The 109,846-nt window shown below is 64.0% G+C and carries 112 protein-coding genes and 1 pseudogene (2 of these 113 only partly in view); 62 read left to right on the top strand and 51 right to left on the bottom strand.

Features of this window, described 5'->3' with window-relative positions; all coding sequences use genetic code 11:
- The 5 genes from KLP42_RS20055 to KLP42_RS20035 all read right to left on the bottom strand — a co-directional run.
- Positions 1-1,163 carry the 5' portion of an RsmB/NOP family class I SAM-dependent RNA methyltransferase gene (locus KLP42_RS20055; protein WP_215568723.1) on the bottom strand. The gene continues 115 nt to the left of window position 1, outside the view, so only the first 1,163 of its 1,278 coding nucleotides appear in the window; it begins with the start codon at positions 1,161-1,163; its stop codon lies beyond the left edge, outside the window.
- Between the two features lie 96 nt (positions 1,164-1,259).
- Positions 1,260-1,583: a septal ring lytic transglycosylase RlpA family protein gene (locus KLP42_RS20050; RefSeq protein WP_502941328.1), complete on the bottom strand. Its 324-nt coding sequence runs from the start codon at positions 1,581-1,583 to the stop codon at positions 1,260-1,262.
- Between the two features lie 435 nt (positions 1,584-2,018).
- A complete protein-coding gene (locus KLP42_RS20045) occupies positions 2,019-2,891 on the bottom strand; it encodes an SDR family oxidoreductase (protein ID WP_215568721.1) in 873 nt (290 codons plus the stop codon).
- Entirely contained in the window at positions 2,882-4,075 is a 1,194-nt protein-coding gene (gene queG / locus KLP42_RS20040) for a tRNA epoxyqueuosine(34) reductase QueG (protein WP_215568720.1), read from the bottom strand. The genes KLP42_RS20045 and queG overlap by 10 nt, the downstream gene beginning before the upstream one ends.
- Complete coding sequence (locus KLP42_RS20035; RefSeq protein WP_215568749.1) at positions 4,056-4,748, bottom strand: glutathione S-transferase family protein; 693 nt, start codon at positions 4,746-4,748, stop codon at positions 4,056-4,058. The genes queG and KLP42_RS20035 overlap by 20 nt, the downstream gene beginning before the upstream one ends.
- Before the next feature lie 155 nt (positions 4,749-4,903).
- On the opposite strand from KLP42_RS20035, the gene KLP42_RS20030 reads away from it, so the two are divergent.
- On the top strand, positions 4,904-5,710 hold the full coding sequence (locus tag KLP42_RS20030) for an undecaprenyl-diphosphate phosphatase (protein WP_215568719.1): 807 nt from the start codon (positions 4,904-4,906) through the stop codon (positions 5,708-5,710).
- 90 nt (positions 5,711-5,800) lie between these two features.
- Here KLP42_RS20030 and KLP42_RS20025 read toward each other — a convergent pair whose 3' ends face one another.
- The 7 genes from KLP42_RS20025 to dnaN form a co-directional block, all read right to left on the bottom strand.
- A complete protein-coding gene (locus KLP42_RS20025) occupies positions 5,801-5,956 on the bottom strand; it encodes a hypothetical protein (protein ID WP_215568718.1) in 156 nt (51 codons plus the stop codon).
- A 233-nt stretch (positions 5,957-6,189) separates the two neighbouring features.
- Positions 6,190-7,170 carry a complex I NDUFA9 subunit family protein gene (locus KLP42_RS20020; protein WP_215568717.1) on the bottom strand — a complete coding sequence of 327 codons (981 nt, stop codon included), beginning with the start codon at positions 7,168-7,170 and terminating at the stop codon, positions 6,190-6,192.
- 139 nt (positions 7,171-7,309) lie between these two features.
- Positions 7,310-7,597, bottom strand: a complete 288-nt coding sequence (locus KLP42_RS20015; protein ID WP_215568716.1) for a DUF1330 domain-containing protein — start codon at positions 7,595-7,597, stop codon at positions 7,310-7,312.
- Between the two features lie 40 nt (positions 7,598-7,637).
- Complete coding sequence (gene pyrF, locus KLP42_RS20010) at positions 7,638-8,330, bottom strand: orotidine-5'-phosphate decarboxylase (protein WP_215568748.1); 693 nt, start codon at positions 8,328-8,330, stop codon at positions 7,638-7,640.
- Between the two features lie 11 nt (positions 8,331-8,341).
- Complete coding sequence (locus KLP42_RS20005; protein ID WP_215568715.1) at positions 8,342-8,941, bottom strand: histidine phosphatase family protein; 600 nt, start codon at positions 8,939-8,941, stop codon at positions 8,342-8,344.
- Between the two features lie 27 nt (positions 8,942-8,968).
- Positions 8,969-9,562, bottom strand: a complete 594-nt coding sequence (pmtA, locus tag KLP42_RS20000; RefSeq protein ID WP_215568747.1) for a phospholipid N-methyltransferase PmtA — start codon at positions 9,560-9,562, stop codon at positions 8,969-8,971.
- Between the two features lie 123 nt (positions 9,563-9,685).
- Positions 9,686-10,804: a DNA polymerase III subunit beta gene (gene dnaN / locus KLP42_RS19995; RefSeq protein WP_215568714.1), complete on the bottom strand. Its 1,119-nt coding sequence runs from the start codon at positions 10,802-10,804 to the stop codon at positions 9,686-9,688.
- A 205-nt stretch (positions 10,805-11,009) separates the two neighbouring features.
- Here dnaN and rsmI point away from each other — a divergent pair, with 205 nt between their 5' ends.
- The 9 genes from rsmI (at position 11,010) to KLP42_RS19950 (ending at position 20,371) form a co-directional block, all read left to right on the top strand.
- Positions 11,010-11,969, top strand: coding sequence for a 16S rRNA (cytidine(1402)-2'-O)-methyltransferase (rsmI, locus tag KLP42_RS19990; protein ID WP_502941327.1), 960 nt, complete (start codon positions 11,010-11,012; stop codon positions 11,967-11,969).
- Complete coding sequence (locus tag KLP42_RS19985) at positions 11,959-12,327, top strand: YraN family protein (RefSeq protein WP_215568712.1); 369 nt, start codon at positions 11,959-11,961, stop codon at positions 12,325-12,327. The genes rsmI and KLP42_RS19985 overlap by 11 nt, the downstream gene beginning before the upstream one ends.
- 122 nt (positions 12,328-12,449) lie before the next feature.
- Positions 12,450-13,766 carry a sn-glycerol-3-phosphate ABC transporter substrate-binding protein UgpB gene (gene ugpB, locus KLP42_RS19980; protein WP_215568711.1) on the top strand — a complete coding sequence of 439 codons (1,317 nt, stop codon included), beginning with the start codon at positions 12,450-12,452 and terminating at the stop codon, positions 13,764-13,766.
- A 76-nt stretch (positions 13,767-13,842) separates the two neighbouring features.
- The gene (gene ugpA / locus KLP42_RS19975; protein ID WP_215568710.1) at positions 13,843-14,727 is read left to right on the top strand and encodes a sn-glycerol-3-phosphate ABC transporter permease UgpA; all 885 of its coding nucleotides are present in this window, start codon (positions 13,843-13,845) and stop codon (positions 14,725-14,727) included.
- Between the two features lie 10 nt (positions 14,728-14,737).
- Positions 14,738-15,586: a sn-glycerol-3-phosphate ABC transporter permease UgpE gene (gene ugpE / locus KLP42_RS19970; RefSeq protein ID WP_215568709.1), complete on the top strand. Its 849-nt coding sequence runs from the start codon at positions 14,738-14,740 to the stop codon at positions 15,584-15,586.
- A gap of 1 nt (position 15,587) precedes the next feature.
- Entirely contained in the window at positions 15,588-16,688 is a 1,101-nt protein-coding gene (locus KLP42_RS19965) for a sn-glycerol-3-phosphate import ATP-binding protein UgpC (protein ID WP_215568708.1), read from the top strand.
- A gap of 73 nt (positions 16,689-16,761) precedes the next feature.
- Positions 16,762-17,709, top strand: a complete 948-nt coding sequence (gene gshB, locus KLP42_RS19960; RefSeq protein ID WP_215568707.1) for a glutathione synthase — start codon at positions 16,762-16,764, stop codon at positions 17,707-17,709.
- A 215-nt stretch (positions 17,710-17,924) separates the two neighbouring features.
- Positions 17,925-19,457 (top strand): YifB family Mg chelatase-like AAA ATPase, encoded by a 1,533-nt coding sequence (locus tag KLP42_RS19955; RefSeq protein WP_215568706.1) that lies wholly within the window; start codon positions 17,925-17,927, stop codon positions 19,455-19,457.
- Between the two features lie 38 nt (positions 19,458-19,495).
- Positions 19,496-20,371: a GNAT family N-acetyltransferase gene (locus KLP42_RS19950; protein ID WP_215568705.1), complete on the top strand. Its 876-nt coding sequence runs from the start codon at positions 19,496-19,498 to the stop codon at positions 20,369-20,371.
- 183 nt (positions 20,372-20,554) lie between these two features.
- Here the strand turns inward: KLP42_RS19950 and cysK are convergent, their stop codons facing one another.
- A complete protein-coding gene (gene cysK / locus KLP42_RS19945) occupies positions 20,555-21,523 on the bottom strand; it encodes a cysteine synthase A (RefSeq protein WP_215568704.1) in 969 nt (322 codons plus the stop codon).
- A 202-nt stretch (positions 21,524-21,725) separates the two neighbouring features.
- Positions 21,726-22,337, bottom strand: coding sequence for a LysE family translocator (locus KLP42_RS19940; protein ID WP_215568703.1), 612 nt, complete (start codon positions 22,335-22,337; stop codon positions 21,726-21,728).
- Positions 22,338-22,566: 229 nt separating this feature from the next.
- On the opposite strand from KLP42_RS19940, the gene KLP42_RS19935 reads away from it, so the two are divergent.
- Positions 22,567-23,472 (top strand): DUF3313 domain-containing protein, encoded by a 906-nt coding sequence (locus KLP42_RS19935; protein WP_502941326.1) that lies wholly within the window; start codon positions 22,567-22,569, stop codon positions 23,470-23,472.
- A 37-nt stretch (positions 23,473-23,509) separates the two neighbouring features.
- Here KLP42_RS19935 and dut read toward each other — a convergent pair whose 3' ends face one another.
- Positions 23,510-23,968: a dUTP diphosphatase gene (gene dut / locus KLP42_RS19930; protein WP_215568702.1), complete on the bottom strand. Its 459-nt coding sequence runs from the start codon at positions 23,966-23,968 to the stop codon at positions 23,510-23,512.
- Between the two features lie 88 nt (positions 23,969-24,056).
- On the opposite strand from dut, the gene KLP42_RS19925 reads away from it, so the two are divergent.
- A complete protein-coding gene (locus KLP42_RS19925; RefSeq protein WP_215568701.1) occupies positions 24,057-25,640 on the top strand; it encodes a peptide chain release factor 3 in 1,584 nt (527 codons plus the stop codon).
- A gap of 201 nt (positions 25,641-25,841) precedes the next feature.
- On the opposite strand, the gene betC is transcribed toward KLP42_RS19925, so the two are convergent.
- The gene (betC, locus tag KLP42_RS19920) at positions 25,842-27,356 is read right to left on the bottom strand and encodes a choline-sulfatase (RefSeq protein WP_215568700.1); all 1,515 of its coding nucleotides are present in this window, start codon (positions 27,354-27,356) and stop codon (positions 25,842-25,844) included.
- A gap of 7 nt (positions 27,357-27,363) precedes the next feature.
- Positions 27,364-28,314, bottom strand: coding sequence for a choline ABC transporter substrate-binding protein (locus KLP42_RS19915; RefSeq protein ID WP_215568699.1), 951 nt, complete (start codon positions 28,312-28,314; stop codon positions 27,364-27,366).
- A gap of 94 nt (positions 28,315-28,408) precedes the next feature.
- Here KLP42_RS19915 and KLP42_RS19910 point away from each other — a divergent pair, with 94 nt between their 5' ends.
- A complete protein-coding gene (locus tag KLP42_RS19910) occupies positions 28,409-29,311 on the top strand; it encodes a choline sulfate utilization transcriptional regulator (RefSeq protein ID WP_215568698.1) in 903 nt (300 codons plus the stop codon).
- Here KLP42_RS19910 and otsA read toward each other — a convergent pair.
- Together otsA and otsB are read right to left on the bottom strand one after the other, a co-directional pair.
- Entirely contained in the window at positions 29,269-30,693 is a 1,425-nt protein-coding gene (otsA, locus tag KLP42_RS19905) for an alpha,alpha-trehalose-phosphate synthase (UDP-forming) (protein ID WP_215568697.1), read from the bottom strand. The two genes, KLP42_RS19910 and otsA, sit on opposite strands and share 43 nt — an antisense overlap.
- 31 nt (positions 30,694-30,724) lie before the next feature.
- Positions 30,725-31,522, bottom strand: a complete 798-nt coding sequence (gene otsB / locus KLP42_RS19900) for a trehalose-phosphatase (RefSeq protein WP_215568696.1) — start codon at positions 31,520-31,522, stop codon at positions 30,725-30,727.
- 201 nt (positions 31,523-31,723) lie between these two features.
- Here otsB and KLP42_RS19895 point away from each other — a divergent pair, with 201 nt between their 5' ends.
- On the top strand, positions 31,724-32,512 hold the full coding sequence (locus KLP42_RS19895; protein WP_215568695.1) for a class II glutamine amidotransferase: 789 nt from the start codon (positions 31,724-31,726) through the stop codon (positions 32,510-32,512).
- A gap of 4 nt (positions 32,513-32,516) precedes the next feature.
- On the opposite strand, the gene KLP42_RS19890 is transcribed toward KLP42_RS19895, so the two are convergent.
- Entirely contained in the window at positions 32,517-33,452 is a 936-nt protein-coding gene (locus tag KLP42_RS19890) for a LysR family transcriptional regulator (RefSeq protein WP_215568694.1), read from the bottom strand.
- Positions 33,453-33,551: 99 nt separating this feature from the next.
- Here KLP42_RS19890 and KLP42_RS19885 point away from each other — a divergent pair, with 99 nt between their 5' ends.
- Positions 33,552-34,121 (top strand): chromate transporter, encoded by a 570-nt coding sequence (locus KLP42_RS19885; protein WP_215568693.1) that lies wholly within the window; start codon positions 33,552-33,554, stop codon positions 34,119-34,121.
- A complete protein-coding gene (locus KLP42_RS19880; protein ID WP_215568692.1) occupies positions 34,118-34,645 on the top strand; it encodes a chromate transporter in 528 nt (175 codons plus the stop codon). The genes KLP42_RS19885 and KLP42_RS19880 overlap by 4 nt, the downstream gene beginning before the upstream one ends.
- Positions 34,646-34,648: 3 nt before the next feature.
- On the opposite strand, the gene coaBC is transcribed toward KLP42_RS19880, so the two are convergent.
- The 4 genes from coaBC to KLP42_RS19860 form a co-directional block, all read right to left on the bottom strand.
- A complete protein-coding gene (gene coaBC, locus KLP42_RS19875) occupies positions 34,649-35,863 on the bottom strand; it encodes a bifunctional phosphopantothenoylcysteine decarboxylase/phosphopantothenate--cysteine ligase CoaBC (protein ID WP_215568691.1) in 1,215 nt (404 codons plus the stop codon).
- Positions 35,864-36,110: 247 nt separating this feature from the next.
- Positions 36,111-37,394: a TRAP transporter large permease gene (locus tag KLP42_RS19870; RefSeq protein ID WP_215568690.1), complete on the bottom strand. Its 1,284-nt coding sequence runs from the start codon at positions 37,392-37,394 to the stop codon at positions 36,111-36,113.
- Positions 37,395-37,409: 15 nt separating this feature from the next.
- Entirely contained in the window at positions 37,410-37,865 is a 456-nt protein-coding gene (locus KLP42_RS19865) for a TRAP transporter small permease (RefSeq protein ID WP_215568689.1), read from the bottom strand.
- Between the two features lie 50 nt (positions 37,866-37,915).
- On the bottom strand, positions 37,916-38,947 hold the full coding sequence (locus KLP42_RS19860) for a TRAP transporter substrate-binding protein (RefSeq protein WP_215568688.1): 1,032 nt from the start codon (positions 38,945-38,947) through the stop codon (positions 37,916-37,918).
- A 348-nt stretch (positions 38,948-39,295) separates the two neighbouring features.
- Here KLP42_RS19860 and KLP42_RS19855 point away from each other — a divergent pair, with 348 nt between their 5' ends.
- Positions 39,296-39,844, top strand: coding sequence for a glyoxalase superfamily protein (locus tag KLP42_RS19855; RefSeq protein WP_215568687.1), 549 nt, complete (start codon positions 39,296-39,298; stop codon positions 39,842-39,844).
- Positions 39,845-39,847: 3 nt separating this feature from the next.
- Here the strand turns inward: KLP42_RS19855 and KLP42_RS19850 are convergent, their stop codons facing one another.
- The gene (locus tag KLP42_RS19850) at positions 39,848-40,648 is read right to left on the bottom strand and encodes a COG3904 family protein (RefSeq protein ID WP_215568686.1); all 801 of its coding nucleotides are present in this window, start codon (positions 40,646-40,648) and stop codon (positions 39,848-39,850) included.
- Positions 40,645-41,982 (bottom strand): hypothetical protein, encoded by a 1,338-nt coding sequence (locus KLP42_RS19845; RefSeq protein ID WP_215568685.1) that lies wholly within the window; start codon positions 41,980-41,982, stop codon positions 40,645-40,647. Before KLP42_RS19845 ends, KLP42_RS19850 begins: the two co-directional genes overlap by 4 nt.
- Before the next feature lie 127 nt (positions 41,983-42,109).
- On the opposite strand from KLP42_RS19845, the gene KLP42_RS19840 reads away from it, so the two are divergent.
- Positions 42,110-42,634: a P-loop NTPase family protein gene (locus tag KLP42_RS19840; protein ID WP_252193112.1), complete on the top strand. Its 525-nt coding sequence runs from the start codon at positions 42,110-42,112 to the stop codon at positions 42,632-42,634.
- Here KLP42_RS19840 and ubiB read toward each other — a convergent pair.
- Positions 42,622-44,196, bottom strand: coding sequence for a 2-polyprenylphenol 6-hydroxylase (gene ubiB / locus KLP42_RS19835; protein ID WP_215568684.1), 1,575 nt, complete (start codon positions 44,194-44,196; stop codon positions 42,622-42,624). The genes KLP42_RS19840 and ubiB overlap by 13 nt on opposite strands.
- A gap of 68 nt (positions 44,197-44,264) precedes the next feature.
- Positions 44,265-45,041: a bifunctional demethylmenaquinone methyltransferase/2-methoxy-6-polyprenyl-1,4-benzoquinol methylase UbiE gene (ubiE, locus tag KLP42_RS19830; RefSeq protein WP_215568683.1), complete on the bottom strand. Its 777-nt coding sequence runs from the start codon at positions 45,039-45,041 to the stop codon at positions 44,265-44,267.
- A gap of 145 nt (positions 45,042-45,186) precedes the next feature.
- Between ubiE and mutM the strand changes: the two genes are divergently transcribed.
- The 4 genes from mutM (at position 45,187) to KLP42_RS19810 (ending at position 49,601) form a co-directional block, all read left to right on the top strand.
- Positions 45,187-46,077 carry a bifunctional DNA-formamidopyrimidine glycosylase/DNA-(apurinic or apyrimidinic site) lyase gene (mutM, locus tag KLP42_RS19825; protein ID WP_215568682.1) on the top strand — a complete coding sequence of 297 codons (891 nt, stop codon included), beginning with the start codon at positions 45,187-45,189 and terminating at the stop codon, positions 46,075-46,077.
- A gap of 210 nt (positions 46,078-46,287) precedes the next feature.
- Positions 46,288-46,554: a 30S ribosomal protein S20 gene (gene rpsT, locus KLP42_RS19820; RefSeq protein WP_143125823.1), complete on the top strand. Its 267-nt coding sequence runs from the start codon at positions 46,288-46,290 to the stop codon at positions 46,552-46,554.
- Between the two features lie 840 nt (positions 46,555-47,394).
- On the top strand, positions 47,395-48,975 hold the full coding sequence (dnaA, locus tag KLP42_RS19815; protein ID WP_215568681.1) for a chromosomal replication initiator protein DnaA: 1,581 nt from the start codon (positions 47,395-47,397) through the stop codon (positions 48,973-48,975).
- 32 nt (positions 48,976-49,007) lie between these two features.
- Entirely contained in the window at positions 49,008-49,601 is a 594-nt protein-coding gene (locus tag KLP42_RS19810; protein ID WP_215568680.1) for a class I SAM-dependent methyltransferase, read from the top strand.
- A 61-nt stretch (positions 49,602-49,662) separates the two neighbouring features.
- On the opposite strand, the gene gcvA is transcribed toward KLP42_RS19810, so the two are convergent.
- Positions 49,663-50,553: a transcriptional regulator GcvA gene (gene gcvA, locus KLP42_RS19805; RefSeq protein ID WP_215568679.1), complete on the bottom strand. Its 891-nt coding sequence runs from the start codon at positions 50,551-50,553 to the stop codon at positions 49,663-49,665.
- 214 nt (positions 50,554-50,767) lie between these two features.
- Between gcvA and KLP42_RS19800 the strand changes: the two genes are divergently transcribed.
- A complete protein-coding gene (locus KLP42_RS19800) occupies positions 50,768-51,691 on the top strand; it encodes a DMT family transporter (protein ID WP_215568678.1) in 924 nt (307 codons plus the stop codon).
- A 5-nt stretch (positions 51,692-51,696) separates the two neighbouring features.
- Here the strand turns inward: KLP42_RS19800 and KLP42_RS19795 are convergent, their stop codons facing one another.
- The 5 genes from KLP42_RS19795 to rph are packed head-to-tail and all read right to left on the bottom strand — an operon-like array spanning position 51,697 to position 55,465.
- Positions 51,697-52,434 (bottom strand): class I SAM-dependent methyltransferase, encoded by a 738-nt coding sequence (locus KLP42_RS19795; protein WP_215568677.1) that lies wholly within the window; start codon positions 52,432-52,434, stop codon positions 51,697-51,699.
- Between the two features lie 34 nt (positions 52,435-52,468).
- Entirely contained in the window at positions 52,469-53,647 is a 1,179-nt protein-coding gene (gene hemW, locus KLP42_RS19790) for a radical SAM family heme chaperone HemW (protein WP_502941323.1), read from the bottom strand.
- A gap of 3 nt (positions 53,648-53,650) precedes the next feature.
- Positions 53,651-54,295: an RdgB/HAM1 family non-canonical purine NTP pyrophosphatase gene (gene rdgB, locus KLP42_RS19785; RefSeq protein ID WP_215568676.1), complete on the bottom strand. Its 645-nt coding sequence runs from the start codon at positions 54,293-54,295 to the stop codon at positions 53,651-53,653.
- A 37-nt stretch (positions 54,296-54,332) separates the two neighbouring features.
- Positions 54,333-54,737 carry a VOC family protein gene (locus tag KLP42_RS19780; protein WP_215568675.1) on the bottom strand — a complete coding sequence of 135 codons (405 nt, stop codon included), beginning with the start codon at positions 54,735-54,737 and terminating at the stop codon, positions 54,333-54,335.
- Between the two features lie 11 nt (positions 54,738-54,748).
- Complete coding sequence (gene rph / locus KLP42_RS19775; RefSeq protein WP_215568674.1) at positions 54,749-55,465, bottom strand: ribonuclease PH; 717 nt, start codon at positions 55,463-55,465, stop codon at positions 54,749-54,751.
- Positions 55,466-55,639: 174 nt separating this feature from the next.
- Here rph and hrcA point away from each other — a divergent pair, with 174 nt between their 5' ends.
- Both hrcA and grpE read left to right on the top strand, forming a co-directional pair.
- Positions 55,640-56,728 carry a heat-inducible transcriptional repressor HrcA gene (gene hrcA / locus KLP42_RS19770; protein ID WP_215568673.1) on the top strand — a complete coding sequence of 363 codons (1,089 nt, stop codon included), beginning with the start codon at positions 55,640-55,642 and terminating at the stop codon, positions 56,726-56,728.
- A 113-nt stretch (positions 56,729-56,841) separates the two neighbouring features.
- Positions 56,842-57,486 (top strand): nucleotide exchange factor GrpE, encoded by a 645-nt coding sequence (gene grpE / locus KLP42_RS19765; protein WP_215568672.1) that lies wholly within the window; start codon positions 56,842-56,844, stop codon positions 57,484-57,486.
- A gap of 88 nt (positions 57,487-57,574) precedes the next feature.
- Here the strand turns inward: grpE and ptsN are convergent, their stop codons facing one another.
- From ptsN to lptC, 6 genes are all read right to left on the bottom strand, one after another.
- Positions 57,575-58,039: a PTS IIA-like nitrogen regulatory protein PtsN gene (gene ptsN / locus KLP42_RS19760; RefSeq protein ID WP_215568671.1), complete on the bottom strand. Its 465-nt coding sequence runs from the start codon at positions 58,037-58,039 to the stop codon at positions 57,575-57,577.
- Positions 58,040-58,105: 66 nt separating this feature from the next.
- A complete protein-coding gene (gene hpf / locus KLP42_RS19755) occupies positions 58,106-58,678 on the bottom strand; it encodes a ribosome hibernation-promoting factor, HPF/YfiA family (protein WP_215568670.1) in 573 nt (190 codons plus the stop codon).
- A gap of 299 nt (positions 58,679-58,977) precedes the next feature.
- The gene (gene rpoN, locus KLP42_RS19750) at positions 58,978-60,528 is read right to left on the bottom strand and encodes an RNA polymerase factor sigma-54 (protein ID WP_215568669.1); all 1,551 of its coding nucleotides are present in this window, start codon (positions 60,526-60,528) and stop codon (positions 58,978-58,980) included.
- A 154-nt stretch (positions 60,529-60,682) separates the two neighbouring features.
- Positions 60,683-61,477 (bottom strand): LPS export ABC transporter ATP-binding protein, encoded by a 795-nt coding sequence (lptB, locus tag KLP42_RS19745; RefSeq protein WP_215568668.1) that lies wholly within the window; start codon positions 61,475-61,477, stop codon positions 60,683-60,685.
- Between the two features lie 20 nt (positions 61,478-61,497).
- Positions 61,498-62,064, bottom strand: a complete 567-nt coding sequence (locus KLP42_RS19740; RefSeq protein ID WP_215568667.1) for an LptA/OstA family protein — start codon at positions 62,062-62,064, stop codon at positions 61,498-61,500.
- Positions 62,061-62,741 carry an LPS export ABC transporter periplasmic protein LptC gene (gene lptC, locus KLP42_RS19735; RefSeq protein ID WP_215568666.1) on the bottom strand — a complete coding sequence of 227 codons (681 nt, stop codon included), beginning with the start codon at positions 62,739-62,741 and terminating at the stop codon, positions 62,061-62,063. Before lptC ends, KLP42_RS19740 begins: the two co-directional genes overlap by 4 nt.
- 202 nt (positions 62,742-62,943) lie before the next feature.
- Here lptC and sppA point away from each other — a divergent pair, with 202 nt between their 5' ends.
- The 3 genes from sppA to KLP42_RS19720 all read left to right on the top strand — a co-directional run bounded on the left by sppA (position 62,944) and on the right by KLP42_RS19720 (position 64,710).
- Positions 62,944-63,894: a signal peptide peptidase SppA gene (gene sppA / locus KLP42_RS19730; RefSeq protein WP_215568665.1), complete on the top strand. Its 951-nt coding sequence runs from the start codon at positions 62,944-62,946 to the stop codon at positions 63,892-63,894.
- Between the two features lie 26 nt (positions 63,895-63,920).
- Positions 63,921-64,235 carry an integration host factor subunit beta gene (locus KLP42_RS19725; RefSeq protein WP_143127919.1) on the top strand — a complete coding sequence of 105 codons (315 nt, stop codon included), beginning with the start codon at positions 63,921-63,923 and terminating at the stop codon, positions 64,233-64,235.
- 130 nt (positions 64,236-64,365) lie between these two features.
- A complete protein-coding gene (locus KLP42_RS19720; protein WP_215568664.1) occupies positions 64,366-64,710 on the top strand; it encodes a LapA family protein in 345 nt (114 codons plus the stop codon).
- 15 nt (positions 64,711-64,725) lie between these two features.
- Here the strand turns inward: KLP42_RS19720 and KLP42_RS19715 are convergent, their stop codons facing one another.
- Positions 64,726-65,193, bottom strand: coding sequence for an SRPBCC family protein (locus KLP42_RS19715; protein WP_215568743.1), 468 nt, complete (start codon positions 65,191-65,193; stop codon positions 64,726-64,728).
- Positions 65,194-65,322: 129 nt separating this feature from the next.
- Here KLP42_RS19715 and KLP42_RS19710 point away from each other — a divergent pair, with 129 nt between their 5' ends.
- The 5 genes from KLP42_RS19710 to olsB all read left to right on the top strand — a co-directional run bounded on the left by KLP42_RS19710 (position 65,323) and on the right by olsB (position 70,965).
- Positions 65,323-66,426 carry a class I SAM-dependent methyltransferase gene (locus KLP42_RS19710; RefSeq protein ID WP_215568663.1) on the top strand — a complete coding sequence of 368 codons (1,104 nt, stop codon included), beginning with the start codon at positions 65,323-65,325 and terminating at the stop codon, positions 66,424-66,426.
- A complete protein-coding gene (locus KLP42_RS19705; RefSeq protein ID WP_215568662.1) occupies positions 66,423-67,289 on the top strand; it encodes a TrmH family RNA methyltransferase in 867 nt (288 codons plus the stop codon). Before KLP42_RS19710 ends, KLP42_RS19705 begins: the two co-directional genes overlap by 4 nt.
- Positions 67,289-67,792 carry a signal peptidase II gene (lspA, locus tag KLP42_RS19700; protein WP_215568661.1) on the top strand — a complete coding sequence of 168 codons (504 nt, stop codon included), beginning with the start codon at positions 67,289-67,291 and terminating at the stop codon, positions 67,790-67,792. The genes KLP42_RS19705 and lspA overlap by 1 nt, the downstream gene beginning before the upstream one ends.
- 219 nt (positions 67,793-68,011) lie before the next feature.
- Entirely contained in the window at positions 68,012-69,973 is a 1,962-nt protein-coding gene (locus tag KLP42_RS19695) for a hybrid sensor histidine kinase/response regulator (protein WP_215568660.1), read from the top strand.
- A gap of 119 nt (positions 69,974-70,092) precedes the next feature.
- Complete coding sequence (gene olsB, locus KLP42_RS19690; protein WP_215568659.1) at positions 70,093-70,965, top strand: l-ornithine N(alpha)-acyltransferase; 873 nt, start codon at positions 70,093-70,095, stop codon at positions 70,963-70,965.
- Between the two features lie 48 nt (positions 70,966-71,013).
- On the opposite strand, the pseudogene KLP42_RS26970 reads toward olsB, so the two are convergent.
- The 3 genes and pseudogenes from KLP42_RS26970 to KLP42_RS19675 form a co-directional block, all read right to left on the bottom strand.
- Positions 71,014-71,364: pseudogene (locus tag KLP42_RS26970) on the bottom strand (type II toxin-antitoxin system VapC family toxin); the annotation flags it as partial.
- Positions 71,361-71,606, bottom strand: a complete 246-nt coding sequence (locus KLP42_RS19680; RefSeq protein ID WP_215568658.1) for a type II toxin-antitoxin system Phd/YefM family antitoxin — start codon at positions 71,604-71,606, stop codon at positions 71,361-71,363. The gene KLP42_RS19680 and the pseudogene KLP42_RS26970, both read right to left, overlap by 4 nt.
- A gap of 62 nt (positions 71,607-71,668) precedes the next feature.
- Positions 71,669-73,966, bottom strand: a complete 2,298-nt coding sequence (locus tag KLP42_RS19675) for an NADP-dependent malic enzyme (protein WP_215568657.1) — start codon at positions 73,964-73,966, stop codon at positions 71,669-71,671.
- 104 nt (positions 73,967-74,070) lie between these two features.
- On the opposite strand from KLP42_RS19675, the gene mutS reads away from it, so the two are divergent.
- The 5 genes from mutS to murJ all read left to right on the top strand — a co-directional run bounded on the left by mutS (position 74,071) and on the right by murJ (position 82,895).
- Entirely contained in the window at positions 74,071-76,803 is a 2,733-nt protein-coding gene (gene mutS / locus KLP42_RS19670) for a DNA mismatch repair protein MutS (RefSeq protein ID WP_215568656.1), read from the top strand.
- A 5-nt stretch (positions 76,804-76,808) separates the two neighbouring features.
- Positions 76,809-77,210 carry an HIT family protein gene (locus KLP42_RS19665; protein WP_215568655.1) on the top strand — a complete coding sequence of 134 codons (402 nt, stop codon included), beginning with the start codon at positions 76,809-76,811 and terminating at the stop codon, positions 77,208-77,210.
- 85 nt (positions 77,211-77,295) lie between these two features.
- Entirely contained in the window at positions 77,296-78,291 is a 996-nt protein-coding gene (locus KLP42_RS19660; protein ID WP_215568654.1) for a helix-turn-helix domain-containing protein, read from the top strand.
- Between the two features lie 195 nt (positions 78,292-78,486).
- A complete protein-coding gene (locus tag KLP42_RS19655; protein ID WP_215568653.1) occupies positions 78,487-81,324 on the top strand; it encodes a [protein-PII] uridylyltransferase in 2,838 nt (945 codons plus the stop codon).
- A complete protein-coding gene (gene murJ / locus KLP42_RS19650; protein ID WP_215568652.1) occupies positions 81,321-82,895 on the top strand; it encodes a murein biosynthesis integral membrane protein MurJ in 1,575 nt (524 codons plus the stop codon). Before KLP42_RS19655 ends, murJ begins: the two co-directional genes overlap by 4 nt.
- A gap of 7 nt (positions 82,896-82,902) precedes the next feature.
- Here murJ and KLP42_RS19645 read toward each other — a convergent pair whose 3' ends face one another.
- The gene (locus KLP42_RS19645; protein WP_215568651.1) at positions 82,903-83,325 is read right to left on the bottom strand and encodes a YcbK family protein; all 423 of its coding nucleotides are present in this window, start codon (positions 83,323-83,325) and stop codon (positions 82,903-82,905) included.
- Between the two features lie 366 nt (positions 83,326-83,691).
- On the opposite strand from KLP42_RS19645, the gene KLP42_RS19640 reads away from it, so the two are divergent.
- The 19 genes from KLP42_RS19640 (at position 83,692) to trmB (ending at position 102,984) form a co-directional block, all read left to right on the top strand.
- Positions 83,692-85,290 (top strand): peptide ABC transporter substrate-binding protein, encoded by a 1,599-nt coding sequence (locus tag KLP42_RS19640; protein ID WP_215568650.1) that lies wholly within the window; start codon positions 83,692-83,694, stop codon positions 85,288-85,290.
- Between the two features lie 61 nt (positions 85,291-85,351).
- Positions 85,352-86,275, top strand: a complete 924-nt coding sequence (gene oppB, locus KLP42_RS19635; protein WP_215568649.1) for an oligopeptide ABC transporter permease OppB — start codon at positions 85,352-85,354, stop codon at positions 86,273-86,275.
- A complete protein-coding gene (locus KLP42_RS19630) occupies positions 86,268-87,389 on the top strand; it encodes an ABC transporter permease (protein ID WP_215568648.1) in 1,122 nt (373 codons plus the stop codon). The genes oppB and KLP42_RS19630 overlap by 8 nt, the downstream gene beginning before the upstream one ends.
- A gap of 11 nt (positions 87,390-87,400) precedes the next feature.
- Positions 87,401-89,002, top strand: a complete 1,602-nt coding sequence (locus KLP42_RS19625) for an ABC transporter ATP-binding protein (RefSeq protein WP_215568742.1) — start codon at positions 87,401-87,403, stop codon at positions 89,000-89,002.
- A 454-nt stretch (positions 89,003-89,456) separates the two neighbouring features.
- A complete protein-coding gene (gene trpS, locus KLP42_RS19620) occupies positions 89,457-90,521 on the top strand; it encodes a tryptophan--tRNA ligase (RefSeq protein ID WP_215568647.1) in 1,065 nt (354 codons plus the stop codon).
- A 111-nt stretch (positions 90,522-90,632) separates the two neighbouring features.
- Positions 90,633-91,124, top strand: coding sequence for a universal stress protein (locus KLP42_RS19615; protein ID WP_215568646.1), 492 nt, complete (start codon positions 90,633-90,635; stop codon positions 91,122-91,124).
- A 113-nt stretch (positions 91,125-91,237) separates the two neighbouring features.
- On the top strand, positions 91,238-91,804 hold the full coding sequence (locus KLP42_RS19610; RefSeq protein ID WP_215568645.1) for a NifU family protein: 567 nt from the start codon (positions 91,238-91,240) through the stop codon (positions 91,802-91,804).
- 7 nt (positions 91,805-91,811) lie between these two features.
- A complete protein-coding gene (tsaB, locus tag KLP42_RS19605) occupies positions 91,812-92,471 on the top strand; it encodes a tRNA (adenosine(37)-N6)-threonylcarbamoyltransferase complex dimerization subunit type 1 TsaB (protein ID WP_215568644.1) in 660 nt (219 codons plus the stop codon).
- 9 nt (positions 92,472-92,480) lie between these two features.
- Positions 92,481-92,975 carry a GNAT family N-acetyltransferase gene (locus KLP42_RS19600; RefSeq protein WP_215568643.1) on the top strand — a complete coding sequence of 165 codons (495 nt, stop codon included), beginning with the start codon at positions 92,481-92,483 and terminating at the stop codon, positions 92,973-92,975.
- Between the two features lie 40 nt (positions 92,976-93,015).
- Entirely contained in the window at positions 93,016-93,444 is a 429-nt protein-coding gene (locus tag KLP42_RS19595) for a Fur family transcriptional regulator (RefSeq protein WP_215568642.1), read from the top strand.
- Positions 93,441-94,235 (top strand): lyso-ornithine lipid O-acyltransferase, encoded by a 795-nt coding sequence (gene olsA / locus KLP42_RS19590; protein ID WP_215568641.1) that lies wholly within the window; start codon positions 93,441-93,443, stop codon positions 94,233-94,235. The genes KLP42_RS19595 and olsA overlap by 4 nt, the downstream gene beginning before the upstream one ends.
- Positions 94,236-94,279: 44 nt before the next feature.
- Positions 94,280-95,695, top strand: coding sequence for a tRNA (N6-isopentenyl adenosine(37)-C2)-methylthiotransferase MiaB (gene miaB / locus KLP42_RS19585; protein WP_215568640.1), 1,416 nt, complete (start codon positions 94,280-94,282; stop codon positions 95,693-95,695).
- A gap of 33 nt (positions 95,696-95,728) precedes the next feature.
- Complete coding sequence (locus KLP42_RS19580; RefSeq protein WP_215568639.1) at positions 95,729-96,784, top strand: PhoH family protein; 1,056 nt, start codon at positions 95,729-95,731, stop codon at positions 96,782-96,784.
- Positions 96,785-96,799: 15 nt separating this feature from the next.
- On the top strand, positions 96,800-97,309 hold the full coding sequence (gene ybeY, locus KLP42_RS19575) for an rRNA maturation RNase YbeY (protein WP_215568638.1): 510 nt from the start codon (positions 96,800-96,802) through the stop codon (positions 97,307-97,309).
- 10 nt (positions 97,310-97,319) lie between these two features.
- On the top strand, positions 97,320-98,492 hold the full coding sequence (locus KLP42_RS19570; protein ID WP_215568637.1) for a hemolysin family protein: 1,173 nt from the start codon (positions 97,320-97,322) through the stop codon (positions 98,490-98,492).
- A gap of 186 nt (positions 98,493-98,678) precedes the next feature.
- Positions 98,679-100,277 (top strand): apolipoprotein N-acyltransferase, encoded by a 1,599-nt coding sequence (lnt, locus tag KLP42_RS19565; RefSeq protein ID WP_215568636.1) that lies wholly within the window; start codon positions 98,679-98,681, stop codon positions 100,275-100,277.
- A gap of 148 nt (positions 100,278-100,425) precedes the next feature.
- Entirely contained in the window at positions 100,426-100,845 is a 420-nt protein-coding gene (locus KLP42_RS19560; protein WP_215568635.1) for a helix-turn-helix domain-containing protein, read from the top strand.
- Between the two features lie 188 nt (positions 100,846-101,033).
- Complete coding sequence (gene metK, locus KLP42_RS19555) at positions 101,034-102,272, top strand: methionine adenosyltransferase (RefSeq protein ID WP_215568634.1); 1,239 nt, start codon at positions 101,034-101,036, stop codon at positions 102,270-102,272.
- Positions 102,273-102,285: 13 nt separating this feature from the next.
- Positions 102,286-102,984: a tRNA (guanosine(46)-N7)-methyltransferase TrmB gene (gene trmB, locus KLP42_RS19550; RefSeq protein WP_215568633.1), complete on the top strand. Its 699-nt coding sequence runs from the start codon at positions 102,286-102,288 to the stop codon at positions 102,982-102,984.
- Positions 102,985-103,023: 39 nt separating this feature from the next.
- On the opposite strand, the gene KLP42_RS19545 is transcribed toward trmB, so the two are convergent.
- The 4 genes from KLP42_RS19545 to KLP42_RS19530 form a co-directional block, all read right to left on the bottom strand.
- Positions 103,024-103,281 (bottom strand): BQ00720 family protein, encoded by a 258-nt coding sequence (locus KLP42_RS19545; RefSeq protein WP_142880789.1) that lies wholly within the window; start codon positions 103,279-103,281, stop codon positions 103,024-103,026.
- 43 nt (positions 103,282-103,324) lie between these two features.
- Positions 103,325-103,753 (bottom strand): Hsp20 family protein, encoded by a 429-nt coding sequence (locus KLP42_RS19540; protein WP_215568632.1) that lies wholly within the window; start codon positions 103,751-103,753, stop codon positions 103,325-103,327.
- 146 nt (positions 103,754-103,899) lie between these two features.
- Positions 103,900-104,799 carry a ribokinase gene (locus KLP42_RS19535; RefSeq protein WP_215568631.1) on the bottom strand — a complete coding sequence of 300 codons (900 nt, stop codon included), beginning with the start codon at positions 104,797-104,799 and terminating at the stop codon, positions 103,900-103,902.
- 57 nt (positions 104,800-104,856) lie between these two features.
- Positions 104,857-106,050 (bottom strand): DNA recombination protein RmuC, encoded by a 1,194-nt coding sequence (locus tag KLP42_RS19530; RefSeq protein WP_215568630.1) that lies wholly within the window; start codon positions 106,048-106,050, stop codon positions 104,857-104,859.
- Positions 106,051-106,173: 123 nt separating this feature from the next.
- Here KLP42_RS19530 and def point away from each other — a divergent pair, with 123 nt between their 5' ends.
- From def to truA, 5 genes are read left to right on the top strand one after another with little or no spacing between them, the layout of a single operon-like run.
- Positions 106,174-106,695, top strand: coding sequence for a peptide deformylase (gene def / locus KLP42_RS19525; RefSeq protein WP_215568629.1), 522 nt, complete (start codon positions 106,174-106,176; stop codon positions 106,693-106,695).
- A 59-nt stretch (positions 106,696-106,754) separates the two neighbouring features.
- The gene (locus tag KLP42_RS19520) at positions 106,755-107,045 is read left to right on the top strand and encodes a FitA-like ribbon-helix-helix domain-containing protein (protein WP_215568628.1); all 291 of its coding nucleotides are present in this window, start codon (positions 106,755-106,757) and stop codon (positions 107,043-107,045) included.
- Complete coding sequence (locus tag KLP42_RS19515; RefSeq protein ID WP_215568627.1) at positions 107,042-107,461, top strand: PIN domain-containing protein; 420 nt, start codon at positions 107,042-107,044, stop codon at positions 107,459-107,461. Before KLP42_RS19520 ends, KLP42_RS19515 begins: the two co-directional genes overlap by 4 nt.
- A gap of 19 nt (positions 107,462-107,480) precedes the next feature.
- Complete coding sequence (gene fmt / locus KLP42_RS19510; RefSeq protein WP_215568626.1) at positions 107,481-108,416, top strand: methionyl-tRNA formyltransferase; 936 nt, start codon at positions 107,481-107,483, stop codon at positions 108,414-108,416.
- A complete protein-coding gene (gene truA, locus KLP42_RS19505; protein WP_215568625.1) occupies positions 108,416-109,225 on the top strand; it encodes a tRNA pseudouridine(38-40) synthase TruA in 810 nt (269 codons plus the stop codon). Before fmt ends, truA begins: the two co-directional genes overlap by 1 nt.
- Here the strand turns inward: truA and KLP42_RS19500 are convergent.
- Both KLP42_RS19500 and KLP42_RS19495 read right to left on the bottom strand, forming a co-directional pair.
- On the bottom strand, positions 109,172-109,768 hold the full coding sequence (locus KLP42_RS19500; RefSeq protein ID WP_215568624.1) for a hypothetical protein: 597 nt from the start codon (positions 109,766-109,768) through the stop codon (positions 109,172-109,174). The genes truA and KLP42_RS19500 overlap by 54 nt on opposite strands.
- Before the next feature lie 29 nt (positions 109,769-109,797).
- On the bottom strand, positions 109,798-109,846 hold the 3' end of the coding sequence (locus KLP42_RS19495; protein ID WP_215568623.1) for a hypothetical protein. The gene runs 569 nt beyond the window's last position; 49 of the gene's 618 nt are visible here — the last part of the coding sequence; its start codon lies off the right edge, out of view — the gene reads right to left on this strand; it ends in the stop codon at positions 109,798-109,800.

Raw genomic sequence — 109,846 nt, 5'->3', positions numbered from 1 at the left:
TTGTCCCAGGCCGGCAGCGAGGCAATGGCGGAAAATTCCGGGTGCTCCGCGGTGAAACGGGCGATCTGCCGGTCGTTTTCCTCCGGCAGCACGGAACAGGTCACATAGACCAGCGTACCGCCCGGGCGCACATAGGCCGCGGCGGAGGTCAGCGCGTCGCGCTGCTGCTCCAGCCGTTCCTCTATATTGCGCGGGGTAAGCTTCCACTTGGTGTCGGGCCGGCGCCGCCAGGTGCCGGTGCCGGTGCAGGGGGCATCCACCAGCACCGTGTCCAGCCGGCCCTCCAGCGCCTTCAGGTCGCGCACGTCGTCATGCACCTGCACATTGCGGGTGCCGGCGCGGCGCAGGCGCTCGATGATCGGGGCGAGCCGCTTGCGGTCCGCATCATAGGCATGCACCTGGCCCTTGTTGTTCATCGCAGCCGCGAGCGCCAGCGTCTTGCCGCCGCCGCCGGCGCAGTAATCCAGCACCTGCTGGCCCTCCTGCGGCAGCACCAGATCGGCGACGATCTGCGAGCCCTCGTCCTGCACCTCGAACCAGCCCTTCTGGAAAGAGAGTTCCGCCGTGACGTTGGGCAGCCGTGCCGCGCCATCGCCGGCGGGGATGCGGATGCCGTGGCGGGCGATGCGGGTGGGGGTGGCGCCGGCCCGCTCCAGCGCCTTGACCACCTTGTCGCGGCTGGCCTTCAGCGTGTTGGCGCGCAGATCGAGTGTCGGGCGCTCGGCCATGGCGCGGGCCTCGGCGAGCCATTCGTCGCCGAAGGCGGCCTGGAAGGAGGGCACCAGCCAGTCGGGAACATCGCCCTGCACATGCGGCTCGGCCTCGGCCAGATTCCGCGTTGCAAGACCGGAGAGATCCGGCGCGGCGGGGGCAAACCTGTCATCCGCCAGCTCGGCCGCCAGACTGTCGGGCGTAAAACCCCACTGGCGCAGGAGAACCGCATAGACCAGCGCCACCTCGCCGTCATCCTGCATCAGATAGGCATGCGAGAGGCGCATGCGCAGCGCGTCATAGACGAGGTTGCCGATCGCGGAACGGTCACCGGAGCCGGCGAAACGATGCGCCAGACCCCAATCCTTGAGCGCATCGGCCACGGGACGCTTGCGCGCCTCGATATCGGCCAAAACCTCGATGGCCGCCGCCATTCGCCCGCCCAGTCGCATGATCGCTCTCCTTGTGTCTGAGGGCGTGTAGCCGCGATCCGCCACGAGGGCAAGTCTGGGGCTTCGTCTGCGGGCCGGGCCGGAGGGGCGCCGCGGTCAGCCGACCACCTCGTAACAGACCTGCGCCGTTCCGGCGGCCACCATGCCGATGTTCTGCGCGGCGGCCTTCGAAAGATCGAGGACGCGCCCCTTGATGAAGGGGCCGCGATCATTGACGCGCACAATCACGCTCTTGCCGTTGCGCTTGTTGGTGACCTTCAGCCTGGTGCCGAAACCCAGCGACTTGTGCGCCGCCGTCAGGTTGGTCGGATTCATGCGTTCGCCCGAGGCGGTCTTGGAGTTGAGAGCGTACCAGGATGCGTGACCACAACCTGTTGCTGCATGGGCATGGGCGGAAGCCAGAAGCGAAATGGATGCCATGGCAATCGCGGCGAAGCTCGTGCGTTTTGTCAGTCTCAAACCGGAATATCCCCTGCAAAGAGTGCTGAAATTTGCGTGGGGCAGGCTTAGGCAGGGGCAAAAAAGGCGAAAACGTGGGGTTTGATATCACGCAGTGTTAACGAATGTAACATTCGTGAATGCAAGCCGGCTAAAGATCGTTTGCGATAGATCTGGAAAAAAGAGTGAAGATTCAGCTGGAAAACGGAAAAGCGTTCCACCCTGGTCGGCGCCCGCTTGACGCTCACGAAATGTCGCGAAATTTTTTTATCGAAGATGGGTGTTCTTTGCCTCATTTGGGCAAATTTTGAGGCGGGCTGCCGTCTAAGTTAAGAAAGAATGACCAGAAAGGTGGCCAGGGTAGGAAATTTCACCTTTTTGAACCTTGTGCCATTCCGGGATTCCGGCCCTTGCAGATCAGGGCTTCCAGATGTCGCGCGTCCACAGATCGGCGAGCGAGGTCCGGTAATCCGGGAAGCGGAAGGAAAATCCAAGGTTGCGGAGCCGGGCATTGGAGACCCGCTTGTTCTCGCCATAGAAGGAGCGCGCCATGGGGCTGAGCGCCGCCGTCTCGAAGGCCTGTTCCGGTGGCGGTTCGATGCCCATCAGGCGGGCTGCTTCCGTCACCACGTCCTGTGGCGGGGCGGGCTCGTCATCGGTGACGTTGAACAGGCCGCCGAGGCTGCGGCCGGCCAGAAACAGCGTCGCGCGGCCGATATCTTCCACCCGGATGCGGTTGAACACCTGGCCGGGCTTCACCAGCCGGCGTGCCGTTCCACTGGCCAGATTGACGAAGCCGTTGCGGCCGGGACCATAGATGCCGGAGAGCCGCAGCACCGCCACCGGCACGCCGGCGCGCGCACCGGCGCCCAGCCAGCCCTGTTCGGCGGCGACGCGCTCCACCGAGCGCTGCGAAACGGGACGGCATTCGGTCTCCTCCGTCACCCAGGCGCCGCCGTGATCGCCGTAGACGCCGACGGTGGAGAGATAGGCGACCCATTGCAGGCGCGGCAAGTGACGCATGAGATCGCCCTGGGTCAGCATCAGCAGCGGATCGCCGGCGGCGCCCGGCGCAATCGACTGGACGAGATGGGTCGTCTGCGCCATGGCGACCCGCAGCGGCTCGGAGAGTGTCGCGCCGTCAAACAGGAACGGTTCGATGCCAAGAGCCGAGAGCGCGGCGCATTTTTCCGTGCTGCGGCTGGTGCCGGAGACCTGCATGCCGGCGGTCATTGCCTCGCCTGCAATCGCCTGGCCCGAATAGCCGGCCCCGAAAATCATCATCCGCATGCCTGTACTCCCGCATTCCGCCATTCCGTTTCGACCTCCGGGCTCGTCTCGCTGCGCTGCGCAGCCTTCAACGCCTCGAAGGCGTCTGCCGGCATCAGGCGCGACAGCGCCCATACGGCCATCGCCCGCACGACGTCCGAGCCGTCGGTAAGAAGACGCAGGCAGGGTGCGATCAGATCAGCGCGGCCGGAATTTCCGGCGGCGATCAGCACATTGCGCACGAAGCGGTCGCGCCCGATGCGTTTGACCGGCGAGCCGCTGAACAGGGTGCGGAAGCCCGCGTCGTCGAGCCTCAGCAGCGCCGCGATTTCCGGCTCCTTCAGGTCCTCGCGCGCCTGAAGCTTCATCTCCGAGGCGCTTGCCGCAAACTTGTTCCACGGGCACGCGGCCAGACAGTCGTCGCAGCCATAGATGCGGTTGCCGATCAGGGGGCGCAGGCAAGGATCGATCGGCCCCTTGTGCTCGATCGTCAGATAGGAAATGCAGCGGCGCGCATCGATCTGGTAGGGTGCGGGAAAGGCTGCGGTCGGACAGGCATCGAGACAGGCCCGGCAGGAGCCGCAATGATCGCGCTCTGCCGCGTCGATCTCCAGATCCGCCGTGGTGAACAGGCTGCCGAGAAACAGCCAGGAACCGTGGCTGCGCGAGACGAGATTGGTGTGCTTGCCCTGCCAGCCGAGGCCGGCGGCGGCGGCCAGCGGCTTTTCCATCACCGGGGCGGTGTCGACGAACACCTTCACATCCTCGCCGGCGCGGGCGGCAAAGCGGGTGGCGATCTCCTTCAGCCGGCCCTTGATGACGTCGTGATAATCGCGGTTGCGGGCATAGACCGAAATGGCGGCACGGTCCGGCTTTTCGAGAATGCCGCGCGGGTCCTCGTCCGGGCCATAGTTCAGCCCGAACATCACGATGGAGCGCACCTCGCCCCACAGCACCCTCGGATCGGCACGCCGTTCGCGCGTTTCCTCCATCCAGGCCATGGTGCCGTGGCGTCCCGCGGCGAGAAAGGCATCGAGCCTCGCCTTCGCGTCCGGAATGGCGTCGGGCAGGGTGATGCGACAGAGATCGAAGCCCAGGGCCTCGGCCTCGCGACGCAGGAAGCCGGTCAGCTTGCGCCGGCGTTCCGCCGCCTTCTGCCCTTCGGCAGCGGACGGCCTGTCCTGATCAGAAGTCGAGGTCCGCATAATGAGATACCGGCGTGATGCCGCGGATGCGTTCCGCCAGCATGGGGCGGAAGGAAGGCCGCGATTTCAGCCTTTGATACCATTCCTTGGCAATCGGTGTCTCCTGCCAATCGATCTCGCCCAGATAATCGAGGACGGAGATGGAGGCGGCCGCGGCCAGATCGGCATAGCTCAGGCGCTCGCCCGCCAGCCAGGTGCGCGAGCCGGCAAGCCAGGAGAGATATTTCATGTGCTGACGGATGTTGGTGCGGGCGGTGCGCAGCACCTTGGAATCCGGTGCGCCGCCGCCCTGTGCCGGGGTCATCTGCAGCTTGTAGACCCGCTCGCGGGTCAGCGGCCTCGTCACGTCCTGCTCCATCTTCTGCAGGAACCACTCGGTCAGCCGGCGGATCTCGGCCCGCTGGAACGGATCCTCGGCCAGAAGGCGCCTGTCCCGCTTCAGGACGCCGTGCGTCTCATCGAGGAACTCCAGCAGCACGGTCGGTCCGCACAGCACGCGCATGCTGTCATCCACATAGACCGGCAGGCTGCCTGCGGGGTTGAGGGCAAGGAATTCCCGGCGCTTTTCCCAGGGCTGCTCCTCGACCAGATCCGTCTGAAAGCCATATTCCGCCAGGATAAGACGCACGAAACGCGAGGCCGAAGACATCGGGTGATGATAGAGGGTGGGCATGGACACGTGAACTTTATGCTAATTCGACAGGGAGAATGGCTCGCATCTTGTGCCGGCCTGACGTATGGCAGCTATATGGGTTTGATAAGCCCAGCACAAGCAATGCCGACCCAACTCCCTCAAACTGTCGTCATCTACTCAATAAAGGATTAAGAATGGCGGACCAGAGCATCCTCAGCGCGTTCATTCTTGGGGTGATCGAAGGGATCACCGAATTTTTGCCGATTTCCAGCACCGGCCACCTGATCATCGCCGAGCAGTGGCTGGGCGCCCGCTCCGACACCTTCAACATCGTGATCCAGGCCGGCGCGATCATTGCCGTCACCATCATTTACTGGCGTCGTCTCCTCAACCTCGTGCTTGGCTGGCGTGAACCCGAAAACCGCGACTATGCCCTGAAGCTCATCGTCGCCTTCCTGATCACCGCCGTTCTCGGCCTGATCGTGAAGAAGTTGGGCTTCGAACTGCCGGAGGATGCAAGCCCTATTGCCTGGGCGCTCATCATCGGCGGTATCTGGATGATCTTTGCCGAATGGGCGGCTGCCAAGCGTCCGCAAAGCACGAAGATCACCTGGCTGGTGGCCGTGCTCGTCGGTATTGCCCAGGTGGTGGCCGGCGTATTCCCGGGAACCTCCCGCTCCGGGGCGACGATCTTCATCGCGATGCTGGCCGGCACCGGCAATCGCGCCGCCGCCACCGAATTCGCCTTCCTCGTCGGCATTCCCACCATGTATGCCGCCAGCGGCTACCAGCTTCTGAAGACGCTGAAGGATCAGGGCGTGGCCGGCGAAGACTGGACCTCGCTCGGCGTCGCCTTCGTCACCTCGACGATCGTCGCCTTCATCGCGGTCAAGTGGCTGCTGTCCTACATCCAGACCAACCGCTTCACGGTGTTTGCGGTCTACCGCATCATCCTCGGCGTCTTCCTGCTGGGCCTTGCCTCGATGGGCCTGATGGCCTGAGGCACCTGGAAGGCCGACCAATGAAAAAGCCGGGTCGCGGCAGCGGCCCGGCTTTTTGCATGTCTGTCTTGCGGCGCAAGCCTTGCCACATCAGCGGCGGATCGAGCTCGTGCTGCTGCAGGGGTCGACGCCATAGGCCGGTGCGCAGGTGCTCTTGTTTGCCGCGACGGTGCCGGGCGACAGGAAAGAGCCGGCGAGGATGACGAGTGCCGCACACGCAAAAAACAGTGCGATGGACTTGCCCATGGAGGATTGCCTTTCGGAGGAGGAGATCGGTGTCACGGCCATACGAGTCGTTTCAGCAAAGGGAGAGCGGGATTTACGAGTCAGAACCCCGTATTTCAATAGAACATCTTGATGAATTGGGGGTTAACGACAGCCTGTTTTCGCCTGCGGCTTTTGTGTCACATCAGCGAAACGAAAAATAGGCAGGCGAACGGCCTGCCTATCGGAACGGCATCGGTTGCCAGGGCGACGGCTCAGGCCGCCTTGCCGGCATTGGTGTACTGGCCGTGAACGCGGAAGCGCACCAGATAGCTCGGCAGGATGCTGGACAGCAGCGTCGGCGCGATGCCGAGGCCCTGCAGCGTGCGGCCCTCGCGCTCGGCCTCGGCGGAGACCACATTGTCCTTCTTCAGCAGCGTCACCTGATCGGCCGTCAGCGGCGGGGCGATCAGCGGCACGGCCGAGGCAATGCTGCCCATCAGCGAGGCAAGGCCGAAGGGAATGGAGACGAAACCGCGCTTGCGATAGGTGACGCGCAGCACCTCCTCGAGACACTGCTTGAAGGTCAGCACTTCGGCGCCGCCCAGTTCATAGATCGTGCCGGCGGCAAGCTTGCCATCCACCGAACGGGCCACGACTTCCGCCACGTCTTCCACGAAGACCGGCTGGAACTTGGTGTGGCCGCCGCCGATCAGCGGCAGGAAGGGCATGGTACGGGCCATGTCGGCAAACTTGTTGAAGAAGTTGTCTTCCTGGCCGAACACGATCGAGGGACGCAGGATGACCGCGCCCGGCAGCGTCTGGAGAATGGCCTGTTCGGCGCGACCCTTGGAGCGGGCATAGGCGGAGGCAGACTGTGCATCGGCGCCAATGGCGGAGATATGGGTCAGCGTGGCGCCAGCGGCGCGGGCGGCTTCGGCCACGGCCTTGGCACCGGCTTCCTGCACGGCGTCGAAATTGTTCTTGCCGCTTTCGAAGAGGATGCCGACACAGTTCACCACATGGTCGGCACCGGCGACGGCCTGATCGATGGAGGCGCGATAACGCAGGTTGGCCTGCACCAGCTGGATCTGGCCGACATAACCGAGCGGGCGCAGGAAGCCGGCGAGATCGGGGCGGCGCACGGCGACGCGAATCCGGTAGCCGCGCTTGGCGAGCGCGCGAACCACATGCCTGCCGACAAAACCCGAGCCCCCGAAGACGGTGACGAGCGGCGGAAGATTGGACATGGTCATGGGACTGCTCCGAAAGCCAAAGGGATCAATAGGTTTTCTCTAGCCCAAAGCGTGCACGAGGTGAAGTGTCAAGCGCAGCCTCGCACCTGCCCTGCGGCAAAAAGGGTTGAGCCTTTGACACTGCACCCGCACGGTGCCGTCAGATGCCTTCCACCACCAGCATTTCCGCATCCGCCACTTCCTGGCGGATCTTCGCGGCGGCCTGATATTCCGGCGAATGGTAGCAGTCGACGGCGTGCTGCACCGAGGGGAACTCGATCACCACATTTCGCGCACGCGACACGCCCTCGAGCGTGGTCACGGCGCCGCCACGGGCCAGAAAGGTCGCGCCATATTTCTCGAAGGCCGGCCGGGCGGCCGCGACATAATCCTTGTAGCGCTCCGCATCGCGCACATCGACGCGGGCAATCCAGTATCCCTTCGGCATGCTTCTCTCCCTTTGTGCTGTCTTGCGCGTATCCGGCGCCTCAGAGGGCGGATTTCATCTCGGCGAGGATTGCCTGGGCTGCGGCCAGCGGATCCTGCGCCTTGACGATCGGCCGGGCGACCACCAGATGGCTGGAGCCCGCCTTGATCGCGTCGAAGGGGGTCACCACCCGCTTCTGGTCGCCGGCATCGGCTCCCTTGGGACGGATGCCGGGGGTGACGAGCGCCATGTCCGGCCCGATGATCTTGCGTACGGCCGCCGATTCTTCCGCCGAACAGACGATGCCGCCCATGCCGGCCGCGCGCGCCTGTTCGGCCCTGGTCAGCACCAGCGTGTGCGGATCATATTCATAGCCCGCGTCGCGCAGGTCGGCATCGTCCATCGAGGTCAGCACGGTGACGCCGAGCAGGCAGAGGCTGGAGCCCTTCGCGGCTTCGACGGCGGCCCGCATCGCCTTCGGATAGGCATGCAGGGTCAGCATGGTCACGCCCATCTTCACGATGTTCTCGACGCCCTTCGCCACCGTGTTGTCGATATCGAGCAGCTTCATGTCGAGAAAGACCTGCTTGCCGTCGTCAATCAGGTCGCGGGCAAATTCCAGCCCGCCGGCAAAGGCCAGCTGGTAGCCGATCTTGTAGAAGGAGACCTCGTCGCCGAGCGTGCGAACCACGCATTCCGCTTCGCTCACTGTGGGAAGGTCGAGTCCGACGATCAAGCGGTCGCGTGCGGTCATGCCTGCGGTCATCACATGTCTCCTTGCCAGAATTCCATCGGCGTCCAGTCGCATGCAAGGCGGCAATCGGCAAGAGAGGGGCCAAGGAGGAAGGCGAAAAGATTGCCGCCGCCGCCCGGCTGGTCGCCATCGCGGGCAATCGGCCGGCCCGCCAGATGGCATTTCAGCAGCGTGCCGACGCCACCATGGCCGACAAAGGCGATCGGCCGGGCCGGATCGTGACCCGTGAGCGCACGGGCAATCGCCTCGACGATGCGCGACTGGGCGTCCACGGCGCGTTCCCAGCCCCGATAGCTTTCGGTCGGATGCGCAAAGAACCAGTCGGCCGCCGCCTCGAAGGCCGGCGGTGGCGGAAAGCCGGTGGCAGAGCGGTCGTTCTCGTGCATGGCGGCATCGCCTTGCGGCAGTACGCCGGCCGCCTCGGCAAGGATCGCCGCCGTCTCGACCGCCTTGCGCTCCTGGCTGGAGACGATGCGCGACAGCTGCCGGACCCAGGGCAGGGTTGCCGCCTGCCTCGTGCGGGCAATTCCCGTCTCCGAAAGACCCCAGTCCGGCACCGGCACCGCCGGATCGATCTTCACCTGCGGATGCGTAATGTAGAGGCCGAACATGGGCCAGCTCTCCTTGAAGACCGGTCGTCAGGGACGGGTATAGAGCCAGAGCTGTGCCGGGGGAATGTTGCGCACGACGAAATCGAAGTGGCGGATCTGGTAGCGCTCAGGCCGGGCGACGATCGGCGAGACTGCGCCATAGGTGATCTGGATCACCGGACGCCCGCGCGGCATGCGGTCCAGCAGGTCTTCCAGAAGCGCGATGCGCCGCTCCATCGGAAAGCTCAGCATGGGGATCGCCGAAATGACCGCATCGAACATTTCGCCATTGCGCTCGCCGAGCGTGCGACCGAGATCGAAGGCGTCGCCATTGATGAAATGCACGCCCGGGAAGTTGCGGGTCAGGTGCTGGTAGAAGTCGGTGGAGAATTCGATGGAGACCAGTTTCTCCGGCGCGATGCCGCGTTGCAGGATGGCCTTGGTGATGATGCCGGTGCCGGGACCGAGTTCGAGCACCGGCAGACCGGATTGCGGATTGATGACGCTTGCCATGCGACGGGCGGTGATGCCGGAGGTGGGCAGGATGGCGCCGACGCGCTTCGGTCCGTCCATCCATCCCTTGAAGAAGCGGATTTCCTCATCGAACTTGCGGCCAAGCCGCTGCTTCAAACGCAATTCCATCATGGTCTCCCGGTACGCCCCTCTTGGTTTTCAGGTGGCGCTTCATGGCGCAAAAACAAGAGAAAATGTCGCAATGAAAAATACGGCAAAAAAAGGGACCGGCGAACCGATCCCTTTTGATTTTCAGACCCGCATCGGCATCAGCACGTAAAGTGCGTCATCGCCGGCCGTATCCTTCACCAATGTGGGGGATCCGGCATCGGCCAGAAGGAAGATGGCGTCCTCGCCGGAAAGCTGGGCGGTGATATCGAGAAGATACTTGGCGTTGAAGCCGATCTCCATCGGATCGCTCTCGTAGCCGACGGCCACTTCTTCCGTCGCGCTGCCTGAATCCGGGTTGTTGACGGTGAGCAGCAGCTGGCCGTCGCTGAGCGCCAGCTTCACCGCACGGCCGCGCTCCGACGAAATGGTCGAGACGCGGTCCACGGCGCGGGTGAAGCTCTGGCAATCGACGCGCATTTCCTTGTCGTTGCCGGTCGGGATGACGCGCTGGTAATCGGGAAAGGTGCCGTCGATCAGCTTGGAGGTCATCACGATCGCGCCGATCGTCAGGCGGATCTTCGCATCCGACACCTCGACGGTGACCATGGCTTCCGGATCGTCGACCAGCTTCTGCAACTCGCCGACCGTCTTGCGCGGAATGATGATGCCCGGCATGCCTTCCGAACCCGAGGGGGCGATGATGTCGGCGCGGGCCAGGCGATGGCCGTCGGTGGCGACGGCGCGCAGCTTCAGCTCGCCGCCGGCCTCGATCGTGTGGAAGAAGATGCCGTTCAGGTAGTAGCGGGTCTCTTCGGTCGAGATGGCGAACTGGGTGCGGTCGATCAGCATCTTCAGATCGGTCGCCTTGATCTTGAAGCTGTGGCTGAAGGTGCCGGCGGTCAGGTCCGGGAAGTCGGATTCCGGCAGGCACTGCAGCGAGAACTTGGAACGGCCCGACTGCACGACCATGCTGCCGCCATCCGGATTGGTGGCAAGCCGCACTTCCGCGCCATCCGGCAGCTTGCGCACGATTTCATAGAGAAGGTGGGCGGGAACCGTGGTGGCGCCGGCCTGTTCGACCATGGCCGGCACTTCCTCGGTGATTTCCAGATCGAGGTCCGTCGCCTTCAGTGCCAGATCATTGCCCGCGGCGCGCAGCAGCACGTTCGACAGGATCGGGATCGTGTTGCGGCGCTCCACGACCCTGTGGACGTGGTTCAGCGATTTCAGGAGGTTGGACCGCTCAAGAGTAATACGCATGACGCTACCGCTTTCGACCGTGCCGGTCCGCAGGGACCGGATGTTATGCTTGTCCGTCAGAGCTGGTCGGACGATGTGGACGGGCAAAATGGCAGAGTTTTTAACGAAAAGGCAAGGGGTGCCGTCCGGTCGCCGCAGGATTTCCGCAGCGCACCTGACACTTCGCACAGGTTTCCACATGCCGCAGTGGCCGTGCTTGCTGAAAATGCCGGCCTCGCCCATAAAGGCGGCAGGCAAGAGAAGGGTCCGGGATACAGTGACGCAAGACGAAGGCAGTGGGCAGCGCACCTACCGGGTGGGCAATGTGGCGATACCGGCGCGGCCGCTGGAGCCGGCGCTCTATCTGGTCGCCACGCCGATCGGCAATCTCGGCGACATCACGCTGCGGGCGCTGGAAACGCTGGCGGGCGCCGATGTGCTGGCCTGCGAGGATACGCGCGTGACCCGCGTGCTGCTCGATCGCTACGGCATTGCCGCCCGTCCGCTCGCCTATCACGAGCACAATGCCAACGAGGCGGGGCCGCGGCTGATCGCGGCGCTGGACGGCGGGCGCTCGGTGGCGCTGGTCTCCGATGCCGGCACGCCGCTCGTTTCCGATCCGGGCTATCGGCTGGGTCAGCTGGCGCTGGCGGCCGGCCACAGGGTGGTGCCGATCCCCGGTCCCTCCGCGCCGCTGGCGGCGCTTGTCGGCTCCGGGCTTCCCTCCGATGCCTTCCTGTTTGCCGGTTTCCTGCCGGTGAAGGAAAAGGGGCGGCGCGACCGGCTGGCGGAACTCGCCAGGATCCCCGCGACACTGATCTTCTTTGAATCGCCGCACCGCATCGCCGACACGCTGGCGATTGCCGCCGACGTGCTGGGGCCCGAGCGTGCGGCCTGCATGTGTCGCGAGCTGACCAAGACCTTCGAGGAATTCCGCCGCGGCCCGCTCGGACAGCTGGCCGGGGAGATTGCCGGCGCAACGGTGAAGGGCGAGATCGTGCTCGTTGTCGGACCGCCGGCCCATGACGATGTGCCGGCCGCCATCGACGTGGATGTGATGCTGCGCGAACTGGCCGCCGGCATGCCGGCCACCAAGGCGGCCGCCGAGGCGGCGCGCCTGACCGGCCTTTCCCGCAAGGACCTCTATCAGCGGCTCATCGAACTGAAGGGCGACGATGGCGGCTGAGGCTGGACGCAGCAGACGCCGCAGCGCGGAGCGTCGCGGGCGCTTCGCCGAGATTGTCGCGGCCCTGTATCTCAGCCTTAGAGGCTATCGAATCCTTGCCCTGCGCTACCGTACGCCGGTCGGAGAAATCGACATCATCGCCCGCAGGAGGGACCTCGTCGCCTTCGTCGAGGTGAAGGCGAGGCGTGATGTGCGCGATGCGCTCGATGCCGTCGGTCCCGCAGCGCAGCATCGCATACGTTCCGCCGGAGACTGCTGGCTGGCAAGGCAGAAGGACGCCCATCTCCTGTCCCTGCGCTACGATATCGTTGCAGTGCAAAAATGGAAGCTTCCGCGCCACTTTGTGGATGCTTTCTGAAAAAATTGCAAAGCTGTGCAATTTAGGTCATTCCTGTAACGGTCCGGACATAAAAACTTTAAGGAACTGTCACAATAGGCAGCTAAGCCACCCGGACTCGACCAAACGATGAGGGAGTGAACATGTTCAAGAAGCTTACTTTGGCCGCAGCGGCGCTGGCGCTGTCGGCTACGACGTCGCTTGCGGCAACCGAGATCACCTGGTGGCACGCCATGGGCGGCGAACTCGGCAAGAAGCTTGAGGAAATCGCCACCAAGTTCAACGCGAGCCAGAGCGATTACAAGGTCGTGCCCGTCTACAAGGGCTCCTATCCGGAAACGCTGACGGCCGCGATTGCCGCGTTCCGCGCCAACCAGCAGCCGGCCATCGTACAGGTCTTCGAAGTCGGCACCGGCACCATGATGGCCGCCAAGGGCGCCGTCTATCCGGTCTACAAGCTGATGAAGGACGAAGGCGAAAGCTTCGATCCGAAGTCCTACCTCGCTCCGGTCGTCGGTTACTATTCGGACACGCAGGGCAACATCCTGTCGCTGCCCTTCAACTCCTCCACCCCGATCCTCTACTACAACAAGGACGTCTTCAAGAAGGCTGGCCTTGATCCGGAAGTCGCGCCGAAGACCTGGAAGGAAGTCGAAGACTTCTCCAAGAAGATCGTGTCCTCCGGCGCTGCCAAGTGCGGCTTCACCTCGGCCTGGATCACCTGGGTTCAGACGGAAAACCTGTCCGCCCTGCACGACCAGCCCTTCGGCACGCTGGAAAACGGCTTTGGCGGCCTGAAGACGCAGTTCACCTTCAACGGTCCGGTTCAGGTCAAGCACTGGGCCAATCTGAAGAAGTGGCAGGACGAGGGCCTCTTCAAGTATGGCGGCCCGGTTGGCGGCGACAATGCGGCCACCATGTTCTATGCCCAGGAATGCGCCATGACGATGAACTCGTCGGCCGGTCGTGCAGGCGTCATCAACAATGCCAAGGACTTCACGCCCGGCTTTGCGCCGCTGCCCTACTATGACGACGTCATCAAGCAGCCGAAGAACTCCATCATCGGCGGCGCGACGCTCTGGGTGCTGAACGGCAAGGACAAGGCTGTCTACAAGGGCGTTGCCAAGTTCTTCACCTACCTCTCCAAGCCGGAAGTCCAGGCCGACTGGCACCAGTTCACCGGCTATCTGCCGATCACCAATGCCGCCTATGATCTCGGCAAGAGCCAGGGCTATTATGCCAAGAACCCGGGTTCGGACATCGCCATCGAGCAGATCACCCGCGGCACGCCGAGCGCCAACTCGAAGGGTCTGCGCTTTGGCAACTTCACCCAGGTTCGCACGATCGTGGACGAAGAGTTCCAGTCGCTGCTGGCCGGCAAGAAGGACGCCAAGCAGGCTCTCGACAGCGCCGTCGAGCGTGGCAACAAGCTGCTGCGCGAATTCGAAGCGGCCAACTGATCGCATATGACCCTTGCGGGAGGGCCGGCTCGTGCCGGTCCTCCTTTCGTTTGTCCGGCAAACTCCGGGGCGCCTCATGGAAACAAAGAAAACCACCTTCGACAGCCGGCTGCTGCCCTACCTGCTGCTGGCGCCTCAGTTGTTCATCACGCTGGTCTTCTTCATCTGGCCGGCGGCTCAGGCGGTGAAATCCTCCTTCGAGCGCGAAGACCCTTTCGGCCTGTCGACGGCCTTTGTCGGGCTGCTGCATTACCAGCGCCTGTTCGAGGATCCCAACTACATCGATGCGCTGTTGCGCACCGCCGTCTTCGCCGTCTCCGTCACGGCGCTGTCCATGGTGCTGGGTCTTGCCTTTGCCGCCGCCGTCGACCGGCTGGTGCGCACCGGCCGGGTCTATACGACGCTTCTGGTCTGGCCCTATGCGGTGGCCCCGGTCGTTGCCGGCGTGCTCTGGTGGTTCCTGTTCAACAGCACGACCGGCCTGATGCCCTTCTTCCTGGAAAAGGTCGGCATCCACTGGGACCATGATCTGAACGGCACGCAGGCGATGATCCTGATCATCATTGCCGCCGCCTGGAAGCAGGTGTCCTACAACTTCCTGTTCTTCCTCGCCGGCCTGCAATCGGTGCCGCAGTCGCTGATGGAAGCGGCTGCCATCGACGGTTCCGGCCCGGTGAAGCGCTTCTTCACCATCTCGCTGCCGCTGCTGTCGCCCACCACCTTCTTCCTGTTCATCATCAACGTGAACTACACGATGTTCGACACCTTCCCGATCGTGGATGCAACGACGGTGGGCGGTCCGGCGCAGGCCACGACGACGCTCGTCTACAAGGTCTACCAGGACGGCTACCTGGGACTGAATCTCGGCTCGTCCTCGGCGCAGTCCGTGCTTCTGATGATGATCGTCATGGTGCTGACCTTCGTGCAGTTCCGCTATGTCGAACGCCGCGTGCAGTATTGAGGTGAAGACCATGGTTGAAAACCGTCCCTTCCTGACCTTCCTGACCCACGCCTTCCTGATCCTCGGCTTCGCGGTGGTGGCCCTGCCGGTCTATGTGGCAATCATTGCCTCCACCCATGACATCGCCACGCTGATGAGCGGGCCGGTGCCGCTGTTGCCGGGCTCGCATCTCATCGAAAACTACAGCATGATCCTGACCAGCGCCTCGGCCGCCAACGGGCTGCCGAACTATTCGCACATGGCGCTGAACTCGCTGATCATGGCGGTGGCGATCACCGTCGGAAAGATCTCGATCTCGATCCTCTCGGCCTTCGCGATCGTCTATTTCCGCTTTCCCTTCCGGCAGCTCGCCTTCTGGATCATCTTCGTGACGCTGATGCTGCCGGTCGAGGTGCGCATCATGCCGACCTACAAGATCGTCGCAGACCTCGGCATGCTGAATTCCTGGGCGGGGCTGACCATTCCCCTGATCGCCTCGGCAACCGCCACCTTCCTGTTCCGCCAGTTCTTCATGACAGTGCCGGACGAGATGCTGGAGGCGGCGCGCGTCGATGGCGCAGGACCGATGAAGTTCTTCCGCGACATCCTGCTGCCGCTGTCGCGGACCAATATCGGCGCGCTCTGCGTCATCCTCTTCATCTACGGCTGGGTGCAGTATCTGTGGCCGCTGCTGGTGACCACCGATCCCGGCTATTACACGCTGATGATGGGCATGAAGCGCATGGTGACCGTGCAGGACGGCGTCATCCAGTGGCAGCTGGTGATGGCAGGCTCCGTGCTTGCCATGCTGCCCCCCATTCTGATCGTCATTTTCATGCAACGGCTGTTCATCCGCGGCCTGACAGAAACGGAGAAGTAAGATGGCTGGCATCAAGATAGCCGGTGTGTCGAAGATCTATGCCGGCGGCGTGAAGGCGGTCAATTCCGTCTCCATCGACATCGCGGATGGCGAGTTCATCGTGCTGGTCGGTCCCTCCGGCTGCGGCAAGTCCACGCTGCTGCGCATGATCGCCGGGCTGGAAGGCATTTCCGACGGCGAGGTGTCGATCGGCGGCAGGGTGGTCAACCGCATGGAGCCGGCCGAGCGCGATATCGCCATGGTGTTCCAGAACTATGCGCTTTATCCGCACATGACGGTCTATCAGAACCTCGCCTATGGCCTGAGGAACCGCGGCACGCCGAAGGCGGAAATCGATGCCCGCGTGGCGGAAGCTGCCCGCATGCTGGAAATCACCCAGTATCTGGAACGCAAGCCGCGCGCGCTGTCCGGCGGCCAGCGCCAGCGTGTGGCCATGGGCCGCGCCATCGTGCGCAAGCCGGCGGCCTTCCTGTTCGACGAGCCGCTGTCCAACCTTGATGCAAAGCTGCGCGTCTCGATGCGCGGCGAGATCAAGCGCCTGCAGCGGCGCCTCGGCACCACCTCGATCTATGTCACACACGATCAGCTGGAAGCCATGACGCTGGCTGACCGGCTGGTGGTGCTGAACGGCGGCCGCATCGAGCAGATCGGCTCGCCGCTCGAAGTCTATCACGCCCCGGCCTCCACCTTCGTCGCAAGCTTCATCGGCTCGCCGGCCATGAACCTCGTCTCCGGCGAACTGCACGGCAATCGCCTGGCGATCGGCCCGGCGGTGATCGAACTCGGCGCCCAGGCACCGGCCTCCGGCCCGGTGACCGTCGGCATTCGTGCCGAGGACCTGCGGCTTGCCCGCGACGGCGAGGCCGCGCTGCCGCTGAACGTGGATTATGTCGAGGAGCTGGGGGCCCAGCGTCTCGTGCATGGCCAGGTGGGCGACCAGATGCTGACGGTGGCGCTGTCGCCGGCGATCGCCATCGGCGAGCAGCTTTCGCTTGCCATCGATCCGGCCCGCCTGCACTTCTTCGCCGTGGATGGCGGCCGGCGGATCGGCGAGGGTTCCGTGCCGGCTCATGCATCCGCCCCGGTGGCGCAACCCGTGTGACCCGCTCTGCCGGGCCGTTGCCATTGCCCGCCCGGCGTCCTACATCTGACGGGCAATTCAAGAGGGACAGGGTATGGCCAAGATCCGCAAAGTCGCGTTCCAGATGGACCATGTGTCCGGCATCAACATCGCCGGCGATTCCACTTTCGCCATGGCGCTGGAGGCGCAGGCGCGAGGCTACGAACTATATCACTACACGCCCGACCGGCTGACCATGCGCGACGGCCGCATCTTTGCCGCCGTGGAGCCGATGACGGTGCGCGACGAGAAGGGCAGTCACTTCACGCTTGGCGAGCGTGAGCGTGTCGATCTGTCCAGCATGGATGTCATCCATCTGCGGCAGGACCCGCCCTTCGACATGGCCTACATCACCTCCACCCATCTGCTGGAGCGCCTGCATCCGAAGACGCTGGTGGTGAACGATCCGGCCTGGGTGCGCAATTCGCCGGAGAAGATCTTCGTCACCGAATTTGCCGATCTGATGCCGCCGACGCTGATCACCCGCGACATCGGCGAGATTGCCCGCTTCCGCGAGGAACTGGGCGACATCATCCTGAAGCCGCTCTACGGCAATGGCGGCGCAGGCGTGTTCCACTCGGCACGCGACGACCGCAATTTCTCCTCGCTGCTCGAAATGTTCGGCCAGATGTATCGCGAACCCTTCATTGCACAAGGATATCTGCCGGCGGTGCGCAAGGGCGACAAGCGCATCCTGCTCGTCAATGGCGAGGCGGTGGGCGCCATCAACCGCGTGCCGGCCGAGCATGACGCCCGCTCCAACATGCATGTCGGCGGCCGCGCCGAAGCGACCGAACTGACGGCGCGCGAAAAGGAGATCTGCGAACGCATCGGGCCTGCCCTTCGCGAACGCGGCTTCCTCTTCGTCGGCATCGACGTGATCGGCGACTTCATGACCGAGATCAACGTGACCTCGCCGACCGGCATTCGGGAAGTGAAGAAATTCGGCGGTGCCGATGTCGCGGCCCTGTTGTGGGATGCCATCGAAGTCAAAAGAAGCTGATTGAAATTCAACTTGTTGCCATGCGCCGGGGCGTTTCCGTTCTGGCGCTTTTTTGTTCCTCGAGTGCAACTAAAGAAAATTCTAATACATTTGGGGCGCGAAATCGTTCCGCGAATGTTCTTGTTTTAGACCTGCAACTGTGCTTGATTGCAGAAAGGGCGCCCAGACAACCGATATCTGTGGAACGCAGGCGCCCGCCAGGGGGCAGGTGGGGCATGGTGGCGCGCGTCAGCACGGTTGCATTCCAGGGCATCGAGGGGGTGCCCGTCGATGTTCAGGTCATGGTGGGGCCGGGCAAGCTCGGCATGCAGATCGTCGGCCTGCCGGACAAGGCGGTGGCCGAAAGCCGCGAACGGGTGCAGGCGGCCCTGCATGCCTCAGGGCTGGCGCTGCCGCCAAAGAAGGTGACGGTCAACCTCGCGCCCGCCGATCTTCCCAAGGAGGGCTCGCATTTCGACCTGCCGATCGCGCTCGGCCTGATGGCGGTGCTCGGCGCCATTCCCGCCGAGGCGCTGTCGAGCTATGTGGTGCTCGGCGAGTTGAACCTCGATGGAACGCTGGCGGCCGTGGCGGGTGCGTTGCCGGCGGCGATCGGCGCCAATGCGCTCGGCAAGGGACTGATCTGCCCGGCCGACAGCGGCGCCGAGGCTGCCTGGGCCGGGTCCGATATCGACATTCTCGCGCCGCGCAGTCTGATTGCGCTCGCCAATCATTTCCGCGGTACGCAGGTTCTTGCGCGTCCGCAGCCGGCCATCCGTGCGCCGGCCGCCAATCTGCCGGATCTCGCCGACATCAAGGGGCAGGAAAGCGCCAAGCGGGCGCTGGAAGTGGCGGCGGCCGGCGGGCACAATCTGCTGATGGTCGGCCCGCCCGGCTCGGGCAAGTCCATGCTCGCGGCACGGCTGCCCTCGATCCTGCCGCCGCTTTCTGCCGCCGAACTCCTGGAAGTGTCGATGATCCATTCCATCGCCGGGCAGCTGTCGGGCGGCAAGCTGTCCGACCGCCGGCCGTTCCGCACGCCGCACCATTCCGCCACCATGGCGGCGCTGGTGGGCGGAGGGTTGCGGGCGAAACCGGGGGAGGCATCGCTTTCCCATCACGGCGTGCTGTTCCTCGACGAATTTCCGGAATTTGCGCCGCAGGTGCTGGATGCGCTTCGCCAGCCGCTGGAGACGGGGGAATGCGTGATTGCCAGGGCCAATCACCGGGTGTCCTATCCGGCCAGCATCCAGCTGGTGGCGGCGATGAATCCCTGCCGCTGCGGCATGGCGGGCGAACCGGGCCATAGCTGCGCACGCGGCCCGCGCTGCGTCAGCGATTATCAAAGCCGCATCTCGGGACCGCTGATGGACCGTATTGACATCCGCATCGACGTGCCGGCGGTCTCGGCTGCCGACCTCATCCGCCCGCGCCCGGCCGAAAGCAGCGCCACGGTGGCGGCGCGGGTCGCCCGCGCCCGCGAGCGACAGCTGCAGCGTTTCGCCGACGCCGGCCTGCCTGAGATTTCCACCAATGCCCGCTGCTCGACGGCGCTCATCGAGGATTTCGCCGCCCCCGACGCGGCCGGCATGCAGTTGCTGCGCGACGCGGCGGAAAAGCTGAAATTCTCCGCCCGCGGCTATCACCGCATCCTGAAGGTCTCCCGCACGCTCGCCGATCTGGACGGCGAGGACAAGGTCGGCCGCATTCATCTCGCCGAGGCGATCTCCTACCGGATCGCGGGAGAACGCTTGACTGCAGCGGCGTGAGGAGCCACGACTTCGTCGTCAAAAGGTGAGGACAGGGCTTGGAACTGCGGCGCATCGACAGGCACGCTCTTGAATGGCATGACCGCTTTTTTGCTCATCTGGAATCTGTTTTCGACATCAGGAATTTTGCCGGCTGGGCAAGATGCGGTGGCTGGGGCGACCGCTATGAAGTCTTTGCCCTGTCCGAGGGGGAGGATATCTGTGCCACCATCGGCGTGACCGTGCTGGACGGACGGTCGGGCGAGGGCGGACCCGTGCCGGTGCGCCAGCTGGGAGCCGTTGCAACCCGCCTGCAGGATCGCCGGCGGGGGCTCGCGCGCCGGCTATTGGACCATGTGCTTGCGGAGGCGGATCGTGAAGGCGCTCCTGTTCTGCTGTTTGGCAATCCCTCAGTGGCCGATTTCTATCCACGCTTCGGCTTTCGGCGCCTGATACCGGATCGCCTGTTTCTCGATCTTCCGCCGGGCGGCGAAACCACGAATTCTCCCGGGCGACGCCTCGATCCGGAGAGGCCGGAGGACCGGGCCCTGCTGATCAGCTGGTGTGAGAGGGCTGGGGCGCATGGAGGCGTGCTTTCGGCGCGGCCAGATGCCTCCATCCTGCTCTGGCATCTCTTGAACACGGATGTTGCCGCCCATGTTCTGCCAGAGGGACGGGGGCTGGCTTTCGTTGATGCGGCAGACGAGGGGGTTATGCTCTGCGACTGGCTTTCGCAGGACGGACTGCCCGACCCGGACCTGCTGCTGTCGGTTGCGGCCCCGCTTGGCGGGCGGATTGAGCTGGGTTTCGTGCCCCGCGAAGGCGCGATGGTGAAGCGTTTGAACCGGGTTCCCTGGCCTGAGGCCTACATGTTCTGGCGTGGTGACGCCCTGCCGGAGGGCATCTTGCGCTTTCCAGCCCTGATGATGACCTGAGGCGGCGGCACGGCGCGGCTTGCATCGTCGCTTCAGGCAAGGAACCACTGTTCAGATATTCCATCCCATCGGCGGCCGAACCCGTCTTGCCGAAACATCGCCGATGGGGATTTTTCTATTCGCTATTCGCTATTCGCTATTCGCTATTCGCTATTCGCTATTCGCTATTCGCTATTCGCTCGATCATCCACCCAGCCCTTCGAACAGCGCCGTCGAAAGATAGCGCTCGGCAAAGGAGGGAATGATGACGACGAGGTTCTTGCCCTCGTTTTCCGGACGCTGGCCGATGCGGATGGCGGCGGTCAGCGCGGCGCCGGAGGAAATGCCGACGGGAACGCCTTCGAGGCGGGCGACATGGCGGGCCATCTCGATGGCGTCGGCGCTGGCAACCGTCACCACCTCGTCATAGATCGAGGTGTCGAGGATTTTCGGAGCAAAGCCGGCACCGATGCCCTGGATCTTGTGCGGGCCGGGTTCGCCGCCCGAGAGCACCGGGGATTCGGCCGGTTCGACGGCAAACACCTTGAGGTCCGGCTTGCGGGCCTTCAACACCTGGCCGACGCCGGTGATGGTGCCGCCGGTGCCGATGCCGGCGACGAAGAGATCGATCTTGCCGTCGGTGTCGTTCCAGATTTCCTCGGCCGTCGTCTGGCGGTGGATTTCCGGATTGGCCGGGTTTTCGAACTGTTGGGGAATGATGGCGTCCGGCAGGCTGGCGGCCAGTTCCTCGGCCTTGGCAATGGCGCCCTTCATTCCCTTCGGACCTTCGGTCAGCACCAGTTCGGCGCCAAGCAGCGCCAGCATCTTGCGACGCTCGACAGACATGGTTTCCGGCATGGTGAGGATCAGCCGGTAGCCCTTGGCGGCGGCGGCGAAGGCGAGCGCAATGCCGGTATTGCCGGAGGTCGGTTCGATCAGCGTCGTGCGGCCGGGCGCGATCCGCCCTTGCGCTTCCAGGCTTTCGATCATGGCAACCCCGATGCGGTCCTTCACGGAGGCGATCGGGTTGAAGAATTCCAGCTTGGCCAGAAGATTGGCCTTCACGCCCTTTTCCCTGGCCAGCTTGTCGAGACGCACGATCGGCGTATTGCCGATGGTGTCGATGATGGAGGCATAGATCTTGCCGCGGCCGGGCTTGGCGGTGTCGGACATGGTGTTTCTCCCAGAGACTGTCATTGCAGACGACATTAGGGCCGAACCGCCAGGACGGCGAGGGGCTGTCTTTGCGCAATCGCCCCGCTTGCGGAAAAATCTTTGCCCGTCATCCGGTTGTGCCGGCGCATTCCGATACGCCTGTTCGCCGCCTTCGCGGCGCAAATGCGTCGCTGCAGCCTTCCGGAAGATGCGCGAGGGCTCAGCGAGCGGCGATATAGGCCGCGGTCCCGGCCAGGATCCCGGCGGCGGAGCGGTTGAGCGCCTGCAGCGCCTTCGGCTTCTTCAGAAGGTCGCGTGCCTTGGAGGCGAGCAGGATATAGGGCAGAAGCACCGCCATCAGCACGATGAAGGTGGTCGCCACCAGGGCGGCATAATCGCCGGGTCCGATCTTCTCCAGCGGCAGCAGGGTCGGCACCAGCGCCACGTAGAACAGCATGGTCTTCGGATTGCCGAGCGTCACCAGCAGGCCGGAGAGAAAGGCCATGCCACCGGTTGCCCCGCGCGTTGCCTCGATATCCTGCCGCAGCAGGCCGGCCGTCCAGAGCTTCCAGGCGATGTAGCAGAGATAGAGCACGCCGAGATACTTGATGATCAGAAAGGGCGTGGTGAAGTTCTGCGCCACGATGGCAAGCCCCAGCACCACCGCGGTGAGATAGACCAGATCGCCGAGGATGAGGCCAAGGCCCATGAAGAAGGTGGGGCGGAAGCCGGAGCCGAGCGCCCGTGCCACGATCGCTGTCATGCCCGGCCCCGGAATGGCGGCGGCGATGAACAGGGCGAGTGCATAGGTGAAGAGCGTGGTCAGCGTCATGATGGATCTCCCTGCGGCTCTCATGCCGCATTGCGGGCCGATCGGCAATGGCAAATCCGCCAGATTGCCGGGCGGCAGGAAAGCCCGCGCATTGCCCCAAAAAAAGCCAAATGCTGCCGTCCAAGCGGCATTCGATTTAAGGTACCAAACGGTACTGAATGGAACGAGCCTGCGGGCGACGGAGAACATCTTGCCAGACACGATCTTGACCTGCCTGTCACGAGCCCGGATGCCGGGACGCTGCCGCACGAACCCGTTGGGGCACCATGTCCGTTCCGTTGCATCCGTGCCGCAATCGCCGAAAGGGGCGGGGCTGCGACGCGGCACGCTGGCACCGGCTCTGCTGATGCTCGGTTTCGGCGTGGCGGGCTGCAGTTCGGTCCCCCTCAAGGAGGCTGGATCGCTGACCTCCTACAGTCGCCTCGGCCCGGTGGAGGGGCGCGTTACGAAATCGCGCAGCTTCGCGGATACGCCAGCGCTTCTCGCGGCAAGATCCGTGTCGATAGAGCCGGCGAGGATTGCGCCCGGTGCCGCCGCCGAGGTCAATGAGCCCGCCCAGGACAGACTGGTCGCCAATGCGCTGGACCGCGCGCTCTGCATCGGCCTCAGCGATCGGTACCGGGTGGTGCCGCCGGGCGAGACGGCGGATCTGACCGTCAGGGCGACGATCACCGATATCGTGCCGACCGGCAAGGTCGCCGCCGGCGTATCGAAGGTTGCGACGCTCGGCTCCTCGGCGGTTCTGCCCGTGGGCGTGCCGCGCCTGCCGATCGGGCTGGGTGGCCTTGCCGTGGAGGCGGAGGCGGTCGATGCGGCCGGCCAGCAGCGGGCCGCCATCGTCTGGTCGCGCGGTGCCAATTCCATCACCAACAGCCCGCGCGTTTCCGAGATCGGCGATGCCTACGGCCTTGCCGGCACCTTTGCCGGCGAATTTTCGCGCATGCTGGTGAAGGGTGAAAGACCGGCGGGAATCGATCTCGACCTGCCCTCCGGCCAGCGGCTGAAATCGCAACTGGGCGGGGCGCCGAAATATGCGGCCTGCGACGCCTTCGGCCGGGCGCCGGGCGTCGGCGGTTTCGTGGCAAGCGCGGTGGGCGCGCCGCCATCCTGGGCGGACAAGGCCGGAGCGAAGTAGGGCTCTGGCCGTCGGCCAAAGCCCGGCCGGCGCTTCGTCAGACCCCTGTCGACCCGAAGCCGCCGGCACCGCGCGCGGTCTCGCTGAAGCCGTCGGCTTCCTGCACCTGCGCCTGCACCACCGGGGAAACAACCAGCTGCGCGATGCGCATGCCGCGCTCGATGATAAAATCCCGGTCGCCGAGATTGACGAGCAGCACCTTCACCTCGCCGCGATAATCGCTGTCGATGGTGCCGGGCGTGTTCAGGCAGGTGATGCCGTTCTTGAAGGCTAGGCCGGAGCGCGGGCGCACCTGCACCTCGAAGCCTTCCGGAATTTCGAAGACGAAGCCTGTCGGCACCAGTGCCCTTTGTCCCGGTACGAGCGTCATCGGCTCGGTCAGGGCGGCGCGCACATCCATGCCGGCGGCGCCGCGTGTCTCGTAGGCCGGCAGGTCGATCCCCTCGCCATGCGGCAGGCGGATGAGCTTGATGGCGGGGCCGATGATATCGCGCATGGGACGGTTTCCTTCCTGTGTTTGCCGGTCAATTGCATAAAGCGCCCAAAATCGCTAGATACGCGGCAACTCAAAGGATTTGCACGACATGGCCGAAAGCATTGCCGAGGCGGTTTCCCGCCGCCGAACCTTCGCGATCATCGCGCACCCGGACGCGGGCAAGACGACACTGACGGAAAAGCTGCTGCTGTTCGGCGGCGCCATCCAGCTCGCTGGTGAAGTGAAGGCGAAGAAGGACCGCATCCAGACCCGCTCGGACTGGATGAAGATCGAACGCGAGCGCGGCATCTCGGTCGTCACCTCGGTGATGACCTTCGAATATGAAGGCAATATCTTCAACATTCTCGATACGCCCGGCCACGAGGACTTTGCCGACGACACCTATCGCACGCTGACGGCGGTGGATGCCGCGGTGATGGTGATCGACGGCGCCAAGGGCATCGAGCCGCGCACGCTGAAGCTGTTCGAAGTCTGCCGCATGCGCGACATTCCGATCATCACCTTCGTCAACAAGATGGACCGCGAAGCGCGCGATACCTTCGAGATCCTCGACGAGGTGGAGGAGAAGCTGGCGCTCGATACGGCGCCGATCACCTGGCCGGTCGGCCGCTCGAAGAATTTCTGCGGCTCCTACAACCTCGCCAACAACACCTATCGCAGCTCCGACACGCAGGTGGAGCCGATGCCGGTCAACGGTCCGCAAAGCGTGGCGGAAAACCTGCCGGAAAACGAACGCGATGCCTTCATCGACGAGCTGGAACTGGCGCGCGAGGCCTGCCGTCCCTTCGACAAGCAGGCTTTCCTCGAAGGCCACATGACACCGGTCTTCTTCGGCTCGGCGCTGCGCAATTTCGGCGTGCGCGACCTCATCAACGCGCTCGGCGCGTTCGCGCCGCCGCCGCGCGACCAGGTGGCGGATGTGCGCACCGTGCATGCGGCGGAAGACAAGATGACGGCCTTCGTCTTCAAGATCCAGGCCAACATGGACCCCAACCACCGCGACCGTATCGCCTTTGCCCGCATCTGCTCCGGCAAGCTGGAACGCGGCATGAAGGCGCGTCTGGCCCGCACCGGCAAGCAGATGGGGCTGACGGCGCCGCAATTCTTCTTCGCCTCGCAGCGCCAGCTGGCCGATACGGCCTATGCGGGGGACGTGGTGGGCATTCCGAACCACGGCACGCTGCGCATCGGCGATACGCTGACGGAAGGCGAGAACCTCGTCTTCCAGGGCGTGCCGAACTTTTCGCCGGAAATCCTGCGCCGCGTGCGGCTCGAAGATGCCATGAAGGCCAAGAAGCTGAAGGAAGCCCTGCAGCAGATGGCGGAAGAGGGCGTCGTGCAGCTGTTTTCGCCGGAAGACGGCTCGCCCGCCATCGTCGGCGTGGTCGGCGCCCTGCAGCTCGACGTGCTGAAGGAACGGCTCTCTGCGGAATACAGCCTGCCGGTTTCCTTCGAAATGTCGCGCTTTTCCGTCTGCCGCTGGATTTCGTCGGACAACAAGGCGGAGATGGACAAATTCCTCACCGTCAAGCGCGGCGACATTGCCCGCGATCTCGACGGCGATCCGGTGTTCCTGGCGCAGGATTCGTTCTCGCTGCGCTACGAGTCGGAACGCTATCCGGCGATCAAGATGGTGGCGATCAAGGAATATCACGTCGCCAAGGCGGCGTGAGGGGCTTCCCCTCCCAACCCTCCCCACAAGGGGGAGGGCTTTAACTCAGCCGACCCGCCCAAGCAGATCGAAGCGCCGGCGGGCGCCGCAAAGGGTCTTCCTCCTTGTGGGGGAGATGTCCGGCAGGACAGAGGGGGTTTTCCCATATGCGAGAGCCCTGCCGCCTTGTGCGAGGATGCCAGCCAGAGAGGCAAGAGCGCGTCACTCCCCCCGCGGAAAACGCTGGTTCTCCTCCAGCACGTTGAGATCCATGTGGTTGCGCATGTAGCGCTCGGACGCCTTTTGCAGCGGCTGGTAGTCCCAGGGGAAATAGGCGCCGTTGCGCAGCGCCCGGTAGACCACCCAGCGCCGCGCCTGGCTTTCGCGCACCGCCTCGTCATAGCGGCGCAGATCCCAGCGCGCCAGCATGGCACCGGTCATTCGGATCATGGTTCCGGCATGTTCCGGCCGTTCCGCCAGGTTGTCGCGCTCGTGCGGGTCGGTGTCCAGATCAAACAGCAGCGGCGGATCGGCGTCGCAGAGCGTCAGCTTGTAGCGGCCGTCGCGCAGGCCGATCAGCGGCGCGATGGACCCTTCGGCCGCATATTCCATCGGCACGGCACCGCGGCTGCCGCGGCCCTCGGCAAGCGGGGCAAGATCCTCGCCGTCTGTCCAGCGCCGGATGCGGGAGAGGTCCAGCCCGGCAAGACCGGCGAGGGTCGGTGTGACGTCCAGCGTCGACACAGGCTGGGGGATACAGGCCGGCTGCCAGCCGGGCGCCGCGATCATCAGCGGCACGCGGGCGGAGCCTTCGAAGAAGCACATCTTGAACCACAAGCCCTTCTCGCCCAGCATGTCGCCATGGTCGGAGACGAAGAGGATGATGGTGTTGTCCGCCATGCGCGTGCGCTCGAGCACGTCGAGGATCTCGCCGATCTTGTCGTCGACATAGGAGATGTTGGCAAAGTAACCGCGCCGTGCGCGCCGCACCTGGTCCGGCGTGATGTCGAAGGCGCGGAAATCACAGGCCTCCAGCAGGCGCCTGGAATGCGGGTCGAGCGCCTCGAAGGCGGGGATCGGGCCGGGCGGGTCAAGCTCCGGGCAGTCCTCGTAAAGGTCCCAGTATCTGCGGCGCGCCACATAGGGATCGTGCGGATGGGTAAAGCTCACGGTCAGGCACCAGGGGCGCGCGTCCTTGCGGCGGGACAGATCGTAGAGCCTTGCGGTGGCATGGTAGGCCACCTCGTCATCATATTCCATCTGGTTGGTGATTTCGGCGATCCCCGCGCCGGTGACGGAACCGAGATTGTGGTACCACCAGTCGATGCGTTCTCCGGGCTTGGTATAGTCCGGTGTCCAGCCGAAATCGGCGGGATAGATGTCGGTGGTCAGCCGCTTCTCGAAACCGTGCAACTGATCCGGCCCGACGAAATGCATCTTGCCGGAGAGCGCCGTGTAATAGCCGGCCGAGCGCAGGTGGTGCGCATAGGTCGGGATATCCGAGGCGAATTCGGCTGCATTGTCATAGACGCGGGTGCGGCTCGGCAGCTGGCCGGACATGAAGCTTGCCCGCGCCGGCGCGCAGAGCGGGCTTGCGGTATAGGTATTGGCGAAGCGCACGGAGCGCTTCGCCAGTTCTTTCAGGTGCGGTGCATGCAGAAACTCGGCGGGACCATCGGGAAACAGCGTGCCGTTCAGCTGGTCCACCATCAGGATCAGGATATTGGGCTGCGTCATGGTGTGATCACAGACCCAACGCCGTCTTGATCGCGGGAAGCGCGGGTTTGCCATCCAGCGTCGTGACGCCCGAGAGCCAGGGTTCGACCGTCTTCGGGTTTGCCTTCAGCCAGGCGGTGGCCGCAGCCTTCGGGTCTTCGCCGCCGAGGATCGCGCCCATCAACTCGTTCTCCATGCCGATCTCGAAGCGCATGTTCCTGAACAGCGCCGCGGCATTCTGGCATTTGGCCGGCCAGCCGGTGCGCGCCAGCGTATAGACCTCCGCCCCGCCGTAATTGGCACCGAAATAGGCATCGCCGCCGGAAAGATAGGTGAGCTTGAATTTCGTGTTCATCGGGTGCGGCGCCCAGGCCAGAAACACGATGTCGCCCTTGTCGCGCCCGGCGCGTTCCACCTGCGCCAGCATGGCCTGCTCGCCGGATTCGACCAGTTCCCAGCCCTTCAGGCCGAAATCATTGGCGTCGATCATCTTCTGGATATTGGCATTGGCCGGCGCGCCGGGCTCGATGCCGTAGATCTTCCTGCCAAAACCATCCGCCTGCTTGGCAAGATCGGAGAAATCCCTGACCCCCTTGTCCGCCACATAGGAGGGCACGGCGAGCGTGAACTTGGCGCCTTCCAGGTTCTTGGCCAGCACCTCGATTGCCTTCGCGGCCGTGAGATCATCGATGAAGGCCTTCTGCGCCGGCATCCAGTTGCCGAGGAAGACGTCGATCTCGCCGTTCTTCATCGACTGGTAGCCGATCGGAACGGAGAGCGTCTTGACATCGGGCTGGTAACCGAGCGCGGAGAGAACCACGGCAGCCGTGGCATTGGTGGCGGTGATATCCGTCCAGCCGGGATCGGAGAGCCGGATGGTCTTGCAGGATGCCTCGTCTGAGGCAAAGGCGCCGGTCGCTGCGGCAAAGGAAAGGCTGATGCCGGCGAGAAGCCGGAAAATGCGCGAAGTGGTTTTCATTGCAGTTCCCCATTTATTCGAGCAGTTTATTGAACATCGGCCGCAAGCGGCCTGTGAAGGCGGTGTTTTTCAATCGCAGCCAAAAGGAATTTCTATGGGTGAGCGACCGCTGGATCTCGGCTGGATCAGGATGTTCTGCGAGGTCGGACGAACCGGAAACCTGACGCTGGCGGCCGAGAGGCTCGGCCTCAGCCAGCCGGCTGTCAGCTATCAGATCCGCCGGATCGAGGAGCAGTTGCGCGTGTCGCTGTTCGAACGGCAGCATCGCGGCGTGGCGCTGACCGCCGATGGGCGGCGCCTGTTCGATATCCTGTCGAAAAGCGTCGACGAGGTTGACGTTCTGGTGAAGAGCCTGCGGCAGCGCCCCAGCCGTCCGGCCCTGCGGCTGCGCACCGATTACGCCTTTTCCACGCTCTGGCTGATGCCGCGGGTGCATGCCTTCCGCAGCCGGCATCCGGGTGCCGATATCCAGATCGTGGCGACGCATCGGGATGCGGGCCTCGTGGTGGAGGAGGGAGAGGTGGCCGTGGTGTTCGGCACGCGGGAGGAGTTTGGCACAAGCGGCAGCCTGCTTCTGCCGGAACGGGTTGCGCCGGTCTGCACGCCCCGCTTTCTCGCAGGCCACGGACCGCTTGCGACCCCCGCCGAGATTGCCGGTGCACGGCTGCTGCATCTCGATACGCTGGGATCGGCGCCGTGGTATGACTGGGCGAGCTATCTGCGGGAGCTCGGCACCCGCCATGATCTGTCGCCGGATGAGGGCGAATTCTGCTTCAACACCTATGCCCTCGTCATCCAGGCGGCGCTCGCCGACCAGGGCCTGGCGATCGGCTGGCTGGGGCTTGTCGACCAGCTGATCGACAGCGGCATGCTGGTGGTCACGGGGCCTGAACTTGGCGCTGCCGACCGCGGATACTGGCTTTTGCCGCCCTCCCACCCGAACGAGGGAACGGATCAGCTCTGCGCGTGGCTGAGCGTGGCATTTGCGGCGGCATAATCTTCCACCTCGGATGTCAGGTCGATGAGGAAGTCGTCGCACCACCGCTTCACGTCATGCTCCAGCAGGTGGTCCATCATCCCCCGCCAACGGTTGATGCGCTCGTCGCGGCTCATGGTGAGGGCCCGCGCGATCGCGTTGGCCGTACCCTCGATGTCATAGGGATTGACGAGCAGCGATCCTCGCAGTTCGCGGGCCGCCCCGGCAAAGCGGGAGAGAACCAGCACGCCCGGATCCTCCGGATCCTGCGCCGCGACGAATTCCTTGGCCACCAGGTTCATGCCGTCGCGCAGGGGTGTCACGAGCCCGACTTTCGCCAGCCGGTAGAGACCGGCCAGCACCGGGCGGCCGATCGAGCGGTTGATATAGCGGATCGGCACCCAGTCCACGGTGCCGAGCGCGCCGTTCACCCGGCCCGCCTGTTCGGCGACGGTGCGCTGCATCGCCTCGTATTCCGGCACTTCCGAGCGCGATTTCGGGGTGATCTGCAGATAGCTGACCTTGCCCTGGTGGCCGGGATTGCGCGAGACGAAGCTTTCATAGGCATCGATGCGCTGGGTGATGCCCTTGGAGTAATCCAGCCGGTCGACGCCGATGATCAGATCGCGACCTTCGAGGCTCTGCCGGGCCTTGCGCACCATCACGCTGCCGGCGGCCTTCCGGGCGAAATCGGCAAAGGCGGCGGTTTCGATGCCGATCGAGTAGAAGCCGCCCTTGAAGGTGCGGCCGTGCGACTGGAAGAGGCCGTCGCCGATGGCATTGCCAAACCCCTCGCGCACCAGGCAGCCGCGGAAGTTTTCCAGATCGTGGTCGGTCTGGAAGCCGACGAGATCGTAATGGGTGAGACCCCGCATGATCTCCTCATGCACCGGCATGGCAAACAGCACGTCGGCCGGCGGCCAGGGAATGTGCAGGAAGAAGCCGATGCGGTTCTTGATGCCCATCTGGCGCAGTTCGGCGGCCAGCGGGATCAGGTGATAGTCATGCACCCAGATCGTGTCGTCCGGCTTCAGCAGCGGCGCCAGGCGATGGGCGAAGAAGCGGTTGACGCGGAAATAGCCGGCCATTTCCTTGCGGGCATATTCGGCAAGGTCCAGCCGGTAGTGGCAGATCGGCCAGAGCACGCGGTTGGCAAAACCGTGGTAATATTCCTCCACGTCCGTCTTCGTCAGATCGGTCAGCGCGTAGGTGATGTTGCCGCGCTCCGTCAGTTCCAGCGGCGCCGGATCTTTGGTGCCGCTCGATTTGCCGGACCAGCCCATCCACACGCCGCCGCGCTCTTCCAGCGCGGCCTGCAGCGCCACGGCCAGGCCGCCGGCGGGCGCCGTGCCGTTCTTTTCCGGCATCGGAACGCGGTTGGATATCACGACAAGTCGGCTCAAGGATGGTGCTCCTTCTGGTGGGATCGGCGGGTCATGGCCCGGCGAGGCTCTTCAGCATGGCGCGCAGGGCGCCGGCGGATGGAATGATTGTCTTTGCGGCGGTCTCGTCGGCCGGCTCGCCGATGCGGATCGAGCGGCCGCCGAGTTCGTTTGCCACCTTGAACATGGCCTCGTCGGTCAGGTCGTCGCCGATGGCGATCGGCTTGCGGCCGGCAAACGGTGGTTCCGACAGAAAGGCCCGGACGGCCGCTCCCTTGCTGGCGCGTGCCGGGCGGATTTCGATCACCATCTTGCCGCGCTGCAGGGCATAATCCGGCCCGGCCTCCTCCAGCGCCGAATGCATCACCGCTTCCAGCGCGGCCTGCCATTCCGGCGCCTGCCGGTAATGGGCGGCAACGGCGGCGCCCTTGTCCTCGATCAGGATCCCCTTCCAGTCGGCGGTGACGCGTTCGAGCGAGCGCTTCAGCGCGCCGAAGGCCGGATCGGCCGAAACGCTGTCGACGGAGCCATTCGCACGTCGCCGTTCTGCCCCGTGCAGGCCGGCAATCGGCAGGGTCAGCGGCTGAAACAGCTGGTCCGCATAGACAAGGGCGCGACCGGTGACGAGCGCCAGCGCTCCCTCCAGCCGTTGCGACACGGCGCGCAGGTGATCGGCAAGATCCGGCGGCACGACGATGCCCTCCGGCGTCTCGGCGAGATCGATCAGTGTCCCGTCAATGTCGAGAAAAAGCGCATGGCCGTGCGGGTCTGTGCGCAAAAGGTCGAGCGCCTGGCCATCCGGTTGCGAAGCGTCCGCTTCGGCTTCACGTGATGTGTCGGTCGGTAACATGGGGCAAGATGTAGGCCGCCAGCGACTGATGACAAGGGCGGAGGCCTCCGTTCCGGATGGCAATGCCGTCATGAAATCGACATCTTGCTGCCGGATCGCCCTTGAATGCAGGCGTTTGCGTGCTAACCCTCGCTTAAGATTTTGAGCCGATCCTTTCAGGTATTCGCCGCCTTGCGCGGCGCGATTTGGAGCTGGAAAACCATGTGTCGCTGGGCCGCCTATCGCGGCAATCCGCTTTATCTCGAGGAACTTGTCTCCTCGCCCGCCCACTCGCTCATCGAACAGAGCCATTGTGCCAGCCGTGCGAAGACAGCGACCAATGGCGACGGTTTCGGCATCGCCTGGTACGGTGATCATCCGGAGCCGGGGCGATACCGCGATATCCTGCCCGCCTGGTCGGATTGCAATCTGCGCAGCCTTGCCCGCCAGATCCGTTCGCCGCTGTTTCTGGCGCATGTGCGCGCCGCCACCAATGGCAGTACACGGCGCGACAACTGTCACCCCTTCGTGCATGGCAGCTGGTCCTTCATGCACAATGGGCAGATTGCCGGTTTCGACAGGATCCGCCGGAAGATGGAAACCTATCTCTCCGACGACCTCTTCCACGCCCGCACGGGCACGACGGATTCGGAAATGCTGTTCCTGCTGGCCCAGGAATTCGGCATGGCGCAGGACCCGGTCGGCGCCGTCTCGCGCGCCATCGGCGTGATCGAGCAACTGGCGGCCGAGCATGAGGTGAGCACGCTGGTGCGCTTTACCGCCGCCTTCTCCGATGGCAATGCGCTCTATGCCATCCGCTATGCGACGGACCACCGGCCGCCGACGCTCTACGCCGCGCCGATGGGCGGCGGCTACTGCCTGGTGTCGGAGCCGCTGAATGACGATGTGGATGCCTGGACGGAGGTTCCAGACGGCAGTGCCGTGATGGTGACCGATGCCGGCATGACGATGGCTGCCTTTTCGCCGGCAGGACTGGCCGCCGTGGCCTGAGCCGTCACCGGGCCGGGGGCGCGGCGTGCAGTGCGGCGCGCGCCTTCACCTCGCGCACCAGATGCTCCAGAACCGCGCGCCCCGGCTCCTGCCGCCAGGCCAGATAGAGCGGTGCGAGAAGCCCTGCGCTCTCGCGAAAGCGCCGATAGGCGATGCCCGAGGTTTCCAGCCGCGCCATGGATTCCGGAATGATCGAGATGCCGAGCCCGGCGGCCACAAGGCTGAGCGTGGAGGCGAGTTTCGGGGCCTCCTGCGCCACCTTGGGGCTGAAGCCTGCCCGCTGGCAGGCCGCGATGATGCGATCATAGAGCCCCTGGCCGCTCTGGCGTCGATAGAGAATGAAGGTCTCACCCGCCAGATCCCGCAGGTCGACCGGTTCCGGCCGGTCAGTGCCCGGGGGATGGGCAAGCGGATGGTCGTCCGGCACCGCCAGCAGCATGTCTTCCTGGTGAACCTGCTCGACGCTGAGCTGCGCCGCTTGCGTGGTGACGCCTCGCAGGAAGGCGACGTCCAGCCGCCCGGCAATCAGGTCGGCCGTCAGTTCCTCCGTGGCGCCTTCCTCAAGCCGCAGCAGAAGATCGGGAAGCGACAGCCGCAGGGCCCGTACCGCCGACGAGACCAGCGGATGAAAGGCGGCCGAACTGGTGAAGCCGATGGAAAGCGTTCCGGTTTCGCCGCGTGCCGCGCGTTGCGTCTCCTCCACGGCGTCCTTCAGGTCCGAGAGGATCTGCCGCGCCCGGGCAACGAAGACCTGTCCGGCATCGGTGGCGACCACCCCGCGGGGCAGGCGGTGAAACAGCGGCGTTCCCACCATCCTCTCCAGCGCCCGGATCTGCTGGCTGAGCGGTGGCTGCTGGATGCCGAGCTTTTCGGCCGCACGCGTCACATGGCCTTCATCGGCAATGGCCACGGCATAACGCAGGTGCCGCATCTCGATCATCGTCATATCTCCTGCATATGGAAAGAACAAAAAGCATATATTGGACTTATGCTGGCGGCGGGGCTACTGCGTCAATCCAGTGATTGAAGGACTGCCGCCATGACCTCCATTGCCGATACGGGAGAGCAGGATCTCGCCCCGATACCCTCCACACGACAGATCTTCGCCGGCTTCCTCGGTATCGGCCTCATGGGGTTCGGCGGCGTGCTGCCGCTCGCGCGGCGGATGCTGGTGGAGGACAGACACTGGCTGAGCCCGCAGGAATTTTCCGATCTGCTCGGTCTCTGTCAGTTCCTGCCTGGCGGCAATGTCATCAACATGAGTGTGGCGGTCGGCATGAAGTTCCGCGGCTGGCGCGGGGCGCTTGCCGGCATCCTTGGGCTTACTGCGGTGCCGACGGCCTTCGTGATCGTGCTCGGTGTTCTCTACGATCGTTACAGTGGCGATCCGCATGTGCAGCATGTGTTTGCCGGGCTGGCCGCCGCCGCCGCCGGCCTGCTGATCGGCATGGCGTGGAAGATGCTGAAGCCGCTTCTGAAGAAGCCTGCCGCGCTTCTGGTTGTCGTTCTGCTGTTTGCGGCAATCGCCGTTTTCCGCCTGCCGCTGATCCTCGTCATGCTGGTGCTGGCGCCATTCTCCGTGCTTCTCTCCTGGAGGAGCGGACGATGACCGCAACCCTGATCGCGCTGGCGCTGATCTTTACCGAACTCTCGCTCATGGCCTTTGGTGGCGGTTATGCCGTCCTGCCGGAAATCCAGCGGCGCGTGGTGGAGGTGCAGCAGTGGGTCACACCGGCGGAGTTCAGCGCGCTGTTTGCGCTGGCGCAGGCCGCACCCGGTCCGAACATGATGATCGTGCCGCTGATCGGCTGGCATGTGGCCGGACTGCCGGGCCTCTTGGTGAGTTCGCTCGCAAAATTCCTGCCGTCCTCGCTGATCACCTGCCTCGCCGTCTCCGTCTGGGAACGTTTTCGCGATCGCCCCTGGCGGGCGGCGGTGCAGGCCGGGCTGTTGCCGGTGACGGCGGGGCTGGTCGCCTCCAGCGCGGTCGTCATCACGCTCGCCTCGGTGACAAGCCTCTGGCTGGCCGTTCTGACGGGTGTGACGGCAGCGCTTTCCGTTTTCACCCGCGCCCATCCGGTCGCCCTGCTGGCGCTCGGTGCAGTCGGCGGGCTGGCCGTCAGCTTCGTCTGACGCTCAGGCGGTCGAGGACAGGCGCTCGGCAATCAGCGCGGCGAGGCGGGCCGCCACCTCGTCCTTGCTAAGATCCGGCCATTGCTCAATGCCGCTTCTTGAGATCACCTTCACCCGGTTGCGGTCGCCGCCCATGATGCCGGTGGCAGGCGACACATCATTGGCAACGATGATGTCGGCTCCTTTGGCTTCCAGCTTCCGGCGGCCGTTCGTCTCGACATCCTGGGTTTCCGCGGCAAAACCGATAACGAGACCGGGGCGGTTCGCATGGTGGCCGATGGTTTTCAGGATGTCGGGGTTCTCCGCAAGCTGAAGCGGGGCCGGCGGTTCGCCCGGCTGTTTCTTGATCTTCTGCCCCGCCGAGGAAACGACCCGCCAGTCGGCCACGGCCGCCACCATCACGGCGATATCGGCCGGCAGGCCTGAGAGCACGGCAGACAGCATCTGATCCGCCGTCTCCACATGGTTCACCGCGACACCCGCCGGATCGGGGATGGTCACCGGCCCGGAGACGAGCGTCACATCGGCTCCCAGACGCGCAAGGGCCGCGGCAATTGCATGGCCCTGTTTGCCCGAGGAGCGGTTGGCGATGTAGCGGACCGGATCGATCGGCTCATGTGTCGGACCTGAGGTGACAATCGCGCGTTTGCCGGCCAGCGGTTTGTCCTGCGGCGACAGGAGATCCAGCACGGCGGCGACGATCTCCAGCGGTTCTGCCATGCGGCCGGTGCCGGCCTCGCCGCTTTCGGCCATTTCGCCCTTCATCGGCCCGATCATCGAAATGCTATCGGCCTTGAGGGTTTCGACATTGCGCCGCGTGGGCGCGGCGTTCCACATGACCGGGTTCATGGCGGGTGCGATGAGAACCGGCCGGTCGGTGGCCAGCAGCACGGCGCTCGGCAGGTCGTCCGCCAGTCCATGCGCCATCTTGGCCATCAGGTCGGCGGTCGCCGGCGCGACAAGGACGAGATCGCACTCGCGCGCCAGGCGGATATGGCCGACATCCTGCTCGTCCTCGCGGGAAAAGAGATCGGTGTAGACATGGGAGGCCGACAGCGCGCCGACGGCCAACGGTGTCACGAATTCCTGCGCCGCGCGGCTCATCACCGGCCTGACGGTTGCGCCCCGCTCGCGCAGGCGGCGGATGAGATCAAGGCTCTTGTAGGCGGCAATGCCCCCCGAGATGATCAGCAGAATACGCTTGCCCTGAAGCTCCATGGGCCTCTCCCTGTGGTGTCGGGCAAGACGGTGACCGTCGATCCCCTCACCCCGCCTCCGCTTCGCTCGGCGGACCTCTCCCCAAGGGGAGAGGGGAACCGCGACGCCGCAGCCTCCCCTTCTCCCCGCGGGGAGAAGGTGCCCGAAGGGCGGATGAGGGGACTTCAGCGGTCGCCTAGAACCTTGCCCCATATCGTGCCCCGGACCCTAAGCGCCTGACGCACAACATGCAATCGCCGGATGGCACTCACATCTGCGAGGGAATGAAGAGCGCCAGCATGGGCACGAAGATGAGGAGCAGGATTCGCAGGAAATCGACCGCCACGAAGGGCACGAGGCCGGAGAAGATGGTGGCCAGCCGCACATCCTTGACCACCGAACGCAGCACGAAGGCATTCATGCCGACGGGCGGGGTGATGTAGCTGATCTCGGTGACGACCACCACGAAGATGCCGAACCAGATGAGGTCGAAGCCGGCGCCCGCCACCACCGGATAGAAGATCGGCACGGTCAGCGTGATCATCGACAGGCTCTCGAACAGGCAGCCGAGCACGAGATAGATGGCGAGAATGACGAAGATGATCGCCCAGGGGCTGTCAAAGCCCGAGAGCGCGCCCTGCAGGTCGGCGGCCATGCCGGAGAGGTTGACGTAATTGGTGAAGGTCAGCGCGCCGAACAGGATGAAGAACATCATCGCCGTGTTCTTCGCCGTTTCGTAGAGGGTACGGAAGGTCTCTTCCAGCTTGAAGCGGCCCTTGAGGATGGTGAGGAGCATGGCGCCGGCAGCCCCCATGCCGGCGGATTCGGTGGCGGTGAAGACGCCGAGATAGATGCCGCCCATCACGAAGGTGAAGAGGAGCAAAGCGCCGCTCACCCCGCGGGTCGCCTTCAGCCGCTCCTTCAGCGGCAGTTTTTCCTCGGTCGGCAGGTCGAGCCCGCGCAGCCTGACCGAAATAACGACGGCAGCCGCATAACCGGCAATGCCGATGATGCCGGGAATGATGCCCGCGAGGAACAGCTTGCCAATATCCTGCTGCGCGATGATGCCGTAGAAGACCAGGATGACGGAGGGCGGGATGAGGATACCGAGCGTGCCGCCGGCGGCAATCGAGGCAGTCGAGAGACTGTCCGGATAGCGATAACGGCGCATCGAAGGCAGCGCGATCTTCGCCATCGTCGCGGCTGTTGCCAGCGACGAGCCGCAGACGGAGGAAAAGCCGCCGCAGGCGAGGATGGTGGCAATCGCAAGCCCCCCCTTGCGGTGCCGCAGCCAGGCATGCGCGGCCTTGTAGAGGTCATCCGCCACGCCGGATTGCACGACGAAATTGCCCATCATCAGGAACAGCGGCAGCACTGAGAGCGAATATTCCCGCCCGTTGTCGAAGAAGGTCTGGCCGAGTAGCGCAAAGGCCGGAGCCATGCCGATGATCGACATGGTGCCGATCACACCGACCAGCGCCATGGCAAAGGCGATCGGCATGCCGGAAAACATCAGGGCCAGGAAGAGAAGGCATCCGATCGGCCAGCTCATGCGTCAACTTTCGGATCAGGAACGGGAAAAGACGTGCCGAAGCGTGATCAGACCCGCAACCAGCGTGGTTGCGGAGCAGAGATAGGCAAAGGGCGCGACGGGAAGCCTGAGGCTGACGGTCGTTTCGCCATAACTTGCCAGATCGTGGCCATAGGCGAAGAGCCGCCAGGCAACGAGGGCGAGCACGATCGCTGACAGGAGGCGGATGACGGCGCGACGGATGGGCTGGAGGACGGCCGGCAGATGATCCGTGACGAGATCGACCGTCACGTGATCCTCGTCCAGACAGACAGCCGGCAGACCAATGAAGATGGTCGAGACCAGCAGCAGCGCCGTCAGTTCGGTCGCCCCCTGCAGTGGGCTGTTGAACAGGTAACGCCCCACCACGTCGATGAGCGTCACGAACATCATGGCAAACAGCATCAGCCCGCAGATCAGCGAGAGCAAACGGTGGGTTAGCCTGTAACCCACCGGTGAAGCGTCGCCTCCCGCCGGTTGCCCGGAGGGCTTTGCCGCACCGCTCATTGGCCCTTGGCTGCCTTGGCGATCTCGCCCTTCATGAAGGAGAGCGCGGCCTGTACGTCGACGCCCGTCGAGGCGGTCTCGGCCAGCTTGGCATCAACGATCGGCTTCAGGGCGGTCTCGATCGCCTTCACCTGGTCCGGCGTTGCGGAGACCAGCTTGATCTTGCCGTCCATCGCCGCCTTGCCGGCGCCGTCGGCCTTGTCCCAGGCCTTTCCGGCAAGCCGTGCCAGGGCTTCGCCGGACACACTGTCGATCGCCTTTTTGTCGGCGTCGGACAGCGCTTTCCACTTCGCCTCGTTCATCACCACGTAGAAGGAGGTGTTGTAGAGGCCGCCCGGCACCACGAGCGCGGTATCCAGCATCGGGATCAGCTTGAAGAAGGCGACGGATTCGAACGGGAAGGTGATGCCGTCCGCGACGCCGCTCGAGAGGATTTCATAGGTCTTGGAGGAAGGGCCTTCCACCGGCACGCCGCCCATCGCCTTGACGAGATCGGCCACGATGCCGCCGCCAACGCGCAGCTTGGCGCCCTTCACCGGTTCGGCGCCGGTGACATCGCGGCCCTTCATGAAGATCTGGCCGGGGCCGTGGGTGAAGACGCCCAGAACATGCACCTTGTCATATTCGCCGGCCTTGCGCAGGTCCTTGTCGAAGACACGCCAGTAACCGACCGAGACCGATTCCGCCGTATCGCCGAGGAAGGGGATTTCTGCGATGTTCGTGGTCTTGAAGCGGCCCGGATTGTAGCCCTGAACGCCATAGGTGATATCAGCCACACCATTGACCGCGAAGTCGAAATGCGCGGCCGGCGGCCCGAGCGGCGCCTGCATGATGTTGATCGTCACGCGGCCTTCGGTCGCCTTCTTCACCGCCTCCGCATAGGGCTTCATCACGTCGGTGACGAGCGGATGGGTCGGCGGCAGCCAGTTGGCCATGTTGAGGGTGGTCTCGGCGAGCGCGGCGGAACTGGAGAGGATGGCGGCGGTTGCGGCAAAGGCAAGGCTGATGAAATGACGAGAAAGGCGCATGGTATCACTGGCTCCGTTGTTCGGTTCAGCTGTTCCCGGGCTTCTTTGTTGAAGCCTCAAATTTTTCCTGATGCTGCGCAGTTGAACCGAAAAGGGCAGAAACTGCAAGCGGTGTTTAACGGGCCGCGTGCAAGAAACCGACCTTTGCCATCGCGTTGCATTAAGGGCCTCGCGAGGCTACAGTCTGGCCCGGGCCGGACGCGGCCTGCCGCCCGTGGCACTCTTCCGAGTGTTTGGTGAACGCGTCCACGAAACCTTCGCCTCACGCATCGAGCATGCGTCTTCCGAGCGACGAACGGATCAGCAATACGGGCACTGATGACGGCGTTCGTCCGGGGAGAAAACGGCATGCGCGACTTTCGTGACGCCAAGACCATGGCCAAGGCCCTGCGGGCCGGGCTTGAGGAGCAGGGCCTTTCCATCAGCCATTCGCGGGCGCTTGAACTGGTGGCGGGCCAGTTCGGTTACGACGACTGGAATGTCCTGTCTGCCAAAATCGCCGAGGTGGCAGAGACCAAACCGGAGCCTGTGCTGCTGCAGCCCGGCATTCCCGTCATCCGCATCTTTGCCGTCGACATGGCACTGGAATTCTACCGCGACTTTTTGGGGTTCCGCCTGGACTGGGAATACCGCCACGGGCCGGATTTTCCGGTCTATATGCAGGTGTCGCGCAGCGGCATGATGCTGCATCTCAGCGAACATGCAGGCGATGCCTCGCCGGGCGCCAAGGTTTTCGTGCCGGTGTCCGGAGTGCAGGCTTTCCACCGCGAACTGGCGGAAAGAGGCTGCCGTTTCACGCGGCCGGCACTTCAGCAGATGCCATGGGGGTTGGACATGACGGTGACGGACCCGTTCAGTAACCGCATCGTCTTCTGCGAACGTGAGATCAAGGGGTAAGGCCTATTTCTTGCGGGCCACCGGCTGCGGCGGGGTCACGGGGCTGACGAGTTTGAACTCCTTCAACTCCGCCTCCGTCAGGTAATAGAGCCGGTCGGGCGGCGTTTCCAGCGCGTGGAACCAGAGGCCCGCGCCGATCCCCATCTCCTGCAGGTGGCGGGCAACACGCGCCGTCGTCGCCTGGGCGCTCGACATGGCCTCTTCCGGCGAAGGCCTCTCCCGGTTGCCGTTGAAAACCTGGTGGACGCCGATGACGGCGTCCTTCTCCGTCTCGCGTGTCACCCCGCCCGCCATGACGATCGGACAGGACGAGGCACAGAGCGCCCCAGTCGCTACGCGGGTTGTCAGCTTCTTCTCGCGGATGAGGGAAGAGATCGTGATCGCGTCATCCACCGCGCCGCCCGGCGAGTTCAGCGAAACCGTTTTCACATATTCGCCGCGGGCCTCGATTTCCTGCCGGAAGCGTTCCGCCGCACCGGGATCGATAGCGCCTTCCGCCAGAAGGATCCCGCCCGGTTGTAGCTCGAAGCGGATCGGCTGGCGCAGGCGTTCGGCGGGTGTCGTCGGCTCGACGGGGGGCGCGTGCGGCTTGCCATCGGTCAGCGCCGGCGGCAGCACCGGCTGGTCCGTCTGCAGCGGATCATGGCCCGGCAAGGCCGCCTCCATGGACAATTCCCGAATGTCGATCACGACGAACAGGGCAGCCGTTGCCAACAGGCCATAAAAGGCGCCGCGCATGATGACGCTGTCATCGGCGCGGGCAAAGGCCTGCCAGGCTTTCGAGGCGGCTGCGGCAGGGTTCATGCGCCCGGCCCCTTGCGCGGCAGTTTGCCGATCTCAAGGCTGGTCACCTTGCCTTCGTCCTCGCTCTCGGGCGCGATATGCTCCGGCCTCCCGGCTGGCTCGGCCTGTCGTTCCTCCACCTGGCGAACGGCCTCGTGCAGATCGACGCCCCGCGCGCTCAGCGCCCGCTGCACCTCGAGCGCCTCCAGAAGCTCGGCGGCGGTAATCCGTTCTGCAAAGGGCATGCGGCTTTCCTGCCGGCGGATCGCGCCATGTACGGTCGCCAGGATGAAGACGAGCACGGCGGGCAAAAGGTCGATGGAAATGGCGCCTGCCCAGGCAGGAATGAAATCGCTGGCGTAACGCAGCACGGCTTCGGCCGAGGAGAGCGGCACGAAACGGCGTTCCGCGACCGGCGGACGGTTGAGGATATCGTCGGCGGCCTGGGCCAGCACCTTCGACTGGGCGGCGACCGAGGTGCGGATCGTCTCCATCACCTGGTCCTGGCGATTAGCAAGGTCCGCCTGCCGGCCATCGGCAACCGGTGCAATGAAACCGAGCGACAGATCATCTGCAGCACGGCGGATGGACGGCGCAATCGAGGTCTGATTGAGCGAGGTGATCACGCCGGTCAGCGCCACCACTTCGGAGGAGAACTGGTCGGCGCGTGGGGCAACGGCGCCTGGCGCCGAGACGAGCGTGCGCATGGTTTCCAGCCGCTTCTGCCCCTGGCCGAACAGGGTCGCCACCTGCTCACGCGAGGCGACGATGCCGGCCTCGAGCTCCTTCAGCTGGGCAGACATCTGGCTGAGCAGCTGCACGACGCTGCCGGCACCCGTGGTGCCCGTCAACGCGCCGGACTGGCGCTCTGCGTCCGCCAGCTGCGCAAACCGCTCGGAGGCGCGCTGGATATCGGGAAGCAGGCTCTGCGCGGCGAGCGCATTCTGGTGCGCCTGGTCGAGATCGGCGGTGTAGCCTTCCACGGTTTCGGCCAGATGCTGTTCAAGCGCCGCCGAGCCGGCAAGCGCTGCCGCGTTCAACCAGCTCGACATGGCAATGATCATGGCGCAGCCGAGCGCCATGACGCCGATCATCGCGCCGCGGGCGGACGGACCCGTCACATGCGGGAAAAACCGCGCCATGTAGGACCAAAAGGCGTAGATCGCGACCGAGACGGAACCGGAATAGATGATGGCGGCAAAGAAGACGGCAGTCGGCGAGCCGTCGAGGATGCTGCGCACCCCCAGATACGTGTAGACGCCGGAGGCGAGCGCCAGAACGGCCAGCGCAAAGCGCGTCATGGTTTCGACGGCGGCTACCCCGTCGTGCAGCCGATGCGAAGCGCCCAGCGCCATTCACACTCTCCTCATGAAGTCATATTTAACAAATCATAAAAATGGGGGCGGAATGAAGGCTCTCAGACCTCTCTGGCAAATCTATCGCTGAACACGGTAAATGCGCGCGATAACAGACGGAGATCACATGGCTTCCGAACAGCGATTGCAACGCATCCTCATCATCGGCAATGGCGGCGCGGGCAAGACCTGGCTGTCGCAGGCGATGGGCGAGAGGCTTGGCCTTCCGGTCACCCACCTGGACGACATCCGCTGGCAGCCGGGGCAATACGGCGTCGCGCGGGACAATGCGACCGTGATCGAGGATACGAGGCGGCTTTCGGAAGCCGACCACTGGCTGATGGAAGGCGTCTATGGCTGGCTGGCGAAAGTCCTCCTGCCGCGTACCGACCTCCTGGTCTGGCTGGACGTGCCGGAGGAAGAATGCCTCGCCAATATCCGGACCCGCGGCAACCAGGGCGGCGCAAGGGAGGAATCCTTTGCCGAGCTGCTGGAGTGGGTTGCGACCTATCGGACCCGCGGAGGTTCCAGCTGCTATCAGGCCTATCTGGATCTCTACGATGGTTTTACGGGCCACAAGCAGCGGCTGCCGGATCGCGCGAGCATCGGCGCTTTCCTGGCAGGGTTTGTGCCTGCCGATCAGCTCACCTGAACGGCGATGTAGATCAGGGTGGCAGCAATCACCCAGAGTGCCGCACGGCCCCAGCGGCTGTGTTTTGCCTCCGCCTTGCCGATGGCTTCGGCCGTCTCGCCGTCGAAGCGCACGCCGTGTTCGGTCATGTGCAGCAGCTGCTGGTGGAATTTTTCCGTCTTGGCGGCGATTTCCGGGGCAGCTTCCGCAAGTTTCACGGCCGCCTTCAGGCCGTCGCGCAGATCCGTTACAATGCGTTTGGGGCCGAGATTGTCGCGGATCCAGCCGCTGACGACCGGCTCTGCCGCGCGCCACATGTTGAAGCGCGGATCGAGCATGCGGGCAACGCCCTCGACCACCACCATGGTCTTCTGCAGGAGGATCAGTTCCGGCCGTGTCTGCATTTCGAAGAGGTCCGTCACCTCGAAAAGCAGCGCCAGCAGGCGGGCCATGGAAATGGTTTCCGCCGGCTGGCCATGGATCGGCTCGCCGATGGCGCGGATCGCCTGGGCAAAGCTGGCCACATCGTGGTGGGAGGGCACGTAGCCGGCCTCGAAATGCACCTCCGCCACCCGGCGATAATCGCGGGTGATGAAGCCGTAGAGGATTTCGGCGAGGAAGCGGCGTTCCTTCTTGCCGAGCCGGCCGACAATGCCCATGTCGACGGCGACGATGATGCCGTCCGGATCGACGAACAGGTTGCCGGGATGCATGTCGGCATGGAAAAACCCGTCGCGCAGCGTATGGCGCAGGAAGGACTGGATCAGTGTTTCCGCGAGCTTTTCGAGATCGTAGCCGGCCGCGCGCAGGCCCTCGATGTTCGACATCTTGATGCCGTCGATCCACTCCATGGTGATCACATCGCGGCCGGTGCGCTCCCAGTCCACCTGGGGCACCCGGAAGCCGGGGTCGTTCTTGGTGTTCTCGCCGATCTCGGAGAGCGCCGCTGCCTCAAGGCGCAGGTCCATTTCCAGCTTGGTGGTCTGCTCCAGCGTGCGGGTGACTTCGACCGGCCTCAGGCGCCGCGTGGAGGGCAGCAGGCGCTCCTGCATGCGCGACATCAGATACATGCTCTCGATGTCATGGGCGAAGCGCTGGCGCACACCCGGGCGCACCACCTTGACCGCCACCTTGCGCTCGCCATCGGCATGGGCAACGGCGGCCGGATGCACCTGGGCAATCGAGGCGGCCGCCAGCGGCTCGTCGAAGCGGGTATAGAGATCGCTGATGGACCGGCCGAGCGACAGTTCGATCGCCGCCTTTGCCGTATCCGTCGGGAAGAAGGCCATGCGGTCCTGCAGCATGGAGAGATCGAGCGCCCAGTCCACACCGACCACATCCGGTCGTGTCGCGAGGAACTGGCCGATCTTCACATAGGAGGGGCCGAGACGGTCCACCGCATTGGTCAGACGGACGCTGCGGCTCTCCTGGATCGAGGCGGGGCGGGTGAAGATCTGGGCGAGCGACTTGACGAGGCCGACGACGGGCGGCAGCCCCTGCGTCGGCAATGCAGCCACGACGCCCTCGCGCACAAGCACCCAGCCCACGCGGGCCAGCCGGAAATAGGCACCGATCGTGCTCATGCGAAAAACCTCATCCTGGCGTCAGCCTTTCTCTTCTGCCCCGTGCGCGGCCACGTCCATGGCCGGTGTCAGAGCTTCCAGCCCGAATGCAGCGCCGCGATGCCGCCGGTATAATTCGTATAGGTCACGCGCGAGAAACCGGCCGCGCGGATCATCCGGGCGAAATCCTCCTGATTGGGGAACTTGCGGATCGATTCCACCAGATACTGGTAGGGTTCAGCATCGCCGGTGATCATCTTGCCAAACTGCGGAATGGCCTTGAAGGACCATTCGTCATAGATGCGGTCGAGGAGCGGCATTTCCACCTCGGAGAATTCCAGCACCAGCAGCCGGCCGCCGCGCTTCAGCACGCGGTAGGCTTCCTTCAGCGCCACATCGATGCGCGGCACGTTGCGGATGCCGAAGGCGATCGTATAGGCATCGAAGCTGCCGGCCTCGAAGGGCAGTTCCTCGGCATTGGCCTCCACGAAGGTGAGGTTGTCGGAAAGCTTGCGCTTGGCGGCGCGTTCGGCGCCGACACCAAGCATCGAGCCGTTGATGTCGAGAACCGTGGCATGTGCCTGCCGGCCGGATGCCTCCACGATGCGGAACGCGATGTCGCCGGTGCCGCCGGCCACGTCCAGAACCTTGTAGGAGGGGTCCTTGCGCGGGTTGAGGGCGGCCACCATCGCATCCTTCCACAGCCGGTGAAGGCCGGCCGACATCACGTCGTTCATGATGTCGTAGCGCTTGGCCACCTTGTGGAAGACCTCGTTGACGAGGCCCTGCTTTTCGCCTTCGCCCACCTCGCGAAAGCCGTAGGAGGTTTCCATTCCACCTTCAGCAGAGGTCCGGCTGTCAGCCATGGCGTGTCATCCTTCGTTTCGTTCCTGGCGCGGCGCGACCATAGCGAAAGCCATCGGGCGATACTATCTCTTGTCGCGCTTGCGGCACTATGGCGCTGGTCTATAGAGACTGTGCAGGCCGTTGGAAACAGGAACTTAGGAACTCATGCCGGAATTGCCAGAGGTGGAAACGGTGCGGCGCGGCCTTGCGCCGTCCATGGAGAATGCACGGATCGCGCGGCTGGAGACACGGCGGGCTGACCTTCGCTTTCCGTTTCCGGACGATTTTGCGGCACGGGTCTCCGGCCGTCGCATCGTCGGCCTCGGACGCCGGGCAAAATACCTGCTGATCGATCTCGATGACGGCATGAGCGTCATATCCCATCTCGGCATGTCCGGTTCCTTTCGCATCCTGCAGGCAGACGAGGCGCAGATGCCGGGCGACTTCCATCATCCGCGCTCGAAGGACGACAGGCACGACCATGTGCTCTTCCATCTGGAGCGGGACGGCGAGCGGCTCAGCGTCGTCTACAACGACCCCCGCCGTTTCGGCTTCATGCATCTGTGGATGCGGGCCGAACTCGATCTCTATCCGGCCTTTGCCGGGCTCGGGCCGGAGCCGACCGGCAACAGTCTCGATGCCGATTATCTGGCGCGGCGCTTTCGCGATCGCGTGCAGCCGCTGAAGACCATGCTGCTCGACCAGACGGTGATCGCCGGGCTCGGCAACATCTATGTCTGCGAGGCGCTGTGGCGCGCCGGCCTTTCGCCGTTGCGCAAGGCGGGAACGCTCGTTACCGCCACTGGCGGGCCGACGGCAGAACTGGTGGCGCTCACCGGGGCAATCCGCGCCGTGATCGCCGATGCGATCCTGGCCGGCGGTTCGTCGCTGCGCGACCATATCCAGACGGACGGCTCGCTCGGCTATTTCCAGCACACCTTCGCCGTCTATGACCGCGAGGGGGCGGCCTGCACGCGGCCGGGCTGTGGCGGCGTGGTCTCGCGCGTCACGCAGGCCGGCCGCTCCACCTTCCACTGCGCCAGTTGCCAGAAATGAATCGCAAATCAGCGTCTTGCGGCAAGGCCGGGCTCAAAAGGCTGCAAAATGCGCGTTGACTGGAACCGGCATTCCAGCTATATCGCCGCCCACAGTTGGGAAAGCCATTGAACGGCTTCCTCCATTGCTCCCGAATTGCTGGATGACAGGTCGCAAGGGACCCGGCGCGGCGACGGCGGAGTTTTTGTTCGAATTCGAAGAGAGGCAGAAATGGCCAATACAACTTCGGCGAAAAAGGCGACCCGCAAGATCGCACGCCGCACCGACATCAACAAGGCGCGCCGTTCGCGCGTTCGCACCTTCATCCGCAAGGTCGAAGAAGCCATCGCATCCGGCGATGTGGCACAGGCTGCGGAAGCACTCCGCGCCGCCCAGCCGGAAATCCAGCGTGCCGCCACCAAGGGCGTTCTGCACCGCAACACCGCGTCCCGCAAGGTGTCCCGCCTCGCGCAGCGCGTTAAGGCCCTTTCGGCCTAAAACCCGTCACAATTGACTGTCACATTTGAAGCCCGGTCCATGACCGGGCTTTTCGTGATTCTCATCCGTCATAACTTGGGGTCGGGGTATTTTGACCGTCCAATGACATTGGCGTGACAGAAAAAACCATTGTTTTTCAAGGGTTTGGCGGAGGATGTTCCGAGGGGCATCCGATTGTGACGGCCCGGTCACCCTGCCTTGCGAGTCAAGCGAATTTTTATTTTCGCCCCTTCATAGAGCATGCTCGACTGTGGCATTTTTGAATCTCTTTGATTCGATTGAGATTCTTCTCCAGAGGCCCTTTTTGAGTCAAATCGGGCCATCAGAGTCAACGCTCGGCCATTAATTTTGCGTAAAATTCATCGTTGATCTCACCCCCCGATCCTGCCTTAATGAACGTCAGCAAGGGGCGCGGGACACTCCCAGGAAGCCGCAGATGACAGACCGTAAACCGGGTTCATCCGCCTTCCAGCACCTGCGACGGGTCAAGGTGACTTCCCGTTCTTTCACGTAACTTGAGGTTGTGTGCCGGTAATCGTGGCGATTCCGGGCCAGTCTCTTTGTGCCGCTTGCGGGGGCGCCGTGGCGGAAAAGGAGCGATGGGTGAATGCAGGTTCTGCCGCCTGACAGGGGGCGAACCTGAGAGGCGCATGGGGAAGCGCCACCTGACGGATCGGCCTGTCCGGTTCGGCAGTCCCGCATGGAGGCGGGAGGAGAAACAAAAGCAGCCGTGCCCGGTTCTGACGAGGAGAACCGTATCGGCTGCACAGAAGAGAAAAAAATTACCTGGCGGACGGCCCGTGGCCGACCGTTGGACGAAACATGAGAAGGCGGCAAAGAATGCAGATGAATACGGTATCGGCCCGGGCGCTGGAGAGTGGGACCCAGGCGTCTGAGACTTTCGGTTCAGTTTGCTCCCAGACGGCAGGGGAAAAATCCGAAATGAAGCAGGATGCTCTATTTGAGCGGTTCAGTGCACGTCTGAAGGCTCAAGTAGGTCCGGAGGTCTATGCCAGCTGGTTTGGTCGCCTCAAGCTTCATTCCGTCTCCAAGAGCGTGGTGCGCCTCAGCGTTCCCACGACGTTCCTCAAGTCCTGGATCAACAACCGTTACCTGGACCTCATCACGACCATCTTCCAGGCGGAAGATGCCGAGATCCTCAAGGTGGAGATCCTCGTTCGCACCGCAAGCCGCGCCGCTGCCCGTCCCGTGACGGAAGAGCGTGCTGCGCCGGTGGCAGAGACAGCCCCCGCCCAGGCGCCCCGCCGCACCAGCCAGCCGCGCGAGATCGGCCAGATTGCCGCCTTCCCGAGCGCGCCGCAGCCGGCCCAGCCGTCGTCGGCTCCGCGCAACGTTGCCGCCGGGCCGCTGTTCGGTTCGCCGCTCGACAGCCGCTATACCTTTGACACCTATGTGGAAGGCCCGTCCAACCGCGTGGCGCTGGCCGCCGCCAAGACGATTGCCGAAGCCGGCGCGAGCGCCGTGCGCTTCAATCCGCTGTTCATCCATTCGGGTGTCGGCCTTGGCAAGACGCACCTGTTGCAGGCCATTGCCAATGCCGCCGTCGGCTCGTCGCGCATGCCGCGCGTCGTCTATCTGACGGCCGAGTATTTCATGTGGCGTTTTGCCACCGCCATCCGCGACAATGACGCGCTGACGCTGAAGGAATCGCTGCGCAACATCGATCTCCTGATCATCGACGACATGCAGTTCCTGCAGGGCAAGATGATCCAGAACGAGTTCTGCCATCTGCTCAACATGCTGCTGGACAGCGCCAAGCAGGTGGTCGTTGCCGCCGACCGCGCCCCCTGGGAACTGGAATCGCTCGATCCGCGCGTGCGTTCGCGCCTGCAGGGCGGCGTTGCCATCGAAATGGAAGTGCCGGATTACGAAATGCGTTTCGAAATGCTGAAGCGCCGCCTGGAGATCGCCCGTCAGGACGACCCGGCGCTCGACATTCCGGACGAGATCCTGAGCCATGTGGCGCGCAATGTTGCCAATTCCGGCCGCGAGCTGGAAGGCGCCTTCAACCAGCTGATCTTCCGTCGCTCCTTCGAGCCGGAACTGTCGCTGGAGCGTGTCGACGAGCTTCTGGCCCATCTGGTCGGTGCCGGCGAAGCCAAGCGGGTGCGCATCGAGGACATCCAGCGCATCGTCGCCCGTCACTACAACGTGTCGCGCCAGGAACTGGTGTCGAACCGCCGCACGCGCGTCATCGTCAAGCCGCGGCAGATCGCCATGTATCTGTCGAAGACGCTGACGCCACGGTCCTTCCCGGAAATCGGCCGTCGGTTCGGCGGTCGTGACCATACGACGGTGCTGCATGCCGTGCGCAAGATCGAGGAACTGATCTCGGGAGATACCAAGCTCAGCCACGAGATTGAGCTGCTGAAGCGCCTGATCAACGAAAACAACGCCTGATCGGGGCTAAGGGATCGCGGGAAGGGGGCGGAATGACCGAGACAACCGGGACGACTGCCACCTTCTATGCCGACCAGGCGGCAACCTATGCCGCCGATACCGGCGTCTATCCGGCCTCACCCAACCTGCAACGCTTCGCCGATCGTCTTCCGGCCGGCGGGCGCGTGCTGGAACTCGGCTGCGGCAGCGGACGAGAGAGCGCCTGGATGCTTTCGCAGGGGCTCGACGTCCATCCAACGGACGGCATTGCCGAAATGGCGGCGGAAGCCTCGGCGCGGCTCGGCATTCCCGTCTCCGTCCTGCCCTTCGATGCCATCGAGGCCGTGGCGGCCTATGAGGGTGTCTGGGCCAATGCCTGCCTGCTGCATGTGCCGCGGGCGGACCTTCCCGGCATTCTCGCGCGCATCCGGCGGGCGATGAGGCCCGGCGGACTTTTCTACGCCAGCTACAAGGCGGGTCAGGCCGAAGGCATCGACCGCTTCGGGCGCTATTTCAACTATCCGGACGAAGCCTTTTTGCGGGCGGCCTACGGGGCGGGCTGGAAGAGCCTTGCGATCGAGGCGGCGGAAGGCTCCGGTTACGATGGCGTGCCCACAGCCTGGCTGCATGTTTTCGCCGCTGCCTGAACGCGGGCGGCCGTAATCCCCCTTTCCCGAACATTCGTCCCGGTACCGTTACGTTCTCGCATCAGGCGAGGTCTGCTTCCGCGCGCAGCCAGTCGCGGACAATGCGCACCGAGGACCGGTCCAGCGCGTCCGGCGGATAGACGAGGTAATAGGCAAAGCGGCTGGCGATGCCGCGCCGGAAAGGTGCCACCAGCCGCCCCGTGGCGAGATCGGCCGCCGCGAAGCTTTCCCGCACCAGCGCGAAGCCGAGGCCTGCCCGAGCCGTTTCGATCGCGCCATTGCTGTCCGGGGCAATCACCGGCCCGCGCCGCCAGTCCACGTCCAGCGCGCCTTCCGCCTCCAGCCAGAGGCGCCAGTCGTTGCGGCCGGCATCATGGATCAGCGTCTCTGCCGAGAGTTGTCGCGCCGCGGGCTCGGGGCCGAGGCGTGCTGCCCGCTCAGGGCTTGCCACCACCACGAGATCGTCCTTGACGAGCTTTTCCGAGATCAGGCCCGGATAGGCGCCGAGCCCATGGCGAACGGCAAGCGCCACGCCATCCGTGCGGAAATCGACGAGACGCGCCGTCGTGCCGAAGCGAAGGTCGACGGCCGGATGCGCGGCCTGAAAGGCCTCCAGCCGCGGCATCAGCCAGTGGACCGCAAAGCCCGTGGTGCAGCTCAGCGTCACGATGTCGGGACGGGCATGAGCCCGCACGCTATCCGTGGCCTGGCGGATCAGGCGGAAGGCCGCGCGCAGCAAGGTCGCATAGTCCTGCCCGGCGGCCGTCAGTTCCAGGCGGCGCGGATGGCGCTCGAAGAGCGCAAGGCCCAGATTGGCTTCCAGCTCGCGCACCTGCAGACTGATGGCGCCTGCCGTCACATGCAGTTCCTCGCCTGCCCGCGTCATGCTGAGGTGGCGCGCGGCCGCCTCGAAGGCCCGCAGGGAGGAGAGGGAGGGAAGCGGTTCTGCCATGCTTTAGAAAAACTCGATCATGTACCGAAATTTGCTCGTTTGATCCGGCTGAAAGGCCGAATTAAGACCATGTAACAGGCCATTCGGGACGCCCGTCAAGGTGCATGGCGAGAGCCTGAAGGCCGAATTTTATTCGATCATGGATTGCGCAGGAAACGGGTGGCATGATGGCGGGCGACCTTGCATCATGGCGGCAGTCTAAGGGGAGAACGTGATGGCGACCAAGGAAATGGGACTTGCCGAGTGGGGCATGTTGGGGGGCTTGTCGCTCTTGTGGGGCGGCTCCTTCCTGTTCAACGGCATTCTGGTGCAGACCTGGCCGCCGCTAACGATCGTGACGGCTCGGGTGATGCTGGCCGCCGCGGCGCTCTGGCTCTTCGTGCGTTTCTCCGGCATTGCCGTTCCGCGTCGGCGCGATGTCTGGCTCGCCTTCTTCGGCATGGGACTTTTGAACAACGTGCTGCCCTTCACCCTGATCGTCTGGGGCCAGACCCATATTGCGAGCGGCCTGGCCGCCATTCTGAACGCCACGACGCCGCTGTTCGGCGTCATCGTCGCGCATTTTCTGACGACGGATGAAAAGCTGACGGTCAACCGGCTGGCCGGCGTGGTGATCGGCATTGCCGGAGTCGTCTGGATGATCGGCCCCTCGGTGTTCGGCCATGTGGGCGGGGCGTTGTGGGGGGAGCTCGCCGCCCTGGCGGCGGCCGTCTCCTATGCCTTTGCCGGCATCTTCGGGCGGCGCTTCCGCCGCATGGGTCTGGCGCCCATCCTGCCGGCGGCCGGGCAGGTCACCGCTTCGGCCATCCTGCTGCTGCCGGTGACGCTGGTGGTTGAGCGGCCGTGGACGCTGCCGGTGGGCGGTGTCGAGACATGGGCGGCTCTCCTTGCGCTGGCCCTGCTTTCCACGGCGGTGGCCTATATCCTGTTCTTCCGCATCCTGGCGACCGCCGGCGCCACCAATCTGATGCTGGTGACCATTCTCATTCCGCCGAGCGCCATCCTGCTGAGCGCGCTGGTGCTGGGCGAACAGCTGGCGCTGCGCCATCTCGTCGGCCTCGTGCTGATCGGGATCGGCCTTGCGGCCATCGATGGAAGGCTGTGGCGGCGGCTGCTGGCGCCCCGCGCCGCCTCCTGAACCTTTCAGGCACAGGCCGTGACGATGATTTCCGGGCTGTCGTCGCGATAAGGGGAGCCGTCCCACCAGCCGCAGCAGTCGACCCCGGAAAAGCCTGCCTGCCGCACCAGTCTCTCGATGGTCTCGCGTGGCGGAAAGCGCAGCGTGCTTTCGCTTTTCCGCTGCTCGCCGGTGTCCTGCAGGGTAAAGACCGCATCGAAGATGACGCGGTCACCATCGATCTTTCGCCACTGGTAAAAGACCTCGACGCAGCCGATGCCATCGATGGCCGCCGTCTGGCGGGTCTTCTCCGCCGTCCAGTTTTCCCAGGCCCGCCTGAGGGGATTGCGGCTTTCGAACACCAGCCGGCCGCCGGGGGCGAGGTGCCGGTGGATGTTGGCCAGCGCGGCAAGCGTTGCCTGGTCACCGGCAAACACCTGGAACACATGCGCGGTCATGATGGCAAGCTCGAAGCGTTCGTCGCTCCTGAACTCTGCGGCCGTGGCGGCAATCCAGTCGACCCGTTCGGCTCCCGGCTTGGCTTTTGCGACGGCCAGCATGCCGGCTCCCGGCTCGACGCCGGTGATGCGATGGCCGCGCGCGGCAAGAGGCAGCGTGATCAGGCCGGTGCCGCAGCCGACATCAAGGATGCGACAGGGTTCCTGCGCCAGCGACAGGTAGAAGGGGCCATCCTCACCATGCGCGTTGAAGGCGTCATAGAGGATCGCCATGTCGTGGCGGGCAAAGGCATCATCCACGGGCATTTCGAACCTCCCTTGCGAGCGCCTCCGACCGGTTTCAGCTGGCGAGATCCGCCACCACGGCATCGAGGATCAGCATGCCTGAGGGCGTGCAGCGAATTCTGGCATTGCCAAGCCGTTCGAGAAAGCCGTGTTCCAGTAAAAAGGCTTCACGGGCCGGATCGAGATCGCGGCCGGAGAGTTCCCGCCAGCGCACCAGGTCGACGCCCTCGCGCAGGCGAAGCCCCATCAGCAGCAACTCGTCGGCCTGTTCGCTGCGGTCGAGCATCTCCTCGTCGACCATGCCGTGGCCGGTCGCTTCCACCTGTTCCAGCCAGGCCTCGGGTTTGCGTTCGGTCGCTGTCGCAAGCTTCATGCCGCCGCGCGTCAGGCGGCCATGCGCCCCGGGGCCGATGCCGGCATAATCGCCGTAGCGCCAGTAGGTCAGGTTGTGCCGGCTTTCGGCACCGGGCTTTGCGTGGTTGGAGACCTCGTAGGCGGGCATGCCGAAGCCTGCGGTGATCTCCTGCGTCGCCTCATAGAGCGCCGCCGACTGATCGCCATCCGGCACCACCAGCTTGCCGGCCTTGTGCAGGCCGAAGAAGGGCGTGCCCTCCTCGATGGTCAGCTGGTAGAGCGAGAGATGATCGACGGCATAGGACACCGCCTCCCGAAGCTCCGCTTCCCAGGCCTCCACCGTCTGGCCCGGCCGGGCATAGATCAGGTCGAAGCTCATGCGCGGAAAGATTTCGCGCGCAAGACGGATCGCCTTCAGTGCATCTGCGACGTCATGCAGGCGGCCGAGGAATTTCAGGTCACGGTCGTTCAGCGCCTGCACGCCGAGCGAGACACGGTTGACGCCGGCGGCGCGGTAGCCCCGAAAGCGCTCGGCCTCGACGCTGGAGGGATTGGCCTCCATGGTCACCTCGATGCCGGCCGGTACGTGCCAGCGCGCGGCAATGCCATCGAGGATCGCTTCCACGGTCGCCGGCTCCATCAACGAGGGCGTACCGCCGCCCATGAAGATGCTGGTGACGGTGCGCGGACCGGAAAGGGCCCGCATCGCATCCATTTCCGTGAGAAAGGCTGCGGCGAAACGGTCCTGATCGACCGGCTGGTGGCGCACATGGCTGTTGAAGTCGCAATAGGGACACTTGGCCGCGCAGAACGGCCAGTGCACGTAAAGACCGAAGCCCGGTTCGCCGGTATCGGGCAGGAGAGGGGCGTCGGTCAGCAAGGGTCAGCCTTCCAGGCAGGTTTCGACAAAGATCTTGAAAGCGCGGGCGCGGTGCGACAGTGCCTCTGCATCGCCGGGCTTCCAGCCATGCTTTTCCTCGGCGCTCATTTCGCCGAAGGTGGTGTCGTAGCCTTTCGGCTGGAAGATCGGATCATAGCCGAAACCCGCCGTGCCGCGCGGGGCAGGGGCGATGAAACCTTCCACCTCGCCGCGGAACATTTCGGTGTGGCCATCCGGCCAGGCAAGGCAGAGCACGCTGACGAAGCGGGCGGTGCGCGCCTCGGGTGTCAGCGCGCCCTTTTCGGCCAGCGCCTGCTCCACCCTGGCCATGGCCATGACAAAATCGCGCGTGCCGTCCGCCGTCTCGGCCCAGTTTGCGGTGTAGACACCGGGTGCTCCGTCCAGCGCGTCGATCACCAGGCCGGAATCATCCGAGAGCGCCGGAAGGCCGGCGGCTTTCGCCGAGGCGAGCGCCTTGATCGCGGCGTTCTCTTCGAAGGTGGTTCCGGTCTCGTCGGGTTCCACGAAGTTCAGCTCGGCGGCGGACTTTGCCGAAAAGCCGAAGGGGCCGATCAGGTCGGCAATTTCGCGGATCTTGCCGGCATTGTGGCTGGCAACGACGATGGTGCGGGTATCGAGCTTGCGCATCGGTCTTTCCATTGTTGAGCCCGCTTCGGGCGCCGTGTCACGGATTCCAGAGATTTCGGGGTGCGATTTCCAGGCTGTTGCCGGCCGGATCGCGGAAGTAGATCGAGCGGGTGCCGGAGCGCCAGGTGACCTGCTGTTCGATGGCGATGCCGGAGGCGGACAGTTTCGCGGCAAAGGCATCGACATCGTCGCGGCTCACCACGAAACAGGCATGGCCCGGCCCGCGCGCGCCGTGCGGCGGCACGGGGAAGGGGTCGTTCTCGATCGGCTTTTCCGTTTCGTCCGGGTTGAAGATCAGCAGGACGCCCGAACCGCAGCGATAGAAGATGTGCCGGTTGCCGCCGCGCCGGATGATCTCAAGCCCCAGCACGCCGCCATAAAAGGCTTCGGCCTTGTCGAGGTCATCGGCATAAAGGGCGGTTTCCAGCACGCCTTCGATCATGCTCGCCTCCGTCAGGCAATTGCCTGCTTCTGCATCTCGACAAGCTGCGCCGTACCGGCCGCGGCGAGGTCGAGCAGGGTCAGAAGCTCGTCGCGCGAAAAGGGCTTGCCTTCGGCCGTGCCCTGCACTTCCACGATGCCGCCAGCACCGGTCATGACGAAGTTGGCGTCCGTTTCTGCCGCCGAATCCTCAAGGTAGTCCAGGTCGATCACCGGCTGGCCGGCGAAGATGCCGCAGGAAATGGCCGCGATGTGATCCTTCAGCACGCGTTCCACCTTTACCATGTTGCGGGCCTCCATCCACTTCAGGCAGTCATGGAGCGCAATCCAGGCGCCGGTGATGGAGGCAGTACGGGTGCCGCCATCGGCCTGGATGACGTCGCAATCCACGGTGATCTGGCGCTCGCCAAGAGCTTCCAGATCGACGACGGCGCGCAGCGAACGGCCGATCAGGCGCTGGATTTCCTGCGTGCGGCCGCCCTGCTTGCCGGCGGCGGCCTCGCGCTTCATGCGCTCGCCGGTGGCGCGCGGCAGCATGCCGTATTCAGCCGTCACCCAGCCCTTGCCGGAATTGCGCAGCCATGGCGGGGTCTTGTCCTCAAGGCTTGCGGTCACCAGCACATGGGTGTCGCCGAACTTCACCAGACAGGAGCCCTCGGCATGCTTCGAAACATTGCGTTCGAAGCTGACTTTGCGCATCTGGTCGGTTTTTCTGCCTGAGGGTCGCATCTCGTTCTCCTGACGGTTCCGTGATGGCGTCTTAAGGCGATGGGGGCGCTTTTGCAAAGAAAAACCGGGCAGCAGCCAGTCATGCCGGCCTTGCCTTCGATTTCCCTTTTGCCATCGCGGCAAGACACACTATATTCATGGCATCCGAGACAAAGATAAGGTGAAATGCGTCAGATGGGTCTTCATGCATCGGGAGGAAGGGACGGTACTTCCATGCTCGATGAGCGCTCGCGCGAGATCTTCCGCCGCATCGTCGAGAGCTATCTGGAAACCGGAGAGCCGCTCGGCTCGCGCAATTTGTCACGACTGCTTCCCATGTCGCTGTCGCCCGCCTCCGTGCGCAATGTGATGAGCGATCTGGAGGAGCTGGGCCTCATCTACTCCCCGCATGTGAGCGCCGGCCGGCTGCCGACCCAGAGCGGTCTGCGCTTCTTTGTCGATGCCTTCATGCAGGTGGGCGATCTCTCGGTTGCGGAGCAGGAAAGCATCGAGCGGCAGATCCGCCCGCTCGACCGTGCGCAGCCGATGGAAAGCCTGATGACGGAAGCGAGCCGCATGCTCTCCGGCGTCTCGCGCGGTGCTGGCATCGTGATCACCGCCAAGAGCGACACGGTGCTGAAGCACGTGGAGTTCATCCGGCTGGAACCGACCAAGGCGCTCGCCATTCTGGTCGGCGATCACAACCAGGTGGAAAACCGCATCATCGACCTGCCGGCCGGCGTCACCTCCTCGCAACTGACGGAGGCGGCAAACTTCCTCAACGCGCATCTGGCCGGCCAGACGCTTCCCGAACTGCGCAGCCAGCTGCAGAATCTGAAGCATCAGGTGCAGTCCGAACTCGATACGCTGTCACGCGATCTGGTGGAACGCGGGCTGGCCGTATGGGCCGGCGACAGCGAGGAGGGCAAGCCCGCCCGCCTCATCGTGCGCGGCCGAGCCAACCTGCTGGAAGGGGTGGCGGACGCGCAGGACATCGACCGGCTGCGCCTGCTGTTTGACGATCTGGAGAAGAAAGACAGCCTGATCGAGATCCTCGATCTCGCCGAAACCGGGCCGGGCGTGCGCATCTTCATCGGCTCCGAGAACAAGCTCTTTTCGCTGTCGGGCTCCTCGCTGATCGTGGCACCCTATCGCGACGAGGAAGACCGGATCGTCGGTGCCGTCGGCGTCATCGGACCGACGCGGCTCAACTATGCGCGCATCGTGCCGATGGTGGATTACACCGCCCAGCTTCTGGCGCGTCTCACCCGCAAGCCGCTTTAGCGAAACCCGCCCGCCCGCTTTGAGGCCTGCGGCTTTGATCGGCTTCAGCCTTGATTTTTCGGGTGCAAACCTCGATATCGGGCACGAAATCCAACCCTCTACCGGAGAACGTCATGACCGACGAAACCAACAAGAACGGACCTGACGCGTCAGAAAAGGATATGGCGGCCGAGGCCGTATCCCTTGCCCAGGATGAGCAGGCGGCAGACGCTGCGGAGGCGCCGGCTCCCGATCCGCTCGAGGCGCTGAAGGCGGAGAACATGGAACTGCGCGACCGCTTCCTGAGGCTCGCCGCCGAGATGGACAATCTGCGCCGCCGCACCGAGCGCGATGTGAAGGATGCCAAGTCCTATGCCGTCACCGCCTTTGCCCGCGACATGCTGGCGGTGTCCGACAATCTGCGTCGTGCGCTGGAGTCCATTCCGGCCGAGGCCAAGGAAAGCGGAGATGCGGGCCTGACGGCGCTGATCGAAGGCGTCGACATGACCGAGCGGGCGATGCTCTCCGCCCTTGAGCGGCACGGTGTGCGCAAGCTGGAGCCGGAAGGCCAGAAGTTCGACCCGAATTTCCACCAGGCGATGTTCGAGATTCCCAACACCACGGTGCCGAACAACACGGTGCTGCAGGTGGTGCAGGCCGGCTATGTGATCGGTGAGCGCGTGCTGCGCCCGGCCATGGTCGGCGTTTCCAAGGGTGGCCCGAAGGCCGATGCCGCAGCGCCGGCCGCCGAGGCGGGTGCCGAAGCCGACAAGGCCTGATTGCCCGGAAAAACCTCATCCACAGCAGAAGGCCCGCCCCCGGACTGGAGGCGGGCCTTCTGGCGTCATGAATGTTGAGACCGTCCGCTCAGGCGGCGTTCGAAGCCTGCTCTTCCGTCAGGAAGGCATAGATGGCCGAGGCGGAGTCGGTGGCCCGCAGCTTTGCGACCAGATCCTGATCGCGCAGCACGCGGGCAATGCGCGACAGCGCCTTCAGGTGGTCGGCGCCGGCGCCTTCCGGGGCGAGCAGCAGGAAGACGAGATCCACCGGCTCGTCGTCCAGCGCCTCGAAATCCACCGGCGTTTCCAGCCTTGCAAACAGGCCCTGGATCTGGCCGATGCTGCCGAGCTTGCCATGCGGAATGGCGATGCCATGGCCGACACCGGTGGAACCCAGCCGTTCGCGCTGGAGAATGACATCGAAGATTTCCCGCTCCGGCACGCCCGTCAGCTTGGAGGCCCGGGCTGCCAGTTCCTGCAGCAACTGCTTCTTGGAGTTCACCTTCAGGGCGGGGATTATCGCATCTTGCTGCAGCAGATCTGCCAACGCCATTCTTTCCATCCTTCTGCCCCCTCCAGAGGGGGTATGGGAGTGCCCGCAGGCACCCCCGTCAGGCTCTCATCCCTTGATACTGGCGGCGTCGATCCAGCCAATATTGCCGTCATTGCGGCGATAAACGATGTTCAACTGCTGGCCCGGATTGCGGAAGAACAATACCGGTTCATCAGTCATGTCGAGCGCCATCACGGCGCTTGCGACCGTCATGGTCCTGAGGGGCTTGGAGCTTTCCGCCACGATCGTCGGCGCGAAATCGTCCGGCACCTCGTCTGCCTCATCCGGTACGCTGTCCACCACCGTGTAGGCGATCTCCGCATAGCCGTTCTGGGTTGCGCCAGCATGGTGATCGCGCAGCTTGCGCTTATAGCGGCGCAGGCGCTTTTCGATCCGCTCGGCGGCCGCATCATAGCTCAGCTGCGGGTCGGTTGCCTCGCCCGTGGCATGCAGCACGACGCCGGTGTCGAGATGCAGTCGGCAATCCGTCGTGAAACGGGAACCTGCCTTCTCAACGATCACCTGCCCCGCATAACCCCCGTCAAAGTACTTTGTAACCGCCTCCCTGATATGGTCCTCGATGCGCGTTCTGAACGCATCGCCGATTTCCATATGTTTTCCGGATACACGCACACTCATGGAATTTTTTCCTTCTTGTCGTGACTTACGGGTGTCAGTCTACGTCAAGCGGCCCACTCATCCAAGCGTCTCTCGCGAGGCTTAGCCGAATTGAATTTCGAATGCCCTTTACCGGGCGTTACCGTCGGTGGCCCTTCCTGATTGCCGGTGCGGCGCGCTTCTAACGGCAGGGACTGTCAAAGTCAACGATGAAGGGGCCATCCCTAAAGAACGTGATCGTTGTGGAGCATCTGCAGCCTGTCGGCGGCGCGACACATGCGGCTGCGAGGCGGCAGGTGATGAGGTGATTCGCGGCCGCTTCAGCAGGCGGCAAGCCTGGCGAGCGCCCGCTTTTCCCGCCGGCGCTGGACGGAGGAGGGAATGTTCATCGCTTCCCGATACTTGGCGACGGTGCGGCGGGCGAGCTCCACTCCGCCATTCTTCAGGCTGAGCACGATGTCGTCGTCGGAGAGCACCGCGTCGGGCGATTCCCTTTCGATCAGCATGCGGATGCGATGGCGCACCGCTTCTGCCGAATGGCTGTCGCCGCCCTCGGCCGAGCTGATCGAGACCGTGAAGAAATATTTCAGCTCGAACAGACCGCGCGGGGTCAGCATGTACTTGTTGGAGGTGACGCGGCTGACGGTTGATTCGTGCATCTTGATCGCATCGGCCACCGTCTTCAGGTTGAGGGGACGCAGGTGATCGACGCCGTGACGCAGGAAGGCATCCTGCTGGCGCACGATCTCGGTTGCCACCTTGAGGATGGTGCGGGCCCGCTGGTCGAGGCTGCGCGTCAGCCAGTTGGCCGTCTGCAGACATTCGGAGAGAAAGGCCTGGTCCTCGCTGCCGCGCGGCGCCGCTTTCGAGACCGCCTGGAAATAGGTCTGGTTCACCAGCACGCGCGGCAGCGTGTCCGGATTGAGCTCGACAAGCCAGCCGCCGTCGCTGCCTTCGCGCACCACGATGTCCGGCAGGATCGCTTCCGAAACGCCGGTCTGGAAGCCGCTGCCCGGGCGCGGATTGAGCGCGCGGATCTCGCCCATCATGTCGAGCAGGTCCTCGTCGTCGACGCCGCAGATCTTGCGCAGGCTGGCAAAATCGCGCTTGGCCAGCAGTTCGAGGTGGGACAGCAGGGCCTGCATGGCAGGGTCCAGCCGGTCCTTCTGCGCCAGCTGGATCGCGAGGCATTCGCTGAGCGAACGGGCAAACACGCCCGGCGGATCGAGAGTCTGCAGCAGCGACAGCGTCGCCTCCACCAGGGTGCGGTCGGTTCCCAGCCGCTCGGCCGTCTCGTCGAGATCGCCCTGCAGATAGCCGTTCTCGTCCAGCTGGTCGATCAGGTGCTGGCCGACCAGATGCTCGACCGGCCCGGTCAGCACGAAGGGCGCCTGGCGCGTCAGATGTTCCTTCAGCGTCACCTCGCCGGCGACGAAGTCGTCGAGGTCGAAGCTTTCGCCGGCCTCGCCGCCCGGCATGGATTTCCACTGACTCATCAGCTCGGGCGCATCGGGCCGGCGCTCCGCGCCGTCGTCCTGGAAGACGTTCTCGAAATCGGCCCCGAGCCGCTCCGTGAGCTGTTCCGGCTTGGCCGAGCCGTTATCGAACCAGTCGCCGCTGTCGGATGCCGGTTCCTGGGCCTCCGCGCCTGCCGGTCCCTCGCCATAGAGATCGCCGGCATCCGGCGCCTCGCTGCCTGTTTCGCCGTCATTTGACGCGAATTCCAGCAGCGGGTTCTTCTCGACTTCCTGGGCGATGAAGGTGTTGAGTTCAAGATGCGTCATCTGCAGCAGCTGGATGGACTGCATCAGCTGCGGCGTCATCACGAGAGACTGGCTTTGGCGCAGGACAAGGCTGGCTGACAATGCCATGATGGACGCTGAACTCCCTACAGATCCTCCGTCGCGCACCCTTCTTTTGCCGGGAACGGGTGCCGCGTGGAGCACTTGGCCCAAAAATTGCTTTTTTAGAAGTTTTGGTCAAGCGCCCCGCGGGCCTGCAGGAAAATTTCTTGTCAGGTTTGTGTCAGAGACTGAACTTGTCTCCGAGATACAGGCGGCGGACATCGGCATTGTTGACGATATCGTCGGCGCGGCCATGCGTCAGCACCTCGCCCGCATGGATGATATAGGCGCGGTCGATCAGGCCGAGGGTCTCGCGCACGTTATGATCGGTGATCAGAACGCCGATGCCGCGTGCCGTCAAGTGGCGCACGAGGTTTTGAATGTCGGAGACCGAAATCGGATCGACGCCGGCAAAGGGTTCATCGAGCAGCATGAAGGCCGGATCGGTGGCGAGCGCGCGGGCGATCTCGAGGCGGCGGCGTTCACCGCCCGACAGCGCCACGGCCGGCGACTTGCGCAACCGGCCGATGTGGAATTCCTCCAGCAGTTCGTCGAGCTTGCGGGCGCGCCGGGTGGCATCGCGTTCATGCACTTCCAGCACGGCGCGGATGTTTTCCTCGACCGTCAGGCCGCGGAAGATCGAGGCTTCCTGCGGCAGGTAGCCGACGCCGAGGCGGGCGCGGCGATACATCGGCATGCGCGTCACGTCATTGCCGTCGATGGCGATCATGCCTTCGTCGACGCCCACAAGGCCGGTGATCATGTAGAAGCAGGTGGTCTTGCCGGCGCCGTTGGGGCCGAGCAGGCCGACGGCTTCGCCGCGGCGCACGATCATCGACACGCCGTTGACGACGCGGCGCGTGTCATAGGTCTTCGACAGGTTGTGGGCGATCAGCGTGCCTTCGTAGCGCGACTTGTCGCTCGGGTCGAAGACATCGGATGCGTCCTTCCTGGGACGCCGTGAGAACAGGGACATCGTGCCGTTCGGTCTCGTTTCTAGGGCTTCGGCTGCTGAGGGCGCGACTTCGGGTCGAGCATGATCTCGACGCGGCCGCCGCAGGCATCCAGCTTGGCTTCGCCCGTTTCCATGTGCACGGTCAGCTTGCAGCCCTTGAACACGTTCGGGCCGTCGGAGAGAACCACCTGCTTGCCGGTCAGCACGAAGGTCTGGCTTGCCATGTCGAACACGCCATTGTCGGCGCTGGCCTGCTGCGTGCCGGAGGTCAGGACCACCTTGTCATCGATGAAGATCTTGTCGATGTCGGTCTGGCCGCTGGAAACGGTGGTGCCTTCACCCTTGTAAAGCACCGTCATGGAGCCGGAGCGCATGGTCGTTGCGCCCTGCACCACCTGCACGTTGCCGGTGAAATAGGCCTTCTTTTCCTCGTCCTTGATCTGCAGCTGGTCGCTCTGGATCTGGATCGGCTGGTCGTTGGAAAGCTTCATGCCTTCCATGGTTTTCGTCGTGCTCTGCGCGGCCGCGCCCTGGGCAAGACAGACAAGGGCGAGACCGGCCAGAAGCCCGGTTGCGGAGGAGATTGCGGTGGGGCGGCGAAGGGTCATGGTGCCGGGCTCTGTTTGCCTTGGTTGCGAAGCGCGGCGCCCGCCAGATTGACCTGGACCTGACCCGCGAAGGTAATGGTATGCCCCTTATCCGACATCTTCATCGACTGTGCAACAATGGACGCCTTGTCGGTTGTAATGCGCACCGGGGCGTTCGATTCCATCATGCTCTGCGGCACGTCGATATAGGCCGACTGGAACTCGGCGCTGATGCCGTTGCTGAGGTTGACGGTGAAGGGATGCGTCATGTTCAGCCGGTCGGCAGACCGGTCGAACACGCCGGCCTTTGCCACGACGCGGGCGATTACGTCGGTGTTGAGCGGCACGGCCGCCTTGACGTCCTCAAGCTCGATCATGTCCGGCTTGGCAACATCCTGCAGCGCGCGGGTGGCCGTCAGCGAATAGCTGATGCCCTTGGCATTGCGCCCGGCCATGGCCGGGCTTTCCATGACGATCTTGCCGTCCTCGATGGTGGCGCTCTGGATCGTCAGGTTCTCCGGCATATAGGTGCGCACGAAGGAGACGCCGATGAAGATCGCCGAAATCACCGCCGCGGAAACCGGCAGCAGCACCCGCAGGCGGTGTACGCGGCGCGAATGGGCAAGCGCCGACCGGTAGGCGGTGGCGCGCCTTTCGGTTACCGCAAGGTCCTGCGTGGATGTCGTCGTCTGTAGCATTGAAACCTTTTGAACCCTTGTACGGCTCATCCGTACGGCCCGGGGTGAGAGGCCTTGATGGATTGCCTCCAACTCCAATATGGCTTTAATCCATCAAGAAACAATAACGAGCGACACAATTTCGTGTAAACCCCCCGGTCTGACGTGTCAGGATCGTTGCGTGCGAATCGAGACCCCGCAGGGGGAACAAGGGGAGAAACCGATGGATTCCCAAGCCATTGCCGATCGGCGCCAGCTGCGGCGCAAATTGACCTTCTGGCGCGTGGCGGCCGTGCTGCTGATCGTTGCCATCGGCTTTTCGCTGTATCGCTACGTGGCGCCCGCCGACAGCGCCGGCGTGCCGCATGTGGCGCGCATCGAGATTTCCGGCATGATCACCGATGACGACGAGCTGATCGCCCGGCTCGACAAGATCGCCAAGAGCAGGCAGGCCAAGGCACTGATCGTGTCGATCTCCTCGCCCGGCGGCACGACCTACGGTGGCGAGCGCATCTTCAAGGCGCTGCGCGCAGTCGCGGAAAAGAAACCGGTCGTTTCCGACATCCGTACCCTTGCCGCCTCCGCCGGCTACATGATCGCCTCGGCCGGCGATACCATCGTGGCCGGCGAAAGCTCGATCACCGGCTCGATCGGCGTCATTTTCCAGTATCCGCAGATCCAGCCGCTTCTGGAAAAGCTCGGCGTCTCGCTGGAGGAGATCAAGTCGGCGCCGCTGAAAGCGGAGCCGTCCCCCTTCCATCCGGCCAGTGAAGAGGCGAAGGCCGTGATCCGAGCCATGGTGATGGACAGTTACGACTGGTTCGTCGATCTGGTCGCCGACCGGCGCAAGCTTTCCCGCGAGGAGGTGCTGAAGCTCGCCGACGGGCGCATCTATACAGGGCGGCAGGCCCTGAAGCTCAAGCTGGTGGATGAACTCGGCGGCCTTCCGCAGATCCGCAACTATCTGGCCGGCCGCGGCGTGCCCGAGACATTGCCGGTGGTGGAATGGAAGCGCAAGGACGACAGCGGCTTCTTTGCGCTGCCGGCGGCGATGCACCTTGTCCGGCTGATGGGATTCAATCCCGGCGCGGCGCAGGAGACGCTCGATGCCTTCGGTGCCTCCAAGTTGTTCCTTGACGGTCTGGTCTCGGTTTGGCAGGTTGGCGGCGAGTGAAAATCTAATCCTTTCAGGGGGAAGTCGTGATCAAGTCGGAACTGGTGCAGATCGTCGCGGCGCGCAACCCGCACCTTTATCATCGCGACGTGGAAAACATCGTGAACGCCGTTCTGGACGAAATCACCGATGCACTGGCGGCCGGCAACCGCGTCGAGCTGCGCGGTTTCGGCGCCTTTTCCGTGAAGAACCGTCCTTCCCGTTCGGGCCGTAATCCGCGCACCGGCGAAACCGTGTTCGTGGAGGAAAAGTGGGTGCCCTTCTTCAAGACCGGCAAGGAGCTGCGCGAGCGGCTGAACCCCGATCTTGCCGATGACGACAGCGACGAGGATGCCGACTGAGCACCATCCCCTCCTGCCGCCCCCTCCTGCCGCGCCTGCCTTGAAAGCGCCGCGACAGGCCCTATCATCGCCTGAGAAACGCGCGCCGCCGATGCGGCGCTTTTGCTGAGCCAAGAGCCGGGAGCCGTCGATGAACCGGGTGAAGAAAATCGTCAGTCTGGTGGTTCTCGTGCCGATCGCCATCGTGCTGATCGTGCTGTGCGTGGCCAACCGCCAGACGGTGACGCTGGCGCTCAATCCGTTTCAACCGGATGACGCGGTGCTGTCGCTCAGCGCGCCCTTCTTCCTCTTCCTGTTCGTGGCGGTCCTGTTCGGCATGCTGCTGGGGTCTGTCGTGACCTGGATCGCCCAAGGCAAACATCGGCGTCTGGCCCGGCAGGAGGCCCGTGCGGCCCTGAAGCGCCAGGATGCCGCCGCCCAGCCTAAGCCGCAGGCGCCGGCAGGCAGCTCGCTGCTGCCGGCCTCCAAGGGCTAAGGCTGGCCGGACCGGTCAGGCCTGCTCCATACCGTCGGCGGCTGGGGCGCCGACAGCGGCATTGAAATTGGCGAAGAACTGTTGCGCGAGCTTCTGCGAGGTCGAGCCGATCAGTCGCGATCCGAGCTGAGCCAGCTTGCCGCCCACCTGGGCCTCGGCGCTGTAGCGCAGGATCGTCTCATCCCCGTCCTCCGTCAGCACCACATCGGCAAAGCCCTTGGCGAAGCCGGCAATGCCGCCCTTGCCTTCGCCGGAAATGCGGTAGCTTTCCGGCGGGGTGATCTCCGACAGGGTGACCTCGCCGCTGAAGCTTGCCGAGACGGGGCCGATTTTCACCTTTACCGTTGCAGCCAGCTCGGTCGGTGAACGCTGCTCCAGCGTCTGACAGCCGGGGATGCACTGGCGCAGGATGTCCGGGTCGTTGAGGGCTGCCCAGACGACCGATCTTGGCGCGGCGATGCGCTCTTCTCCACTGATATCCATCATGTCCTCCCGGGGTCTGCTCCCATCAAGACCCTTCAACTCCCTGTATCGCAGAGGGGAAAGCGCTTTGCCAAGGGGCAGACCAGTGCTATTTGCTCGGCACGACCTGCCAGCAGCGGACAAGACGCGTTGAAGAAGACATTTGAGCGGCGAGAGCCGCGCTCCCAGAAGACCAAGGGCGACGGGCCGCGCCGCGAGCGCCGTGACGAACGCCTGCCCGAGAAGCCGGCCCGGATCGAGAAGCCGGCCAAGGCCGCCCGGCCGGACGCCGCGACGGCGCCGGCTGCCGAAATGCGCCCGCTGATCCGGCGCAGCGGCGAACTGCCGGCCGAGCGCGTGCCGGTCATCCTCGAATCGCAGGGCGCAGGCGATTTCCACCTGATAGACAGCGGGCAGGGCCTGAAGCTCGAACAGTACGGCCCCTATCGCATCGTGCGGCCGGAGGCGCAGGCGCTGTGGCAGCCGTCGCTTGCCCCGCAGGTCTGGGAGGGCGCGGATGCCGTCTTCACCGGCGACACGGACGAGGATGGCATGGGACGCTGGCGCTTTCCGAAGGCCGCCCTTGGCGAAACCTGGCCGCTGTCGCTGCTCGACATCGATTTCCTCGGCCGGTTTACCGCCTTTCGCCATGTCGGGGTGTTTCCCGAGCAGATCGTCCACTGGTCCTGGGTCAAGGCCCAGGCGGAACGCGCCGGCCGGCCGATCCGGGTTCTCAACCTGTTCGGCTATACGGGCGTTGCCTCGCTGGTGGCAGCGGCCGCCGGTGCCGAAGTGACGCATGTGGATGCCTCCAAGAAGGCGATCGGCTGGGCGCGCGAGAACCAGGCCCTGTCGCGGCTGGAGCGCGCGCCGATCCGCTGGATCTGCGAGGATGCGATGAAGTTCATCCTGCGCGAGGAGCGTCGCGGCAGCCGCTACGACATCATCCTGGCCGATCCGCCGAAATTCGGTCGCGGTCCGAACGGCGAGGTGTTCCATCTGTTCGAGCAGCTGCCGCTGATGCTCGATGTCTGCCGCGAGATCCTGTCGCCGAACGCGATCGGCCTGGTGCTGACCGCCTATTCGATCCGGGCAAGCTTCTATTCGATCCACGAACTGATGCGCGAGACGATGCGCGGCGCCGGCGGTGCGGTCGAATCCGGCGAGCTGGTGATTCGTGAGGCAGGGCTTGATGGCAGGGGCCATGGCCGGGCACTCTCCACTTCCCTTTTCAGCCGATGGGTGCGCGCATGAGAGACGACGATTTCAAGACGGGTGCCCGCCCCGGGGCCGGACGCGTGGGGCAGGTGAAGGAGGTCACCAGCCTTTCCAATCCGATCATCAAGGATATCAAGGCGCTGACCAACAAGAAGGACCGCGAGGAAAGCGGCACCTTCATGGCGGAAGGGCTGAAGCTCGTCATCGATGCGCTGGAGCTCGGCTGGAGCATCCGCACGCTGGTTTATGCCAAGGCCGCCAAGGGCAAGCCGCTGGTGGAACAGGTGGCGGCAAGGACGGTGGCGCGCGGCGGGCTGGTGCTCGAAGTCAGCGAAAAGGTGCTGTCCTCCGTCACCCGGCGCGACAATCCGCAGATGGTGGTCGGCATCTTCGAACAGCAATGGCAGCGGCTCGATCATCTGGCGCCGGAAAGAAACCAGACCTTCGTGGCGCTTGACCGGGTGCGCGATCCGGGCAATCTCGGCACGATCATCCGCACGGCCGATGCCGCTGGCGCCTCGGGTGTCATCCTGGTGGGGGAATGCACCGATCCGTTCTCGCTGGAAACGGTGCGGGCCACCATGGGCTCCATCTTCGCCATGCCGCTCTACCGCGCGTCCGTGGCAGAATTCCTTGCCTTCAGCCGTCAATCCGGCGCGCAGGTGGTGGCAACGCATCTGGCGGGCGCCGTTGACTATCGCACCATCGACTACAAGGCCAAGCCCACCATTCTCCTGATGGGCAACGAGCAATCCGGCCTGCCGGACCAGCTGGCAGGCGCCGCCGACCGCCTGGCGCGCATTCCGCAGCAGGGCCGGGCGGATTCGCTCAATCTTGCAGTCGCAACGGCCGTCATGCTGTTCGAGGCGCGTCGCCATCTGCTGAGCCTGGAGGCCTGATGCCGGACCCCGTTCAGACCCAGCCGACGCTTCTGTCGCGCCCGCTGCCGATCCTTGTGTTCGTGCTCTTTGCCGTGCTGCTCGACCAGGGGATCAAGATCGCGGTGGAGACCCTGCTGCCGCTGCAGCAGGCCGTGCATGTGCTGCCCTTCTTCGCGCTCTACCGCACCTACAATCTCGGCGTCGCCTTCTCGATGCTGTCCGACATGGAGGGCTGGTTCATCGTGACGATGCGGCTCGTCATCGTCGCCTTCGTGCTCTGGCTCTGGCAGCGCACGCCGAAGGACCGCGCCTTTGCGCATACCGGCTTTGCGTTCATCATCGCCGGTGCGCTCGGAAACATTCTCGACCGGTTCATCTACGGTCATGTCATCGATTACCTTCTCTTCTACACGCAGAGCTGGTCGTTCGCGGTCTTCAACCTGGCCGATTCCTTCATTACCGTTGGTGCCGGTTGCGTGATACTCGACGAAATTCTAGGGTCTAGACGCAAGCAGGCGTAACTTTTACCCTTGAGGTGTAAAGCATTGGGAAGGAAACACGTGCTAAGCAGGCGCGTGTGGGACTACGCCGATCTTGACGAGCCGGGAAGATCTTCTTCGTTCCGCCGTCGACCGGAGCCGGGCCTGGGCGGGGACGGCAAAGGTCAAGCCGACGAGGCCTGACGCGGCTGAGGCGGATCATCGAATGTCTGGGCAAGCATTGCGGAGCCTTGGGGGGCCATGGAAGATCTCGTGACAGGCGGCGAAGCGATCCCGGAGGCGGACCAGCCGTCTTGTGCCGGGCCGCCTTCCAGTGCATTGGAGGCGTTGGCCCGCTCCTTTCTCGACAGCCAGGACCTGTTTGCCGCCCCGGGCCTTGTGCGCGGGCTCGACGGGCGCATCGTTTGCGTGAACCGCACGCTGGCGCGGATGATCGCCCCGGCGCGGGCCGAAGGCCGCATGCCGGAAGAGGTGGGCATCGGCCTGCCGCATGAGCCGCTGGCACAGCCGAAGGATATCGAGGTGCTGACGCCGCAGGGCCTGCTGGTTCTGTGGTGGCAGGATCGGGTGGTGGAAGACGAGGCCTCACGCCAGGCACAGGTATTCAGCCTCGCCCGTGACGTGACGGCCGAGCGCGATGCGGGCCATCGGCGCGAGGAGGCGCGCCTGCATGCCGAAGAGGAAAGCCATGCCAAGACACGGCACATGGCGACCGTGGTGCATGAACTGCGCACGCCGCTGACCGGCATTCTCGGCATGAGCCATCTGCTGGAGCAGACCAGCCTGACGCTCGAACAGAAGAACTACATCAACGGCATTCATCAGGCGGGGCTGGCCATGGCCCAGTTGGTCGATGACCTGCTGGATTATGCCACGCTGCAGGCCGGCCGCTTCCGCCTGAACAGCCGCGCGGAGAACCTGCGCCAGCTGCTGGAAAGCGTGGTCGAAATGCTGGCACCGCGCGCGCACGAGAAATCGATCGAGATCGGCGCGACGGTGGCCTTCGACGTGCCGACGCTGATGGACTTCGACCCGGCACGGCTGCGCCAGGTGCTTTTCAACGTGATCGGCAATGCGGTGAAATTCACCACGTCGGGCGGGGTTCTGGCCCGCGTCGCGATGGATGGCGGTGACGTGGTCATCACGGTTGCCGATACCGGTCCGGGCATGACCCGGGAGGAACAGCAGCGGATCTTTGTCGAATTCGAGCAGGCGGGAACCGCAGCCGAGCGCAGCGGCGGCACGGGCCTTGGCCTGTCGATTGCCACCCGCATCCTGCGGGAGTTCGGCGGCTCTCTGTCCGTTGCCAGCGAAAAGGGTCGCGGCACCACCTTCACCATCCGCTTCCCGGCCAGCTTCGTGGATGCCGGCAAGGAAGGCAATGACCGCATGCTGCTGCTGCGCTCCTCGCGCGTGCTGCTGATCGCACCATCGGGACCGGCGGCAGGCGCGACCATTGCCACCATCGAGACGCTGGGGGGGCGCTGCCGGCATGTGCGTTCGCTCAACGAGGCCGAATTCACCATTGCCCAGCTTGCCCGGCAGGGCATGGCCTTCACGGATGTCATCGTCGACCACCGGGTTGGCGGCATCCTGCCGCCGCCCTCGACGATGCAGTCCATGCGTCGGATCCTGCTGGTCAGTCCGGAAGAACGGGCGGCGCAGCCCTGGGACAGCTTCGACGCCTGGCTGATCCGCCCGCTGCGCGAACAGTCGCTGGTGGATGTGCTGCGCGGTCGGCTGGGTGGCGTTGCCGGCCGTCTGCCACAGGACATGCGCGTCGAGATGCGACCGCAAGCGCCGGCGCCTCAGCGGCGCCTCTCCGTGCTGTTGGCCGAGGACGATCCGGTCAGCGCGATGATGGTGGGGGCGGCACTGCGCAAGGCCGGACATGCCGTGCAGCATGTCGGCGATCTCGTTGCACTCCGGGAGGCGGCTCTGGCGGAGCGTCATCCGGATGTCATCATCTCCGACATTCACATGCCGGGCGGCGATCTCGGGCAGGTGCTGACCAGCCTGGGGGAGAGACGCAGCAACGGTCAGGGCCGCGCGCCCGTGCTGGTGCTGAGCGGTGAAATGAACGAGGACCTGCAGCAGGACATGCTGCGGCGCGGCGCCTGCTGCGTGCTGCAGAAGCCCGTCGACCCGCAGGTTCTGCTGCGCGAGATGGAAGCCGCGGTGACGCGCTGCCTGACCGCGTGATCATCTTTCACACCTGATGCCCGTTCCGCATGGCTTTGCGGATCCTGCTCTTCTTTTGTCACTTTCCTGTTGCAGTTTGATGATCTATGGGATCAACCTCCTGCGACGGATGAGATCTGATGACCGTTGAACTGCTGGAACGCGAAGTGTCGCTGAGCGTCGAACAACCTGCCCTGCCGGCCTCCTTGCGCGGTGACGTGCTTGGTCGGATCGGCACACTGGAGACGCGGCTCGCCCGCAATGCGCGCGAAGTGGATGCTGCCCAGGCCCTGCGATACCGCGTCTTCGTTGAGGAAATGCACGCACAGCTGCCGCCGGACGCCATGCGCCGCCAGCGTGACGCCGATGCCTTCGACGACATCTGCGACCATCTTCTGGTGGTCGATACCGCGCTCGACGGCGATCCGGAAGATCAGATCGTCGGCACCTATCGCCTTCTGCGCCAGGACGTGGCGATGGCGCATGGGGGCTTCTATACCGCCTGCGAATTCGACATCGAACCACTGCTTGCCCGCCATTCGGACAAGCGATTCATGGAACTCGGCCGCTCCTGCGTGCTGCCGCACTACCGCACCAAACGGACGGTGGAACTGCTGTGGCAGGGCAACTGGGCCTATGCCCTGCGTCATGGCATTCATGCCATGATCGGCTGTGCCTCCTTCCCCGGCGTCAGCCCGGAACAGCACGCACTGGCTCTCTCCTTCCTGCACCACACGGTGCTCGCCAAGGGCGACTGGGCGGCGAGTGCCCGTCCCGATCTCTACCGTGAAATGGATCTGATGCCGCCGGAGGCCGTCAACCCGAAGCGGGCGCTGATGGCGATGCCGCCGCTGATCAAGGGGTATCTGCGCCTCGGCGCCATGATCGGCAACGGCGCCGTGGTGGACCAGGCTTTCAACACTACCGATGTGCTCGTGGTGCTTCCGACCCAATCGATCTCCGGTCGCTACATCAATTACTATGGCGCAGACGCCGGCCGCTTCGCCAGCTGATTCGAGCGAACCTCGGACGAGCCGCACCGGCGCGCCATACTGCGCGACCATACGGTCTGTCGTCGGAAGCACCATGTCCTCCTGCATGCTCTGGGCAATCAGGATCCGGTCGAACGGATCCTTGTGGATGGGTGGAAGTGTTTCCACGCGCAAGGCGTGGAGCGACGTGACCGGGAGTTCCTCAAAGCCGTTGGCGAGAAGAGCCTGATGCAGGGCGCGGGGTTGCAGGCGAAATCCGATCTTGTTCAGGGCTTTCTTGATCGAAAGTTCCCAGACACTCGCGGCACTGAAAAACACCACGTTTGCTTCATTCTCGATGATCGCGCACATCTCCGCGGTCAATTCCGGCGCATCATTGGCAAACCAGGCCAGGATGTGCGTGTCAGCCAGAACTCTCATTTGCCGTTGCCGTAGAACATCTCTTCAATGTCCTTGGCATGCATGCTGTCGAAATCGGCCGGCAAGGAGATCTGGCCCTTGAGGAAGCCAACACGTCGCTTCGGCTTCGGGGCATCTTCGACGGCAACCACCTTCACCAGCGGCTTGCCGTCTTTCGCAATGACAAAGCCGTCGCCGTTCGCTGCCTCGTGCAAGAGTCGTGACAGTTGCGAACGGGCTTCCTGCAGGCTGATCTCCTTCATGGAGGCTCCCGGATGGGCTTTGCGCAAAGTTTAGCCCACCCGGAAAAAGCCGGCAAGAAGGATCACGTGCCGGCGTTGTAGGCGGCGATCGCGGCCATGTTGACGATGTCGGTATCCTTGGCGCCCATGGAGGTGATCTGCACCGACTTGTCGAGACCGACCAGCAGCGGACCGATCAGCGTCGAGCCACCGAGTTCCTCCAGCATGCGCGTGGAAATTGCCGCCGAATGGATCGCCGGCATCACCAGCACATTGGCGGTTCCGGACAGGCGGCAGAAGGGATACTGCTCCATCCGCGTGGCGTTCAACGCGATATCGGCGCCCATTTCTCCGTCATATTCGAAGTCCACGCGGCGCTGGTCGAGGATCTTGACCGCCTCGCGCACCCGCTCCGAGCGTTCGCCGCGCGGCTGGCCGAAGGTGGAATAGGCAAGCATGGCCACGCGCGGCTCGTAACCCATGCGGCGCGCAAGACGCGCCGCCTCGCAGGCGATGTCGGCCAGTTCCTCAGCGCTCGGCATGTCATGCACGGCCGTATCCGCCACGAAAACCGTGCGGGCCCGCGAGACGATGATCGACACCCCGATCACCTTATGTCCGGGCTTGGCATCAATGCAGCGGCGCACATCCGATAGCGCCGTTGCATAATTGCGGGTCGTGCCCGTCACCATGGCGTCCGCATCGCCAAGCGCCACCATGCAGGCTGCAAAGTGGTTGCGGTCGTTGTGGATCAGGCGCTGCACGTCGCGCTGCAGGTAACCTTCCCGCTGCAGGCGGGCGTAAAGATAGTCGATATAGGCTTCGACGCGGTTCGATAGACGGGCATTGACGATCTCGATGCCGGGGCGATCCAGTTCGATGCCCGCCCGTTCGGCCGTGGAGCGGATCACGTCGTCGCGGCCGAGCAGGATGGCGGTGCCGAGGCCCTGGCCGATGAAGGAAACGGCGGCGCGCATCACCTGCTCTTCTTCCGCTTCGGCGAACACCACCCGCTTCGGCCGGCGGCGCACCTGCTCGTAGATCCCTTGCGTGGTGGCGGCGATCGGATCGCGGCGGGCGGACAGCTCGCGACCATAGGCGCCCAGATCCTCGATCACCCGGCGCGCAACGCCGCTTTCGATGGCGGCCCGCGCCACGGCCACCGGAATGGCCGAGATGAGACGCGGATCAAAAGGCACGGGAATGATGTATTGCGGCCCGAAGCGCGGGCGAACGCCCTGATAGGCGGCCGCTACGTCGTCCGGCACATCCTCGCGCGCAAGATGTGCCAGCGCCTCGGCGGCGGCAATCTTCATCGCATCATTGATCTGCCGCGCCCGCACGTCGAGCGCGCCGCGGAAGATGTAGGGAAAGCCGAGGACGTTGTTGACCTGGTTCGGATAGTCCGACCGGCCGGTCGCCATGATCGCGTCGTCGCGGATGCGCGCCACTTCCTCCGGCGTGATTTCCGGATCCGGATTGGCCATGGCGAAAATGATCGGGCGGTCCGCCATGGAGCGGATCATCTCTTCGGAGAAGGCTCCCTTCTGCGACAGGCCGAACACCACGTCGGCACCCTTCATCGCCTCTTCCAGCGTGCGGCGGTCGGTCTTCACCGCATGCGCGCTCTTCCACTGGTTCATGCCTTCGGTGCGGCCCTGATAGATCACGCCCTTGGTATCGCAGAGAATGATGTTCTCCGGGTTGAAACCCATGGCCTTGATGAGCTCGATACAGGCAATGGCGGCGGCACCCGCGCCGTTGCAGACGAGCTTCGTCGTCTTCAGGTCGCGACCCGTGAGTTCCAGCGCGTTGATGAGGCCTGCGGCGGCGATGATCGCGGTGCCGTGCTGGTCGTCATGAAAGACCGGGATGTCCATCAGCTCGCGCAGGCGGCTTTCGATGATGAAGCATTCCGGCGCCTTGATGTCCTCCAGGTTGATGCCGCCGAAGGAGGGGCCGAGATAGCGCACGCAGTTGATGAACTCGTCGACATTTTCCGTGTCGACCTCGAGATCGATGGAATCGACATCGGCGAAGCGCTTGAAGAGGACCGACTTGCCCTCCATCACCGGCTTGGAAGCCAGCGCGCCCAAATTGCCGAGGCCGAGAATGGCGGTGCCGTTCGAAATCACCGCCACCATGTTGCCGCGCGTCGTGTAGTCATAGGCTGTCGCCGGATCGGCGGCGATCGCCTTGACCGGCACGGCCACGCCCGGCGAATAGGCGAGCGACAGGTCGCGCTGCGTCGCCATCGGTTTCGTCGGCATGATTTCGAGTTTGCCGGGGCGGCCGGTGCTGTGGAAATCAAGCGCCTCCTGCTCCGTCACCGATGCACGTTTGCGCGTTGCCCCCTCGGGGCTGCGGCTGTCCTTCACCATGTCTCCTCCAGCATGTTGTGGGCATCCGGCCAAGGGCGGACACGCTCTGTTGTATTGTCGGGGGAATAATCGATAGAGTCGCCGACCTGACCGTGCAACAGAAAATGGCCGGAACGCTCTTGGAACGCCTTACATCAGAAGCCTTGAATACGGCAGAACTCATCTCGCCGGAGAGCCGCGCGACGGCGACCCCGATGATGGAGCAGTATATCGAGATCAAGGCGAACAATCCGGATTCGCTGCTCTTTTATCGCATGGGCGATTTCTACGAGCTGTTCTTCGAAGATGCCGTGGAAGCTGCCCGCGCGCTCGGCATCACGCTCACCAAGCGCGGCCAGCATATGGGCTTCGATATCCCCATGTGCGGCGTGCCGATCCATGCGGCGGATGACTATCTGCAGAAATTGATCTCGCTCGGCTACCGGGTTGCGGTCTGCGAGCAGGTGGAAGATCCGGCGGAGGCGAAGAAGCGCGGTTCGAAATCCGTCGTCAAGCGCGATGTCGTGCGGCTGGTGACACCCGGCACGCTGACGGAAGAGAAGCTTCTGTCGCCGTCGGAATCCAACTATCTCATGGCGCTCGCCCGCATTCGCGGCGGGGCCGAGGCGCAGATGGCGCTCGCCTGGATCGACATTTCCACCGGCGTCTTCCGGCTGGCGGAAACGACGCCGCTGCGTCTCCTGGCCGATATCCTGCGCATCGAACCGCGCGAACTGATCGTGCCGGACACCGTTTTTCACGATCCAGACCTGAAGGCGACCTTCGACATTCTCGGCCGTATCGCCGTGCCGCAGCCGGGCGTGCTGTTTGACAGTGCGACAGCCGAAAGCCGGATCACCCGCTATTTCGGTGTCGGAACGCTCGATGGCTTCGGCACGTTTTCCCGGGCGGAACTTGCGGCCGCGGCGGCCGCCGTCGCCTATGTGGAAAAGACGCAGATCGCCGAGCGCCCGCCGCTCAGCGCCCCGGAGCGTGAAAGCGGTGCTTCCACCCTCTTCATCGATCCGGCGACACGCGCCAATCTGGAGCTCACCCGCACGCTGTCGGGGGATCGTGACGGTTCGCTGCTGAAGGCGATCGACCGCACCGTCACCGGCGGTGGCGCTCGCCTGCTGTCCGAGCGGCTGATGTCGCCGCTGACCGATCCCGACAACATCAACCGTCGTCTCGACAGCGTCGCCTTCCTGATCGACGAGCCTTCGCTGTGCGGAGACCTGCGTGCAGCCCTGAAACATGTGCCCGACATGCCGCGGGCTCTGTCTCGCCTGGCGCTCGACCGCGGCGGGCCGCGGGATCTCGATTGCATCCGCCAGGGGTTGTCTGCCGCCCGACGGGTCTCGGACCTTCTGGCGCCGGCGCTGCTGCCGGAGGAACTGGCGGCGGCGCTGACCGATCTTCGGGCACTGCCGCTCTCGGTGGAGCAGTTACTGGCCGAAACACTGTCGGACGAGATGCCGCTTCTGAAGCGCGACGGTGGGTTTGTGCGCGACGGCGCCTTCCCGGAACTCGATGAGGTGCGGGCGCTGCGCGACCAGTCACGGCGGGTGATTGCCGGCTTGCAGCTGCAATATGCCGACGAGACGGGCATCAAGTCGCTGAAGATCAAGCACAACAACGTGCTGGGTTATTTCATCGAGGTGACCGCCGGCAATGCCGGGCCGATGACCGATACGCCGGAAGCCAAGGCACGCTTCATCCATCGCCAGACCATGGCGAATGCCATGCGCTTTACCACGACGGAGCTGGCAGACCTCGAAAGCCGCATTGCCAATGCCGCCGACCAGGCGCTGACGATCGAACTCGATGCCTTCGACAAGATGACGCATGCCGTGCTGGCCGCTGCCGATGCGGTCAAGGCCGGCGCCCGGGCGCTTGCTGTCGTCGATGTCGCGGCGGGCCTTGCCCTTCTCGCCGAGGAGTGGAACTACTGCCGGCCGGATGTGGACGGTTCCCGCCAGTTCTCGATTGAGGGCGGGCGGCATCCGGTGGTGGAACAGGCGCTGCGCCGCCAGTCCTCCGGCACCTTCATCGCCAATGACTGCGATCTCTCGCCGAAGGTTGATGGCGGGTTCGGCGCGCTGTGGCTGCTGACCGGCCCGAACATGGGCGGTAAGTCGACCTTCCTTCGCCAGAATGCGCTGATCGCCATCCTGGCGCAGATGGGCTCCTTCGTTCCGGCAAGCCGCGCGCAGATCGGCGTGGTGGACCGTCTGTTCTCCCGCGTCGGTGCCTCCGACGATCTGGCGCGTGGCCGTTCGACTTTTATGGTGGAAATGGTCGAGACGGCGGCGATCCTCAATCAGGCGACGGACCGCTCGCTGGTGATCCTCGACGAGATCGGCCGGGGCACTGCCACATTTGATGGCTTGTCCATTGCCTGGGCGGCGGTGGAACATCTGCACGAAGCAAACCGCTGCCGCGGCCTCTTCGCCACCCATTTCCATGAACTGACGGCGCTGTCGGAAAAGCTGAACCGGCTTTCGAACGCGACGATGCGGGTCAAGGAATGGGATGGCGACGTCATCTTCCTGCACGAGGTGGGGCCGGGGGCGGCAGATCGTTCCTACGGTATTCAGGTGGCGAAACTTGCCGGCCTGCCGGAGGCCGTCGTTTCGCGCGCGCGCGACGTTTTGAACAAGCTGGAAGACGCCGACCGCAAGAACCCGGCCAGCCAGCTGATCGACGACCTGCCGTTGTTCCAGGTGGCGGTGCGCAAGGAGCAGGAAAAGCGCGGTCCTTCCAAGGTGGAGGAGGCGCTGAAGGCGATCAATCCCGATGACATGACCCCGCGCGAGGCACTCGATGCGCTCTATGCGCTGAAGAAGCAATTGGGGTAGGTGCGATGGAGGGGTGCGTCTTTTGCCGGATCGCAGACAGACGTTCCTCTGCTTACATTGTTGAGGAGACGCAAGATTTCCTCTGCTTCTTTCCCATCAAGCCCGACTGTTTCGGCCATGTCCTGATCGTCAGCCGGAAGCACTTTCCCAATATCATCGATTGCCCGCCTGAACTGGGGGCGGGTCTGTTCGAGGTAGCCCAAGCCTTGTTTCGGCGGTATCGCGACCGTTTCGGGGCAACCGGCTTCAACTTGCTCAATGCGAATGGTCAATCTGCCGGTCAGTCCGTGGACCATCTGCATTTTCATTTTCTTCCGCGATTTGCCAACGATGGCTTGAACGCCTGGCCGGATTTCCCTGTCGTTGAAGCCGATCTGGATGACTGGTTCGAACGCCTGATGTGCTAGAGCCGCATATTCCTTTCAGCCATGCATTGCGGAAAAGATCATGCTATCGCCTTGATAACGTCGAAGACCATGCGAGGCGCCGCATTTGCTTTCTGTTCCCCTGCCATTCATCGTCGGTCTCGTCGTCGCGCTGATCCTCTACCGCAACCTCAAGGGTGTGGAAGCGCCGGGGTCGCGGCGTTACCTCATGGCCTTCCTCTGCCTTTATGCCCTGCAGGGCATGATCATCGGCCTTCGTTTCGGTTATGGCGTGGCGCCCCTGATGCTGGTGCAGCCGGTGACGGCAGCGATCATGCCGCCGCTCGCCTATCTCACCTTCCGGGCGCTGTCATCGACGCCGGTCGCACGGCCCTGGCCGCATGCGCTGCCGCCGCTGCTGCTGGCACTGGGCGTGGCCTTCGCGCCGTGGTTCGTCGATCCGCTGCTGCTTCTGACCTTTCTCGGCTATGGCCTGGCGATCTGGCAGCTGACCCGGCGGGAGGACATCACCGAGCCGGCGCTGCAGAAGACCGCGGCTGTCATGCGCGCGGCCCGGGTGACGGCGCTGCTTCTGGCCTTTTTCGCGTTGACGGATGCGCTTCTTGCCGCCTTCACCCTCGTCTATGGCAATGCCTATGTGCCGATGGCGGTCACGGGAATGAATATCGGCGCCATCGTCATCACCGGCGTTTACTATCTCTGGCCGGAACGAGAGGTCCCCTCCGCCGAAGCGCCGGTGGAGGACGATCGCCGGACGGCACCCGAGGACGAGGCGGCCCTGCGGCGGATCGGCGAGGCGCTGGAGGCGGACGGGCTCTATGCGCAGGAAAATCTGAGCCTTGCACGACTGGCGCGAAAGGCCGGCATGCCCGCCCGCGAGGTTTCCGCCGTCATCAACCGGGTCACGGGCCTCAACGTCTCGCAATATGTCAACAACCGTCGCATCGCCGAGGCCTGCCGCCTGCTGGAGGAAACCGAGAAGCCACTGACCACCGTGATGTTCGACTGCGGCTTTGCCACAAAGTCGAATTTCAATCGCGAGTTTCGCCGTGTCACCGGCAACAGTCCCTCGCAGTGGCGGGTGGCGCACAGAAAGGCGTGATCCGGTGCGGCAGGGTGGCCGCCGCCTGCAGAAAAGCGAGGCTGGTGTGCCGGAAAGGGGCTTGGCAGGCGGATCGAAAGGGCCTGTAAAGGGATTGGCGGCACTCTTGCCGATTTCAGCCATCCGGCGGATTTGATTGGGCAAGATTGTTGAGAACAGGCTATAGCCCCCTCGGCGGGCGAGCGGCAGGACGACATGGCAAGACACGAGATCGATTTTTCCGAACTTCTGGACGTGGAGGCGCTCGGCCGCGAATGCGAGGCGATTGCCGCCGGCGGCGCTGCCCGGCTTCTGGAGGTGCGCGCCGCACTTTTGCCGATCCTCAAGCGGGCCAATGCGGACGCCCGTGAAAAGGCCCGTCTCCGCCTGGCCGACGAGGGAAGCGGCCTCAATTGCGCCGAACGGATTTCCTGGGTGCAGGACCAGCTGATCGGCGTGATCCACCGGCTCGTCGTGCGCCATCTCTATCCGAAGGCCGGTTCGCGCATGGCGGTGACCGCAGTCGGCGGCTATGGCCGCGGCACGCTTGCGCCCGGCTCCGACATCGATCTTCTGTTCCTGATGCCGCCGCGCAATGCCGAGGATGTGCGCAAGGCGGTGGAATTCCTGCTCTACGTGCTCTGGGACCTGGGCTTCAAGGTCGGCCACGCCACCCGCTCGGTGGACGAGTGCATCACGCTGTCCAAGCAGGACATGACAATCCGCACGGCGATCCTCGAAATGCGCCTGATCTGCGGCGAGGCGGCGCTGGCGAACGAGCTGCAGACCCGCTTCGAGTCGGAGGTGGTGCACAACAGTGGCCCCGATTTCATCGCCGCCAAGCTTGCCGAACGCGACCAGCGTCACCAGAAGGCGGGCGACACGCGCTATCTGGTCGAGCCGAACGTCAAGGAAGGCAAGGGCGGCTTGCGCGACATCCAGACCCTGTTCTGGATTGCCAAATATCATTACCACGTGCGCGACGCGGCCCAGCTGGTCAAGCTCGGCGTGCTGTCCCGGCAGGAATGGCGGCTGTTCCAGAAGGCAGAGGATTTTCTCTGGGCGGTGCGCTGCCAGATGCATTTCCTGACCGGCAAGGCCGAAGAGCGTCTGTCCTTCGACATCCAGCGCGAAATCGCCGAAAGCCTCGGCTATCACAACCGGCCGAACCTTTCGGCGGTCGAGCGCTTCATGAAGCACTATTTCCTGGTGACCAAGGATGTGGGCGACCTGACCCGCATTCTCTGCGCAGCGCTGGAAGAGGAACAGGCCAAGCCCGCGCCGGGGCTGACCGGCGTCATCACCCGTTTCCGCAAGCGGGTGCGCAAGATTCCCGGCAGCGCGGAATTCGTCGAGGACCAGGGCCGCATCGCGCTCGCCGATCCCGACGTGTTCCGCCGCGATCCGGTCAGCATCATCCGCCTCTTCCATGTGGCCGACCTGCATGGGCTGGAATATCACCCCGATGCGCTGAAGGCGGTGACCCGCAGCCTCACCCTCATCAATGACGAGCTGCGCGAGAATGCCGAGGCGAACCGGCTGTTCCTGTCGATCCTGACATCAAGGCTGGAGCCGGCGCTGACGCTGCGGCGCATGAACGAGGCCGGCGTGCTCGGCCGCTTCATTCCCGAATTCGGCAAGATCGTCGCGATGATGCAGTTCAGCATGTACCACCACTATACGGTGGACGAGCATCTGATCCGCGCCGTCGAGGCCCTGTCGGAGGTCGACAAGGGGCGTTGCGCCGAGGAGCATCCGCTTGCCAACAAGCTGATGCCGAATGTCGAGGAGCGCGAGGCGCTCTATGTCGCGGTCCTGCTGCACGACATCGCCAAGGGCCGGCAGGAGGATCACTCGATTGCCGGCGCCCGCGTCGCCCGAAAGCTGTGCCCGCGTTTCGGCCTGAAGCCCAAGCAGACCGAACTTGTCGCCTGGCTGATCGACCAGCACCTGCTGATGTCCATGGTCGCCCAGACGCGAGACCTGCATGACCGCAAGACCATTACCGACTTTGCCGAAAAGGTGCAGTCGCTCGACCGGCTGAAGCTGCTGCTGATCCTGACCATCTGCGACATCCGCGCCGTCGGGCCCGGCGTGTGGAACGGCTGGAAGGGGCAACTGCTGCGCACGCTCTATTACGAGACGGAGCTTTTGCTCTCCGGCGGCTTCTCCGAGGTCTCGCGCAAGGAGCGCGCCAAGGCGGCGGAGGAGGCGCTGGCGCTGGCGCTCTCCGACTGGAGCCAGAAGGACCGCAAGACCTATTCGCGCCTGCACTACCAGCCCTATCTGCTCTCGGTCGTTCTCGATGATCAGGTCCGCCATGCGGGCTTCATCCGCGAGGCGGACAAGGCGGGCCACGCGCTTGCCACCATGGTGCGCACCGACAGTTTCCGCGCGATCACCGAGATCACCGTGCTGGCGCCGGACCATCCGCGCCTCCTGTCGATCATCGCCGGCGCCTGTGCGGCGGCCGGTGCCAACATCGCCGATGCGCAGATCTACACGACGACCGATGGCCGGGCGCTTGACACCATCCTGATCAGCCGCGAATTCCAGGATGACGAGGACGAGTTGCGGCGCGCCGGCACCGTCTGCCGGATGATCGAGGACGTTCTGGCCGGCAAGAAGCGCCTGCCGGAGGTGATCGCCACCCGGGCGCGCGCCAAGAAGAAGAACAAGACCTTTACCGTGCACCCCTCGGTCACCATATCCAACACGCTTTCCAACAAGTTCACCGTCATCGAGGTGGAGGGGCTGGACCGCACCGGCCTGCTGGCCGACATGACCGTGGTGCTGGCCGATCTGTCGCTCGATATCCATTCGGCGCGCATCACCACCTTCGGCGAAAAGGTGATCGATACCTTCTATGTCACCGATCTCGTCGGGCAGAAGGTGACCAACGAAAACCGTCAGGGCACCATCGTGCAGCGGCTGAAGACGGTCATTTCCGACCAGGAAGATGAACTGAGGCGCGGCATGCCCTCCGGCATCATCGCCCCGGATCCCGCCGCCGTCTCCCGTCCTCAGTCGAAGAAGTCGCGAGCCGAAGCATGAGCCTCGTCAAGAAGTTTGCCACCGTGGGCGGTGCCACGCTCGGAAGCCGCGTCTTCGGCTTTGCGCGCGAAACCCTGATGGCGGCTGCACTCGGCACCGGGCCGATGGCCGACGTGTTCTACGCCGCCTTCCGCTTTCCCAACCTCTTCCGCCGCCTGTTTGCCGAAGGCGCCTTCAACGCCGCCTTCGTGCCGCTGTTTTCCAAGGAGATCGAGGCCAACGGTGTCGATGGCGCCAAGCGCTTCTCCGAAGAAGTGTTCGGCGTCCTGTTCTCGGCGCTGCTCGTCATCACCATCGTCATGGAACTCTCCATGCCGCTTCTGGTGCGCTTCATCATCGCGCCGGGCTTTGCCGATGATGCCGACAAGACCTCGCTGACCGTCCGGCTCGCCGCGGTGATGTTTCCCTATCTCATGTGCATGTCGCTGACGGCCATGATGAGCGGCATGCTGAACTCGCTGCATCATTTCTTTGCCGCCGCCATTGCGCCGGTCTTCCTCAACCTGGTGATGATCAGCGCACTCGCCTATGCGCTCTGGATCGGCACCGATCCGCTGACGACCGCCTGGTATCTGGCCTGGAGCGTTCTCGTCGCGGGCATCCTGCAGCTTGCCGTGGTCTATGTCGGGGTTCTGAGGGCCGGCATCAGCATCCGTTTCCGCATGCCGCGCATGACGCCCAACGTGAAGCGCCTGCTGGTGCTGGCCGTGCCCGCCGCCATGACCGGCGGCGTCACCCAGATCAACCAGATCATCGGCCAGGCGATCGCCTCCTCCAAGGAAGGAGCGATCGCGGCCCTGCAATATGCCGACCGCATCTATCAGCTGCCACTCGGCGTCGTCGGCGTGGCGGTGGGCGTGGTGCTCCTGCCGGAACTCGCGCGCGCGCTGAAATCCGGCCACATGAAGGAGGCGGCGAGCATCCAGAACCGCTCGCTGGAATTCGTGCTGTTCCTGACGCTGCCGGCGGCCGGCGGCTTGTGGATCCTGTCGGATGCCATTATCCGCGTGCTCTATGAGCGAGGCGCCTTCAGTCCGGAAAACACCGTGGTGGTAGCCTCGATCCTTGCCATTTACGGACTGGGCCTGCCGGGCTTCGTGATGATCAAGGCGCTGCAGCCCGGTTTTTATGCACGCGAGGATACCAGGACCCCGATGCGCTTTACCATGATCTCGGTCGTCATCAATTCCGGGCTGGCGATCACGCTCTTCCCGCTGATTGCCGAACGCGGCATTGCGACGGCGGAAGCCTGTGCGGGCTGGATCAACACGGTGCTGCTCTTCACCACGCTGCTGCGCCGGGGCGATCTGGTATGGGAATGGGCGCTTGCCCGGCGCACGGTGCTCCTGCTGGTCGCCACCGGCGTGATGTGCGCGGCGCTCACCTATGCACTCGGCCATGCCGGTCCGTGGCTTGCGCCCGGAACGGGCCTGCTGCATCAGGTGACGGCGCTGTTTGCGCTGATCGGCATTGCGATGGTCGTCTACTTCGCCACCGCCTTCCTGATCGGCGGCGCCGATCTCGGCATGATCCGCCGCAACCTGAAGCGCAAGCCGCGAAAGGCCGGCTGATCCGGCCTCAGCAATAGACCCAGCGGCGCTTCGGTCCCACATCCACGTGGATGATGCCGTTGCAATAGCGACCGATGCCGCCGATGCCGGGGGCTGTGGAGGCGGCAGCCACCACCGCCTTGTCGGAGACGCCGGGCACCCGAATGTCGGCTGCCAGACAATGGCTGTGCTGCGAGGTGCCGGAACGGGGCCGGTGGCCCGAGGTGACGATCGGCTTGCGGCCGGTCCTGTCGGCGATATGGGCCAGGATCGCCTCCAGCTTTTCCGGGAAGCACTCGGTCTTCACGCTGACCCTCTGTACCGTGTAGGCGGCGCTGTAATCGTGTTTGAACAGGTTGCCGCGACGTTTTTTCACATTCGTCACCTCGCCGGCCAGGGCGGAGGTGGCTGCCAGGGCACCTGCCAGCGCAACGCAGAACACTGTGCGCATGTCATGCTCCATTCGTCTGTAGCCCATCAGGATGGGCTAATATTGAAGGTGATGGAGCATTTCGTTTCAGAAGGTGACGTCAATAAGGACAAATTTGCTCAATATTGGGATCTGCGTGCCTTTATGGCTAATTCCCGTTAACCATTGGCCTGAACGGGCATGGACGCCGCGGCGTCTCGGCGTAAAAGGCGGACGGTGCCGCGGCCCTGCAGGGCCGGCCTTCGCAGGCGTGTCGGAATTGGTCCGGTTGCTGCCGCAAAAATGCCAGCATATTGTCGAAACCGTTTACGCTCCTATTGTCTTGCGGGCGCTTTTGGCGTTTGTGCGGTCTCCGTACCCATCGACTGGGGGAAGGATAAAAGAAAAATGGTTCTCATGAAGACGAAATTGGCAACGACGATCCTGCTCGGTTCACTGCTGCTTGGCTCCAGCCAGGCTCTGGCCGAAGTGGTGCTGCACCGGGGCAACGCCGGCGAACCGAAGTCGCTCGACTATGCGCATATCTCGATCAACATCGAAGGCTTCGTGATCTACGACCTGTTCGAAGGTCTGACGATCCATGATGCGGCCGGCAAGATTGTCCCGGGCGCTGCTGAAAGCTGGAAGATCTCCGAGGACGGCAAGGTCTACACCTTCAAGATTCGCGACGACGCCAAGTGGTCTGACGGCACGCCGGTAACGGCCGAGGATTTCCAGTTCTCGATGCGCCGCATCGAAAACCCGAAGACGGCGGCCGAATATGCCAACCTTCTCTATCCGATCAAGAATGCCGAAGCCGTCAACCTGGGCAAGGCACCGGTTGAAGAGCTCGGCGTGAAGGCCATCGACGCCAAGACGCTGGAAATCACGCTCGAGCGCCCGACCCCCTACTTCCTGCAGCTTCTGTCGCACTATACGGCGCTGCCGATCAGCAAGGCCAACTATGAAAAGTTCGGCGACCAGTTCGTCAAGCCGGGCAACATGGTTTCCAACGGCGCCTTCAAGCTGCAGAGCCACGTGCCGAACGACACGCTGACGGTCGTCAAGAACGAGAACTACTGGGACGCCAAGAACGTCAAGATCGACAAGGTGATCTTCTACCCGATCGAGGATGCGGCGGCTGCCGTGCGCCGCTTCGAGGCCAAGGAACTCGACGTCACCTACAATTTCTCGGCTGACCAGATCAAGCGTCTGAGGGGCCTTTATGGCGACCAGGTACATGTGTCGCCGGCGCTTGCAACCTATTACTATGCTTTCGACATGCGCCAGCCGCCGTTCGACGACATCCGTGTTCGCCGTGCGCTGTCCATGGCCATCGATCGCGACTTCCTCTCCAACGAGATCTACAACGGTGCGCAGCTGCCCACCTATTCGCTGGTGCCGCCGAACATGGAAGGTTACGGCACGCCGCCGCAGCCCGACTTCGCGTCCCTCTCGCAGATCGATCGTGAGGACAAGGCCGTCGCGCTTCTGAAGGAAGCCGGCTACGGCAAGGGCGGCAAGCCGCTCGACATCGAGATCCGCTACAACACCAACACCAACCACGAGCGTGTCGCCACCGCTGTTGCCGACATGTGGAAGACGGCGCTTGGTGCCAATGTGTCGCTGGTCAATCTCGATGTGGCCTCGCACTATTCCTACCTGAAGGAAGGCGGCAAGTTCAACGTGGCGCGTGCCGGCTGGGCTGCCGACTATGCCGACCCGGAAAACTTCCTGGCGCTGAACATCAGCACCAACAAGACCTTCAACTATCCGCACTACAACAACCCGGATTACGACAAGCTGATCGCGCAGTCCTATGACGAGCGGGACCCGGCCAAGCGCATGGAACTGATGCGCAAGGCAGAGACCCTGCTCGTCAACGATCAGCCGCTCGCGCCGCTGATGGTTTCCGCCGACCTGTGGCTGGTTTCCAACCGCGTCAAGGGCTGGGTCGACAACGCGACGAACAACCACCTGTCCAAGTTCCTCAGCGTTTCCAACTAACGTTCTCTGGAGAGTGACGCGCGTCGAACGGAAATGTTCGGCGCGCGTCTGTTATTTGACCATGATCAACTTCGTTCTGCGACGATTGGCGAGTGCCATCCCCACGGTGTTCCTCGTCATCACGATCTCCTTCTTCCTGATGCGCTTCGCACCGGGCGGCCCGTTCGACCTCGAACGCCCGCTGCCGCCGGAAACCATGGCGAACATCATGAAGACCTACCAGCTCGACCAGCCGCTGTGGCTTCAGTACATCCACTATCTCGGCAACGCCGTGCGGGGTGATTTCGGACCGAGCTTCATCTACAAGGACAACACGGTTGCACAGTTGATCGTGCAGGCGCTGCCCTATTCGGTGCAGATCGGCTCGACGGCGCTGCTGATTGCGCTGTTTGGCGGCGTCATTCTCGGCACCATCGCGGCGTTGCGCCAGAACGGCATCATCGACATCGTGCTGATGTCGGTCTCGACCGTCGGGATCACCGTGCCGACCTTCGTCGTCGGTCCCGTGCTGACGCTCGTCTTCGCGCTGATGCTGGGCTGGCTTCCGGCCGGCGGCTGGGGTGACGGTTCCTTCCGACAGCTGGCGCTGCCGATCACAGTTCTGGCGCTGCCGCAGATCGCCATCATCGCGCGCCTGACGCGCGGCTCGATGATCGAGGCGCTGCACACCGATCATATCCGCACGGCCAAGGCCTATGGCCTGCCGTCGCGCGTCGTCGTCATCACGCATGCGCTGCGCGGTGCCCTTCTGCCGGTCGTCTCCTATCTGGCGCCGGCTGCCGCGGCCCTGCTCACCGGCTCGGCCGTCGTGGAAAGCATCTTCACCATTCCGGGCATTGGCCGCTTCTTCGTTCTCGGCGCGCTCAACCGTGATTATCCTCTGGTCATGGCCACCGTCGTTATCGTTGCGGTGTTCGTGATCGTCTTCAACCTGCTGGTCGACATCGCCTATGGTCTGCTCGATCCGAGGGTCCGCCATGACTGATACCTCCACCTCCAATCCGACGGTCGAAGGGCGCAGCCTGGGCCAGCTCGCCTGGCTCCGCTTCCGCCGCAACAGGGCGGCGATGGGCAGCGCCTTCATGCTGCTGCTGATCGCGCTGTTCTCCTTCGGCGGTCCCTTCGTCGTCTCGCATCGCTATGACGAGGTGTTCCCGTCCTATGTTTCCGTGCCGCCGAGCCTGAAACCCTTTCCGGAAACGGAAACCCTGCAGGGTGTGGCAGAAGCCACCGCCAAGCGGGCACGGCTGACCCTGGAAAGCTTCGAAACCGGGAATGGCACCTTCACGGCAAAGGTTTCCTCCTCGAGCCCGATAGATCCGCGTTCCGTGCGCTATTTCGACCGCGTCAACGAGTTCAAGGAGACGAAGGTCCAGGAGACCGCGCCCGACCAGCTCTCCATGGTGCTGACCGGCCGCGTCGCACAGGACTATTTTCCCTTCGGCACCGACAGCAACGGTCGCGACCTTCTGGTCCGTGTCATGCTGGGCGGGCAGATCTCGATTGCGGTCGGTCTCGCAGCCTCGCTCGTCTCGCTCGGCATCGGCGTCGTCTACGGCGCGACCTCGGGTTATCTCGGCGGGCGTGTTGACAACATCATGATGCGTCTGGTGGAGATCCTCTACTCGCTGCCCTTCGTCTTCCTGGTCGTGGTGATGGTGGTCTTCTTCGGCCGCTCCATCGTGCTGATCTTCGTCGTCATCGGGGCGGTGCAATGGCTGGAAATGGCCCGCATCGTGCGCGGACAGACGCTGTCCTTGAAACGGCGCGAGTTCGTGGGCGCGGCCCAGGCGCTGGGTCTGACCGACTGGCAGATCATCCGCCGCCACATCATCCCGAACACCATCGGCCCGGTCATCGTGTTCGTGACCGTCGTGGTGCCGCATGTGATCCTGACGGAAAGCTTCCTGTCCTTCCTCGGCCTCGGCGTCCAGGCGCCGCTTGCCAGCTGGGGCACGCTGATTTCCGAAGGGGCCGCCAACATGCAGAACGCGCCCTGGCTTCTCATCTTCCCCGCGACCTTCTTCGTCATCACGCTGTTTTCGCTGAATTTCGTTGGCGATGGCCTGCGTGACGCGCTTGACCCGAAGGATCGCTGACAATGGCAGACATGAACGACGCAAACAGCACCGTGCTGACGGTCAAGGACCTCAGGGTCAACTTCACGACGCCGGATGGCGAGGTTCAGGCCGTCAAGGGCACCAGCTTCTCGGTGAAGAGGGGCGAGACGCTGGCCATCGTCGGTGAATCCGGTTCGGGCAAGAGCCAGACCATGATGGCCATCATGGGCCTGCTGGCCGCCAATGGCCGGGTGTCCGGCTCGGCCCGCTATGGCGACACGGAAATGATCGGTGCCGATCTTGGCCGGTTGAACGCCGTGCGCGGCTCCAAGATCACCATGATCTTCCAGGAGCCGATGACCTCGCTCGATCCGCTCTACACGATCGGCAAGCAGATCGCCGAGCCGCTGATCCATCACCGGGGCATGGGCAAAAGCGAAGCGCGCGCCCGCGTGCTGGAACTCCTGAAGCTCGTCGGCATTCCGGAACCGGAGCGGCGCATCGACAGCTATCCGCACGAAATGTCGGGCGGCCAGCGCCAGCGCGTGATGATCGCCATGGCGCTCGCCAACGAGCCGGACCTTTTGATCGCCGACGAACCGACGACCGCGCTCGACGTGACGATCCAGGCGCAGATCCTCGATCTTCTCGCCGATCTGCAAAAGCGCTTCGGCATGGCGATCGTGCTGATCACCCATGATCTCGGCGTCGTCAAGCACGTGGCTGACCGCGTGGTGGTGATGCGCCGCGGCGAGATCGTGGAACAGGGTACGCGTGACGAGATCTTCGAGCATGCGCAGCATGACTACACGAAGATGCTGCTGGCCTCCGAACCGAGCGGCACGAAGGCGCCGCCGCCGGCCAATGCGCCGGTGATCCTCGAAGGCCGCAACGTGACCGTCGATTTCGAGATCGGTTCCGGCTTCCTGTTCAAGACAAGCCGCAAGTTCCGCGCGGTCGATACGGTCAACGTGACGCTCCGCCAGGGCCAGACGATCGGCATCGTCGGCGAATCCGGTTCCGGCAAATCGACGCTCGGCCGGGCGCTGCTGCGTCTTCTGGAATCGGATGGGCGTTACCGTTTCGAGACGAACGATATCTCGTTGCTCGACCGCAAGGCCATGCGGCCCTTCCGCCGCCAGATGCAGCTCGTCTTCCAGGATCCCTACGGTTCGCTGTCGCCCCGCCAGACGGTGGGCGAAATCATCACCGAGGGGCTTTACGTGCACGAGCCGAACCTCACCAAGGCCGATCGTGACAAGCGGGCGATCGAGGCGCTGAAGGAGGTCGGGCTCGACCCGGCGGCCCGCAACCGTTATCCGCACGAATTTTCCGGCGGCCAGCGCCAGCGCATTGCGATTGCCCGCTCGATGATCCTGAAGCCGAAGGTGGTGATCCTCGATGAACCCACCTCGGCGCTCGACCGCTCGGTGCAGCGGCAGGTGATCGAACTCCTGCGCGACCTGCAGCAGAAGCACGATCTCTCCTATGTCTTCATCAGCCACGACCTTTCGGTGGTGCGGGCGATCTCGGACCACGTGATCGTCATGAAGAACGGCAGGATCGTGGAGGAGGGGCCGACGGAGGACATCTTCGAAAGCCCGGCGCAGGATTATACCAAGGCCCTGATCGCCGCCGCCTTTACGCACTGATCGCAAACCCGATACAAACGCCCGGCCCCGCCGGGCGTTTTGCATGACAGGAGATGGGGGCTATTGCAGTTGAAACAAGACCCCTCCCCAACCCCTCCCCACAAGGGGGAGGGGCTTGTCGTGCCCCATCGCACGTCGTGACGAGGCAGAACGGAGCCGCGCGGGGTCTCCCCCCTTGTGGGGGAGATGGCCGGCAGGCCAGAGGGGGGCCTTAGCTGCGATAGTGGTACCGTCTTTAGGGTGAGGGGCTCTCTGGGCACGCCCGATCCATACGTCGCAGCATTAAACCCGCCCTGTTGTCCTGAAGCCCCTTGATCGAACGCCCGCTGCTATGCTTGATGCGCGGCGTAAAAACCCTGGCCCTTAGGGGCGGGACGCGGAGAGATCTTCACCCTCTCCGATGGCCCGTTTTCCCGAAAGCCTGTGGCCCTCCACCAGCCTTTTCGAGGACGATATGAACAGCTTCAAGCCGCTTGTCTTTTCCGGCGTTCAGCCGACCGGCAATCTCCATCTCGGCAATTATCTCGGCGCGATCCGCAAATTCGTGGCGCTGCAGGAAAACAACGACTGCATCTATTGCGTGGTCGATCTGCATGCCATCACCGCCCAGCTCGTGCATGACGACCTGAAGGGTCAGATCCGCTCGATCGCGGCGGCCTTCATCGCGTCCGGTATCGATCCGGTCAAACATATCGTCTTCAACCAGTCGGCCGTGCCGCAGCATGCGGAACTTGCCTGGATCTTCAACTGCGTCGCCCGCATCGGCTGGATGAACCGCATGACGCAGTTCAAGGACAAGGCCGGCAAGGATCGCGAAAATGCCTCGCTCGGCCTGCTTGCCTATCCGAGCCTGATGGCCGCCGACATCCTGGTCTACCGCGCCACGCATGTTCCGGTCGGCGACGACCAGAAGCAGCATCTGGAACTGGCCCGCGACATTGCCCAGAAGTTCAACATCGACTTCCAGGACAAGATCCGCGCGACCGGCCAGGGCGTCGACATGGTGGTGGGCGAAGAGCCGATCCACGGCTATTTCCCGCTGGTGGAACCGCTGATCGATGGTCCGGCCCCGCGCGTGATGAGCCTGCGCGACGGCACGAAGAAGATGTCTAAGTCGGACCCGTCGGATCTGTCGCGCATCAACCTGATGGACGATGCCGACGAGATCCTGAAGAAGATCCGCAAGGCCAAGACCGATCCGGATGGCCTGCCGTCCGAAGTCGAGGGCCTGAAGGGGCGTCCGGAAGCCGACAATCTCGTCGGGATCTATGCGGCGCTTGCCGACAAGACGAAGGAACAGGTGCTTGCCGAATTCGGCGGCCAGCAGTTCTCGGTCTTCAAGCCGGCGCTCGCCGATCTCGCCGTCGAGGTTCTGGCTCCGATCAGCACCGAGATGCAGCGTCTGCTGGGCGATACCAGTCATATCGACGCGATCCTGAAGGATGGCGGGGAGCGCGCCCGCGCCCGTGCTGAAGCCGTGATGAACGACGTTTACGATATCGTCGGTTTCCTGCGCTGATTGTAGCGCCCCACGCATCTTTGCCCGCCGGTCCCCGCAAGGATCGGCGGGTTTTCATTTTCCGGCTTTCGTATAAGTTCGCGCGAAGGCGTTTGAGACAGGGGAGCGATCATGGTTTCAAAACGGCTTTCACGGCTGGAGGGACACCGGCGCAAGTTCATGGCCGTCATCGACGGCACGCCGGAATGCGAAAAGGCCGTGCATTATGCCGGTCGCCGCGCCCAGAATTCGAATGGCGGCCTTGTGCTGCTCTATGTGATCCCCGAGGGCGATTTCCAGCAATGGCTGGGAGTGGAGCAGATCATGCGCGCCGAAGCCCGCGAGGAGGCGGAGGCCGTGATGGCAAAGGCTGCCCAGAAGGTGCGCGAGACGATCGGTATCGATCCGGAAGTGGTCATTCGCGAAGGCAACGCCACCGACGAGATCAATGCGGCCATCGAGGAAGACCGCGACATCGCGATCCTGGTGCTTGCCGCCGGCAATACCAAGGAAGGGCCGGGGCCGCTCGTCACCTCGCTGGCCGGGCGCGGCAGTACCTTTCCCATTCCCGTCACGGTGTTGCCGGATGTGCTGACCAATGACGAAATCGACGCGCTCTGCTGAGCTGCTCTTGACCTTGAATGTCCAAGAGCGCACTTGAATGCAAACCTGATCCGGACTATCTTCTTTGGAAGAATTCTAAAGTGGCGCCATCATGGCCGCCCAGGAGCCCGACGATGTTCATTCAGACAGAAGCCACGCCAAACCCGGCAACCCTGAAGTTCCTGCCCGGCAAGGTGGTGATGGACAAGGGGACGGCCGATTTCCGCAGCGCCGACGAGGCGCAGGCCTCCCCGCTTGCCGCCCGCCTGTTTTCGATCCCCGGCGTCACGGCCGTCTATTTCGGCTATGATTTCGTCACCGTGACCAAGGAAGCTCAGGAGTGGCAGCACCTGAAGCCGGCGATTCTCGGTTCGATCATGGAGCATTTCATGTCCGGCCAGCCGGTGATGGGCGGTGCTGCAAGCCTGGCCGAGATGACTGACGAGGAAGGCGAGTTCTTCGAGGACGGCGACGAGACGATCGTGGCCACCATCAAGGAACTGCTGGAGACCCGCGTGCGCCCGGCCGTCGCCCAGGATGGCGGCGACATCACCTTCAAGGGGTTCCGCGACGGCACCGTCTATCTCAACATGAAGGGGGCCTGCTCCGGCTGCCCATCCTCCACGGCGACGCTGAAGCATGGCGTGCAGAACCTGCTGCGCCATTTCGTGCCGGAAGTGCAGGCCGTCGAGGCGCTCTGATTTCACGATGAAGATCCTCGCCATCGATACGGCCGGGGTGGATTGCTCCGCCGCGGTGCTTGACGCTTCCGCAGACATGCTGCTCGCCAGCGTCACCGAGCGCATCGGCAAGGGCCATGCGGAGCGGCTGATGGCGATGATCGACGAGGTTCTGGCAAAAAGCGGCCTTCACCTGCCCGATCTCGATCGGGTGGCCGTCACGATCGGCCCCGGCTCCTTTACCGGCATCCGCGTCGGCGTGGCGGCGGCGCGCGGCCTGGCGCTGGCGCTCGGCATTCCCTCGGTCGGCGTCACCACGCTTCAGGTGCTGGCGCTTTCGCATCTTGCCGTGCATCCGGGACAACCGGTAATCGCCGCCATGGATGCCAAGCGCGAGGAGATCTATGCGCAGGCCTTCGACGCAGGGGCGCAGCCGCTGGGCGAGCCGATCATCCTGTCGCTCGACGGGCTGAAGGACCTGGCGACCCGCCACGGTGCCGCGGTGACCGGCACGGCGGCGGCACTGGTTGATGGACTGCCGTCCTGCGGCGAGCCGGACTGCTTTGATATCGCTACGGTGGCGCGCCTAGGTGCAAAAGCGAAAGCTGAAATGTCGCGCCCGAAACCGCTTTACCTGCGCGGTCCGGATGCTAAACCGCAGGACGGTTTTGCCCTCGCACGCGCCTGACGATTCGGAATGTTCGACGATTACCTGACCTGGAAGCCCTTCTTCGACATCGTGCCGATGCAGGATGGAGACTGCCCGCCGGCCTCCGAACTGCACGGCCAGCGCTTCTCGCGCCAGTGGAGCGCCGAGGAAGTCTCCAGTCTGCTGCACCAGAACGGCGTGTTCGGTTTTTCCGCCCTCCAGTCCAATGCCTTCTTCAGCCGGCCGCTCGGCGGCTTCGTGCTGTCGCGCGAGGCGGCCGGCGAGGCGGAGATCCTCACCATTGCGGTTGCCGAAAAGGTCGCCCGCGCGGGGCTCGGCTGGCGGCTGATGCAGGCGGCGCTGCGCGAGGCGCAGGATCGCGGCGCCGAATCGATGTTTCTCGAGGTGGACGAGATGAATGCGCCGGCCGTCGGCCTTTACCGGCGGCTCGGCTTCCAGCAGGTGGCTCGGCGTCCGGCCTATTACGCAGCGGCGGATGGAACCCGAACCGCGGCGCTTGTCATGCGGCGCGATCTTCGCTAGTCGGTTCTCTTCATAGACTGCAATGCAAGGCCGGGACGACATGACAGACCTTTCCAAATCCCTGGAGGAGCTGTGCGCCGAGCGGGGCATGCGCATGACCGAGCAGCGCCGGGTCATTGCCCGGATTCTGCAGGATTCCGACGATCATCCGGATGTGGAGGAGCTGTATCGCCGCTCCACGAGGGTTGATGCCCGCATCTCGATCTCGACCGTCTACCGCACCGTGAAGCTGTTCGAGGACGCCGGCATCATCGAGAAGCATGATTTTCGCGATGGGCGCTCCCGTTACGAGACCGTGCCCGAAGAACATCACGATCACATGATCGACGTGAAGACGGGTGAAGTGATCGAGTTCCACTCCGCCGAGATCGAGGCGCTGCAGGAGCGGATCGCCCGCGAGCATGGCTTCCGCCTCGTCGGCCATCGTCTGGAACTCTACGGCATTCCGCTGGACAAGGACGACGCGTGATCACCTGGATCCGGATCGGGCTCATCTTTGCCATCCTGACGGTGGTGACGCTCGTTCTCCTGCCGTTCCAGCTTCTGGCGCTGCGCTATGACTGGCCGCTCAGGCGTCGCCTGCCGCGCTGGTGGCACCGGATCGCCTGTTATGTGCTCGGCATCCGCATCCGTCTTCACGGCAGGCTGGAAAGCCGTCGCCCGCTGATGCTGGCCGCCAACCATGCCTCCTGGAAGGATATCCTGGTTCTCGGCGCCGTCGCCGATGTCGCCTTCATTGCCAAGGCAGAGGTGGCGGACTGGCCGATCTTCGGCCTGCTTGCCAAGTGGCAGAAATCCGTCTTCGTGGTGCGCGAGCAGAAGCGCCGCACCGGCGAGCAGGTGAACGAGGTGGCCGAACGCCTGGCGGCGCGCGAGATCATCGTGCTGTTTCCCGAAGGCACGACATCGGACGGCAACCGGTTGCTTGACGTGAAGACCTCGCTGTTCGGCGCCGCCTCGGCGGCCGTGCCCGCCTCACCGGAAGGCGTCGTCTATGTGCAGCCGGTCTCGATTGCCTATACCGGCATCTACGGCATGCCGATGGGGCGCTACCACAGGCCGATCGCCGCCTGGCCGGGGGATGTGGAACTGGTGCCGCATCTGATGGGCATCCTGAGGACCGGGGCGCTGGAGGTGGACGTGGATTTCGGCGAGGCCGTGGAATTTCGCGCCGAGACCAACCGTAAGGTGGCGGGCGCCACGGTGGTGGAGCGCCTGCGTACCCAGCTGCGAGAACGGCTCTATCCGCGTGCCGGCTGAAAGATCCCTTCTATTTGCGGGCATCTTGCAGTAAAGAACCCGCCATGAGCGACCAGATCATTCCCCTTCCGGCGACCGCAGAGGCGGCAGCGCCCGTGCCCGGCACCAATCCCAACACGCGAAAAGTGTTCATCAAGACCTATGGGTGCCAGATGAACGTTTATGATTCCGTGCGTATGGGGGATGCGCTGGCGAGCGAAGGCTATGTGACGACCGAGGCGATGGAGGAGGCCGATCTCGTTCTCCTCAACACCTGTCACATCCGCGAAAAGGCCGCCGAAAAGGTCTATTCGGCGCTTGGCCGCCTGCGCGAGATGAAGAAGGAGCGTGCCGCCAACGGCCGCGAGATGATGATCGGCGTGGCCGGCTGCGTGGCCCAGGCCGAAGGCGAGGAAATTCTTCGCCGTGCGCCGGCGGTCGACGTGGTCATCGGCCCGCAGACCTATCATCGCCTGCCGGAGGCGCTGAAGCGCGCCCGCCAGGGCGAGCGGGTCATCGAGACGGACTATGCCGTCGAGGACAAGTTCGAACACCTGCCGAAGACCGAAAAGGCGGTGATCCGTTCGCGCGGCGTCACCTCCTTCCTGACGGTGCAGGAGGGCTGCGACAAGTTCTGCACCTTCTGCGTGGTGCCCTATACGCGCGGCTCGGAAGTGTCGCGGCCCCTGTCGCAGATCCTTGACGAGGCGAAGCGGCTGGTCGAAGCCGGCGTTCGCGAGATCACGCTGCTCGGCCAGAACGTCAATGCCTGGCATGGCGAGGGACCGAAGGGCGAGGCCTGGGGGCTTGGCGATCTGCTCTATCGCCTCTCCGAGATCCCGGGGCTTGCGCGGCTGCGCTACACAACCAGCCATCCGCGCGACATGGACGACCGCCTGATCGAAGCGCATCGCCATCTGCGCACGCTGATGCCGTACCTGCATCTGCCGGTTCAGGCCGGGTCCGACCGGGTGCTGAAGGCGATGAACCGCCGCCACACCGCGCAGGAATATATCCGCCTCATCGAGCGCATCCGCGCGGCGCGGCCGGATATTGCGCTGTCGGGCGACTTTATCGTCGGCTTTCCCGGCGAAACCGAGGCCGAGTTCGAGGATACGCTGCGGCTGGTGGAGACGGTGCGTTATGCGCAGGCCTTCTCCTTCAAATATTCGACGCGCCCCGGAACTCCGGGTGCCGAGCTTGGTTCACAGGTCGCCGAAGAGGTGAAGGCCGAGCGCCTGGAGCGGCTGCAGGCCCTGCTTCTGAAGCAGCAGCATGAATTTGCGGAAGGATGCGTCGGTAAGGTGATCGACATTCTCCTGGAAAAGCCGGGTCGCAATGCGGGCCAGCTGATCGGCCGGTCTCCCTGGCTGCAGTCTGTGAATGTTGATGCAAAATCATCGCAAATCGGTGACATTATCTCTGTACGAATCATTGGCACGGGACCGAACAGCTTGTTTGCCGAGAGGATCGAGCGTTAAATGGCCCGAGCAACCCTATAGGAGCCTGCCTGCTTGAACGGTCGTGAATTGGTCTCTTCATCCTCGCGCCACCCCAGATCCACCGCGATTGACGCCAATCACTTCGTCTTGACGTTCGAGAACAATCGGCTGGCCAGCGAACTCTTCGGACAGTTCGACCAGAACCTGAAGCTTCTGGAGGAGCGCCTGCACATCGATGCGCGCGCCAGGGGCAATTCCGTCAGCATTTCCGGCGATGTCCTCGCCACCAACCAGGCGCGCCGAGCGCTCGATTTTCTCTACGAGCGCCTGCAGAAGGGCGGCTCGGTGGAAGCCTCGGACGTGGAAGGGGCAATCCGTATGGCCGTGGCTGCCGATGATCAGCTGACTTTGCCGACGCTCGAACGGAAGGCCAAGCTTTCCATGGCGCAGATTTCCACCCGCAAGAAGACCATTCAGGCCCGCACGCCGACCCAGGACGCCTATATGCGGGCGCTCGAGCGCTCGGAACTGGTGTTCGGCGTCGGCCCGGCCGGCACCGGCAAGACCTATCTGGCCGTTGCCCATGCCGCCCAGCTTCTGGAGCGCGGCGCGGTCGATCGCATCATCCTGTCGCGTCCGGCCGTCGAAGCGGGCGAGCGGCTCGGCTTCCTGCCGGGCGACATGAAGGAAAAGGTCGATCCGTACCTGCGTCCGCTCTATGACGCGCTCTACGACATGATCCCCGGCGACAAGGTGGAGCGGGCGATCACCGCCGGCGTCATCGAGATCGCGCCGCTCGCCTTCATGCGTGGCCGAACGCTCGCCAATGCCGCCGTCATCCTGGACGAGGCGCAGAACACCACGTCCATGCAGATGAAGATGTTCCTGACGCGTCTCGGCGAGAATGCGCGGATGATCATCACCGGCGACCCCAGCCAGGTGGACCTGCCGCGCGGGGTGAAATCCGGCCTTGTCGAGGCGCTGCAGGTGCTGAAGGGCGTCGAGGGCATCTCCGTCGTCCGCTTCAAGGATACCGACGTGGTGCGTCATCCGCTGGTCGGCCGCATCGTGCAGGCCTATGACGCGCAATATGCCGTACATGAGGAAAGCGAGGAAGCGGACCGCTGAACGGTTCGAAATCCCATGCCTGACTTGGACATACAGATCAGCGTCGAAGATGAGCGCTGGCCGGACGAGGCGCAACTGGCCCCGCTTTGCGAGCGCGTGCTGGGTGCGGCCGCAACCTTTCTTTCTGGTGCGGAAAAACAGCCCTTTCCGACGCAACCCTGCGAGGTCTCGCTGGTTTTCACCGACGATGCGGCGATCCGCGAGATCAATGCCGAATGGCGGGGCAAGGACAAGCCGACTAATGTGCTGTCCTTCCCGGCCTTTCCAGTCACCCCCGGCAGGATGCCTGGGCCGATGCTGGGCGATATCGTGATTGCCCGCGAGACGGTCGAGCGCGAGGCGCTCGACCTGGAAAAATCCTTCGATGATCATCTGACTCATCTTATGGTGCACGGCTTCCTGCATCTTTTCGGGTATGATCACATCGAAACGGACGAGGCAGAGAAAATGGAAGCTCTGGAGACTCGTATTTTGGCCACGCTTGGCCTATCTGATCCCTATGCGGGACAAGACCCGCTGGCTTGACACTGGAACGATGAACGAGATTTCGACAAACGCCGTCCGCGACGGCAACGCATCGGAACAGTCATCCTCGGAAGAGGGTGGCAGTCCTTTACGGCGGGACACACAGGCACGCTCGCCGAACTCCTTCTGGACACGGGCCATCCGGCTGCTGCGGCCGTCGCAGGGAGAGCGCCTGCGCGAGGATCTCGCCGATGCCCTGCTTGCCGATACCGCCGTCAGCAGCGCCTTTTCGCCCGAAGAGCGGGCCATGCTGCACAATATCCTGCGCTTCCGCGAGGTTCGCGTCGAGGACATCATGGTGCCGCGCGCCGACATCGAGGCGGTCGACATGACCATGACGCTCGGCGACCTGCTGATTCATTTCGAGGAGACCGGCCGGTCGCGCATGCCCGTCTATTGCGACACGCTGGATGATCCGCGCGGTTTCGTGCACATCCGCGATCTGCTGTCCTATCTCGCCAAGCAGGCGCGCAACAAGCGCCGCAGCAGTTCGGTGCCGAAGCCGGTGGCCGTTGATGCGGCAGCAGGCGCGGTGCTGAAGGAAAAGGCGGTGCGCTCGCCGCGCGCGGCCTTCGACCTCGGCCGCGTCGATCTGACCAAGACGGTCGCCGATGCCGGCCTGATCCGCAAGATCCTGTTCGTGCCGCCCTCGATGCTGGCGTCCGACCTTCTGCAGAGCATGCAGGCGGCCCGCACGCAGATGGCGCTGGTCATCGACGAATATGGCGGCACAGACGGTCTGGTCAGCCACGAGGACATCGTGGAAATGGTCATCGGCGATGTGGAGGACGAGCATGACGATGACGAGGTCATGTTCTCCCGCACCAGCGAAGACGTGTTCATTGCCGATGCCCGCATCGAACTGGAGGAGATCGCCGAGGCGATCGGCCCGGATTTCGATATTCGCGACCGGCTGGAAGATGTCGATACGCTGGGTGGCCTGATCTTCTCGGCGCTGGGCCGCATTCCGGTGCGCGGTGAACTGGTGCAGGCCGTGCCGGGCTTCGAGTTCCAGATTCTCGACGCCGATCCGCGCCGTATCAAGCGGGTCCGCATCATGCGCAAGCGGCAGACGGTCGCGCGCCGCCGGCAGATCAAGGGCGAGAGCGCGCAGCCGGAACTTGCCGTGCCGCCTGTCGAGGGGCAGGGGCCGGATGCCCGCTCCGAAACACAGGGCTCCTGACGGACCCTGATATCGATGGGCCGGTCCGTCCGGCCCGATACCGCGACGCTGATTAGAGGCCCGAAAATCGGCTCGATTTTCGGGCCTCGGTTTGGGCAGCAACGGGAAAGGCCTGGGCGTTACGCCAGAGACCCTCGGTATCGTGCCGAAGGACGATGACGAGCGGGCCGAGGCGAAGGGGTGGCGATGGACAGACTGGCAAACCGGGTGATGCTTCTGTGGGGCGTCAGGCGCGCGGGCCTCGCCATTCTGGCCGGTGCGCTCGGCGCGCTGGCGCTGCCGCCCTTTTCCTTCGTGGCGGCGCTGTTTGTCTCCTTCACGCTGCTGGTCTGGCTGATGGACGGGACCGCATCGGCGCCACAGAGCGGGCGCCTGGCGCGCTGGCGCTCCACCTTCCTAATCGGCTGGCTGTTCGGGTTCGGCTATTTCGTTGCCGGCCTCTGGTGGCTGGGCAATGCGCTTCTGGTGGAGGCGGACGAGTTCGCCTGGGCGCTGCCGCTGGCCATTTTCGGCCTTCCGGCCTTTCTTGCCCTCTATTATGGCCTTGCCACCTGGCTTGCCGGGTTGTTGTGGTCGGATGGATTCGGCCGGCTTGCGGCGCTCGCGGCAAGCTTCGGTCTCATCGAGTGGCTGCGGGGCCTGCTTTTCACGGGCTTTCCCTGGAATGCCATCGGCTACGGCGTCATGCCGATCCCGATCATGATGCAGTCGGCGGCGGCAATCGGCATCTTCGGGGTGACGACGCTGGCGGTCTTCGTGCTGTCCGCGCCGGCGCTGATTGCCACCCGCAAGGGCGCCCCCGTCGGCCTGACGCTGGCCTTGCTGATGGTCGCGGCCCATTTCGGCTACGGCGCCTACCGCCTGCACGAACAGGCGGCGCCTGGCCGCTTCGATCCGCCGCTCGCCATCCGCATCGTGCAGCCGGTCATCGATCAGGCCCGCAAGATGGACAATGGCGAAGACAGGCTTGCGGTCTTCGAGGAGCATCTTGCGCTGACGGCCCTGCCGCCGAAGCCCGGCGTGCGGCGGCCCGATGTCATCGTCTGGCCGGAAACCTCGGTTCCCTTCATCCTGACCGAGACGCCTGGCGCCCTTGCCCGGATTGCCGACGTGCTGCAGGACGGGCAGATCCTGATCGCCGGCGTCGTGCGCATGGAGGCCGGCGCCGCGGGGCAGGAGCCGCGCTACTATAACTCAATCTATGCGATCGACAGCCAGGGGCAGATCATTGCCGCAACCGACAAAGTGCACCTGACGCCGTTCGGCGAATATTTACCATTCGAACGCTTCTGGAACCGGCTCGGCATCAGCAACATCGTCGACATGCCCGGCGGCTTCACCGCCGGAGCGCGCCACGCGCTCATAACCCTTCCCTCCGGCCAGTCCTTCTATCCGCTGATCTGCTACGAAGCGATCTTTCCCAATGAGTTGACGTCCGATGTGAGCCGCGCGGCGGCCCTTCTCAACATCACCAACGATGCCTGGTTCGGCAGGACGCCCGGCCCCTACCAGCACTTCCAGCAGGCCCGCATCCGGGCCGTGGAAACCGGGCTTCCACTGATTCGCGGCGCAAACAGCGGCATCTCGGCCAGCGTGGACGGTTACGGCCAAATAAAAGAAGGCCTTGACTTCGATCAAAAAGGCGTGATCGACTCGACCTTGAGTGGTGCCTTCGTCCCGTCATGGGACATATACACGCGGGAAACACACTTCTGGTTGTTGATCATTATGATGTTCTTGATTGCAGGCATTTCGCGCATGGGTTTAAAAATGCGCCTCAATTGACCGGAAAACCCTAAAATTGCATAGTGCTGCCGCGTTCGTTGGAACCTATGCTTTCATGCGGTGCCTGGGCAGCACGCAAATGTGCGGAAGTATAAGTGTACACGTATTGCGAGTTATGGGGACTGAAGAGCAACCTAGGACGTTTACGATGACTGAGAACAAGAAGAAGCCGAACCCGATCGACATCCATGTCGGGAGCCGCATCCGGCTTCGGCGCACCATGCTCGGCATGAGCCAGGAGAAACTGGGCGAAAGCCTGGGGATCACCTTCCAGCAGATCCAGAAATACGAAAAGGGCACCAACCGCGTTGGGGCCAGCCGCCTGCAGAACATTTCCAGCATCCTCAACGTGCCGGTCTCGTTCTTCTTCGAAGATGCGCCCGGCGAACAGTCGGCCAACGGTGCCGGCCTTGCGGAAGCCTCCAGCTCCAATTACGTCGTCGACTTCCTGTCCTCCTCCGAAGGCCTGCAGCTTAACCGCGCCTTCGTGAAGATCACCGACCCGAAGGTGCGTCGCAAGCTGGTCGACCTCGTCAAGGCACTGGCCGCCGAAGCCGACGTCGACTGAGCCCGTTCGACAGACTTCCCCGAGAAAGCGGCCCCAGCGGCCGCTTTTTTTTGGCAAAAATGTCACCCTCCAGCCCCGCGTAAACCTTCCGTTGTCGTATAAAGATATATTTATGTGGTTCTGTCCTTGTTTTTGAGCGACGAACTCACTACCACAGACAGCGGTTTGTTCTTGAGGGGAATCCCAGCATGCGCGCCAACTACCTGTTCACCAGCGAATCCGTCGCCGAAGGTCATCCTGACAAGGTGTGCGATCGCATTTCCGATGAGATCGTCGATCTGGTTTACCGGGAGGCCGCGAAGACCGGCGTCGACCCGTGGACGGTTCGCATCGCCTGCGAGACGCTCGCCACCACCAACCGTGTGGTGATTGCCGGCGAGGTGCGCCTGCCGCCGAGCCTGATGAAGACCGACAAGAACGGCAACGAGGTGATCAACCCCGCCAAGTTCAAGACGGCAGCCCGCCGGGCGATCAAGGACATCGGCTACGAGCAGGACGGCTTCCACTGGAAGACGGCCAAGATCGACGTGCTCTTGCATTCCCAGTCGGCCCATATCGCCCAGGGCGTCGACAACGCCGCCGACCAGCAGGGCAATGAAGGCGCCGGCGACCAGGGCATCATGTTCGGTTACGCCTGCAACGAGACGCCGGACCTGATGCCGGCGCCGATCTATTACTCGCACCGCATCCTCCAGCTGCTGTCGGCCGCCCGCAAGAAGGGCGAGGGCGATGTCGGCAAGCTTGGTCCCGATGCCAAGAGCCAGGTGACCGTGCGCTATGTCGACGGCAAGCCGTCGGAAGTCACCTCCATCGTTCTCTCCACCCAGCATCTCGACGAAAGCTGGGATTCGAAGAAGGTGCGCGAGGTCGTCGAGCCCTATATCCGCGAAGCGCTGGCCGACCTGAAGATCGCCGGGGATTGCGCCTGGTACATCAACCCGACCGGCAAGTTCGTGATCGGCGGACCGGATGGCGATGCCGGCCTCACCGGCCGCAAGATCATCGTGGACACCTATGGCGGGGCTGCTCCGCATGGCGGCGGCGCCTTCTCCGGCAAGGACACCACCAAGGTCGACCGCTCCGCCGCCTATGCCGCGCGCTACCTGGCCAAGAACGTCGTAGCCGCTGGCCTTGCGGAAAAATGCACGATCCAGATCTCCTACGCGATCGGCATTGCCCAGCCGCTGTCGATCTATGTTGACCTGCATGGCACCGGCAAGGTAACCGAGGACCAGGTCGAGGCCGCGATCCGCCAGGTGATGGACCTCTCTCCGAGCGGCATCCGCCGTCACCTCGATCTCAACAAGCCGATCTATGCCAAGACGTCTTCCTACGGCCATTTCGGCCGCAAGGCGGGCCGCGACGGTTCCTTCTCCTGGGAGAAGCTGGATCTCGTGAAGCCGCTGAAGGAAGCCCTGAAGAACTGAAGGACGAACCGAAATGGATACCGAGCGCCGGTCGCGAGCCACCGAGGCATTCTTTGGCCGGCGCAAGGGAAAACCGCTGAGGGACCGCCAGTCGGACCTGATGACGGCATTTCTTCCGTCACTGCGCATCGATCCGGCCGGAGCGCGGCCGGATGACCTTGCTTCGCTTTATCCGGTTCCGGTCAGCTCGATCCGGCTGGAAATCGGGTTTGGCGGCGGCGAACATCTGGTGCACCGCGCCGGCGAGACGCCCGGGACCGGCTTCATCGGCGTCGAGCCCTTCGTCAATTCCATGGCGAAGCTGCTCGCCCGGGTCGAGGAACTCGATCTCAAGAATATCCGCGTCTATGATGATGATGCCACCGTGCTGCTCGACTGGCTGCCGGAAGGCTCGATCGATCAGATTGACCTGCTCTATCCCGATCCGTGGCCGAAGAAGAAGCACTGGAAGCGGCGCTTCGTCTCGCAGGTCAATCTCCAGCGCTTTCACCGCGTGCTGAAGCCGGGCGGTCTGTTCTGTTTCGCCTCCGACATCGATACCTATGTGAACTGGACGCTGCAGCACTGCGCCGCCCATGGCGGCTTCCACTGGACGGCGAAGGAGCCTGCGGACTGGCTGACGCCGTTTTCGACCTGGCCCGGAACGCGTTATGAGGCGAAGGCCAGGCGCGAAGGCCGTTCCTCTGCCTATCTGACATTTGTGAGGGTGTAAGGCGGCAGGCGTTCTGCCTGGGCCGCCAGGGCGGGACCGTCAGTGCAGGCTGACGGTCTTGAGGTCGTCTTCGGCGGCCTTGAAGAAGGTGCTGGAGCGGTTGTCGGTGAGAAGAATCGGCGTGCCGTCGGCACCGAACAGCGCCCAGAGATCCAGGGCCGGATCGATCTGCGGCGCCTCGGGGAAGCAGCGGGTCACATCTTCGGAGCGCATCTTGCGGATATAGCCGACCTCGCCGGAGCCGAGATGGGCGAGTTCCGATTGCGTCAGCCGCGCGGTGGCGTTCTTGAGGAGCATTCCAGCCTCCGTATGAGGGGTACGGGCATTTCTGCCAGGCCTCTTACTTTGAAACCGAAATGTTAATTTTTCGCACCATGCGTTCTGGCTCGGGACGAATGAGATCGACCGACAGAAGCCCGTTCGTCAGTCTCGCACCCGAGACCTGCATGCCATCGGCCAGCACGAAAACCCGCTGGAACTGGCGTGCGGCAATGCCGCGGTAGAGATAGTCCTTTTCTCCCGTTTCCGCCTGCCGCCCGCGAATCGTCAACTGGTTCTCCTCGACGCTCACGTCGAGATCGTCTTCGGAAAAACCGGCGACTGCCAGCGTGATGCGAAGCCTTTCCGGCTCGCCCGCGGCTTCCGGCCGCATCCTCTCGATGTTGTAGGGCGGATAGCCATCATTTGCCTTGGCCAGGCGTTCGAGGGTCTTTTCCATGGTATCGAAGCCCAGCAGCAGAGGGCTGGTGAAGGGAGTCATGCGGCTCATCTCGCAGTCCTTGATAGCAAGCGACTTTCTGGCTGGCGCACCCGTGTGGCATGCGCTTTACGGTGAGCAATATGGTGTGCCGGAACGGCCAGTGCAAGTTTTGACCCCGACCGTTCCTGAAGTCACGTTCGCCCGGGACGACGCGTTCAGAGCCGTGCCGCGACCTCGGCTGCCGTCGGAATGGCCGGCTGGGCGCCGGGCTTCAGGCAGGCGAGCGAGCCGGCCACCGCCGCCCGGCGCAGGGCTGCGGCAAAATCCAGCCCCTGGTCGAGGCTTGCCGCCAGATAGCCGCAGAAGGTGTCGCCCGCGCCGACGGTATCGACCGGTTCGATGACGAGCCCCTTGGCCCGGAGCACCTCACCCGCATGAAGCGCCACGACGCCATCGCCGCCGAGCGTCACCACCAGAGTCTGGCCCGTCTTTGCATGCAGCGCCTGCATCTCGGCAAGACGCGCGGCATCGTCGAGGCCATGCTTGCCGATAAGAAGCTCGAACTCGGTCTCGTTTGCCACGAGGATGGAGGCGAGGCCGGCAAGCCGGATGGCGTCTGCCGTCAGGGGAGCGGTATTGAACAGTGTGCGGATGCCACGGGCCTTTGCGGCCTGCATGGCCGCCTCGACGGCGGCGGCCGGCACTTCCATCTGCAGCATCAGCGTGTCGCCATCCGCCATTCCGGAGAGGGCGGCGGCACCGTCTTCCGCGGAAAAGGTGCCGTTTGCGCCAGGCACGACGGCGATCATGTTCTCGCCATCGCCGCCGACCAGAATCAGCGCCGTGCCGGTGGGCTCGCTGACGCGACGCACGGCGGAGAGATCGGCGCCGGCCGCTTCCAGCAGCGCGAGCGCCGGCGTGGCAAAGGCATCGCTGCCGACGGCAGCCACCATGCGCACGGAACTGCCTGCGCGCTGGGCAGCAAGCGCCTGATTGGCGCCCTTGCCGCCGGCGGCGGTGGAAAAGCTGTCGCCCGCCACCGTTTCACCCGGCGCCGGCAGGCGCTCGGTGGTGGCGATGAGGTCCATGTTGACGGAACCGAAGACAGTGATCATGAGGTTTGAGGCCCTGCGTGCTGGTGTTTCCTGTGCGGCGGACACTGCCCGAGCCGGTCAATCCTCGTCAACCACCCTCAGCTTCAGAAGCCCGGTCCGGCTTTCGACGGCACGCTCCGCCGGCGGCTCGTGCGGTGTGGATGGCTTTGCCGCCGGCTGCTCCAGTTCGAGCGCGCCGATGCGGGCACCGCGGCGGGAGAGCTTGTCGGAGGAGGTGAGAATCTGCTCCACATCGCGCGTCACCGCCTGGAAATGCGCCTGCAGCTTGCGGGTGCGCTCGTCGAGTCGCAGCAGGTCTTCCATCAGCAGAGCCACCTCGCCCTGGATCAGGTGCGCCTGTTCGCGCATGCGCTGGTCCTTCAGCACGGCCTGGATGACCTGGATCGACAGCATCAGCAGGGAGGGGGAGACGATGACGATGCGGGCGCGCTGCGCCTTCTGCACCGCCCCCTCGAAATGCTCGTGGATTTCCGCGAAGATCGATTCGGAGGGCACGAAGAGGAAGGCGGTATCCTGCGTTTCGCCGGCAATCAGATACTTGTCGGCAATGTCGCGGATATGGGTTTCGAGATCCCGGCGAAACTGCTGGCCGGCGGCCTTGCGCGCCTCCGGCTGGGTGGCATCGCGAAAGGCGTGCCAGGCTTCCAGCGGAAACTTCGCATCGATCACCAGCGGCGGGGCGCCGTTTGGCATGTGGACGAGGCAGTCGGGTCTCAGCCCGTTGGAAAGCGTTGCCTGAAAGCTGTAGGCGCCCTGCGGCAGGGCATCCGCCACGATGGCTTCCATGCGGCCCTGGCCGAAGGCGCCGCGCGTCTGCTTGTTGGAGAGGATCGCCTGCAGGCCGACAACGTCGCGGGCCAGCGTCTGGATATTGCTCTGGGCGGCGTCGATGACGGCCAGCCGTTCCTGCAGCTTGCGCAGATTGTCGTGCGTGCTGCGTGTCTGCTCGGCAATCGTCGAGCCCAGACGGTGCGACATGCCGTCGAGCCGCTGGTTGATGGCGCGGTTGAGTTCCGACTGCCGGCTGCCGAGCGCCTCCGTCATGGCCGCGACGCGGCCCTGCATTTCCATCTGGGCCTGCATCAGTTCGGCCAGCCGAAGTTCCAGCCCGGTGCTCGCCTCGTCGCGCCCGCGTCGCAACAGCAGCGACAGGACCAGCCCGATGGCCAGGCCGCCGAGGAGAAACAGGCCGGCCGGGCCGGCAAGGAGTGCGAGGATCTGATCAAAGAGGCGAAGGCTGTCGTTCTGCATGGCGAAACGGTAGCGGAGTTTGGGCGGGGACGAAAGATCAAAACGGGAACAAATGTGTTTTGCCCAGCAAAACCCGCCTTTCGGCCAGTTTCCTCCTCCGAAAAGATGGAGTATGGGAGGCGCATGACGATCAAGCCCCTTATCATTCTTCCCGATCCCCTCCTGCGTCAGGTGTCCCAGCCGATCGAGCAGGTGAATGCCGACGTGCTGCAGCTGGCAGACGACATGCTGGAAACCATGTATGATGCGCCGGGCATCGGTCTTGCCGGCATCCAGATCGGTGTGCCGCGTCGCATTCTGGTGGTGGACGTCTCGCGCGAGGGCGAGGAGAAGCAGCCGCTGGTGATCATCAATCCGGAGATCGTCGCCTCTTCCGACGAGCGTTCGGTCTACGAGGAAGGCTGCCTGTCGATTCCGGAATACTATGCGGAAGTGGAGCGTCCGGCGGCGGTCACCGTCCGCCACATCGGCCGCGATGGCAAGGAACACCTGCTAGAGGCCGACGGGCTTCTCGCCACTTGCCTGCAGCACGAAATCGACCACCTGAACGGCGTGCTGTTCATCGACCACATTTCCCGCCTGAAGCGCGACATGGTGATCAAGCGCTTCACCAAGGCCGCCAAGTCGAAACCCAAGGCCATCTGACCGCTTGAAGCCTCTTCGTTGCCTTCCTATGATGGTGGAGACATCACGGAGGGTGGCCCATGGGTGACCTGTTGATCAAGGGAATTCCGGAAGCCATCGCGCAGGGGCTTTCGGAACGTGCAGAGCGCGCCGGCCGAACGCTCTCGGAAGAGGTGACGGTGATCCTTGGTGACGCACTGCAGCAGCCGGTGCCGAAGACCGAGGCAAAGGCGCTTTCCGCTTTTGAAGCCATTCGCGAAATCATGAAGCCGGAAAGCGAGGAAGAAGCCGCCCTCTATGCCGCGATCATGGATGAGATCGAGGCCAAGCGGAAATCGGATTTGGGCCGGCCATTCGAAGATTTCGAATGATCCTTCTCGATACGAACATCGTCCCGGAACTCGGCAAGATGCGGGTGGATAGCCGGGTTGCCGCATGGATGCACGGCACGTCTGTGGCCGAGGTTTATCTTTGCGATATCGTGGTCATGGAATTGTCCTATGGGGCCGAGCGCTTCTTTCGCAAGACCGGTTCCCGCCGCTATCACCAGAATCTCGCGGCGACTCTTGCCCTGTTTGAGGGGAAGATCTGCAACCTGCGACATCCGGATGCACACCGGGCAGGCGAATTGCGCGCCCGCCGCGATGCCATCGGCCGGCCGATGGGCGTGCAGGATGCGATGATCGCCGCCATCTGCCCTGGCCATGGCGCAAGCCTTGCCACCCGCAACACAAAAGACTTCGAAGGGCTTGATCTTCGGCTCGTAAACCCGTTTGAAGTCGGCTGACGACAACAGGACGGACTTCATGGCGCTGCGCATCATCTTCATGGGAACACCGGAATTTTCCGTGCCGACGCTGAAGGCACTGAAGGAGGCCGGCCACGAGATCGTTGCGGTCTATACCCAGCCGCCGCGTCCGGGCGGGCGCCGCGGGCTCGATCTGCAGAAGTCCCCGGTGCATCAGGCCGCCGAGGCGCTCGGGCTTCCCGTCTTCACGCCGGTGAACTTCAGGCAGGCCGAGGAGCGCGCCCATGTGCGTGCCCTGGGCGCCGACGTGGCCGTGGTGGTGGCCTATGGCCTGCTGCTGCCGGTCGAGGTGCTCGGGGCGACGCGGCTCGGCTGCTACAATGGTCACGCATCGCTTCTGCCGCGCTGGCGCGGGGCCGCTCCCATCCAGCGGGCGATCATGGCCGGTGACGAGAAGACCGGCATGATGGTGATGCAGATGGAAAAGGGGCTGGATACCGGCCCGGTGGCGCTGACCGCCGAAGTGCCGATCGGCCCCGACACCACGGCGGGCGCGCTGCACGACACCCTGATGCAGGTCGGCGCGACGGCCATGGTCGAAGCCATGGCGCGGCTGGAACGGGGAGACCTGCCGCTGACGCCTCAGCCGGAGGAGGGCGTGCTCTATGCCGCCAAGATCGAAAAGGGTGAGACGCGGATCGATTTTGCCCGGCCGGCCAAGGCGGTGCATGATCATATCCGTGGCCTGTCGCCCTTCCCCGGTGCCTGGTTCGAGGCCGGGATCAACGGCAAGCCGGAGCGCATCAAGGTGCTCGAAAGCACGCTGGCCGAAGGACAGGGGACTGCCGGCACGATCCTCGATGACCGCCTGACGGTCGCCTGCGGCGAGGGTGCGATCCGGCTGACGCGCCTGCAGAAGGCCGGCGGCAAGCCGCTGGCGGCCGAAGAGTTCCTGCGTGGCACGCCGCTCGCATCGGGCACGAGGCTCGCCTGATGCCGCGTTTCAAGATGACCGTCGAATATGACGGCACGCCCTATGTCGGCTGGCAGCGGCAGGACAACGGTCATTCGGTCCAGTCCGCAATCGAAGGGGCGATCCTGTCCTTGACGCGGGAGACGGTCAGCATCCGCGCGGCGGGGCGCACCGATTCCGGCGTGCACGCGCTGGGCCAGGTCGTGCATGCGGATCTTTCCCGCGACTGGGCGCCCTACAAGCTGCGCAATGCGCTGAACGCCCATCTGGCGCTTGCCGGCGAAAAGGTGTCGATCATTTCCGTCGAGGCCGTGCCGGATGTCTTCGATGCCCGGTTTTCGGCGCTCAGGCGGCATTATCTCTATCGCATCATCTCGCGCAAATCGCCGCTTGCCATCGAGGCGAAGCGGGCCTGGTGGGTGGCGAAGGAACTGGACCACGAGGCCATGCATGCGGCAGCCCAGAGGCTGGTCGGCCATCACGACTTCACCACCTTCCGTTCCGCCCATTGCCAGGCGAAAAGCCCGGTGCGCACGCTGGACCGCCTGGATGTCACCCGTCACGGCGATCTGATCGAGATCCGCGCCTCCGCGCAGAGCTTCCTGCACAACCAGATCCGCTCCTTTGCCGGAACGCTGAAGCTGGCGGGGGAGGGGAGGATGACGCCGCAGGATGTGCGCGATGCGCTCGATGCACGCGATCGCGCGGCCTGCGGCCCGGTCGCACCGCCGGAGGGCCTCTATTTCATGCAGGTGGACTATCCGGATGCCGGGATGTTAGCCCGGATAGACGTCCAGGAAACGCTCCAGGACATCGGAGATGAGGAGTGAGGGCACGATCAGCACCATGGTGATCGTCGCGATCATCAGGCGCTGCTCGCCGAGCACCATCCGGAAGATGCGCGACATCGCCACGATCAGCGCAACGATGGCGGCAAGCCAGATGAGCGCGACAAGGCCCGTCACCCCCGGCAGAACCACCAGCACGAGGCTCAGCACGCCGTAGAGATAGGAAAACGGCAGCGACAGCCAGTTGGTGACCAGCACGATGGCCGGGAAATGGCGGCCGATATCGAGCAGCAATGCCAGCACGCCGGCCAGGATCAGGGGCAGCAGCCAGTTGGCCGCTTCCAGCATCGCCATGCGCATAAAGAACACGGCCCCCAGCGACTGGCTTGGCGGCAGGCCCTGCATATAGGCGAAGCGCCACCAGACCCAGGAGAAGGCGATGGCCGGCATACACCAGGCAATTGCCCAGAAGGACCGCATCATGCCGCGGTCGGACAGGTCGAGATAGTGGAAGCCCGCGCGGTCGCCCTTGACCAGCAGCCACAGGCCGAAAAGGTAGAGTTTGACTTCAGAGAAGGATGGCAAGCGACAAGGCTCCGGGAGGGGTGATTGGTTCAGCCATAGGGAATATTCAGCCCCATCGACATTTCAAGGGTCCGGCTT

The organism is Rhizobium sp. CSW-27, assembly GCF_018760785.1.
GTDB lineage: Bacteria > Pseudomonadota > Alphaproteobacteria > Rhizobiales > Rhizobiaceae > Neorhizobium.
The sequence above is the reverse complement of the archived record's forward strand: the minus strand, read 5'-3'. Positions and strand labels throughout refer to the sequence as shown.

What these genes read in the sequence shown, in the direction of transcription:
- KLP42_RS19705 (WP_215568662.1), top strand. Translation starts at nt 66,423, where the DNA reads ATGAGAGACGACGATTTCAAGACGGGTGCCCGCCCCGGGGCCGGACGC.
- mutM (WP_215568682.1), top strand. Translation starts at nt 45,187, where the DNA reads ATGCCGGAATTGCCAGAGGTGGAAACGGTGCGGCGCGGCCTTGCGCCG.
- pmtA (WP_215568747.1), bottom strand. Translation starts at nt 9,562, where the DNA reads ATGGAATTGCGTTTGAAGCAGCGGCTTGGCCGCAAGTTCGATGAGGAA.
- rsmI (WP_502941327.1), top strand. Translation starts at nt 11,010, where the DNA reads ATGCCGGCCTCGCCCATAAAGGCGGCAGGCAAGAGAAGGGTCCGGGAT.
- KLP42_RS19940 (WP_215568703.1), bottom strand. Translation starts at nt 22,337, where the DNA reads ATGACGCTGACCACGCTCTTCACCTATGCACTCGCCCTGTTCATCGCC.
- KLP42_RS19800 (WP_215568678.1), top strand. Translation starts at nt 50,768, where the DNA reads ATGGCGACCAAGGAAATGGGACTTGCCGAGTGGGGCATGTTGGGGGGC.
- KLP42_RS19625 (WP_215568742.1), top strand. Translation starts at nt 87,401, where the DNA reads ATGAACGACGCAAACAGCACCGTGCTGACGGTCAAGGACCTCAGGGTC.
- KLP42_RS19600 (WP_215568643.1), top strand. Translation starts at nt 92,481, where the DNA reads ATGTTCGACGATTACCTGACCTGGAAGCCCTTCTTCGACATCGTGCCG.
- ybeY (WP_215568638.1), top strand. Translation starts at nt 96,800, where the DNA reads ATGCCTGACTTGGACATACAGATCAGCGTCGAAGATGAGCGCTGGCCG.
- KLP42_RS19955 (WP_215568706.1), top strand. Translation starts at nt 17,925, where the DNA reads ATGGTGGCGCGCGTCAGCACGGTTGCATTCCAGGGCATCGAGGGGGTG.
- hrcA (WP_215568673.1), top strand. Translation starts at nt 55,640, where the DNA reads ATGGGTCTTCATGCATCGGGAGGAAGGGACGGTACTTCCATGCTCGAT.
- KLP42_RS19615 (WP_215568646.1), top strand. Translation starts at nt 90,633, where the DNA reads ATGGTTTCAAAACGGCTTTCACGGCTGGAGGGACACCGGCGCAAGTTC.
- pyrF (WP_215568748.1), bottom strand. Translation starts at nt 8,330, where the DNA reads ATGACCGCACGCGACCGCTTGATCGTCGGACTCGACCTTCCCACAGTG.
- KLP42_RS20025 (WP_215568718.1), bottom strand. Translation starts at nt 5,956, where the DNA reads ATGGGCAAGTCCATCGCACTGTTTTTTGCGTGTGCGGCACTCGTCATC.
- ugpB (WP_215568711.1), top strand. Translation starts at nt 12,450, where the DNA reads ATGTTCAAGAAGCTTACTTTGGCCGCAGCGGCGCTGGCGCTGTCGGCT.
- queG (WP_215568720.1), bottom strand. Translation starts at nt 4,075, where the DNA reads ATGCGGACCTCGACTTCTGATCAGGACAGGCCGTCCGCTGCCGAAGGG.
- dut (WP_215568702.1), bottom strand. Translation starts at nt 23,968, where the DNA reads ATGCGCGATATCATCGGCCCCGCCATCAAGCTCATCCGCCTGCCGCAT.
- KLP42_RS20045 (WP_215568721.1), bottom strand. Translation starts at nt 2,891, where the DNA reads ATGCGGATGATGATTTTCGGGGCCGGCTATTCGGGCCAGGCGATTGCA.
- KLP42_RS19885 (WP_215568693.1), top strand. Translation starts at nt 33,552, where the DNA reads ATGACCTCCATTGCCGATACGGGAGAGCAGGATCTCGCCCCGATACCC.
- murJ (WP_215568652.1), top strand. Translation starts at nt 81,321, where the DNA reads ATGAGCCTCGTCAAGAAGTTTGCCACCGTGGGCGGTGCCACGCTCGGA.
- metK (WP_215568634.1), top strand. Translation starts at nt 101,034, where the DNA reads ATGCGCGCCAACTACCTGTTCACCAGCGAATCCGTCGCCGAAGGTCAT.
- KLP42_RS19570 (WP_215568637.1), top strand. Translation starts at nt 97,320, where the DNA reads ATGAACGAGATTTCGACAAACGCCGTCCGCGACGGCAACGCATCGGAA.
- KLP42_RS19515 (WP_215568627.1), top strand. Translation starts at nt 107,042, where the DNA reads ATGATCCTTCTCGATACGAACATCGTCCCGGAACTCGGCAAGATGCGG.
- KLP42_RS19720 (WP_215568664.1), top strand. Translation starts at nt 64,366, where the DNA reads ATGAACCGGGTGAAGAAAATCGTCAGTCTGGTGGTTCTCGTGCCGATC.
- sppA (WP_215568665.1), top strand. Translation starts at nt 62,944, where the DNA reads ATGGATTCCCAAGCCATTGCCGATCGGCGCCAGCTGCGGCGCAAATTG.
- dnaN (WP_215568714.1), bottom strand. Translation starts at nt 10,804, where the DNA reads ATGCGTATTACTCTTGAGCGGTCCAACCTCCTGAAATCGCTGAACCAC.
- KLP42_RS19910 (WP_215568698.1), top strand. Translation starts at nt 28,409, where the DNA reads ATGGGTGAGCGACCGCTGGATCTCGGCTGGATCAGGATGTTCTGCGAG.
- KLP42_RS19610 (WP_215568645.1), top strand. Translation starts at nt 91,238, where the DNA reads ATGTTCATTCAGACAGAAGCCACGCCAAACCCGGCAACCCTGAAGTTC.
- def (WP_215568629.1), top strand. Translation starts at nt 106,174, where the DNA reads ATGACGATCAAGCCCCTTATCATTCTTCCCGATCCCCTCCTGCGTCAG.
- KLP42_RS19530 (WP_215568630.1), bottom strand. Translation starts at nt 106,050, where the DNA reads ATGCAGAACGACAGCCTTCGCCTCTTTGATCAGATCCTCGCACTCCTT.
- KLP42_RS19935 (WP_502941326.1), top strand. Translation starts at nt 22,567, where the DNA reads ATGCCGGGACGCTGCCGCACGAACCCGTTGGGGCACCATGTCCGTTCC.
- KLP42_RS19915 (WP_215568699.1), bottom strand. Translation starts at nt 28,314, where the DNA reads ATGAAAACCACTTCGCGCATTTTCCGGCTTCTCGCCGGCATCAGCCTT.
- coaBC (WP_215568691.1), bottom strand. Translation starts at nt 35,863, where the DNA reads ATGGAGCTTCAGGGCAAGCGTATTCTGCTGATCATCTCGGGGGGCATT.
- KLP42_RS19845 (WP_215568685.1), bottom strand. Translation starts at nt 41,982, where the DNA reads ATGGCGCTGGGCGCTTCGCATCGGCTGCACGACGGGGTAGCCGCCGTC.
- olsB (WP_215568659.1), top strand. Translation starts at nt 70,093, where the DNA reads ATGACCGTTGAACTGCTGGAACGCGAAGTGTCGCTGAGCGTCGAACAA.
- KLP42_RS19560 (WP_215568635.1), top strand. Translation starts at nt 100,426, where the DNA reads ATGACTGAGAACAAGAAGAAGCCGAACCCGATCGACATCCATGTCGGG.
- tsaB (WP_215568644.1), top strand. Translation starts at nt 91,812, where the DNA reads ATGAAGATCCTCGCCATCGATACGGCCGGGGTGGATTGCTCCGCCGCG.
- KLP42_RS19645 (WP_215568651.1), bottom strand. Translation starts at nt 83,325, where the DNA reads ATGCGCACAGTGTTCTGCGTTGCGCTGGCAGGTGCCCTGGCAGCCACC.
- KLP42_RS20030 (WP_215568719.1), top strand. Translation starts at nt 4,904, where the DNA reads ATGGCGGACCAGAGCATCCTCAGCGCGTTCATTCTTGGGGTGATCGAA.
- ugpA (WP_215568710.1), top strand. Translation starts at nt 13,843, where the DNA reads ATGGAAACAAAGAAAACCACCTTCGACAGCCGGCTGCTGCCCTACCTG.
- ubiE (WP_215568683.1), bottom strand. Translation starts at nt 45,041, where the DNA reads ATGGCTGACAGCCGGACCTCTGCTGAAGGTGGAATGGAAACCTCCTAC.
- KLP42_RS19665 (WP_215568655.1), top strand. Translation starts at nt 76,809, where the DNA reads ATGGAGGGGTGCGTCTTTTGCCGGATCGCAGACAGACGTTCCTCTGCT.
- truA (WP_215568625.1), top strand. Translation starts at nt 108,416, where the DNA reads ATGCCGCGTTTCAAGATGACCGTCGAATATGACGGCACGCCCTATGTC.
- KLP42_RS19520 (WP_215568628.1), top strand. Translation starts at nt 106,755, where the DNA reads ATGGGTGACCTGTTGATCAAGGGAATTCCGGAAGCCATCGCGCAGGGG.
- lnt (WP_215568636.1), top strand. Translation starts at nt 98,679, where the DNA reads ATGGACAGACTGGCAAACCGGGTGATGCTTCTGTGGGGCGTCAGGCGC.
- KLP42_RS19545 (WP_142880789.1), bottom strand. Translation starts at nt 103,281, where the DNA reads ATGCTCCTCAAGAACGCCACCGCGCGGCTGACGCAATCGGAACTCGCC.
- KLP42_RS19880 (WP_215568692.1), top strand. Translation starts at nt 34,118, where the DNA reads ATGACCGCAACCCTGATCGCGCTGGCGCTGATCTTTACCGAACTCTCG.
- lptC (WP_215568666.1), bottom strand. Translation starts at nt 62,741, where the DNA reads ATGCTACAGACGACGACATCCACGCAGGACCTTGCGGTAACCGAAAGG.
- KLP42_RS19895 (WP_215568695.1), top strand. Translation starts at nt 31,724, where the DNA reads ATGTGTCGCTGGGCCGCCTATCGCGGCAATCCGCTTTATCTCGAGGAA.
- fmt (WP_215568626.1), top strand. Translation starts at nt 107,481, where the DNA reads ATGGCGCTGCGCATCATCTTCATGGGAACACCGGAATTTTCCGTGCCG.
- rph (WP_215568674.1), bottom strand. Translation starts at nt 55,465, where the DNA reads ATGCGACCCTCAGGCAGAAAAACCGACCAGATGCGCAAAGTCAGCTTC.
- KLP42_RS19695 (WP_215568660.1), top strand. Translation starts at nt 68,012, where the DNA reads ATGGAAGATCTCGTGACAGGCGGCGAAGCGATCCCGGAGGCGGACCAG.
- cysK (WP_215568704.1), bottom strand. Translation starts at nt 21,523, where the DNA reads ATGTCCGACACCGCCAAGCCCGGCCGCGGCAAGATCTATGCCTCCATC.
- rpoN (WP_215568669.1), bottom strand. Translation starts at nt 60,528, where the DNA reads ATGGCATTGTCAGCCAGCCTTGTCCTGCGCCAAAGCCAGTCTCTCGTG.
- betC (WP_215568700.1), bottom strand. Translation starts at nt 27,356, where the DNA reads ATGACGCAGCCCAATATCCTGATCCTGATGGTGGACCAGCTGAACGGC.
- lspA (WP_215568661.1), top strand. Translation starts at nt 67,289, where the DNA reads ATGCCGGACCCCGTTCAGACCCAGCCGACGCTTCTGTCGCGCCCGCTG.
- KLP42_RS19715 (WP_215568743.1), bottom strand. Translation starts at nt 65,193, where the DNA reads ATGGATATCAGTGGAGAAGAGCGCATCGCCGCGCCAAGATCGGTCGTC.
- KLP42_RS19795 (WP_215568677.1), bottom strand. Translation starts at nt 52,434, where the DNA reads ATGCCCGTGGATGATGCCTTTGCCCGCCACGACATGGCGATCCTCTAT.
- mutS (WP_215568656.1), top strand. Translation starts at nt 74,071, where the DNA reads ATGGCCGGAACGCTCTTGGAACGCCTTACATCAGAAGCCTTGAATACG.
- KLP42_RS20015 (WP_215568716.1), bottom strand. Translation starts at nt 7,597, where the DNA reads ATGCCGAAGGGATACTGGATTGCCCGCGTCGATGTGCGCGATGCGGAG.
- KLP42_RS19850 (WP_215568686.1), bottom strand. Translation starts at nt 40,648, where the DNA reads ATGAACCCTGCCGCAGCCGCCTCGAAAGCCTGGCAGGCCTTTGCCCGC.
- KLP42_RS20035 (WP_215568749.1), bottom strand. Translation starts at nt 4,748, where the DNA reads ATGCCCACCCTCTATCATCACCCGATGTCTTCGGCCTCGCGTTTCGTG.
- ugpE (WP_215568709.1), top strand. Translation starts at nt 14,738, where the DNA reads ATGGTTGAAAACCGTCCCTTCCTGACCTTCCTGACCCACGCCTTCCTG.
- KLP42_RS19965 (WP_215568708.1), top strand. Translation starts at nt 15,588, where the DNA reads ATGGCTGGCATCAAGATAGCCGGTGTGTCGAAGATCTATGCCGGCGGC.
- KLP42_RS19540 (WP_215568632.1), bottom strand. Translation starts at nt 103,753, where the DNA reads ATGAGCCGCATGACTCCCTTCACCAGCCCTCTGCTGCTGGGCTTCGAT.
- lptB (WP_215568668.1), bottom strand. Translation starts at nt 61,477, where the DNA reads ATGTCCCTGTTCTCACGGCGTCCCAGGAAGGACGCATCCGATGTCTTC.
- ptsN (WP_215568671.1), bottom strand. Translation starts at nt 58,039, where the DNA reads ATGGCGTTGGCAGATCTGCTGCAGCAAGATGCGATAATCCCCGCCCTG.
- KLP42_RS19630 (WP_215568648.1), top strand. Translation starts at nt 86,268, where the DNA reads ATGACTGATACCTCCACCTCCAATCCGACGGTCGAAGGGCGCAGCCTG.
- KLP42_RS19890 (WP_215568694.1), bottom strand. Translation starts at nt 33,452, where the DNA reads ATGATCGAGATGCGGCACCTGCGTTATGCCGTGGCCATTGCCGATGAA.
- trpS (WP_215568647.1), top strand. Translation starts at nt 89,457, where the DNA reads ATGAACAGCTTCAAGCCGCTTGTCTTTTCCGGCGTTCAGCCGACCGGC.
- KLP42_RS19860 (WP_215568688.1), bottom strand. Translation starts at nt 38,947, where the DNA reads ATGCGCCTTTCTCGTCATTTCATCAGCCTTGCCTTTGCCGCAACCGCC.
- ubiB (WP_215568684.1), bottom strand. Translation starts at nt 44,196, where the DNA reads ATGAGCACGATCGGTGCCTATTTCCGGCTGGCCCGCGTGGGCTGGGTG.
- KLP42_RS19680 (WP_215568658.1), bottom strand. Translation starts at nt 71,606, where the DNA reads ATGAAGGAGATCAGCCTGCAGGAAGCCCGTTCGCAACTGTCACGACTC.
- otsB (WP_215568696.1), bottom strand. Translation starts at nt 31,522, where the DNA reads ATGTTACCGACCGACACATCACGTGAAGCCGAAGCGGACGCTTCGCAA.
- trmB (WP_215568633.1), top strand. Translation starts at nt 102,286, where the DNA reads ATGGATACCGAGCGCCGGTCGCGAGCCACCGAGGCATTCTTTGGCCGG.
- KLP42_RS19655 (WP_215568653.1), top strand. Translation starts at nt 78,487, where the DNA reads ATGGCAAGACACGAGATCGATTTTTCCGAACTTCTGGACGTGGAGGCG.
- KLP42_RS19855 (WP_215568687.1), top strand. Translation starts at nt 39,296, where the DNA reads ATGCGCGACTTTCGTGACGCCAAGACCATGGCCAAGGCCCTGCGGGCC.
- rpsT (WP_143125823.1), top strand. Translation starts at nt 46,288, where the DNA reads ATGGCCAATACAACTTCGGCGAAAAAGGCGACCCGCAAGATCGCACGC.
- KLP42_RS19595 (WP_215568642.1), top strand. Translation starts at nt 93,016, where the DNA reads ATGACAGACCTTTCCAAATCCCTGGAGGAGCTGTGCGCCGAGCGGGGC.
- KLP42_RS20005 (WP_215568715.1), bottom strand. Translation starts at nt 8,941, where the DNA reads ATGTTCGGCCTCTACATTACGCATCCGCAGGTGAAGATCGATCCGGCG.
- KLP42_RS19780 (WP_215568675.1), bottom strand. Translation starts at nt 54,737, where the DNA reads ATGATCGAAGGCGTGCTGGAAACCGCCCTTTATGCCGATGACCTCGAC.
- KLP42_RS19870 (WP_215568690.1), bottom strand. Translation starts at nt 37,394, where the DNA reads ATGAGCTGGCCGATCGGATGCCTTCTCTTCCTGGCCCTGATGTTTTCC.
- gshB (WP_215568707.1), top strand. Translation starts at nt 16,762, where the DNA reads ATGGCCAAGATCCGCAAAGTCGCGTTCCAGATGGACCATGTGTCCGGC.
- KLP42_RS19640 (WP_215568650.1), top strand. Translation starts at nt 83,692, where the DNA reads ATGGTTCTCATGAAGACGAAATTGGCAACGACGATCCTGCTCGGTTCA.
- KLP42_RS20050 (WP_502941328.1), bottom strand. Translation starts at nt 1,583, where the DNA reads ATGGCATCCATTTCGCTTCTGGCTTCCGCCCATGCCCATGCAGCAACA.
- KLP42_RS19925 (WP_215568701.1), top strand. Translation starts at nt 24,057, where the DNA reads ATGGCCGAAAGCATTGCCGAGGCGGTTTCCCGCCGCCGAACCTTCGCG.
- hpf (WP_215568670.1), bottom strand. Translation starts at nt 58,678, where the DNA reads ATGAGTGTGCGTGTATCCGGAAAACATATGGAAATCGGCGATGCGTTC.
- miaB (WP_215568640.1), top strand. Translation starts at nt 94,280, where the DNA reads ATGAGCGACCAGATCATTCCCCTTCCGGCGACCGCAGAGGCGGCAGCG.
- gcvA (WP_215568679.1), bottom strand. Translation starts at nt 50,553, where the DNA reads ATGGCAGAACCGCTTCCCTCCCTCTCCTCCCTGCGGGCCTTCGAGGCG.
- KLP42_RS19675 (WP_215568657.1), bottom strand. Translation starts at nt 73,966, where the DNA reads ATGGTGAAGGACAGCCGCAGCCCCGAGGGGGCAACGCGCAAACGTGCA.
- KLP42_RS20020 (WP_215568717.1), bottom strand. Translation starts at nt 7,170, where the DNA reads ATGACCATGTCCAATCTTCCGCCGCTCGTCACCGTCTTCGGGGGCTCG.
- KLP42_RS19535 (WP_215568631.1), bottom strand. Translation starts at nt 104,799, where the DNA reads ATGATCACTGTCTTCGGTTCCGTCAACATGGACCTCATCGCCACCACC.
- KLP42_RS19840 (WP_252193112.1), top strand. Translation starts at nt 42,110, where the DNA reads ATGGCTTCCGAACAGCGATTGCAACGCATCCTCATCATCGGCAATGGC.
- oppB (WP_215568649.1), top strand. Translation starts at nt 85,352, where the DNA reads ATGATCAACTTCGTTCTGCGACGATTGGCGAGTGCCATCCCCACGGTG.
- KLP42_RS19740 (WP_215568667.1), bottom strand. Translation starts at nt 62,064, where the DNA reads ATGACCCTTCGCCGCCCCACCGCAATCTCCTCCGCAACCGGGCTTCTG.
- dnaA (WP_215568681.1), top strand. Translation starts at nt 47,395, where the DNA reads ATGCAGATGAATACGGTATCGGCCCGGGCGCTGGAGAGTGGGACCCAG.
- rdgB (WP_215568676.1), bottom strand. Translation starts at nt 54,295, where the DNA reads ATGCGCAAGCTCGATACCCGCACCATCGTCGTTGCCAGCCACAATGCC.
- KLP42_RS19985 (WP_215568712.1), top strand. Translation starts at nt 11,959, where the DNA reads ATGGCGGCTGAGGCTGGACGCAGCAGACGCCGCAGCGCGGAGCGTCGC.
- grpE (WP_215568672.1), top strand. Translation starts at nt 56,842, where the DNA reads ATGACCGACGAAACCAACAAGAACGGACCTGACGCGTCAGAAAAGGAT.
- KLP42_RS19810 (WP_215568680.1), top strand. Translation starts at nt 49,008, where the DNA reads ATGACCGAGACAACCGGGACGACTGCCACCTTCTATGCCGACCAGGCG.